Source organism: Arthrobacter sp. D2-10 (assembly GCF_054161285.1).
In genome coordinates this window covers 1,778,706-1,893,158 of record NZ_CP096431.1, presented here as the reverse complement: position 1 = coordinate 1,893,158, position 114,453 = coordinate 1,778,706, and the positions used below count along the sequence as shown (strand labels likewise).

Here is a 114,453-nt window from a genome sequence, read left to right as displayed (position 1 = left end):
GCCTTCCGGGCAAGCCGGGACAGATTCCGAGCCGCTACGGCGGGATCCTCCGGACGGATCACCCGGTCCACGAAGCCGATCGTGAAGTCGAGCCCATTCTGGTCCTTGAGGACCTCGGCGAGGAGCTGCGCGGACTTCGATCCGCGGGTAGTGCCCGAACCGGACGCACGGGGTGGTGTGCTGCCGGATTCGTCCAGGTGGAGCCACCGCCGGACTAGGGCAACCGCATCATCGCCCAGGGTTTGGGGCAATGGCTCTGCGGTGGGGATGGTTTGTGTCATTGTTCTCGTCTACCTAACGACGACGGGCCAGGGGACCTGCGAAGCAGTCCACTTCAAGGGGTGGCTGGCCGATCAGCCGCGGGCGCATTCCGCCTCGGCATGCTGGGTGCAATAACAGATAAGTGCGCCCAGTGGAAATATGGTAACGCCTGGAAAACAGCGGCGGCACCAAACTGCGCTAAGGTTGGAGCATGTTCGCGCAACTGCTCCTTACCTAGCCGCGCACCCCTGCGCGGCCGCCCCTCCTGAGTTGAGGGGCTTTTGTATGTCCGGGGCTGATTTGGGTGCCGGCAGTGTTCATCCGGGAGCGGTGGCGTGACTGGTAAGACGGTCACCAGTGATCAACAGACAGGGCAAGTAACAGTGAGCATCAACCCCACAACCGAAGAGTCGGACGCCGGCACCTACAGTTTCGCGGACATCGAGGCGAAGTGGCTTCCGGTATGGGAGAAGCTCGACACCTTCACTCCCGTCGACGACGGCAGCAGGGAACGCCGCTACGTGCTGGACATGTTCCCTTACCCGTCCGGCGACCTTCACATGGGGCATGCGGAAGCTTTCGCGATGGGCGACGTCGTCGCCCGGTACTGGCGCCAGCTCGGTTACGACGTTCTGCATCCCATCGGCTGGGACTCCTTCGGGCTACCCGCCGAGAACGCGGCCATCAAGCACAACGCTCACCCCAGTGAGTGGACGTACGCGAATATCGATACCCAGGCCGCGTCCTTCAAGCGTTACGCGATCAGTGCAGACTGGTCCCGCCGGCTGCACACCTCGGATCCGGAGTACTACCGCTGGACGCAGTGGCTGTTCCTGCGGTTTTTCGAGAAGGGCCTTGCCTACCGCAAGGACCACCCCGTCAACTGGTGCCCCAAGGACCAGACGGTTCTCGCGAACGAACAGGTGGTCAACGGGGCATGCGAGCGGTGCGGAAGCCCCGTCACCAAGAAAAGCCTGAACCAGTGGTACTTCCGCATCACCGAGTACGCCGACCGGCTGCTCGAAGACATGGAACCCCTGGCCGGCCACTGGCCTGAACGCGTGCTGGCAATGCAGCGGAACTGGATCGGCCGATCGGAAGGCGCACACGTCACCTTCACCATAGAGGCCGACGGCGACCTGCCTGCCGCCGATGTCACGGTCTTCACAACCAGGCCGGACACCCTGCACGGCGCAACGTTCTTCGTTGTCGCCGCAGACGCGGATCTTGCTGCTGACCTGGTCACGCCTGAGCACGCGTCCGCGCTGGCCGACTACCGCGAGAGCGTGAACGCGCTCAGCGACATCGAGCGCCAGTCGACGGAGCGCGAGAAAACCGGTGTCTTCACGGGACGTTACGCAGTGAACCCGCTCAACGGCGAGAAGCTGCCTGTGTGGGCAGCCGACTACGTCCTTGCGGACTACGGAACGGGCGCCATCATGGCCGTTCCCGCGCATGACCAGCGGGACCTCGACTTCGCCCGTGCCTTCAACCTGCCGGTTCGCATGGTGGTGGACACAGGGGAGGAAAACCCGGCGCTGACGGGCAAAGCCACAACCGGCGAAGGGACGCTGGTCAACTCGGGCGAGTTGAATGGTCTGGGCAAGGAGCAGGCGATCCAGCGCGCGATCGAACTGGTCTCCGAACAGGGCACCGGCGAGCGCACGGTCAACTACCGGCTCAGGGACTGGCTGCTGTCGCGTCAGCGATTCTGGGGTACACCCATCCCCATCATCCACTGCCCTTCCTGCGGAGAGGTCCCCGTACCCGACGAGCAACTGCCCGTCCGTCTGCCCAGTAATCTCCGGGGAGAAGACCTGGCGCCCAAGGGCACCTCGCCGCTGGCTGCCGCAACTGACTGGGTCAACGTCGAGTGCCCCCAGTGCTCCGGACCGGCCACACGGGACACCGACACGATGGACACCTTCGTCGACTCATCCTGGTACTACCTGCGATTCGTCGATCCGGAGTCGACAGAAGCTCCGTTCGACTCGCAGAAAGTCAACGAGTGGCTGCCCGTCGGCCAGTATGTCGGCGGCGTCGAGCACGCCATCCTGCACCTGCTCTACAGCCGCTTCTTCACCAAGGTCCTGTTCGACCTTGGGCTGGTCAACTTCACTGAGCCCTTCGCGGCGTTGCTCAACCAGGGTCAGGTGCTCAACGGCGGAAAGGCCATGAGCAAGTCGCTGGGCAACGGCGTCAATCTCGGTGAACAGCTCGACCGTTACGGCGTGGATGCTATTCGTCTCACCATGGTCTTCGCCTCCCCGCCCGAGGACGACGTCGACTGGGCCGATGTATCGCCGTCGGGGTCTGCGAAGTTCCTCGCCCGTGCCTGGCGCCTTGGCGCCGACGTCGTGTCCGAGCCGGGAGTTGACCCCGCGTCCGGAGACCGCTCGCTGCGTTCGGTGACGCACCGTACGCTCGCCGATGCCGCAGACCTGTTGAAGAACAACAAGTTCAACGTGGTCATCGCCAAGGTGATGGAACTTGTCAACGCCACCCGCAAGGCAATCGACTCAGGTGCCGGAGGCGCTGACCCAGCTGTCCGCGAAGCGGCAGAGGCTACGGCCGTCATCCTGAGCCTGTTCGCACCGTACACCGCGGAGGACCTGTGGGAGCGGCTCGGTCACCCTGCTTCCGTCGCGGCAGCGGGTTGGCCCGCCGTCGATGAGTCGCTTCTCGTCCAGGACACGGTCACCGCCGTCGTGCAGGTACAGGGAAAGGTGCGCGACAGGCTGGAAGTTCCCGCTGACATCAGCGAGGACGAACTGCGTGAGCTGGCCCTCGGCACCGCCCAGGTGCAGCGCACGCTTGCGGGCAGAGATATCCGGACGGTCATCGTCCGGGCGCCCAAACTGGTGAACATCGTTCCGGCCTGAGGGCCGGGAAAGAAGGACCACCGTGGCATGGTTTGATCGCCGTGCAGAACGCACCGGCGTTGGAGGCGCCGGCGAGCCGGATACGACGACGGCGGTCGTCACGGATTCGGCCGCAGCGTTCCCTCAGTCATGGATTGCGGGCGATGGTCCGGCCGCCGGCGTGACCATTGTGCCGATGCCGGTCATCATTGATGACCGGCACTACGGCGAGGGCGCGGACAGCCTCCTGAAGCCGCTCTCGCTGGCGCTGGTCGAGGGACGGGAGGTACGCACCTCCCGCCCGGCGCCCGGCCACTTCCAAAGTGTCTATCGCCGGTTGGAGCACGAAGGTGCGAGCGAGATCGTGTCTATTCACCTCTCCGGCAAGTTGTCCGGAACGGTCGAGGCGGCACGCTGGGCAGCGCGATCAGTCTCGGTTCCGGTACACGTAGTGGACAGCGGAACGGTAGGAATGGCGCAGGGCTGTGGGGTGGTGGCGGCCGTCCGGGCACTACAGGGCGGCGTGAGCGCATCCCGCGCGGCCGAGCGCGCCGCAGCTACCTGTTCGCGCACCAGCCTGCTGTTCTACCTCCCCAGCCTGGACCAGTTGCGGCGCGGCGGCCGCATCGGTGCTGCCGCAGGCTTCCTGGGTTCCCTGCTCGCTGTCAAGCCACTCCTGACCGTTCGCGACGGAGCCATTGCGCCCCTTGAACAGGTGCGGACAGCAGCCCGTGCCAAGCAGCGCCTTGACGAACTTGTCATCGAAGACCTTCAGCGGCGTCCCCGCGGCGGCATCGCGGCATTCCACTATTTCGGGAACAGGGCGGAAGCCGAAGCTGCTGCGGCGCGGGTGCCTGAGGGGGCCGAAGCCGTCCTGACGCAGTTGCCGGCGGTGCTTGCCGCTCACACCGGGCTGGGCGTTCTGGCGGTCTCGATATCCGACCCACTGGTGCCGTTAGCCTGATCTTCCGCTCCACATCCGCTGGGCCAGGGGCGGCTTACGCACATAGCCATTGCTGCCCCACCCCCGCCCAGCCGGGATTCATACGCTGGTTGCATGGCAAGGCACCGCTGGGCGACGGGGGAGCATCTCCAGGGCTCAGACCGGTTGGAACGCGTCCTCAACCTCAAGCGTGCAGGGTCACAGCCGGCGGGGATCGAGGCGGTCAACGGTGATGACGACGGGGACCTGCACAGCGTCGAACTCAGCGACAGTTGCCCGCCTGAGTCGGACGCCACCGCGGCACGCCGGCGACCGCCAAGCGGTAGACGCTGGGCAGCCACGCGACGGGCCGCGTTGCTGGCCGCAGGCTGCGCCCTCGCGGTCGGAGGCTGGCAGTTCGTGAGTGCTGACCGGACTCCCGGCGAGGTTGTCCCGATCGATCCCCCCGCCTCCTCAAGTACTGCTGCCGAGCCGGGCGTTCCCGCCGCGGAGGAAGGCACCGCTCCCGCCGGTGAGCGGGCGGATGGGCCGTCGACGCCTCATGCACAGGGCGCGCAGACCGCAACTGTCGTTGTTCATGTTGCCGGTGCAGTCCGGACGCCCGGCGTGGTGGAAATCGCAGCGGGTGCAAGGGTTTTCGAAGTACTCGAGAAGGCGGGCGGCGCGGTGCCCGAAGCTGAGCTTGCGGCTGTCAATCTGGCCGCCGTGGTGCAGGACGGACAGCAGATCATGATTCCTCGCGTGGGGGAGGCGCCGCCGGTCGGCGCGCTTCCGGCACCGGACGCTGAAACCGCCGGCGGGCTTGTCAACCTCAATACGGCCGGCGCCACTGAGCTCGAGGAACTCCCCAGGGTGGGGCCGGTCCTGGCTGAGCGCATCGTGGAATGGCGCGCCCAGCACGGGCCCTTCGCGCGTGCGGAGGACCTTGACGCGGTTCCCGGTATTGGACCGGCGATGCTTGAGTCACTGCTTCCCCTGGTGACAGTCTGATATGCCCGGTACAACTTCCGCGGGATGGGCGCATCTAGTACGGTCGGCTGCCGCGGCTGGGAAACCATCACCGCCCGTACCAGCCGCACCCCTGAAACGGAACGGCGGGCGTCGCATCGGCGTAACTGTCTGCCGCAGGCCGGTCCGCCACGAAGCCGCCAAGAGTCCAGCTCGGGACCTTCGACTCCTACCCGCCGCTGGCTGCGCATGGGCCGCTGCGGCCGTAACCATCAGGCTCGACGCGCAGGCGGGCCTTCTGCTGGGCCTCATGCTTGCGCTCGGCGCCCTCACGTTCGTCACCATCGCCGTCTGTAGTCGAAACAACAGCCCGGTTGTACTGATGCCGCTTGTCGCCCTTGCAGCGGCCGCAATGGTGAGCATCCCCACAGCCGCGCACGTTGCACATCGCTCCTCTGCCCCGCTGGCCGCTGCCATTGCGGCTCAGACCCACATCACCGTAAACCTCCGTGCCACCTCTGATGCACAGGAAATATCCGCCGATGCCCAGGACGGCGCACCCCGCTGGATCCTTGAAGCCGACCTTCTCGAAGGCACGTCCGGGGGATTCCGGTTCACGGCAGATACGCCCGTAATAGTGCTGGGCGGCAATGAATGGAGCTCCGTCAAGCATGGGGATCAGCTGCGTACGGCAGGAAAGCCGCTGGCAACAGACCCGGGAGATCGGGCAGGGGCACTGCTCATTGCCTCGACCAGCCCTGACCTGATCCCGGAGCAGCCCGGAGCGGAGTCGCTCATCGAAGAGCTGAGGGAGCGTTTTCTCGCGCTCTCCGCCTCCACCGGAGCACCCGACGACGGATTGATGCCCGGCATGGTGATAGGAGCCCGGGCGTCCGTGAGCCAGCAACTCGTCGATACTATGAAAGCGACCGGCCTGACTCATCTCACGGCGGTCTCCGGGGCGAACTGCAGCTACGTGCTGGCGTTCGTTTTTATCCTCTGCCGGGGATGCAGGCTGCCGCGATGGACAGCCGCGGTTGCCGGTATTACAGCCCTCGTAGGATTCGTCCTGCTGGTCAGGCCCGAGCCCAGCGTTCTCAGGGCGGCTGTCATGGGAGCCATCGGAGTGTTGGCTGTCTTGACGGGCCGTGGACGTCTGTCGATGACGCTGCTGTTCCTGTCGATAGCGGCCCTCCTCACAGTGGACCCCTGGCTCAGCGTGGAGTACGCGTTCATCCTGTCGGTCGCGGCGACCTGCGGGCTCGTGCTGGTCGGCCCTCTCCTGGCGTCGCAGCTGGGAGCGTTTCTGGCGCCCTCGGTTGCCCAGCTCGTCGCTGTTCCCCTGGCTGCCCAGCTTTTCTGCTCGCCGGTCCTGGCCCTCATCCAGCCGAGCCTGCCGACGTACTCGCTGCCGGCGAATATCGCGGCGTCACCGCTTGTGCCGTTCATCACCATCGCCGGCATGGTCTCCGTTGTCCTGGTGGCCCTGGCACCAGGGGCGGCTCTGCCGTTTGCCCTCGGCGCTGCGTGGGCGGCCGCCGGGGTGGCGCAGATCGCCAGGTTCTTCGCCGCCGCCCCGCACGCGTCCATACCATGGCCGTCCGGCACCGGGGGAGCGCTCCTGTCTGCACTGGGGAGCGCCGTCGTGCTGGCGGTCGTGGTGCGGGGACCGGACATGCTCACGTGGGTGCGCGCGACGTGCCACAGCACGCAGGCGAGAATCCGTGCGCGCGGGACACCACCGATGAAGTCCGGCACGAGGGGAGAAAGGCTGAACCCGCCGCTGACGCCAGTAGCCTGGGTGGCCGCCGGGTGTATCGCCGGCGTCATGGGCATCCAGGTGTGGGATGGTGTGCGCGGCCACGGGCCGGAAGATTGGACGGTCGCTGCATGCGACGTCGGCCAGGGTGACGGACTGGCGGTGCGGACGGGGCCTGGTAGCGCCATAGTATTCGACGCCGGCCCGGAAGCGGGTCCCATGGACGCCTGCCTTGATCATCTCCGGGTGGACACCGTGGACCTGCTGGTGCTCACACACCTCCATGAGGACCACTACGGCGGAGTGGCAGGAGTATTCGCGGACCGCTCGGTGTCTCGGCTGCTCTACTCCACAACTGAGGAGACGCTGCCCGAGAGCGTGCAGCAGGTGAGCGCGCACGCCGGAACCACGGTCGCGCCCGCGACCGCCGGAACCGCAGGAACTACGGGAAATGTGGAATGGTCGGTCCTGTGGCCGGCACCCGGAAACATTGCAGCATCCGAAAACGATGCCTCCGCCGTCGTACTGGCCACGGTGCATGGACGCTCCGGAACCAGCGACCTTCGCATCCTGTTCACCGGCGACCTTGAGGAAGACGCGGCCAATCGCCTCCTCCGGGATCAGCCCGCGCTCAGTGCCGAGGGAATTGACGTCCTAAAGGTTGCGCACCATGGCGCCAGGAACGGCGGCACGGCGATCATCGAGTCCCTGAGCCCTCGCGTTGCACTCATCTCCGCCGGGCGCCGGAACGATTACGGGCACCCCCACCAGGAAACGCTCGCGGCACTGGAGGGCTCCGGCGCATATGTCGCCAGGACAGACCTGGCCGGAACCATACTCATCAGGACCGACGGTGATTCCCTTCAGGTCCGTGGGTCACGATGAGCTTGGATGCTCATCACCCCCATGGCAGAGTTGACCCTGCCCATTCCTCGTCGATCAGGAGCCCCGTCCGTGTCCCCAAGCCCTGCAGGTTCGGCTACTTCGAGCTGGCGCGACGTCGGTCCGGCTCCCGTTGTTCTCTTGCTCGGTCCAGAGGAATACCTTGCCACCCGCGGCTTTGAGTCGGTGCGCCGGCGCACGCGCGAGACGGAACCCGATGCCGAGACCGTCCGCCTGGAAGCGGCGCAGTACGAGCCCGGATCGTTGATCATGCTGGGGAGCCCGTCGCTGTTCGGCGGCACGCAGATCATTGAAGCTCGCGGCCTGGCGCAGATGAACGATGCGTTCCTGCAGGACGCGCTCGAGTATGTCTCCAACCCGGCGCCGGACGTGGTGCTGGTCATGCACCATGCGGGTGGTACGCGCGGCAAAAAGCTGCTCGACTCGCTGAAGAGTGGGAAAGCTGTCGTCGTTGAGTGCCAGCCGCTGAAAAAGGACTCTGACAAGGTCGACTTCGCTACCGCGGAGTTCCGCAATGCGCGGCGCCGGATCGAACCTGATGCGGTGCGGGCCCTCGTCGCCGCAGTGGGATCGAGCCTGTCGGAGCTGGCAGCAGCATGCCATCAGCTTGCCTCAGATTCGGATGGCGTGATCTCCACTGAAACGGTGGAGAAATACTATGGTGGCCGGATCGAAGCCACCGGCTTCAAGGTAGCCGATGCTGCCCTTGCAGGACGCGGGGGACAGGCATTGGCGATGCTCCGGCACGCGCTCTCGAGCGGAGCAGACCCCGTGCCGCTGGTAGCCGCACTCGCGATGAAACTCCGAGCGGTGGCGAAGGTCTATGGAGTCAGGGGTAGCTCTGCACAGCTCGCCAAAGAATTGGGTATGGCACCGTGGCAGGTAGACCAGGCAAGGCGGGAAGCCCAGCGCTGGTCACCCGAGGGGCTCAATCACTGCATCCAGGTCCTGGCCGAGGCTGATGCCCAGGTCAAGGGGGAGGCACGCGATCCGATCTACGCTGTGGAGCGGGCGGTCACAGCTATCGCGCTGGGAGGAACCGCAACCGGCCGGTGACGCTGATCCTGCCCATTCCGATCCCCGGTCGAAGTGCCCGTCGGTTAAAGGGTGATGGCCGGTCCCGTGGGACCGACCATCACCGTATGAAGCTCTGAAGGCAATTAGCCGAGGTTGTTAACCCGCTTGGCAATTCCCGACTTGCGGTTTGCTGCGTTGTTCTTGTGAAGAACACCCTTGCTCACAGCCTTATCCAGCTTGCGGCTGGCAACGGCGAGCGCGGCCACTGCGGCGTCCTTGTCGGTGGACTCCACCGCGGTGTTGACGGCGCGGATAGCGGTCTTCAGCTCGGACTTGACCGAGTTGTTGCGCTGACGAGCCTTCTCATTGGTGAGAATGCGCTTCTTCTGGGACTTGATATTTGCCACGTATAAGACTCTCTTTGTATTGCGGACTGGTCGTGAGGGATTTTCGGTGCGGCCTAAGACTGAGCGGCGTGGGGATACCGTGGCGACCGAGCCGAAGTGCCCGTCGACCTGCGCGGACACACAGCTATATAGGCTACCAGAACTCGCGCCCCCTCGCGCCCCAGCCGTCATCGGCGGTTCGCTCATCTCTACCTGAGACTGTCACTGATTGGGTGATCCATCCAATCGGGACATGACGCGGTCGAAGAGCGGGCGGTCGAGGGTTGCACCGATGCGCCGGACATCCTCAGGACGGATCTTCAGCAGACGCTCCAGGTACACCTCACTCGGTCTGCCCTTGCTGTCCCAGGGCCCGCTTCCGATATCCACGTACCCTTCATGCCTGCTTTCGGCATTATTCCGGTCTCGTGAGGTGAGCATGAGTGCCAGCAGTGTGGCGCCGTCGTGCCCGATGACCAGCACCGGCCGGTCCTTGCCCTGCTGAGGATCGTCCTCATACGGCACCCACGTCCAGACGATTTCGCCGGGATCGGCAGTGTCACCGGGCTGCGGGTTGTAACCGCCAATCGAAGCGGGTGCGGCTTTCTTCCGTGGGCGGTCCCGCAGTGGCTCACGCTGAGGAGCACGGTCACGCCCGGCAGGATGTCCGCTTCGGGCCGGACGGGGTGAATGCGTCGAACGGGCAGCCAGCGCCTTCAATGCGGCCCCGGCCAAACGCATCAGGGAGGGTCCAAGGGAAGCCATAGGGCCAGCGTACCCGCCAGATTGCGGGCTCGAGAGTTCCCCATGGGACAATGGAAGCTGCACATTCCCAGCGGTCCGGACCCAGCGTCCTCGTCCCTGCACGGAATTCCCCGAACAGTCCCACAAAGTAAGAGGTACCGAGTGTCTCCCATGGCCCGCACCGCTCCGGTGCCCGCTGCCACGGATCCCGCGATCATCAGGAACTTCTGCATCATCGCCCATATTGACCACGGCAAGTCCACACTGGCGGACCGCATGCTTCAGCTCACCGGCGTGGTGGAGCAGCGCGATATGAAGGCACAGTATCTGGACCGCATGGACATTGAGCGGGAGCGCGGCATCACCATCAAATCCCAGGCGGTCAGGCTGCCCTGGGAACTCGACGGCGTGAGCTATGCGCTCAACATGATTGACACTCCTGGACACGTTGACTTCACATACGAGGTGTCGCGGTCCCTTGCAGCGTGTGAGGGAGCAATCCTGCTGGTTGATGCCGCGCAGGGGATTGAGGCCCAGACACTGGCGAACCTGTACCTCGCCATGGAGAACGACCTCACAATCATTCCGGTGCTCAACAAGATCGACCTTCCGGCCGCCCAGCCGGAGAAGTATGCTGCGGAACTGGCCAACCTGATCGGCGGGGATCCGGAGGATGTGTTGCTGGTGTCCGGCAAGACAGGCGTCGGCGTAGAGGCGTTGCTGGACAAGATCGTCAGGGACCTTCCCTCTCCCGTCGGAGACGCAAGCGCGCCTGCCCGGGCCATGATCTTTGATTCTGTATATGACACCTACCGGGGCGTTGTGACGTATGTCCGGGTCGTCGATGGACAGCTCAGCCCCCGTGAACGCATTCAGATGATGTCCACCCGTGCTACTCACGAACTCCTTGAGATCGGAGTCAGCTCGCCGGAGCCCACACCGTCCAAGGGCCTGGGCGTAGGTGAGGTGGGCTATCTCATCACCGGCGTGAAGGACGTTCGCCAGTCCAAGGTCGGCGACACCGTCACCAATTTCGCGAAGCCCGCGACGGAGTCGCTGGCCGGTTACGCGGACGCAAAGCCTATGGTCTTCTCGGGTCTGTACCCCCTCGAAGGGGCGGATTATCCAGTGCTTCGTGACGCTCTGGAAAAGCTGATGCTCAATGATGCCGCCCTGGTCTATGAACCGGAGACCTCCGCTGCTCTGGGCTTCGGTTTCCGAGTGGGTTTCCTCGGCCTGCTTCACCTGGAAATTACCCGTGAGCGACTCGAACGCGAGTACAACCTCAGCCTGATCTCGACGGCACCGAACGTGGAATACGAGGTCACGCTCGAGGACAAGAACGTAGTTCACGTCACCAACCCGAGCGAATACCCCGTCGGCAAGATCGCCGAAGTCCGGGAGCCGATGGTTTCGGCGACCATCCTTGCGCCCAACGAATTCGTGGGCACCATTATGGAACTGTGCCAGAGCAGGCGTGGTGTCATGGGCGGAATGGATTACCTCTCCGAAGACCGGGTGGAAATCCGGTACCGGCTCCCGCTGGCGGAGATCGTCTTCGACTTCTTCGACATGCTGAAGTCCAGGACCCGCGGGTACGCCTCTCTGGATTGGAAGGCCGACGGCGACCAGGTGGCCGACCTGGTCAAAGTGGACATCATGCTCCAAGGCGAGCAGGTTGATGCCTTCTCCGCCATCACCCACCGGGACAAGGCATATGCCTACGGCGTCATGATGACGGGGAAACTGCGTGAACTGATCCCGCGTCAGCAGTTTGAGGTTCCCATTCAGGCGGCCATCGGCGCGCGCATCATCGCGAGGGAGAACATCCGGGCTATCCGGAAGGACGTCTTGGCCAAGTGCTACGGCGGTGACATCACCCGAAAGCGCAAACTGCTCGAAAAGCAGAAAGAGGGTAAGAAGCGCATGAAGATGGTGGGGCGCGTGGAAGTCCCCCAGGAAGCGTTCATTGCCGCGTTGTCGTCGGATGAGTCCAAGGACAAAGCGAAGAAGTGACAGCAGTATCTGGTTTCCGGAGCGCCAATGCCTAGCGCGCTGCCTTTCGGCGACCCCGCTCCATCCGACGGCGCTCTGCCGCCCACCGCGGCAGCCGGCTCCGCCGAGCGTGATTTCGGCCTGTACGTTCACATCCCCTTCTGCGCTGTTCGCTGCGGGTACTGCGATTTCAACACGTACACCGCCGCTGAACTCGGTGGGGGAGCGTCGCAGGCCAATTACGCGTTCACGGTGCAGCAGGAGCTCCAGTTTGCGGCCGGAGCGCTTGCCGCTTCAGGTGTTGCCGACCGCCCGCTGAGCACAGTCTTCTTCGGCGGAGGGACACCCACGCTCCTGCCCTCGGCCGACCTGGCACGGGTACTCCGCACCGCCGTCGATATCTGGGGCCTGGCACCGGGAGCCGAGGTGACGACCGAGGCCAATCCCGACTCCGTCACGCCTGAATCCCTCGAGGAACTGGCGCGTGCAGGTTTCACCCGCGTGTCATTCGGCATGCAATCCGCTGTGCCCCACGTTCTCGCGGTGCTGGACCGAACCCACTCGCCGGCGCGGGTCCCCCTTGCCGTCGAGTGGGCGCGTGCTGCCGGACTCAAGGTGAGCCTGGATCTGATCTACGGCACACCGGGCGAGGACCTTCAGGACTGGCGGACGTCCCTGGAAGCGGCGCTTGCCCTCGAACCGGATCATCTGTCCGCTTATGCCCTCATCATCGAGGACGGCACCGCGCTGGCCCGCCGTATCCGGCGCGGTCAGGTGCCCATGGTCGACGACGACGACCACGCCGACAAGTACGAACTCGCCGACACCCTGCTCAAGTCGGCCGGAATGGCGTGGTACGAGGTAAGTAACTGGGCCCGCTCCGGTGAGGATCAGTGCCGCCACAACCTCGCGTACTGGAAAGGCCATGACTGGTGGGGAGCAGGGCCGGGCGCGCATTCACATGTCGGGGGGACCCGTTGGTGGAACGTCAAGCATCCTGCCGCTTATGCTCAGAGGCTTGCGGCAGGCGAGTCGCCCGCGGCCGGGCGTGAAGTTCTGAACAAGAACGCCCGCTACGTTGAGGACGTCCTCCTTCGCATCCGGCTTGCCGAGGGTTACCCGACGGAGAACCTGGAATCTCCGGGACGCAGGGCTGTAGCAGGGCTGATAGCTGATGGTCTCATCGACCCTGTGGCGGCGTTCAAGGGCGCCGTGATCCTGAGTGATCGCGGGCGGCTACTAGCCGATGGCTTGGTCCGTCGCCTTCTGCCGGACTGACGTCCTAGTGGAAGATCCGGAGATTGAAGGGGTACTGGTAAGGCCTGCCGCGGTTCACATGGATGCCGGCTGCCACCGAGAAGGCCGCGAGCGTAACCCAGATGAGGGCGTTCAGGACGGCGAAAAGCCCCCCAATGCCCGGGAGCAGGGACAGCAGCAGGCATACGGCTGCGAGGATGCTCGGCGGGAAAGTGAAGTTGAAGGCTTCCTTCGATTCCTGCTCCGTGAAGGGCCCCCGGTCCCGATAGATGAGGAAGATAACCAGAGACGGCACAAACCCCAGGATCCCGAGAAAATGGGCGAGGGTCGCCCACTGGCGATCCTCGGAGGGGGTCAGCGCGGGAGCGCTTGGACTGGCACCCTGGAAGGCCGTAGTTCTGTCCTGGGAGGCGGGAGGAGTCTGTGCGACACCGCGCCGATTAGCGCTGTTGGACAACGAAAATTCCTTCGGACTGATAGGGCTTCACCGCGCATTCCGCGCAGAACTTACTGTCTAAGGGTACTGGGTGAAGCGTGCCCGTGCAGTTCCCACGACTTACAGCGATGCTGGGGCTACGCGTTCGGCCCCGGCGCGGTAAGGAAGTCGATGACCTCTTCGACCCGGGCCAGCAGAGAGGGTTCGAGGTCCGCGTAGGTGTTTACGCCGCTCAGAATGCGCTTCCAGCCGTTGGCGATATCTGCCTGGGAGGAGCACGGCCAGTTCAGCCGCGTCAGTATCCCTGTTTTCCAGTCCTCCCCGCGGGGAATGACGGGCCACGCCTCCAATCCGAGAGCGCGCGGTTTCACTGCCTGCCACACATCGACGTAGGGGTGCCCCACGATCAACACATTGTGCGCTGCACCGGTCACTTTCATGGCCTGTTCGGCGATTCGAGCTTCCTTGGTTCCGGGCAGAAGGTGATCAACGAGGATACCGAGGCGCCTTCCGGGTGAGGGAGCGAAGTCACGGACCGCCCCTGCCAGGTCATCGACCCCGTGCAAGGGCTCGACGACGATGCCCTCAACCCGCAGATCATCGCCCCACACCTTCTCGACCAGCTCCGCATCGTGTTTGCCCTCAACCCAGATTCTGCTCGCGCGGGCTGTTCGGGCACGCTGGCCGGTGACGCGGACCGAGCCCGAGGCTGTGCGCTGGGGCGTTGCGGTGCGCTGCAGCGCGGGAACCATCTCGACGGGGGAGCCCTCGTGGTGAAAACCGAATCCCAGGGGAAAGGTCCGCCGTTTGCCGCTGCGGTCCTCGAGGATCATGACATGCATACCGCCGGACTTCTCAGTACGAAGTATCTCGCCGACGAACCCGCTTTGAACGTCCTCTAAAACGATGCCCGGACGCGCCTCAACCTTCTCAAGGACGACGCGTCGGGGCTGGGAAATGTCCTGTGCGCCCCACTGGTGATACGACATGTGATTTCGCTCGCTTCCGCAAATCCCTGCCCGCTGGAACTGGCAGTGCCAATGCTAACAATCGCAGCGATCGTATTAGACTTGGCACTTAGGCGTGTTGAGTGCTAACTCGTTGAGTGGGCAATGCGGTATATCGGAGGTGAATATGAGCGAGCCCAGGCGGCTTGAAGTCCTGCGTGCCATCGTTGAGGATTACGTCCATTCCCGTGAGCCGGTAGGGTCGAAGGCCCTGGTTGAGCGGCACCAGCTCGGCGTGTCCTCGGCCACCATCCGCAATGATATGGCGCTCCTCGAAGAGGAAGGCCTCATTACCGCCCCGCACACCAGTTCCGGCCGCATTCCCACTGACAAGGGTTACCGGCTGTTCGTCGACCGCATCGCTGAAGTGAAGCCGTTGTCCGCGCCTGAGAAGCGTGCCATCCGTGCCCTTCTGGAAAGTGCCGATGACCTGGACGACGTCCTGGACCGCACGGTAAGGCTCCTCGCACAGCTGACCAATCAGGTCGCCGTCGTTCAATACCCACATCTGGGCGCAGCGTCCGTCCGCCACATCGAGCTGGTACTGCTCGCGCCCGGCCGCGTGCTGGTGGTGCTCATTTCCACCAACGGGGCGGTGCAGCAGCGGGTCGTGCCCGTCCCTGCCGACGCAAATGAAAACGAATTGGCCGATCTGCGTCAGCGCTTCCTGACCAAAGTGTCGGGAGTGCGCCTACCGTCGCTTCCCTCGGAACTGGCGTCCTGTGTGGCCGAGCTGCCGCCCGCACTCCAGTCGCTGGGCCAGGCACTGGCGCACGGCTTGGAACATCTCTCCGCCGCGAACCGGGAAGATCGGATCGTCATGGCAGGAACGGCCAACCTTGCCCGCTCAACCCTGGACTTCCCCTTGACCATCGGCCCTGTGCTGGAGGCCCTCGAGGAACAGGTGGTTATGCTTCGGCTGCTCTCCGAAATGGAGCAGGATGCCCTCGGCGTTTCCGTCCGCATTGGTCGCGAAAACCCGTACGGTGGCCTTGCAGAGGCCTCGGTGATCGCCACGGGATACGGGCCGGACGCCCTTGCCAAGGTGGGAGTCCTCGGACCCACCAGAATGGACTACCCCACCACCATGGCCGCCGTCAGGGCGGTGGCCCGTTACCTTTCCCGCATCCTCGATGAGTCATGAACGGATGACGGACCCCTTGAACCAGAGCCGCTCGCGCGGTGAGATTACAGGAAGTGATGTGCAGGAGTGAGTAATCACTACGAGGTCCTAGGTGTTGCACGCGACGCCAGTGGCGAAGAGATCAAGAAGGCTTACCGGAAGCTGGCCCGCAAACTTCATCCGGACGTCAACTCCGGGCCGGAAGCAGCTGAGGAATTCAAGCTGGTGACCCGCGCCTATGAAGTTCTCTCTGATCCGCAGAAGCGGCGCGTCTATGACACCACCGGAAACGAGAACGGAACGGATAACGGCTTCGGCGGCGGTTATGCCGGCCCCGGATTCGCATTCCAGGACATCTTCGAAACCTTCTTCGGAGGCGGCGGCCCCAGCGGTCCGCCGTCGCGGACCCAGCGCGGACAGGACGCACTCATAGCCGTCCGCATTGATCTCAAGGACGCCGTCTTCGGCACCAACAAGAAGATCGAGGTGGACTCCGCTGCGGTGTGCCCCACCTGCGACGGATCGTGCACCCAGCCGGGCACATCTCCGAAGACATGCGATATCTGTGGTGGCTCCGGGCAGGTGCAGCGCGCGGTCCGGTCGATCCTGGGCCAGGTCATGACGACGGCGACCTGCGGCACTTGCCAGGGCTACGGCACCGTCATTCCCCATCCGTGCAACGAATGCAATGGCGACGGCCGCATCCGTTCCCGCCGCAGTCTTACCATCAAGGTTCCCGCAGGTGTAGCCACCGGTACGCGGATTCAGCTTGCCGGACAGGGTGAAGCGGGCACTGCAGGAGGACCGCAGGGTGATCTGTACGTCGAGATCCGGGTCAACAGCGATCCCACCTTCCTCCGCGAAGGAGATGACCTGCACGCGACCCTGAGCGTGCCAATGACAGCGGCGGCGCTTGGCACCACCGTGACGATGACCAGCTTCGACGGGGACCAGGAACTGACCATCAAACCGGGAACTCAATCCGGAGAAGTGATCACGCTCAAGGGCCTCGGCGTCACCCATCTGCGGGGATACGGCAGGGGAGACCTTCTCGTGCACCTGAGCGTCGAAACTCCACGGAACCTTGATGCAGCCCAGGAAGAGCTGCTTCGACGCCTCGCGGAAATGCGTGGTGAGCAGTTCACCGAGGGGCAGCTGGCAAGCAGCGGATCAGGAGTCTTCGCCCGGCTGCGCGAGCGCCTCGGCAACCTCTGACCGGTAGAGAACCATGACCAACCAGGCATACTTCGGCGATCCTGCGGAGGTTCAGGCCGCCGTTGCCGGCGGCAGCATCACACTGCGAGGAACGGAAGCGCACCATGCAGCCACCGTGAAACGCGTGGTGGCCGGTGAGACGGTGGACCTCTTGGACGGCGAGGGAAACCGCCTGGGCTGTACCGTCGTCGATGTGTCCGGCGCGGCCGTCGTCATGACAGTGGATACGGTTTCCTTCGAACCGCTGCCGGCGACCCGCATCGTCCTGGTGCAGGCTCTTGCCAAGGGTGATCGGGCCGAGATGGCAGTCGAGGCCGCAACCGAGCTTGGCGTCGACGCGGTCGTTCCGTGGCAAGCGGACCGAAGCATCGTGAGGTGGCGCGCAGACAAAGCAGTGAAAGGGCAGGCGAAGTGGGAATCCGTCGTCCGTGCAGCGTCGAAGCAAAGCCGGCGTACCCGTGTGCCCGAGGTCCTCGACACAGTGGACAGCAGGGGCCTGGGGCGTTGGCTCGCCGATGTAGCGCACCCGGTCCTGCTGCATGAGGAAGGGCGAATTTCCCTTGCGAGCTATTGGAACCGCCGGTCCGAGGATCACACGGGAACAGTGGCGGTGATCGTGGGGCCCGAAGGGGGTGTGAGCCCGCAGGAGGTGACCCTGTTCGAGGAACACGGGGCCGTTCCCGTGCAGTTGGGAACCAACGTCCTGCGAGCCTCGACCGCCGGACCTGCGGCGATTGCCGTCCTGAATCAGCTCCTAGGCCGCTGGTAATAGGCCGCTGGCAAAGGGCCACTGCTGTTGAAGTGGTCAGCGGATGCTGACCAGCTTGTCATCTGCAATGGTGTCAGCGGCAGGCCCTTCGCCCGGGTCGGCTCCCGTCGATTCGTACACCTCGACAAGGTATGTCCCCTCCTCCAGGGAGACGCTGAATTCATAGAGTCCGACGGCACCCGTGCCCGCCTCGACGGGAACGGATCCAGCGACCACATCCTCCGTGAAAACACCGCCTGCATTCACCCGGCGGATCCGCCAATCGAGGCTCGGATCAGTTGTCGTGGTGCTCCCTTGGACGATGACCGTCCGGTCGTTTTTGAGGGAACTGTCCTGCGGATTGATGATCCAAACGGGAGCAATAGCACTCACGTCGCGTTGAAGAACAGACCCCAGCTCGATATGGCCGAACGCCTTGTAGCCGGCCTTCCCGTCCACCAGCAGCCGCACGCTGCTGGGACTGCCACTGATGATCAGCCCTGAGTTGGCTGCCGCGGCTGTCGCGGTGTACACAAGCTGCTGCACAGCACGTCCGGCAACATCAGCACCGATTCCAGCGGCGAATGAGTCTGACGAGATGTCGACGGTGATGACGTTGTCAGGCGAGATCGATGTATTGACCGCAGATGCTTCCAGCCAGGGGCTGTAGTAGTCGTCGTCGAGCGGTTCCGAACTTGTCATTGCCCAGACTGCGTCAGCGATCGGATCCCCGGAGGACTCACCGGGCAGGAACTCGCGGTAGAGGAGTCCGTTCGCACTTCCCAACCAGTAGACGGGAAGGAGTTCGTCGGAGTCGGTGGCTGTCGGGCTCTGCACGTCCAACTCGGGCATGCTGGCAGTCGATTCCAGGAGCAACTCCGCCTCTGTCCCCAGCTCCGAGGTGGGCTCTGCCGGTCCTCCGATGGTGCAGGCCTGGAGGCAGAGCGCCGCTGCAACGACGATGGATCCCTTCCAATGGCGGCCTGGAGTTCGGTTTCCGGAAGGAGGAGTGGCGGCCATGTGTTCGGCGTCTCCTCTCATCCAAAGTTATGAAAATGCATAGGTGCAGCACCGCTGTTGTTTCAACAATCGGCAATGCCGCGGAAGCATCCGGTGCCGCAGCGAGCAGCACAATCCAGCTTGGCATAGGTGCTGGCCGCTACTGTGCGGTTTTCCCGAATCGCCGCCTGACTGAAACGCGATTGATATCGGGCCGTTGCGTTCCTGAGATCTTCACCCTTTCGGACCCCCGGGAATGATCGGCCTGCATCACGCAAGCGGTGGCAGGGCTGCGGCGGTACGCTTGTAGGAGGCTTATTCGCAGGCCTGGACCAGTAGATCACCGGAAGATCCGGCATACACAAGGAGAGATGGAAGGCTCAAGGGCCGCTACTATGACCGATTCCGCAGTGGGTATGGGGGCCGCCGGCCTGGACAGCCGGGTCATTCAATTCGATTCCGCCGACCAGATGGTGCAGGCCCTGGGCGCCAACGACGAGGCCCTTGCCATGATCGAAGGGGCGTTTCCCGGCGTCAAGCTGCACGTCCGCGGCAATGAACTGTCCATCACGGGTCCCGCGACCGACGTTGGGCGCACCGAGCGCCTGATCGGTGAGGTACGCACTCTTGCTGCAAACCAGACGCCGGTAACCGCGCAGGTGCTCGAGCAGCTGCTGTTCATGCTGAAGACGCAGGGTGCAGCGAAGCCGGCCGAGATCCTGTCAATGAACATTCTCTCGTCGCGCGGCCGCACCATCCGGCCCAAGACAGTCAACCAGAAGAATTATGTCGAAGCGATCGACGCGCACACCATCGTCTTCGGCATCGGCCCGGCGGGTACAGGCAAGACCTACCTGGCAATGGCCAAGGCTGTTCAGGCCTTGCAGCACAAAGAAGTCAACCGAATCATCCTCACCCGTCCCGCAGTGGAGGCCGGGGAACGATTGGGCTTCCTGCCGGGCACGCTCAACGACAAGATCGACCCCTACTTGCGTCCGCTCTATGACGCGCTCCACGACATGATGGATCCGGACTCGATTCCCCGCCTCATGGCTGCCGGAACCATCGAAGTGGCACCCCTTGCCTACATGCGTGGCCGGACTTTGAATGACGCGTTCATCATTCTCGACGAGGCGCAGAACACCACGCCTGAGCAGATGAAGATGTTCCTGACGCGGCTTGGTTTCGGATCGCGCATGGTAGTCACGGGCGACGTGACCCAGGTTGACCTGCCGGGCGGCACCAGCTCGGGCCTCCGGGTAGTCAGTGAGATCCTGCAGGGTGTCGACGACGTCGCATTTTCCCGCCTGGATGCCACCGACGTCGTAAGGCATCGTCTGGTCGGCGACATCGTCTCCGCCTACAGCAAATGGGACGAGTCGCAACGCGCGTCGCTGAACGGCCGCCGGAATACCGGAAAGGCTGGCCGCAATGAGCATTGAGGTCAATAACGAGTCCGGAGTCGAGGTCGACGACGAGGCACTGGTCCGGCTCGGTCGCCACGTGCTGGAGCGTCTTTTCGTGCACCCCGAATCAGAGCTGTCGATCATCCTGGTCGACATCGAGGCCATGGAGAAGCTCCACATCGAATGGATGGACGAGCCGGGACCCACGGACGTTTTGTCCTTTCCCATGGACGAGCTGCGTCCCGGCACCGCCGCGCGGCCAACTGCGTCAGGCATCCTCGGCGACGTCGTCCTCTGTCCTGAAGTGGCCCGCACTCAGGCGGACAACGCCGGGCACAGCATGAATGAGGAGCTTCTCCTGCTCACCACACACGGCATGCTCCACCTGCTGGGTTTCGACCACGCGGAACCCGAAGAGGAGAAAGAGATGTTCGGTCTCCAGCGGCAGCTTCTGGCCGACTTCCTTGGCGGTGCCGCCCCGCGGGAAACCACGCGGTGACCGCGCACAGAGCGATGAAGCAGTTCCGACCATGATCGTCTTCCTGCTGGCGCTGATGGCAATCGTATTTGTGCTGATTGCAGCGCTGGTCACCGCTGCTGAAGCGGCCTTCAGTTTTCTTTCCCGCCAGGAAGCGGAAGCGCATCTCCACGGGCCGAGAGGCAAGTACGTCCAGCGCATCCTCGACTCGCCCGTGTCGCATATGCACGCGCTGCGGTTCTGGCGTGTCTGGTTCGAGATGGCTGCCGCTGTAGCGGTGGCGCTCCTGTTCGCCGACGTGCTGGACAACATCTGGATTGCCGGGCTCCTGGCTACCGTCACAATGGCGGGCCTGGGTTTTGTCCTCGTGGGGGTTTCACCCCGCCAGCTCGGCAGGACACACGCTGCGACGCTCGTACCGGTGACCGCACATCTCGTAGGTGTGCTGCGGGTCGTGCTTGGACCCATCCCTCGCTGGCTCGTCGGTGTCGGAAGCGCACTTTCTCCCGGTTCGGCGCGTGCCGAGGCTGCATTCTTCACCGAGGAAGAATTCCGCGCGCTCCTCTCGCGGGCGAATGAGGCGGAGATGATCGAAGACAGCGAAGCTGAACTCATTCACTCGGTTTTCGAGCTCGGTGACACCAAGGTGCGCTCGGTGATGGTGCCCCGTACGGACATGGTCTCGATCGAAGCTGGATCGACCCTTCGCCAGGCGATGTCGCTGTTCCTGCGTTCGGGATACTCCCGTGTGCCGGTCATTGGGGACAACGCTGACGACGTTCGGGGCATTTTGTACCTCAAGGACGTCGTTGCGGTACTGAACGCCCAGAACCACGATGATCAGGATCCTGTCGATGACGTTTGCCGCGATGTCCGGTACGTTCCCGAGTCCAAGCCGGTCAGCGACTTCCTGCAGGAACTGCAGCGTGAGTCGACCCACGTTGCGATTGTCATTGACGAGTACGGGGGTACGGCGGGTCTCGTGACTCTCGAGGACCTCATCGAGGAAATCGTGGGCGAGATCGTCGACGAGTACGATTCGGAAGTCCCCGAGATGGAGGAGCTTCCAGAGGGCGGGTTCCGCGTCAGCGCGCGGATGAGCATCGATGACCTTGGCGAACTCTTCGACATAGATCTCGAGGATGACGAGGTGGACACTGTCGGTGGCCTGCTCGCAAAAACGCTTGGTCGTGTGCCGATCGTCGGCAGTGAAGTGCGGGTGGGCGACATTGCTCTGCGCGCGGAACGCGTCGAAGGACGGCGTAACCGTGTCTCGCATCTACTCGCATGGAAGGTCGAGCGGCAGTCGGAAAGCGACGACCACGCAGACCAGTTCAATGAAGGTTCGAGGGAAACGGTGGATAACAAATGAGCACCCAGCAATACCGCGCGGGATTCATCTCGCTGGTAGGCCGTCCCAATGCAGGCAAGTCGACCCTGACCAATGCGCTCGTCGGCCACAAGGTGGCCATCACCTCGGCCAAACCCCAGACAACGCGCCACACCATTCGCGGCATTGTGCACCGTGAGGATGCCCAGCTCATCCTTGTCGACACGCCGGGCCTGCACCGGCCCCGCACGCTTTTGGGACAGCGCCTCAACGATCTTGTTGCCGACACTCTCGCCGAGGTTGACGCCATCGGATTCTGCCTTCCTGCCAATGAGCAGATCGGTCCCGGTGACCGCTATATCTCAGCCCAACTGGCGCAGCTCAAGCGCAAGCCCGTTATCGTCGTCGTTACAAAAGCTGACCTCGTCAGCAAGGAGGTGCTGGCACGCCAACTGCTTGCGGTGGCTGAGCTCGGCCGCGAGGTGCTTGGCGAGGACGGTTGGGCGGATGTGGTGCCTGTGTCCGCCGTCGACGGGTACCAGGTGTCCACCGTTGCCGACGTTTTCGCGACCCACATGCCGGAATCTCCGCCGCTGTACCCCGATGGTGAGCTGACCGACGAGCCGGAGGCCGTCATGGTCGCCGAACTCGTCCGGGAAGCAGCCCTTGAGGGAGTGCGCGATGAGCTCCCGCATTCTCTCGCCGTCGTTGTTGAGGAGATCGTTCCGCGCGAAGGCCGGCCGGAGGACAACCCACTGCTTGATGTGCGCGTGAACCTGTATGTCGAGCGCCCCTCACAGAAGGCCATTGTGATCGGCAAGGGAGGCGCGCGCCTGCGCGAGGTTGGGACGGCCGCACGGAAGGGGATCGAAGCGCTGCTCGGCACGAGGGTATACCTCGACTTGCACGTGAAGATCGCGAAGGACTGGCAGCGCGACCCGAAGCAACTCGTTAAGCTCGGCTTTTAGCCGTCCGTAGTGGTTGCAGTATTTTCGGGCACTACGGGCGACCGCTGCTCGTTGACCTACAGATGCCTCCCTGGGGGCGGCAAGAGATCGAACCAACTCGAAAGGGCCGAGGGTCATGAGTGAATCCGGCGGCGGGCGTCCTGGCTCTCCGGATGGCATACGTCTGGGGACGGGCGGCCGGCACCTCGGCAGGGGACGTCCGCGTGTCCTGCAGATCGTCGCGATCTCCCTCGTCGCCGCGCTTGTGGCGGTCGTAGGATTCGTGGCTTTTTCGGTGGTTCGCCTTCAGGGGAACGTTGCTACCGAGCCGCTCAATCTGTCGACGGACGGCGAGACGCAGCTGCCGGTCGACCTGAGCCGCGACCCTGTGCAGATCCTCATCATCGGCAGCGATACCCGAACGGGTCAAGGCGGGGATACGGAGCCGGAGGATGCCGAAGGTCAGGCGGATGTCATGATGCTCATGACCATGTCCGCAGACCGCAGCAACGTAACGATGGTCTCCTTCCCGCGCGACCTGCTGGTGCCGCTGCCGGGGTGCCACAACCCGGAGACCGGTGCCGCTAGCGATGCCATGGCGTTGGGGCAGCTGAACAGTTCACTGGCCAACGGTGGACCGGGTTGCACCGTTGCAGCCATTAACGAACTTACCGGCCTTCAGGTGGATCACTTCATGATGGCCGACTTCAAAGCCGTCACCGAGCTGTCGAAGGCCGTCGGCGGCGTCGAAGTGTGCGTGAATCAGGAGGTCGATGATGAGTACTCCGGCCTGAAGCTTCCGGCGGGAACCAGCGAGATTGAGGGTGAACAGGCCCTCGCGTTCCTGCGGACCAGGCATAGTTTCGGGAGCGGCGGCGATGAGGGACGCATCCGCGCGCAGCAGGCTTTCCTTGCCTCGCTGGCTCGCAAGGTCAAGAGCGAGGGCACACTGACCAACATTCCGCGCGTGTACTCCATTGCGGAGGCCGTTACGCAGAACCTCACGGTTGATGACGGGCTCGTGGAGATCCCGGAATTGCTCAAGCTTGCAGGCAGGTTGCAGCAGGTGGACCTGGGTAACGTCGCATTCGTGACCGTACCGGTCGTTCCCTACGAGGTTGACCCGAACAGGCTTGTCCTTGACGAGGAAAAGGCGGACGATCTTTTTGCCGCGCTCCGGAACGATCGGGACATCACCAAGCCCGTGCAGGAGCCCACGCCGTCTGCTAGCCCGAGCACCGGTCCTTCTGCGGAGCCTGAGCCCACCGAACCTGTTCCTACCCCGACCGCAGAGGAGCTCGGCTTCGATCCGGCGCTTGTGCCGATCACAGTGCTCAATGCATCAGGTGAGTCCGGACGCGGGCAGGAGCTGCAGGAGGTTCTACTCGGCGAAGGATACACACAGGCGGCCGTCTCAGACGCCGATGACCGGCCGGCGACCCAGCTGTTCGTCGGCCCCGGCTATGAAGGGATAGCGCCCGCCGTCGCGGAGCTCTTCGGTCTGGCTGAGGTCCAGATCGTTCCGAGCGCTACGGCGATCGGACTCGAGCTTTCCGTCGGCAGCGACTTCACCGAAGGCGAGACCGTCGAAACGGAGGGCATCGCAGGTGACCTGCGCGGCCAGACAGCGGCGCAGGTCACCTGTCAGTCCTGAGGAGCTACCAGATACGCACGCGGTCAGCGGGCGCCAGCCACAGCGCGTCCGAATCCGTCACGGAGAAAGCTTCGTGAAACTCATCCAGGTTCCGGACCACCTGGTTGCATCGGAATTCGTTCGGTGAATGCGGATCAATGGCAATGCGGCGCGCTGCTTCCTCCGGACGGATGTTCTGTCGCCAGCATTCGGCCCAGGAGTAGAAGAATCGCTGGATTCCCGTGAGGCCGTCAATCACAGGCGGCTCGGTTCCATCGAGACTAATTAAGTAGGCGGCCAGGCTGATTCCCAGTCCGCCGAGATCGCCGATGTTCTCGCCCAGGGTCAGCTTCCCATTGATCGGGTGATCCGGTGCCTCCGTAGGAGCCAGGTCGGCATACTGGCTCACCAGTTGTCCGGTCAGCGCCTCGAAAGCAGTTCGGTCCGCTTCCGTCCACCAGTTGTGCAGTGCTCCCGTCCCGTCGAACTGGGATCCCTGGTCGTCGAATCCGTGTCCGATCTCGTGACCGATGACCGCACCGATGGCACCATAGTTAGCCGCCGGGTCCGCCTCGGCGTCGAAAAACGGCGGTTGCAGAATCGCAGCGGGAAATACGATCTCGTTCATCGTCGGCATGTAGTAAGCGTTCACGGTTTGCGGAGTGAGGTGCCACTCGCCGCGGTCGATCGGGCCGCCGAGCTTTGCCAGTTGCCGGTCCGTTTCAAACTCGGTCGCTCGCCGCACGTTGCCATACAGGTCACCCGGGACAATCTGAAGCGTTGAATAGTCGATCCAGGAGTCCGGGTAGCCGATCTTCGTGGTGAAAAGACTCAGCTTCTCGAGTGCCCGCTTTCGCGTGTCAGCGCTCATCCATGCCAAACGGCTGATCCGCTGGTGATAGGCCGCCAGGAGGTTCTCCACAAGTTCACCCATGATGGCCTTGTGTGATTCCGGGAAATGCCGCGCCACGTATTCTCGACCGACAGCTTCGCCGAGGGCCCCTTCGACAACCGCAACGCCTCTCTTCCATCGCTCCTTGAGCTGGGGTGTGCCGCTGAGCTTGGTCCCGTAGAACGCAAAGTGGACGTTCACGAAGTCCTCACTCAGGTAGGGTGCCGCCTGCAACAGCACCCGCGCAGCCAGCCAGTTCTTCCAGACGGGAACCGGTACTTCATTCAGGGCGTCCATCAGGCCGGCCAGGTATGCCGGCTGGTTCACGATCACTTCCTCCGGGAGCCCGACGCCGGCAGCCAGCTCTGTGAGCCACGCTGCCAGGAGGGGAGCTTCCGCCGCCAGATCAGAGGTGCGGCGAAGGTTATAGGTAGCCTGCGGATTCCGCCGCGTCACGGTGTCCATGTGCGACGACGCGAGCCTCGCCTCGAGATCGAAGGTGCTGGCCGCGGCAGCGCGGCTCTCCGGGCGGCCCGCCAGTTCGAAGAGCTGATGCAGCATCTTTACGTAGCCAAGACGTGCCTCCTCGAACTTCTCTTCCCGGTAATAGGACTCATCGGGCAAGCCCAGGCCGGACTGGTAAAGATGGAGGAGATAGCGCTCAGGGTTACCGGCATCGTTGCTGACATAGGGGAGGACTATTCCCGCGGCGCCGGAGCGCGTGAGCCGAGCATCAAGCCGGGCCAACTCATCCACTGTTTCGGCCGCATCGATAGCGGCGAGAACCGGCTCGACAGGCGTCGCGCCCTCGCTGTTCAGATGGCTGACGTCCATGAAGTCAGCGAATAGCGCACCGATCCGGAAGCGATCGCCGTCGTCATCCTTGTCGGCAGCGGCGTCTTCGACAATCGCACGCACGGCGAGTTCAGCGGCATCCGCGAGTTGGGAGAAGGATCCCTCGCGTGCCCGGTCGTCGGGGATAGGGGTGTTCTTCAGCCATCCGCCGTTGACATGGCGGAAGAGGTCGTCCTGCGGGCGGACGTCGGGATCGACGTTTGCGAGATTGATGCCTGTTGCTGTCATCGAGGCTCCTTCGTTGGTGCGTCCTCTCATCCTAGGGGCCGTGCTAGTGTTGAAATGTGCGCGCAGAGATGCTCCTTCTTAGCTGCCGTGGCGGGGCTCAACCGACAGGCTAGTCACCAATGGACTACCGAGTCGCAGGCCGAACCCCCGCTGCGGAGTTGGTGATGCCGGCCACCATCCTGTGAAGCCAGAGCCTGAGCGCTCACCCAAGGAAAGGCCACAATCGCCATGCGCAACGCACAGAAACCCTCCGGAATGCCCTTCCATAAGTATGTTCCGTTTCAGGACCAGATCACCGTGGACCTTCCGGACCGGACCTGGCCGGACAAGATCATCACGAAGGCTCCGCGCTGGTGCGCAGTCGACCTCCGGGACGGCAATCAGGCTCTGATCGACCCGATGAGCCCTGAGCGCAAGCACAAGATGTTCGACCTGCTCGTGCAGATGGGCTACAAGGAAATCGAGGTTGGTTTCCCCTCGGCTTCACAGACGGACTTCGACTTCGTTCGCCAACTCATCGAGGGCGACCGCATCCCGGACGACGTGACCATCCAGGTGCTCACCCAGGCGCGCGAGCACCTGATTGAGCGGACGTACGAGTCCCTTGAGGGTGCCGATCGCGCAATTGTCCACCTATACAACTCGACGTCGGTGCTTCAGCGCCGGGTGGTGTTCAACCAGGACATGGACGGCATCGTCGATATTGCGCTCACCGGCGCGAGGCTGTGCCGGAAGTTCGAGGAGAACATGGGCGACACGCACATCACGTACGAGTACTCGCCGGAATCCTTCACCGGTACTGAGCTTGAGTTCGCCGCGCGTATTTCCAACGAGGTCGCCGCAGTCTTCGAGGCGTCCGCAGATCGCCAAATGATCCTGAACCTGCCGGCAACCGTCGAGATGGCGACGCCGAATGTCTATGCAGATTCGATTGAATGGATGTGCCGGAACCTGGCCAACCGGGACGCAGTAATTTTGTCGCTCCACCCGCATAATGACCGCGGCACCGGTGTCGCGGCAGCGGAACTCGGCTACCTCGCCGGAGCGGACCGCATCGAAGGGTGCTTGTTCGGCAACGGTGAGCGCACCGGAAACGTCGACCTTGTGACCCTGGGCATGAACCTGTACGGGCAGGGGATCGACCCGCAGATCGACTTCTCCGACATGGACCACATCCGCCGCACGGCTGAATACTGCAACCAGCTCAACGTGCCTGAGCGCTCCCCGTACGGTGGGGACCTCGTGTTCACTGCGTTCTCGGGGTCACATCAGGACGCCATCAAAAAGGGCTTCGAATGGATGGAGGCAGATGCCGCTGCCGTCGGTAAGACCGTCGAGGACATTCCTTGGGCCGTTCCGTACCTGCCGATCGACCCGAAGGATATCGGGCGCTCTTACGAGGCCGTCATCAGGGTCAATTCGCAGTCCGGCAAGGGCGGCGTCGCGTATCTGCTCAAGCACGAGCACAGCCTCGACCTGCCCCGCCGGGCGCAGATCGAGTTCTCCGGAGTAGTTCAGCGGCGCACTGATACCGTCGGCGGTGAAGTCAGCGGAGCAGAGTTGTGGGAGATCTTCCAGGACGAGTACCTGCCCTCACGCAATGGATCCTGGGGACGCTACGTCCTGACGTCCACCAACACCGACACAGCTGAGGACGGTCGGCTCAACCTGACCGCCACGCTCCTGGTTGACGGGGTGCAGCAGCGACGCACCGCGCAGGGCAACGGACCGATCGACGCACTTCTGTCCGTCCTGGGTCAGGACGCCGTCGATGTGCGTGTTCTTGACTACACCGGGCACGCGCTGTCTTCCGGCGGTAACGCACGGGCTGCGGCCTACGTCGAGTGTGCGGTGGGCGAGCGCGTGCTGTGGGGCATCGGCATCGACGCAAACTCGACCATGGCGTCCCTGAAAGCGGTTATTTCCGCGGTCAACCGCGCCATCCGGGATCAGGGCTAAGCCCCAAGGGAATGCGGATTGGAGCCCGGGCGCGGCGACGGCCGCACCCGGGTGCCGGAGTGGGAAAATAGAACGTGGCCAGATCATTTGCGGCGCGTACCTACCGGGCGGAGGGCGTTGTCCTCCGTACCTACAAGCTCGGTGAAGCAGACCGGATCATTGTCCTGCTCACCCGTGATCATGGCCAGGTCCGCGCGGTGGCGAAGGGCGTCCGGCGCACGAGCAGCAAGTTCGGGGCGCGCCTCGAACCGTTCATGACGGTGGACCTCCAGCTCGTTTCAGGACGGACTCTTGACGTCGTGACACAAGCTCAGACGCGTGGAGCCTACGGACACGGCATCGCAGCAGATTACTCCCGGTATACGGCGGCAGCAGCGATCGCGGAAACAGCGGAGAAACTGACCGACGCCGACGGTGAGTCCGCGGCAGCACAATACGGCCTTGTCATCGGCGCTCTGTCAGCCCTCAGCCGCGGGCTCCACCCCTCGGAACTGATCCTCGACTCCTACCTGCTGCGGGCATTGGCAACGGCCGGGTGGGCACCCAGTTTTACGGATTGTGCGCGCTGCAGCGCCCCTGGCCCACATACGGCATTCTCAGCTGCGCTGGGCGGGGCTGTGTGTGCTTCCTGCCGACCGCCCGGCGCAGCGTCGCCGTCGGCGGAGGCCATGGAGCTCCTCGGTGCGCTTCTGTCCGGCAACTGGGCGGTGGCGGATGCGGCTGCGGATTTCGCGCGGCGGGAAAGTGCAGGTCTGGTGGCAGCCTACGTACAGTGGCATCTGGAACGTGCAGTCAAGTCCCTTAAACATGTGGAGCGTGTGTGACAAGATCCCCAGGCGAGCCGTCGCAGCCGTGGCCCCATCCGAGCGGTGAGCTTCCGCCGTCGATCCCTATGGAGCTGGTTCCGGCCCACGTTGCGATCGTCATGGACGGAAACGGACGATGGGCCAACCAGCGTGGCCTGCCCCGTACCGAAGGACACCGGGCGGGAGAAGCTGCGCTCCTGGACGTTGTTGCGGGAGCCATCGACATCGGGGTTCGGCACGTCAGCGTATATGCCTTCTCCACCGAGAACTGGAAGCGGTCCCCAGATGAGGTGCGTTTCCTCATGGGGTTCAGCCGGGATGTTCTGCGCCGCCAGCGCGACCAGCTGAACGAGTGGGGGGTGCGGATCCGGTGGGCGGGCCGGCGTCCCCGCCTCTGGCGCTCGGTGATCAACGAACTTGAGGTAGCTGAGGAAAACACGCGCAGCAACTCGGTGTGCACTTTGACCATGTGCGTGAACTATGGGGGACGGGCAGAGATCGCCGACGCTGCACGAGCCATCGCGGAGGACGTGGCAGCAGGGCGGCTCAAAGCGTCGTCGGTGTCGGAGAAAACCATTCAGCGGTACCTGGATGAGCCGGAACTGCCGGACGTCGACCTGTTCCTGCGCACCTCCGGCGAGCAACGGACCTCGAATTTCATGCTGTGGCAGTCGGCTTACGCGGAGATGGTGTTCATGGACGTCCTTTGGCCGGACGTCGACCGCCGCACGCTGTGGAAGGCAGTCGAGGAGTATGCGTCTCGGGACCGCCGCTACGGCGGCGCAGTGGATAAGGCGCGCACCTGACGATCAGGTCTGTGTCACCGATCCGCAGAAGACACTGATCCGCTGAAGCAGCGCACCCAACGGTCGAGCTCCTCGTACACCTTCCGCCTCACGGGTTCCGAGGACAGCAACGTGTCGTGCAGGGCACCGTCGAACCGGCATACCGTGACGTGCGGGCCGAGCTGCAGTGCGCGCTGGGTCATGACCGTAACGTCAAGCACACTGTCGGAGGAGAGCATCGCGTCATTCCACACCGGACTGATCGTTGACCGCGCGGAGGCCAGGACCAGCACCGGAACGTCGATGGAGAGCCCGCGGCGCACCTGGGCGTGCCCGTTCAGTACGGCGGTGAGCCAGCCCGCACGAATGGGAAACCCGAACTGCGGTCGCCAGAGGCCATTCAGCTCCCACTCGCCGTCGGCCTTATTACTGATGCTTCGCCAGTAGAACCCAAATTCGGGTAGCTTCAGGCGTGCCTTGGGCCTGAATCTGGTAATCGGCTCAAGCAGTCCCTGAGTCGTGGTGCGCAGGATCGCGCTGCCCTGGATATCAAGCCACGGGCTGTTGAGTATGAGGCTGGAGATTCTTCCGGGGAACCGGTCGGCCCACAGCGAGGCTACAAGTGCGCCGGTCGAATGTGCCATGAGGGAGATCCCCGCCGGGGCTGCCCCGGTTCTGGACTCGATGTCTTCGGCGACAGTCGTCAGCGCAGTGGCGATGTCGTCGTCGTAATGGGAGAGGTCGGTGACATAGCCAGGCGTCTGCCAGTCCCGCAGGCTTCGACCGTATTTGCGCAGGTCCAGTGCGTAGAAGGCGATTCCATGGTCGGTGAAAAACCGCGCCAGCTCCTGCTGGAAGAAGTAGTCACTCCAGCCGTGCACGTACAGTACGGCCTGAAGTGGCTCTGGGGGCTTACCGCCGCTGAGCCGGTGCAGCAGTCCGCGTGCGGTGCTGCGCAGATCCGTCGGCCCCCCAACGCGTGGCGGCGTGTACGAGACGAGGGTAGCTACGCAGGGACCTTCCTCATCGGCGCCGAGATCGAGCTCGGTGAGGGCAAAACCGTCACCGAGGTGGTCCGGTTGCCAGTTGATGCCCATGGTTTGAGGATATCGGCGCCGGTACCGAAACTTGGTGAAGCGGCAGGCGCCGTGGGAACTTTGATCCATGCGAATTTATCCTGCCTTCTTCCGCGTTGTCTTCAGCGGGATGGACCCCGAGCGCGCGCACGGAATCGGCTTCCGGCTAATCCGGTGGACCGGCAGGACTCCGGCGGGCAACGTCCTGCGTCGCATCACCCGGCCGGCTCCCGAACTGCAAACCACAGCATTCGGTGTGACCTTCCCGTCGCCGTTCGGTCTTGCCGCAGGTTTCGACAAGGAGGGGCACGGCATTGCTGCCCTTACAGACCTCGGATTCGGCCATATCGAGGTGGGAACCATCACCGGACAGGCCCAGCCCGGCAACCCCAAGCCACGCCTCTTCCGGCTGGTCGAGGACCGGGCGGTCATCAACCGGATGGGCTTCAATAACGACGGCGCTGCTGCCGTAGCCCCGCGCATCGCCGCAGCGCGGCGAACCCTTGAGCGACGCTATCCGACGCTGCGGCCGGTCATCGGAGTGAACATCGGCAAAACCAAAACGGTCGACCTGCGCGATGCCATCGCTGACTACCGAGTCTCGGCCGAAGCGCTGGCTCCGGTTGCCGACTACCTGGTGGTGAACGTCAGCTCGCCGAACACCCCGGGATTGCGTTTGCTGCAAAGCGTGCGCTCACTCCGTCCGCTGCTGAAAGCTGTCCGCACGGCCGCCAACGCAAGTGCGGGAAGACACGTACCGTTGCTCGTCAAGATCGCTCCGGATTTGACCGATGAGGACATCGACGAGGTAGCGGCCCTGGCGCTCGAACTGGAACTCGACGGAATCATCGCAACGAACACCACGATCACGCGGGAGGGGTTGACCACCGCCGCTGAAAAGGTAATGGCGTACGGTGTCGGAGGGCTGAGCGGTGCTCCGCTCAAGACCCGTTCGTTGGAGGTGCTGACCCGGCTTCGTCAGGCGGCCGGTCCGCAACTTGCCATAATTTCCGTGGGCGGAGTGGAAACCGCGGACGACGTCGCGGCACGGCTGGAGGCTGGAGCCACCCTTGTCCAGGGCTACACGGCGTTCCTCTACGAAGGGCCGTTCTGGGCGTCGTCCATCAACCGCGCACTGAAGCGCCGGATTCCGCTGAACCGCTGAGCGGCTGCGCCGCCGGATTCCGCTGAACCGCTGAGCGGCTGCGCCGCCGGATCCCGCTGAACCGTTGAGCGGCTGCACCGCCGGGCGTTCCTCAAGGCGTAAGGGAAGGAAGCCTGCGAACCAGGCTGCTTAGCTCTAGGCGGGGTACTGGCCGCGGCCGACCTGCGTCTTGGGCAGTCGGAGCCGGCGGATCTGCATGGCGCGCGAAATCCCATACCAAAGATCTCCTCGGCCGGGCTCGCCGAATTTTTCGGTCAGCCGGGCCTTGAGCTTGCGGCGCAGCAGCAGGCAGTCGACAACCACGGCAAGGATGATCACCCAGAAAGTGAGCATGACATAACCCTGGAACGTGAGGTTCGGGACGAAGCTGAGCACAACGAAGACCAGCGCGGCGAACATCAGAAACTCGGCAACGTTCCACCGGGCATCCACGTAGTCGCGAACGTACCGGCGGGCAGGGCCCTTGTCGCGGAAGGGGAGATGACGTTCGTCGCCGTTCTCGAGGGCGCGGCGCATGCGCATCTGCTCCTCGCGGCGGGCCAGCCGGTTGGCTTCACGTGCTGCCTTGCGGTCATTGGGAACGAGGGGGCGCTTGCGTGCGGCCTCCTGGACGCTGCGCTTCGGCGTGGGCGCACCCTTGCCTGCCGACCTCAGGCGTTGCTCTTCTGCGGCTTGCTCGGCGGGGTTCTCAGCAACGGCAGCGTCTTTTTTTCGTCCAAACACCCCTCTAGGATACCCGGCCAACGGGCAGCGGATTCCGCGCCCGTGTGTAGGCTCGGGGCATGATCAAGCTATCTACCGATACCCCGCCGGAGACTATGGTTACCGCCTTGCGTTCCAGCGTTGACGCGGCCTTCTCGCGAACCGTCGAGGAGCTGAAGTCCCTTGTCGCCATCCCGGGCGTGGCCTGGGAGGCCTTCAACCCCGCCGAATTGGACCGCAGCGCCGAAGCGGTCGCCGCCCTGGTGCGTTCCACCGGCATCGAGGACGTGCGCATTCTGCGAGTCGACAACGATGGCACGCCCGGAGGTCCCGCGGTCGTGGCGCGGCGCCCTGCGGACGCAGGAAAGCCGACAGTGCTCCTGTATGCACATCACGATGTGCAGCCGCCGGGGGAGCGCGACCTGTGGGAGAGCGAGCCCTTCATCGCCGAGGAGCGCGGGGAGCGGCTGTACGGCAGGGGAGCGGCAGACGACAAGGCCGGTGTGATGGCACATATCGCTGCCTTCCGGGCGGTTTCCGATGTGCTGGGCGACGGCCTTGGCCTCGGCATCACCCTCTTCATCGAAGGGGAGGAGGAGGCCGGGTCTCCCACGTTCCGCCGCTTCCTTGAAGAGCACCGCGAGTTGCTTCGCTCCGACGTCATCGTGGTTGCCGACTCGAGCAACTGGAAAGTCGGTGTACCGGCACTGACGACCAGCCTGCGGGGCCTCGTCGACGGCACCATCGAAGTCCGTGTACTGGATCACGCGGTTCACTCGGGCATGTTCGGTGGTCCTGTCCTGGACGCTCCCACCCTGTTGTCCCGCCTGATAGCCACACTGCACGACGACGACGGCAGCGTCGCTATCGAAGGGCTTCTCGCCACGGACGATGCGACCGTTGATTATCCTGAAGCCGCATTCCGGGCGGACGCTTCAGTTCTGGATGGTGTCCAGTTGGCCGGCACCGGCTCCCTCGCGTCCCGGTTGTGGACCAAGCCCGCCCTGTCCATCATTGGCATCGATGCTCCCAGCGTGGCGGTGTCCTCGAATACGCTCCTCCCAAGCGCGCGGGCGAAGTTCAGTCTCCGCCTGGCACCGGGGCAGGATCCTGAGGAGGCGATGGCCGCCGTCGAACGCCACGTGCAGGCGCACGCTCCTTTCGGGGCGAAGGTGACGTTCACTCCCGGAGAGTCAGGAAATCCCTTCTCCACAGATACCACCAGACCCGCCGCCCAGATCGCCCTGTGGGCGCTTCGGACGGCGTGGGGCACGGAGCCTGTCGAGGCCGGTATCGGTGGGTCCATTCCATTCATCGCCGATCTGACAGAGGTATACCCGGACGCGCAGATTCTCGTCACCGGAGTGGAGGATCCTGATTCCAGGGCACACAGCGCGAATGAATCGCTGCACCTGGCCGAATTCAGCCGGGCGGTCCTGGCCGAGGCCCTGATGCTGGCCAGGCTCAATGCCGCCGGCGCAGCGGACGGGTCGTAGCACCTGCCGGGGCGGCTCGAACGTGTGTGGAATGTTTCGCGGGCATGGTTCGTTACATAGCTGGGCAGCCGTGTGCACGGGACGTACCATTGAACGGACGCGCTGCGAAGCGCTAATAGCCATATGCCGCCCGACGCTGTGTTCGTCGGCACGGATCCGGCGCGGCAGGCACAAGCTAAGGAGAACGCACATCATGAGCACATCAACAAGCGAACCGACTACCGAAGTCGCCGCAGAGACCGAACTGCCGGTACACGAGGTAAACCTCTCAGATGTCGCCGCCAACAAGGTACGCAGCCTTCTGGAGCAGGAAGGGCGCACCGACCTCCGGCTTCGCGTCGCAGTACAGCCAGGCGGATGTTCCGGGCTCATCTACCAGCTCTACTTTGACGAGCGTGTACTGGACGGGGATGCGGTTCGCGATTTCGACGGCGTGGAAGTCATTGTCGACCGCATGAGCGTTCCCTACCTCGCTGGCGCCTCCATCGATTTCGAGGACACCATCTCGAAGCAGGGATTCACCATCGACAACCCCAATGCGGGCGGCTCCTGCGCCTGCGGTGATTCCTTCCACTAAGGGACCGCCCACACAGTACGAACGACGAAGCCTCCGCCATGTATCCGAAACAGGTACACGGCGGAGGCTTTGTTGTCACACGATGGCTGCCGTTGCGGGTAAGCTCTACAGTGAGTAGTAAAACTGAAAGTGCATCGCATTTGGGCTGGCGCCCGAGTAGCGGCGTGCACCGGAAATGCTGTCACCGTCGGTGGCACCGCACGTAAGAAAAGGAAGGGCCGTCTGTGAGTTCGCAGGACCGAACCGGCAGCCGACGCGCAAAGATTTTCAAGGTTTCAAGCCTCGTGGTCGTGGCTGCGCTGTTCTTGTCTGGTTGTTCATCAGAAGTCCAAAAAGGTTGGCTGCCCGCTGAGCGGGACAACACCGACCACACCGGCCGGATCATTGACCTGTGGGTCAACTCCTGGATCGCCGCCCTGGTTGTTGGCGTGATCACCTGGGGTCTGATCATCTGGTGCATCGTGGCGTACCGCCGTCGTCGTAATGAGACCGGCTATCCGCGCCAGATCAGCTACAACCTTCCGCTGGAAGTGTTCTACCTGACCATCCCGCTGTTCATGGTGCTGGTGTTCTTCTACTTCACCGACCGCGACCAGCAGGTCATCGACACACGTGTCGAGGATCCCGATGTCATCATTGATGTCCGCGGCAAGCAGTGGTCGTGGGACTTCAACTACGTCCTTGAGGACAAGTATGACGCCGGCGTGCAGGCTCAGCTCGATGGTGAACCAGGAGTACCTGAGACACTGCCGACCCTCTACCTGCCGGTGAACCAGACGGTGGAGTTCCGCCTCAACGCCCGCGACGTACTTCACTCGTTCTGGGTTCCCGCCTTCCTTCAAAAGCGCGACATGATCCCTGAGCGCGAAAACTACATCACTCTGACCCCCACGCGTGAAGGCGTCTTCGAGGGTAAGTGCGCCGAATTGTGCGGCGAGTACCACTCCGAAATGCTGTTCAACGTGGCGGTTGTTTCCGAAGAGGAATACGAAGCGCACCTGGAGACCCTTGAGGACGGCCAGCTTGGCGAAGAGTACGACCGCAATCCGCGTAGCGGGGTCGACGGCGAAACTCCGAGCAGCGTCAACGATCAAATTGGGCAGGATTGATTAGATGTCTACTTACGAATACACCGCCGAGGACGCCGGCACTACAGTCGCTCCGCGGGTCATCCCGCGGTCCAAGGGACGTATCGTCGTCAACTGGATCACCTCAACGGACCACAAAACGATCGGGTACATGTACCTGATCTCGTCGTTCGTGTTCTTCTGCCTCGCCGGTGTGATGGCTCTTGTTATCCGCGCCGAGCTGTTCGAGCCGGGTATGCAGATCCTGCAGACCAAGGAGCAGTACAACCAGCTGTTCACCATGCACGGCACGGTGATGCTCCTGATGTTCGCGACGCCGCTGTTCGCGGGTTTCACCAACGTGATCATGCCGCTGCAGATCGGTGCGCCCGACGTCGCCTTCCCGCGGCTGAACGCGCTTGCTTTCTGGTTCTTCCTCTTCGGAAGCACAATCGCAGTGTCGGGCTTCATCACCCCGCAGGGTGCCGCGTCGTTCGGGTGGTTCGCCTATGCGCCGCTATCCAACACGACGTTCTCGCCGGGTGTCGGTGGTGACCTTTGGGTGTTCGGCCTTGCCCTTTCCGGCTTCGGCACCATCCTGGGTGCAGTGAACTTCATCACCACTATCATCTGCATGCGCGCTCCAGGCATGACCATGTGGCGCATGCCCATCTTCACCTGGAACGCTCTCGTCACATCGATTCTCGTGCTGATGGCCTTCCCGCCGCTGGCTGCCGCGCTGTTCGCCCTGGGCGCTGACCGGCGCTTCGGAGCACACATATTTGACCCGGACAACGGGGGAGCTATTCTCTGGCAGCACCTGTTCTGGTTCTTCGGCCACCCCGAGGTCTACATCATCGCCCTTCCGTTCTTCGGTATCGTTTCGGAGATTTTCCCGGTCTTCAGCCGCAAGCCGATCTTCGGTTACAAAGGCCTGGTCTACGCAACGATCGCGATCGCTGCGCTCTCTGTGACCGTTTGGGCACACCACATGTACGTGACCGGAGCGGTCCTGCTGCCGTTCTTCGCTTTTATGACCATGCTGATTGCAGTGCCCACCGGCGTGAAGTTCTTCAACTGGATCGGCACAATGTGGCGGGGTTCCATCACTTTCGAGACTCCCATGCTCTGGAGCCTCGGCTTCCTCGTGACCTTCCTGTTCGGCGGCCTGACCGGAATCATCCTGGCCTCACCGCCTCTGGACTTCCACGTCTCGGACACCTACTTCGTGGTCGCCCACTTCCACTACGTCGTCTTCGGCACCGTTGTGTTCGCTATGTTCGCGGGCTTCTACTTCTGGTGGCCGAAGTGGACCGGAAAGATGCTCAACGAACGACTGGGCAAGATTCACTTCTGGCTCCTCTTCCTTGGCTTCCATGGAACCTTCCTGATCCAGCACTGGCTGGGCGTGATCGGTATGCCGCGACGTTACGCGGACTACCTACCCGAGGACATGTTCACCGCGATGAACCAGTTCTCAACGATCGCCTCCTTCGTTCTGGGTGCCTCCCTTATTCCGTTCTTCTGGAACGTGTACGTCACTTGGCGCAGCGGTACGAAGGTCGAGGTCGACGATCCCTGGGGCTTTGGAGCATCGCTCGAGTGGGCAACGTCGTGCCCGCCGCCGCGTCACAACTTCACCTCGTTGCCTCGCATCCGCTCCGAGCGGCCTGCGCTTGACCTCCACCACCCGGAGCTCGCGCAGTGGCATACACCAAGTTCACCGGCAGGTCAGCTGCTCGGATCCGCTGATCGGAAGGACGCGTAAATGAAGGTAGAAACTCGGCTCTTCTTCTGGGGAGTACCCTTCTTTGTCCCCGTCGCCTTGGTCTACGGCTTTCTGACCAACTGGTCTGAATGGGTAGGCATACTCGGTATCCTCCTCGTGGGTGGTCTCGCTGGGATGATCGGCTTCTATCTGGGGTTCACGGGCCGCCGCGTTGGCTTGCGGCCGGAGGACCGCCGTGACGCCGAAATTCATGAGGGCTCCGGCGAACAGGGTCACTTCAGCCCCTGGAGCTGGTGGCCGCTGGTGCTCGGTTTGTCAGCAGCAGGCGGATTCCTCGGTCTGGCCGCCGGATGGTGGATCCTCTACATTTCGGCCGGACTCGCAGCCATTGCGCTCGTTGGATGGGTGTACGAGTACAGCCGGGGAGACCACGCCCACTAGGCGCCTGTAAGGACCTTGATCGGCTCGGAAGGCCTCACACAGAAGTGTGTGAGGCCTTCTCGCGTATCCAGGGATGGGCACGCATGTCACGTTGTCGCAAGACGCGCGGCGATAGAATAGGTCCATCAGACCGGTCTATGACCAGGCGAGGTAGTCGACGGCGCCGCGCAGTGCACTGAAGGAGTTCTCCCATGCCGAAGCAGCTCAGCGGGCTGAGCACCGCACTGGACGGAAAGGGAGCGAAGCATGTGCAGCTTCGCGAGTTATTGCGCGAGTACATCCTTCAGCATGCGGAACCGGGCACCGCGATTCCTTCTGAACGCAAGCTGACGGAGCACTTTGGGGTAGCCCGGATGACAGTCCGGCATGCAATTGATGCGCTGGTGGCCGAAGAGGTGCTGGAGCGGATCGTAGGTCTGGGCACCTTCGTCGCGCATACCAAGGTCGACCTGCAGATGAAGCTCACCTCATACAGCGAGGAGATGCACCGGCGCGGTATGGTCCCTGATGCTCGGGTGCTCAGCTTCGAGCAAATGGCAGCGACCCCGCTTATTGCTCGTGAGCTGAAGATTGAGCAGGGTACTCCCGTCGTACGTTTTCGGCGGCAGTTGCTGGCCGACCGCGAACCTATGAGCGTCGACGAGAACTTCATCCCTGCCCACCGGGTTCCAGGGATCCTCGATGATGAGCCACCGACGTCGCTGTACAACGTGCTCAGTGAGCGGTACGGGCTAGTGATGGAGTGGGGCGAGGACACGGTGGAGGCGACCGCCGCATCGCCCTCTATTGCCCGCCTGTTGAACGTGGAAATGGGCGCACCGCTGTTGAAGATCCAGCGTCATGCCTATGTTGCACGAAGTATGGTTGACTATTCGGTTTCCTACTACCGCGCGGACAGATACAAGCTTTGGGTGCCCCTCCAGCGTCCAGGGGTGCGGACACCCCGAACGTACACCGCAAAGCGCTTCAACTGAAGCGTCTGGTCTGGTCCAGCAACGATCCGTCACCCGCTGCGAGGCAGAGTCACTGCTGCAGCGGCCCAAGTGGCAGCGCTTGGCAGCGCTGCAGCCGGCGCAATCAATGAACGCACTCCCGTGAACGCAATCCGATGAGGGAAAACGTCAAGAACGCAAAAGCGGGCGGGACACACGATGAAGTGTGTCCCGCCCGATTTTGCTATGGCCATAGGAGACGCTTAGTGGCTCGAGATAGAAGCCTTGTCGTGTTCGCTGGCAACCTCGCCGTGATGCCCATGCGAGTGGGCTTGCTCGAGTTCGGCCGGCGTTACCGGTGCCACGCGGTCTTCGAAGAAGAAGCGTGACGCCAGGGCGCGGCGCTTCTCGCCCTTCGAAACGTGGCCGTTCACATCCGGCTGGGCAGTCAGAGCCTCGGGAGAGTCGAAACTGACGAGCTTGTACCGCTTGTACTCGTCCACCGGCTCGTGGACCTCGATGAACTCACCGTGCGGAAGCCGGACAATGCGGCCTGTCTCGCGTCCATGAAGCACGATCTCGCGATCCTTGCGCTGCAGGGCGAGAGCGATGCGACGGGCAACTACGAATCCGATAACCGGTCCTAGGATGACCAGTGCACGCAGCCAGTAAGTTACGTCGTTCAACGACACCATGAAGTGGGTGGCGATGAGGTCGGAGCTGGCCGCTGCCCACATCACGCAGTAGAAGACGACACCTGCCACGCCGATACCCGTGCGGGTCGGGGCATTACGCGGGCGGTCGAGCAGATGCTTCTCACGACGGTCCTTGGTTACCCAGGCTTCGATCCAGGGCCACGCGAAGAGCAGCGTGAAAACAATACCTGCCGGCACGAGCGCCGGGAAGAGCACGTTCAACGAGAGCGTGTTCGTTCCCCAGGGAAGGGGGATGTTCCACTCGAACGGGAAGTTGCCCAGGACGCCCGGCATGAGACGAAGAGCGCCGTCGACCCAACCGATGTACCAGTCCGGCTGTGTGCCTGCAGATACGGGGGAGGGGTCGTATGGTCCGTAGTTCCAGATCGGGTTGATCGTGAACGCGGCGGAGATGGCGGCGATGATGCCGAAGACGATGAAGAAGAATCCACCGGCCTTGGCGGCGTACACCGGTCCGACCGGGTAACCCACAACGTTGTCGTTGGTGCGGCCCGGGCCAGGGAACTGCGTGTGCTTGTGAACTACCACCAGGAAGAGGTGAATTGCGATCAGGAGCAGGATCATTGCCGGGATGAGCAGGATGTGAAGCACGTAGAGGCGCGGGATGATCACCGTGCCCGGGAACTCACCGCCGAAGAGGAAGAAGCTGATGTACGTGCCCACAACGGGTATCGACTTCACGACGCCGTCGATGATGCGCAGGCCATTACCGGAGAGCAGGTCATCGGGGAGCGAGTAGCCGGTGAATCCTGCGGCCATCGCCAGGATGAGCAGGACACCGCCGATTACCCAGTTGAGTTCACGGGGCCGACGGAAAGCGCCGGTGAAGAAGACGCGAAGCATGTGCACGGACACCGCGGCAACGAAGAGCAGCGCCGACCAGTGGTGAACCTGACGCATGAAGAGTCCACCGCGAATATCGAATGAGATATCGAGGGAGGATGCGTACGCCATGGACATCTCTATGCCTCGAAGGGGCACGTAGCTTCCATCGTAGTGAGTCTCAGCCATCGACGGGTCAAAGAAGAACGTCAGGAATGTGCCCGAGAGCAACAGGATCACGAACGAGTAGAGCGCAACCTCGCCGAACATGAATGTCCAGTGGTCGGGGAAGATCTTGCGCCCGAACTCCTTGACAATGGCGGATCCGCCAACGCGGGTGTCGACGAAGTTGGTGATCTTGCCGACGCTGGTTTTGGGCTGGTACTGGTGTCCAGCTGCCGAGCTGCTCATGTCAGCCACGCTCCCAGTAACTTGGTCCTACGGGTTCTTGGAAGTCGCTCGTCGCTACCAGGTAGCCTTCCTCATCAACGGAGATGGGGAGCTGGGGAAGCGGCCGGGCGGCCGGGCCGAAGATAACCTTGCATTCCTGTGTCAGGTCGAAGGTTGACTGGTGGCACGGACACAGCAGGTGATGGGTCTGCTGCTCGTAGAGGGCTACCGGGCAGCCCACATGGGTACAAATCTTTGAGTAGGCGACGATGCCGTCGTATCCCCAGTCTTCGCGTCCCGGTGACGGGTTGAGCGATTCCGGGTTGAGGCGCATCAACAGGACAACTGCCTTTGCCTTCTCCTCCAGCTTGTGCTCGGACTCATTCAGACCTTCCGGAATGACGTGGAAAGCGGAGCCGATGGTCACATCGGAGGCCTTGATCGGAGTTCCGCTCGGGTCGCGGGTGAGGCGTACTCCCTCGTCCCACATCGTCTGACGCAGCACGTCTCCCGGCAGCGGACCGAGGTCGCGGAAGATTGCGACGGCAGGGAAGATTGCGAGGACGCCGGCGCCCAGGAGGGTGTTGCGAATGAGCGGACGACGCTTGATTCCGGACTCCTCGAGGATGTCGCCGACGATCTTCTCAGCATCTGCCCGATCAGCCTCCGGACGGATCTCGTGGCGATCCTCTGCGATCTCGTGGTCGGGCATGAGGGTCTTCGCCCAGTGGACGATACCTACACCGATACCGAGCATTGCGAAAGCCGTTCCCAGGCCAAGCAGAAGGTTCTGCAGGCGGAGGGTTCCGATCGTCTGATCCAGCGGGATGAAGAAGTACCCGAAGAAGAAGAGAAGGGTGCCGAGGATGGAGATCAGGAAAAGCACTCCGACCTGGCGCTCGGCGCGCTTCTCTGCGCGGGGATCTGTGTCAGCCAAGCGCGGCCGGTGCGGCGGAAGTCCAGGGTCCTGGAACTTCTGCACGCTGCCCTGACCGGGCTTAGCTACGGTAACCGCGTTTTCCGGGCTGCCGTGACTATGGTCGGCCATGATCCCTCTCATCCTTCTTTAGAAACTTCACTCATCAATCCTGTGTAACTAGTTCTTTGCTGCGCCTCGGCCCGCTATGAGGAGCGGGAGGTGAGCCAAACAGTGAAAGCGATGATCACTCCGAGTCCAGCTACCCAGATGAAGAGACCTTCGGAGACCGGACCGAGCGAACCGAGATCCGCGCCACCGGGGGAACCCTGTTCCTCAATGATCTTTAGGAACGCAATGATGTCCTGCTTGTCCTCGGGAGTGATGTTCGCATCACTGAAAACCGGCATGTTCTGCGGACCGGTCACCATGGCCTCGTAGATGTGCTTTTCGGTGACACCCTCGAGGGTCGGCGCGAACTTACCCCGGGTAAGAGCGCCACCAGCTGCAGCTGCGTTGTGGCACATGGCGCAGTTCACGCGGAACAGCTCACCGCCGGCGGCCGGGTCGACTTCCTCACCGGAGGTATCGAGCAGTTCTTCGCTCGGGATGGCAGGGCCGGCGCCGAGGGACGCAACGTAAGCAGCCATCTGCTGAATCTGCTCTTCGGTGAACTGGACCGGCTTCTGCAGTGCCTGCGGGCCCTGCATCTGGAGCGGCATGCGCCCGGTTCCCACCTGGAAGTCAACCGACGCAGCACCGACACCGATGAGCGACGGACCGTCTTCGGTACCAGCGGCGCCCATGCCGTGACAGGTAGCGCAGTTGGCGACAAAGAGCTTCTCGCCTTCTTCGATGTCGCTGGCGGAAACGCTGGTTTGTGCTTTGGCCTCGTTCGCGTTGCTTGCGACGGCGTAGATGCCACCTGTTAGCAACAAGCCCATGAGCAGCAGCGCTATTGCTGCCAGGGGGTGACGCCGCCTCTGCGAAAGTGCCTTCACGTCCTGTTTCCTGCCTTCTGTATTGCCTTGATACGTTCAACGATTGGTGTCAGCCACCGTCGCGACCGCCACGCTAATTCTACCCCGGGTAGAAAAGGGTTCAAGAGAAATCTACTTCAAGAAATAGATGATGATGAACAAGCCGATCCACACCACGTCGACGAAGTGCCAGTAGTACGAGGTAACGATCGCCGATGTCGCCTCGAAGTGGCCAAAACGCTTCGCGGCGTATGCGCGTCCAATGATGAACAGGAAGGCGATGAGGCCGCCGATCACGTGCAGTCCGTGGAAGCCGGTGGTGATGTAGAAGGACGAGCCGTAGGCGTTGGCTGACAGGGAGATTCCTTCAGCGACGAGCTCTGCGTATTCGTAGGCCTGCACAGCAACGAAGACCGCGCCCATGATGAAAGTGAGCAGGTACCACTCGACCATTCCCCACTTCGCGACGTTCAAGACTCCGCCGACCCTGCGCGGCTGGAGGCGCTCTGCGGCGAACACGCCCATCTGGCAGGTGAACGAACTCGACACCAGGATGATGGTGTTGATCAGGGCGAACGGCACGTTGAGCTTTTCCGTCTCGGCGGCCCAAAGCTCGCCGGAGGTCGAGCGCAATGTGAAGTACATGGCGAAGAGTCCGGCAAAGAACATAAGTTCACTGGAGAGCCATACAACGGTGCCAACCGAAACCATATTCGGGCGGTTGAGTGTTGGATGCGCAGTGGAGCTGGGGGCATGGGTCGCTGTCGTCACCCTGACATTATGTCTCTAAAAGTTCCCACTTCACCAATGCGAAACAGCGTCGGCGTGCCCTGTCGGTACCCCCGAGGGCACGAGTTGCCCGTAATGGCGCGGGAGTAACAACGGGATGACTTTCTACAATTCGTAGATAACCTAGGAGAGTGACTGCGATTTCTGCTCCGGACGCCCCTGCAACCAGTTGGCCGCAGCTGATCTCAAAGCTCATTGAGGGGAAGGATCTAACGGCTTCCCAAACACGCTGGGCAATGGATTCCATCATGGAGGGGATTGCCTCCCACGCTCAGATTGCCGGCTTCCTCGTCGGGTTGCGCTCCAAAGGGGAGTCGGTCGCGGAGCTGACAGGACTCGTAGAAGCAATGCTGGCCCGAGCCCATCGCATCAACGTTCCCGGTCCGGCGCTCGATATCGTCGGTACCGGGGGAGACGGGCTGAACACACTGAACATTTCCACCATGTCTTCCCTGGTTGCGGTGGGTGCCGGTGCCAGGGTCATCAAGCACGGCAACCGCGGTGCATCCTCGTCTTCCGGAGCCGCTGACGTCATCGAGGCTCTGGGCGTTCGGCTCGATCTTTCGGTGGACGACGTCGCCAGGTCGGCCGAGGAAGCCAACATCACTTTCTGCTTCGCCCAGGTGTTCCACCCATCCATGCGGCATGTCGCTGTTCCACGCAGGGAACTCGGCGTTCCGACCGCCTTCAACTTCCTCGGCCCTCTCAGTAATCCGGCGGGCGTCGAAGCGCAGGCGCTCGGTTGTGCCAGCGAGCGTATGGCTCCGCTTATGGCGGGGGTCCTGGCGGCCCGGGGGATCCGCGCCCTGGTATTCCGCGGAAGCGACGGCCGGGACAAGCTGACCACGAGCGGCTCATCGACTGTCTGGGAGGTCCGCGGAGGGATCACCACGGAGCAAACTGTTCATCCTGGGGACTTCGATCTGCCGGTGGCAACCGTCGAGGCGCTCAGGGGTTCAGACGCTCAAAGCAACGCGAAGGTGGTGCGCCGCCTGTTGGCGGGGGAGACCGGTCCGGTGCGCGACGCCGTCGTGCTGAATGCGGCGGCAGGCCTCACCGCACTGGACACCGAGCACTCGGCGCCGCTCGTGGAAAGGATCCGGACCAACATGGCGCGCGCGCAGGAGTCCATCGACTCAGGCGCGGCGCAGGCCGCACTGGACCGGTGGGTCGCGGTCACCCGGGGGTAGGTTCGGGTTCAGCCTTCGAAGCCCAGGTTCAGCCTTCGAAGCCCAGGGAGAAGGCGGCGTCGAGGTCGTGATTCGAGTAGGACCGAAACGCAATCTGGGTGGTAGTGGATTCGACGCCCTCCACCTTTGAGAGCCGGTCGGCGATGACGTCCGCCAGGTCCTCGTGGCGGTTGACCCGTGCGATGGCGATGAGGTCCCACTCGCCGGTGACGGAATACACCTCGCTGATCCCCTCAAGCTCCGAGATCTCCTGTGCACATTCGGGAATGCGGGAAGCATCGGTCTGAATGAGTACGAAAGCTGTGATCATGTGGCGGCTCCTTGGTTCTGACTGGGGGAGTGAGGGGCTGGCCGCTGCTGCGTGTGGCGCCCTCGAAACTTCAATACTCGTGCTGCAATGCTCCGCGGGACAACCAGAAACACTCCGAGAACGCAGAGTGTGACCATCTGGAAGGACAGCGCCGCACTCTCACCCAGGGCAACGCGAAGCAGCAGGCCGCCGCCTGCTGTAACAAGCCACATGGGAATCGCCGTCCGCACCACGTTGGTCGGCTGTCGCCACGCGCGAAGAAGCAAGGAGGCTGCGACGTAGGCAATGAGGAAGGGGAGCGCGGTGCTCAGAATGCCCTGGGGCGAGAGCGTCCCGTAATGGGAGAGGCGGCCGAGGAGCGCGAAGAAGGCAATCAGCACGACGTCGACGGCGAGCCAGGGCACGTAGCCTCGCTTGTGCACGCCCCACCCGCCGCCACTTGCGCTCGTCATGGATTCAGCCTAATGGTTCCGGGCGCCGAAACCGGCGTTCCGCACGCAGCGCGGGCACCGCAGCAGCCCGAGTGGATCTGTTCCATAGCAGCAAGCCGGGTTCTACCCTTGAAACATGTGCAGGAATATCAGGACACTTCATAATTTCGAGCCCGCAGCCACCAGCGAGGAGGTTCATGCGGCTGCCCTTCAGTACGTCCGCAAGGTCAGCGGCACCACCAAGCCGTCCCGGGCGAACCAGGAGGCTTTCGATCGCGCGGTCGAGGAAATCGGCTTCATCACTGAAAGGCTGTTGTCGGAACTGGTCACCACAGCGCCGCCGAAGGACCGCGACGAGGAGGCCGCCAAGGCGAAGGAGCGCTCGGCCCGCCGTTTCGCCACAGCCTGATTACCATCACGCGGGCCGCCCCAACCCTCGCAGTACTGGGCGAAGAACCCTCCGTGGTGCACTATATGGTCACGGAGTGCTCCGTAAGCGTGCCTTGACCAGAGGCACCGGTCGCCCTCCGCTAGTGACACGAGGAGACCGTTATGAGCACGCGCTTGAACCCGTACCTTGGCTTTCGTGACACCGCCAAAGAAGCGATGACCTATTACCAATCGGTCTTCGGCGGCGAATTGACGCTCAGTACGTTCCGCGATTTCCAGGCCAGCGAAGACGAGAGCGAGCTGGACAAGATCATGCATGGAATGCTGACCACCGAGAGCGGGATGGTCATCATGGCGGCAGACACCCCGAACAGCATGGACTACACCCCGGGCAACACATTTTCCATCTCCCTCAGCGGCGAGAATGAAAGTGAGCTGCGGGGATACTGGGACCGCCTGGCCGGAGATGGATCGGTGACCGTGCCACTTGAAGTTGCCCCGTGGGGTGACCACTTTGGAATGTGCACGGACAAATTCGGCGTGGCCTGGCTGGTCAATATCGCCGGTGCGCCGCCGCAGGCATAATCCTGGTCAGCGTTGCGTCGGGGGGAGGCGGAGCTGGAGTTCAGTCCCGCCCTCTTTCGGTTAGTTGACATAATGTCGATTATCGGCACTTTCGGAGCGTCGCACGGAAGGGGTCAACACAGCGTTTCCCTTCGGGTTGTCCTCGTTGTCCTGTGCGTGACGGAGATCTCCAGTTGGGGCATCCTGTTCTACGCCTTTCCGGTCCTCGCGGGCGAGATCAGCTCGACAACCGGCTGGACACTGCCGGCCGTGAACGGAGCGTTCTCTACCGCATTGGCTTGTTCGGCTTTCACCGGGCTGGTCGTCGGCCGGGTGTTGGACCGCCGCGGTCCGCGCACCGTCATGACGCTGGGATCCGTCCTTGCTGCTCCGGCGCTCTGCCTGGTAGCCATCGCGGGCAATCTGCCGACGTTCTTCGCCGGTTGGGCATTGGCGGGTATCGCCATGGGAATGGTGCTCTATCCACCGGCCTTCGCGGCGGTGACGCGGTGGTGGACGAATCGCCGTACACGCGCGCTGACAATTCTCACAATCGTCGGCGGGCTGGCCAGCACCGTTTTTGCACCATTGACAGCAGTTCTGACCGCCGCCGTCGGGTGGCGCACCACGTACCTGATCCTGGCGGGCTTTCTCTTCATCGTCACCGTCCCGGCGCACTTTTTCGGGCTGAGACGACCGTGGGTGCCCAACCACACCGCTTCGTCCGGATCACAGCTCACCCAGCTACCGCCGTCGGAAATTATTCGGAGTTTGCCGTTTGCGGCGCTTGTCGGCGCAGTCAGCCTTACCGCTCTCGCCTCCTTCGCGGCCGTCGTCAACCTTGTTCCGCTACTGACGGAACGGGGAATCGGCACTGCCCTTGCGGCGACAGCGCTGGGAGTCGGCGGGATCGGTCAGGTCGTGGGCCGGCTAGGTTACGGCTTGTTCGAGCGGTTGCCCCTCAGAACCCGTACTGTGGCCATTCTGCTGGCGGCAGGGTTAACGACGGCGCTGCTCGGCCTGGCAGAAACCCTCACCGCCGCGATCATCATCGCCCTGGCGGCTGGAGTGACCCGCGGGATCTTCACCCTGTTGCATGCAACCGCCATCACGGACCGCTGGGGTCCGGCGCATTACGGCCGGTTGACCGCCCTCTTGGCATCGCCCATCGCTCTTGCGACCGCGCTCGGACCGTGGGTCGGAGCGGGCCTCGCCGCCATTCTCGGCAGTTACTCGCAAGCCTTCCTCGTTCTCGCGGGGATCAACGCGCTGGCGGTCATCCTGGCCCTCTACAGCGTGCCGCGAGCCGCGCCGCCCAGCCGCGCGTCGACCCTAGGATAGGACGATGGGCACTTACACACGCGAGGAAATCCGCGCCCGGGTCCGCGACGTCGTCAATGAAACAGCACCAACGATCGTCCAACTGGGCGATCCTGTGCTGCGGACCCCGTCGGTTGTTTTCGACGGTCAGCTGGACGATGCAGAACTGGCTGAACTCCTGGTGACCATGCGCAGGGCCATGCAGAACGCGCCCGGTGTCGGCCTGGCAGCCCCGCAGCTGGGGATCCCCCTGCGCATTGCCGTCATCGAGGACGTCATCCCCCAGCCCGATGAGATTTCCCGGGTCCGCGAGCGCCCGCCGTTGCCATACTTCGCCGTCATTAACCCGACGTACACGCCGGTCGGACGCGACACGGCGTCATTCTTCGAGGGCTGCCTGTCCTTCAGCGGCTGGCAGGCGGTGGTCGAGAGGCACCGTACCGTCCAGCTGGAGTATCTGACCCCTGAGGGTGTGCAGGCCACGCGGCAGTTCACCGGGTGGCCTGCACGGATCGTGCAGCACGAGACCGATCACCTGAACGGCGTGATCTACATCGATAAGGCGAACACACGGTCACTCGTGAGTAGCGCCGCATACAGCGAACGCTGGTCGCAGCCCGGGATCGACCTGGCCCAGCGTTCGCTCAACTTCTAGGCAGGCTGGTTCTTCTTGCTCGGCAGCTTGTCTGCCCACCACCGGAGGATGTGCTCGAACCTCTGACGCCGATGCCAGGGGGTACCGGATCGCGAAAGCTCATGCGTCTCCCCCGGGAAAATCAGCATCTCCGTCTCTACCCCATGACGTTTCAGGGCCGTGTAATACCGCTGTGCCTGTTCGAGCGGGCAGCGCAGATCTTCCTCTGAATGAATGACGAAGGTAGGTGTTCGCACCTTGTCCACATGGGCATACGGGCTCTGCGCACGGACTTTCTCGGGATCGGCGCCCGTGTAGGCCTCCGAGAAGAACCACCCGATGTCCGAAGATCCGATGAAGGATTCCGGATCCAGGAACCCGCGCTCGACGACGGCGCCCTGGAAGCGATGATCGTTGGCAACCAGCCACGCCGTCAGATAACCGCCGTAGGAGCCTCCCATTACACCCAGCCGGTCGCCGTCGAGCTGGGTGTACTTCAGGACTGCACCCTCGAGGAACGCGAGCACGTCCTGCATGTCCACTGTTCCCATGGCCTCCTTGATGACACGGCCGTGCTCCTGACCGTAACCGGCGGCACCCCGAGGGTTGCACATAACGACTGCGTAGCCGGCCTCGACATACACCTGTGCCTCGTCGAAGTAGCCCCACCCGTACTGGGCGTATGGTCCGCCGTGAATGTTGAGAAGTACCGGATGCGGGCCGTCCCCTTCGGGAACCATTACCCAGCCGTGGACCGGGTAGCCGTCCGGAGCGCTGAAGGTCTCCTCCCGCAGCTCGGCTATCGTGGTTTCGCTGCGGAGACCTGCGGAGAAGTCGGTCAGCCGCTTCAGTTCCCGGCCGTCGACGAGGGCGACCTCACCCATGGTGAGCGGGTCGGTGTAGGAGACGACGACGGTGGCACCTGTAGTAGCGGCTCCCGTCACGACGCAGTCACCGGCGGCAAGCGTCTGCAAGGTCCCGTCCGGATCGATGCGTAGGAGGTCGTTTGCTCCTCGCCTGCGATTGAAGACCAGCACTCCGCCATCGCCGGCCGGAACGACTTCGCTGACCTCCCCCAAGTCGAAGGTTTCGGGATCGGTCAGCAATCGAGGCTGACCGGGAGCGTCCGCCGGAGCGACGTAGAGGGCCGTATTCCTGGCGACGAAATCGAGACCGGTGGGTGAGAGAGCGCTACCGAGGTAGTAGAGCCACCGGCCGTCCTGGCTGTGCACCGGGGACCCGCAGGTGAGCAACTCACCGGTCAGATTGCTCAGGCGCTGCCTGTCCGTTCCGTCTAGCGCGATCGAGTAGATGTCCGAGCGGAGACTGGTTGCGGAGTCGGGTTCGAGGGCGGCGCTGAAGATGATGCGCGACCCTTCAGCGTCGAAGCGCGGCGCCGAATGGTCAGCGTCCGCGTCCGTAAGCTGCTTTGCCGAAGGAAACTCGCCGGATGCTGGTTCTTCGGCGGAACGTGCCGCACGTCCCACCGGCTTGATGTAGGGCTCCTCCCCCAGAACCGGCACGTCCAAGAGGAACAGCTGAATTCGTTTGTCCCCGGTATAGCCCACGCCGTTCATCTGGTACTTGTAGCCGGTGATCAGTCGCGGATCCTCCTGACCAGCTGCTACGCCGTCCACGGTTCCGTAGCGACCGTCCTGCGGGACTCGTGCGCTGAAGACAATGTGCCCGGAACCGGGAGACCACTCGAAATCGGAGACGCCGAGGGGTTGATCGCTGAGCTGCCGGGGCTCCCCTCCCCCGCTGTCAACAATGAACAACTGCGGTTTGCCGCCCTGGGAAGCCCGCAGGAAGGCGATGACTGCACCGTCCGGGGAAAACTTCGGTGCGGTGTCGCGGAAGCCCCGGGTGATTCGACGGGGAGAACGGCTGTCCAGCGGCACCTCCCACAACTGGCCGACGGCGGCGTCGGAATCGTAATCGGGTCGGGTCACGGAGACCACACAGCGAGTGGCGTCGGGATGGAGCGAGGGTGTGCCCACGGAGTTCAACAGATTGAGTGTGTTTGGTTTCACAGTCCGAGACTATGCCCGCTGGGTGCCGCCGCTCAAAGCGGCAGCGTCGACACCTACGATGGTTGGGTGTCCTCATTCCCCGGAAATATTCTTATGTGTCCGGTTTGTCGTGATCGGCTGGACGCAGGTCCCACCTTCACGTCGGAGACATCGACGCAACAGGGGGGCAGGCCCCGTCTGCTTCAGTGCCAGCGTGGGCATCGATTCGACGCCGCCCGGCAGGGCTATTTCAATCTCCTGACGGGCAGGGGAACCGGCTTTGAGGCTGACACAACGGCGATGGTTCAGGCGCGCATCGATTTACTGGGCGGAGGTCACTTCGGCCCCCTTGCGGACGCGGTCGGCAGGGCAGCAGCGGAATGCGCGGTCGATAATCCCGTCGTTCTGGACGCCGGGGCCGGCACTGGTTATTACCTTCGGGAACTCGAACGGCAGGTGCCGGTGTCAGCGGTCGTCGCCCTCGACATCTCGAAATTTGCCCTGAGGCGGGCGGCGAAGCTGCTCCCCGATGCGCTGTGCCTGGTCTGGGACGTCTGGCGGCCGCTGCCGGTCGTGGACGAATCGGTTGATCTGCTGATCAACATCTTCGCGCCGCGGAATCCGGACGAGTTCGCGCGGGTGTGCCGCGAAGGCGGCGTGCTGATCGTCGTCACACCCCTGCCGCAGCACCTGCAGGAAATTTCCGACGTTGCAGGCCTCCTGAACATCCGCTCAGGCAAAGGCGACGACGTCGCTGCCGCTCTGACGCCGGACTTCACACTGGCTGCCAGCAGGTCTGTCGAATTTCCGATGACCCTGACGCCGGAGGACGTGCAGAATATTGCGGCAATGGGGCCAGCGGGCTATCACGGTGCCTCCGTTCGGATGGACACGCTGCCGGAAAGGCTCAGGGTCACTGCGGCCTTTACCGTCCAAACTTTTCACAGGCGTCGGAAAGAGGACTCCGAAAAGAGCACTCCCGTGCGCTGACAAGGCAGGATATTCCCCGAAGGCTATATTTCGTGCTTCGGTTTTGGCATGATGGTAGAAGGCAACGGTTTGTACACAGCAGGGCTTGATGAGAGCGCCGATGACCGGGGCCGCAACTGAGGGGAACCGCGATGCTCGATTGGCTTGTACAGAACACTTGGGTCCTGTGGCTTGTGCTTATGCTCGGGCTCGCCGCGGTTGAGACCCTGACCCTCGATCTGTTCTTTCTCATGCTCGCCACGGGTGCTCTTGCCGGCATCGTCGGGGCGCTGGCTGGGGCAACCTTCTTCATCCAGGTTGTCATTTTCTGCGTAGTCTCACTTCTGATGGTGCTGCTCGTCCGTCCTGTGGCGCTGAAGCACCTCAAGCGCGGATCCGCGGAGCAACTGAGCAATATCGACCGGCTCATCGGCGAGCATGCGCTGGCGCTTGAGCCGGTGACTTCTTTGACCGGGACCGTCAAGATCGGCGGCGACACCTGGACCGCACGTACCGCGGACGGGTCATCGCTGCCCGCCGGCAGCCGGGTTACTGTCTCCCGCATCGACGGGGCCACCGCCGTCGTCGTTGGTATACAACAAGCTGAGAGCGGACCCATAACCGCCTCCTGAACCGCGATCAGGCACCATCCACAACACAAGGGGAACCATGTTCACAGATTCAGGCACAATCGGACTCACCATCGTCCTGATTGTTCTGATCGTTTTTGTCCTGGTCGTTCTGGTGAAATCCGTACGGATCATCCCGCAGGCCCGCGCCGGCGTGGTTGAACGCCTCGGAAAGTACCAGCGAACACTGCAGCCGGGACTTACAATCCTGATCCCGTTCGTTGACCGGCTTCTGCCACTCCTCGACCTACGTGAACAGGTTGTGTCGTTCCCTCCGCAGCCAGTAATCACCGAGGACAACCTGGTCGTGTCCATTGACACGGTGGTTTACTTTCAGGTCACCGACGCCCGCGCCGCTACCTACGAAATCGCCAACTACATCCAGGCAGTAGAGCAGCTCACGACCACCACCCTTCGCAACGTGGTCGGCGGGCTGAACCTGGAAGAGGCACTGACTTCACGTGACCAGATCAACGGGCAGCTTCGGGGGGTCCTCGATGATGCAACCGGCCGCTGGGGCATCCGGGTCTCACGGGTTGAACTCAAGGCCATCGATCCGCCCCACTCCATCCAGGACTCGATGGAGAAGCAAATGCGGGCCGAGCGCGACCGCCGCGCTGCCATCCTGACCGCCGAAGGCACGAAGCAGTCCCAGATTCTCACGGCTGAGGGGCAACGCCAGGCTGCGATCCTCGCTGCCGAAGGCGATGCCAAAGCCGCAATTCTCAGGGCCGACGGCGAAGCACAGGCAATCCAGAAGGTCTTCGACGCCATCCACAAGGGCAACCCGTCCCAGAAGCTTCTCGCGTATCAGTACCTTCAGACGCTGCCGAAACTCGCAGAGGGTAACTCCAACAAGTTGTGGATCATCCCCAGTGAAGTAGGGGAAGCGCTAAAGGGCATCGGCAATGTGCTCGGCGGCCAGGACCGTGAGGATACTGAGAGTGACTCCCCCTTCACAGTGCAGGACGGGACCCGTTCCTGAAGCAGCGGCGTAACCGGAGCGTGTCCCTGTCCAGAGGCCGAATTGGGGATTCCGTGCCTCCCTTCGGTATAGTGGGGTGTTTGCCGGATGTGGGCACCGAATGGGAACAGACGGCCGCTCCACGGCGTTATACCTGAGGTAACACGGCCTGAGCGCTGTGGCGTCGTGCACTTTGAGTGTGCGGCAGAGGCCCTGGGAATCCAGGATGCCGAACGTAGTTAGGGAGAAAAAATGAGCGACCGTAGCCTGCGGGGCATGCGCCTTGGCGCCCAGAGTATGGAGACCGAATCCGGTGTCGAGCCCGCGCCTCGCCAACGCGTTGAATACCGTTGCGAGGACGGAGAGCGCGTTTTCGTAACCTTCGCCGCCGAAGCAGAGATTCCTCCGGTATGGGTTTCCAAGACCGGCAAGGAGGCGCTACTCGTTGATGGGGAGCGTCCGGACACCTCCGGAGACAAGCCCGTCCGCACACACTGGGACATGCTTCTTGAGCGCCGTTCCATGGAAGAACTGGAGCAGATCCTCGAGGATCGGCTGAACATCCTTCGTGAGCGCCGCGGAGAGCGCCGCTCCGCTTGATATCGCAGGAAGCCCGGGTACTTCGTGGAAGTACCCGGGCTTTTTCTGTTCATCACGCTGCCGAACTAGGGTGCGCGTCCCTTTGTCAGCACGGAAGGCATGTCTATGTGCGTGCTGGGCGCCCAGTCAGTGCCGCCCACCGCGCGGCTATCCCCCATCGTGTGACGTTGGCGATGGCTTCGAAGACGATGTTTCCGCTCATCTTGGAATCGCCATATTCGCGTTCGACGAAGGTGATCGGCACTTCAACGATGCGCAGTCCTTGCAGCGCCACCCTGAACGTCATATCGACTTGAAAACCGTATCCGACGGAATCAACGGTGGACAGGTCAATGCTCTCAAGGGTCTCACGGCGGAAGGCACGGTAGCCGGCGGTAATGTCGCGCACCGACAGACCAAGCATTGTGCGCGAGTACAAGCTACCGGCGCGTGAGAGCAGCCTGCGATGGAACGGCCAGTTGACAACTGAGCCGCCCGGAACCCATCGGGAGCCAATTACAAGATGAGCACCGGGGACTGCATCGAGCAACGAGGGAAGCTGCTCCGGCTGATGCGATCCGTCGGCATCCATCTCGACGAGAACGTCGTATTCACGGTCAAGCGCCCACCGGAAACCGGCGATGTACGCGGCACCGAGACCCTCCTTGCCCTGCCGATGCAGGACATGAACGGCTGAATCGTTCGCTGCTATCGCGTCCGCCAGCTCCCCTGTGCCGTCAGGACTGTCGTCGTCCACCACGAGAACGTCGGAGTGCGGTACGGCTGCCCGGAGCCGGTCAAGAGTCAGGGGAAGTGATTGGCGCTCGTTGTAGGTGGGAATGATCGTAACAACGCGCACTCAAGAACCTTTCGATGGGGCAGGTGCGCAGGCGCGCAGCAGCTCGGTGAACCGGGACGGGCTTCCCAGTATAGGCAGATGCCAACTGCACGCCTCATCCGCCGGCTTCCCGCGCGGCTCCAGGGCCGCGAAGCTTGAAGGCACTGCCCAGGATGGGAAGGGCCAGCGACTTGGATGGGAAGGGCCAACGATGGGCTCGCGGGTAGGCTTGCACGCCTTCGGGCCAGCAGTGATCAATTGATCGGCGCTGTTTTCTACTGACGTGCAAACCTACCCGTTTGTGAGTACCAAGCCTTCCACCGCGCGAAAGAGCCTAACATTCACGTCTTTCCCCTTTGGCGTCGCAGTATGCGGTGGCTCGGTCAGGTCTATCCGGAATGCCGGAGTACGACCCGTAGATCTAACAGCTTACGGGCTGTGGAGGAGGTGTCAACAGCGTCCTGACGTGCGGTTTTAGGTATTCGTGCAGGTCAGCGGAGCGCCCGGTGGGCCGCCGGGGTTGATCAGATCGGGACCGAGGTTACCGATGGGTAAGGCTGTCGTCAGCGAAGAGCTGGACCCCCTTGTGCATGGTCTGCAGGCATCGTGGCTCGTTCGCGGAATCGAGAGCGGGAAGCAACGGGGTTCCGGCGCGCGGATCCGTGCTCCAGGACTGGACCCGACTGTCCGGCGTCTGGACCATCAACTCATCGACCTCCCACACCGCATAGGACGCGGGCGCTCCTGGAACGAGCTGACCGAGGAGCGGATTCTCCGCGCCTACTGCACGCCAGCCTGCTCGCGTATGCGCAAGAAATGCCGCCCGGGCCGAAATCCGCTCCTCGGGGCTGGCATGCGCGATGCACGCACGGACGGACTGCCAGGGAGACATGCGGGTGACGGGAGAGTCAGAACCAAGGCACACCGGCACCCCCTGGCTCAGTAGGCTGCCCACCCTGTTCATCGGCGTGTACCTGTCCGGGCCCAGGCGCTGTTCGTACAGCCCGCCAGGTGCACCCCACAGCGCGTCGAATCCCGGCTGGGCGCTCACAATTGTTCCGAAATGGGCCAGTTTCTGAATAGCATTATCATCGGCCATTTCGACGTGCTCCAGCCGGTGCCGCGAAGCCCGGACCTTTCCGACCCCGTGGATGACTGCGGTCTTCTCCAGTCCGGCGATCACAGTGTCCAGTCCTTCGTCGCCGATAACGTGGAAGCCCGCCTGCAATCCTGCCGAGGTTGCTGCTGAGAGGTGGGCGGAGACGTCGTCCTCGTGCATGAAAGTGCTTCCGCAGCTGTGCGGCGCATCAGCGTACGGAACCCTCATGCGGGCAGTGTGCGAGCCGATGGAGCCGTCGACGTTGAGGTCGCCGCCGAGGCCCAGGATGCGACCGTCGAAGCCCTGGAGGATGCCGAGCAGCTCCTCCTCGGAGGTGGCCCTTTGCCCCCAGTAGGCGAGAACTTCCGGGTATGCACCGTCGCGTTCGAGCAACGCCAGGACGTCCTCGCGCGGGGCGATATGCGGAGCAGCCATCTCGACGACTGCAACGATCCCGTGCGCGGCCGCGTGATCGAGTGCCGCGCGCTGAAGCTTGTCCCTTTCACCGATGCTCAGATTCCGCACCGCAGACCGGACTGCGAAGTGGGCGTCCCGTACAACGAAACCGTCGTCCCACCCATCGTGGTCCTGCAGGGAGAGCCGCCCGGCCAAAGACGCGGAGACGACAGCGGAGTGCACATCAGCGCGGACGAGGTAGACATCCCGGCCGCCGGACGCATTCTCGAGCTCTGCCGCCGTGGGCGGCCGGCGCTCAGACCACCGCGACTCGTCCCACCCGTTGCCTAGAATCGTTCCGGTAGTATCAGCGGCTGCGCCGGCTACCAGCTCCAATAGTTCGGCAAGACTATTCACCGCGGTAAGGTCGAGCGAGGTCAGCGCCAATCCCGTCTCGGTGGTGTGCACATGGGAGTCGACAAAGCCGGGGGCAATGAGCGCGCCCTGTAGGTCTATCACGTCCATGCTGCTGTCAGCCAGCGCGGCCGCCGCGTGCTCGGATCCGACCCACGCCACCGTGTCGCCCGTAACCAGCATGGCGGTGGCGAAGGGATCGGCGGCGCTGTAGACGGAGCCGTTGCGGTACAGGACGGGCTTGGGATCTTGTGCTGGCACAGGTACGACTTTCGGGTTGGGAGTGTTCATTCCGTCACGGCAGAGTATGCGACTACGCCGCGCCGGATGAGGTCGATCGAGTTGATGCAGAGGCGGCGGAAGCCGGGAGGCAGGTCGGGCACCTTTGCGAGCTGGTCGATGAGATCGATAATCTGCTTCGCCCAGCGCACGAAATCGCCGGCCGCGAGATCGGTTCCCTGCAACGCGCTCTGCAGCCCTTTTCCGCGAGCCCATTTATAGATCGGCCACATCAGGCCGAAGTCCGGTTCACTCGTAACAGTGAGGCGGTATTGCTCCTCAAGGTCGGTCAAGCGGGACCATTGCCGGATCACGACATCAACGGACGTCTCCAGCGAGACGGACGGCATGCGTGGACGCAGACCGCGCTCCTCCCGCTTGGCCTGGTACACGAGCGCCGACGCAAGGGCGGCAAGCTCGGCGGCATCAAGGTCATTGAAGGCACCGTTCTCGAGGGACAGTGCGATCAGGAGATCCTTTTCACCGTAGATCCGACGAAGCTTCTGGCCGGCTGGAGTAATCGCGAGGCCCTGCTCTTCGTGTTCCTGCAGATAGCCGTAGCTGAGCAGAACCTCGGATACCCGGTCGAACGTCTTCGCGATGGTGTTTGTGCGGCCCTGGATCTGCTGGGCTATCCGGTCCGTCTCCCGCCGCAGCTTCCACCACCGTTCAGCCCAGCGGGCATGGTTTTCGCGGTCGCTGCAACCATGACAGGGGTGGGCGCGGAGTCGACGGCGCAGGTCGGCAATGGCCTTCTCCTGCCGCTCGCTTCCGACGGTCTGAAATTCGACCGGTGTCCTTGAGGTGGGGGGACGCCGATCGTTGAGCGAGTTCCGAAGGGACGCGGCGAGATCGCGGCGGTCCTTCGGCTTGCGGGCATCGAACTGCTTGGGTACCCGCACACGCGACAGGACCTCGACCGGACCATCGAGATCCTGCACCGACAGCCGCCGGACGTGCTTCTCGAGGGTCAGAACGGTCGGACGCGGATCTCGCGCCGTGTCCCCCGCGAGAACGACCGCGTAGCCGGCTACCCGCCCCGCGGGAATATCGACGACATCGCCGGGCCGAAGCGCTTCCAATGACGCCGCGGCCGCGCTGCGCCGGTTCCTGGCGCCGGCCTTCGAGGCCGCAGCCTCGAGGTCGGACAGCTCTCGCCGGATCGCCGAGTACTCCGGGAAATCGCCCAGGTGGCAAGTCATCGCGTCTGCATACCCCTTGAGGGATTCTTCACGCGTGCGCACCTGACGCGCGAGCCCCACGACGGAGCGATCTGCCTGGAATTGGGCGAACGAGGTTTCCAGAATCTCGCGGGTCCGGTGCTGCCCGAACTGCGAGATGAGGTTGATGCTCATGTTGTAGGTGGGACGGAAGCTGGAATTGAGCGGGTACGTACGGCGGGAAGCCAGACCGGCGACCGCGCCCGGGTCCGTGCCGGGCTGCCACAGAACGACGGCGTGACCCTCCACATCGATTCCGCGTCGCCCTGCCCGTCCGGTGAGCTGTGTGTACTCCCCCGCCGTGATGTTCACGTGGGCTTCCCCGTTGAACTTGTCGAGCTTCTCGAGGACCACCGACCGGGCGGGCATATTGACGCCGAGCGCCAGCGTCTCTGTTGCGAAGACTGCCTTGACGAGGCCCTCCTCGAAGAGTTTCTCCACCACTTCCTTGAAGGTGGGAAGCATTCCGGCGTGGTGCGCCGCGAACCCCCGGATGAGACCCTCCCGCCAGGACCAGAAGCCGAGAACTTCAAGGTCTTCCTCGGGAATATCGAGGGTTGCTTCCTCGATACGGTCACTGATGATGCCGCGCTCGTATTCCGTCGTCAGCCATAATCCGGCGTCCAGACACTGGGTGACTGCACCCTCACAGCCGTTGCGAGAGAAGATGAAGGTGATCGCCGGCAGGAGGCCTTCCCGATCCAATGCGGCGATTACCTGCGGGCGGCTCGCTCTCCGCACGGCAGTCTGCGGTTGCTGGTACCGGCTTTGGCCATTGCGTCCTCGCTTGGGGCCGGAGCCCCAACGAGCCCTCTGGTTAAGCCGCGTTTCGGTGGTCGCGAGATCAAGCAGTTCCGGGTTGACAGCGAACTTCTCTTCGGCGCCGCTTGACGAACCTTCAGCTGCTGCTTCATCGAAGGCCACTTCACCGGCGAACAGGTCAAGCAGTTGCTGGCCAACCATCACGTGCTGCCAGAGCGGAACGGGCCGGTGCTCTGAGACCACAACATCGGTGTCCCCCCGCACGGTATGGAGCCACGCGCCGAACTCCTCGGCGTTGGAGACCGTCGCGCTCAGGGAAACCACCTTGACCTCGGTGGGCAGATGAATAATCACTTCTTCCCATACGGCACCCCTGAACCGGTCAGCCAGATAGTGCACCTCGTCCATGACGACGTAGCCCAGACCCGCGAGTGTGTCGGAGTCCGCGTACAGCATGTTGCGGAGAACTTCCGTGGTCATGACGACGACGGGGGCTTCGGGATTGATGCTGGTATCTCCGGTCAACAGACCGACCTGGTCAGCGCCGTGGACAGCGGCCAGCTCAGCGTACTTCTGATTGCTGAGTGCCTTGATGGGTGTGGTGTAGAAGGCCTTCAGATGATCGCTGAGCGCCATGAAGATGGCGAATTCACCGACGACGGTCTTCCCTGCACCGGTGGGCGCCGCGACCAGCACTCCCCTGCCGGCCTCAAGGGATGTGCAGGCTTCCCGCTGGAACTCGTCGAGGTCGAAACCGAGGGTTTGCTCGAACTGGTGGAGTCGGGTTCTGGCGTATCGATTGCGTGCCTGCGCTGCCTGATACCGCTCGGCTGGGGAGGTCATGGATCAAGCCTAGACTCTCGGAAGGTCAGGCTACTGCAACCGCGCAGGGCTTAGAGGTCGTCGATGCTCGATGCCCTGTCGGCATTCGCCTCTATGTCAGCCTCGCGGGCTGCGTTTCGCTTGTCGCGGCGCTTGTCATTCATGAGGCAGAGTGCGATTGCCACAAAGAAAAGCAACAGCAGCGGCACGGCCAGATAGAACATGCTCATGGCATCGCCGCCCGGCGCAGCCATTGCTGCGAAGAGGCAGATGAGGAAGACAGTGATGCGCCAGGACTTCAGAACCTGCTTGCCCTTGATGATGCCGACGAGATTGAGTCCGAAGAGCACCACCGGGAGGAGGAAGGCTATGCCGAACGCGAGCATGAGCCGCAGAAGGAAGGTTATGTACACCGGAACGGTGATGAGGTTTGCAAAGCCTTCAGGGGTGAAATCGGTCAACACCCGTACTGCGCTTGGAAGTATCAACCAAGCCAGCCCCAGACCGGCAATGAACAGCGGAACGGCGACGGCGATGAAACCGAGGGCTATGCGGCGCTCTTTCACCTTCAGTCCGGGCGTGATGAAAGCCCATAACTGATACAGCCAGACGGGACTGGCAATGACGAGGCCGAGAAACACCGAGATCTGGATCATCAGATCGAATGGCGACCCAACGCCGTCGAAATTCAGCGCCGCATTGCGGCCCTCGATCTCGTTGATGTCACGAACCGGCTTGGACATTGCCTCAAGCACCGGGTTGTAGATGAAGAACCCGACGACGGTGCCCACCACCACGGCAATCGCGGACTTGAACAGCCTATTGCGCGCCTCGATGAGGTGTTCCTTGAGCGCCATGCGCCCTTCAGGATTGGCTTTGCGCCCTTTCACCCGCGCCATAGCGCTCAGTTGGAGGACGGAGTGTTACCCGGGCCCGAGGAACGGGTGGTCCCATGGTGAGGATCGCGGGAGTGCGGGGTGTCGTCGTGGCGCGGCTGGTTCACCACGCGTCCCTCGACCGGAGATCTGTCTGGATCGTCCGACCCGTTCTCTTCCTTCATCTGCCGGACTTCCGACTTGAAGATCCTCAGCGACTGTCCGACGCTGCGAGCCAGACCCGGCAGTTTGGGGGCACCAAACAGGAGGATCGCGATGACGATGATGATAAGTATGTGCCAACCCTGAATCTGCATGGCGATTGTCCTCTCGGTGATTCTGGTTCAAGTCTAGGTCATAGGTGCGGTAAATCACGCAGGCGCTGGGGCTGGCCTCGAAGGGACCGCCGTCGTACTCTGCGCTCAAGCCGCTGCCACTGCCGGAGCCGTGCTGCACGGGAGTTTTCAGCACGCACAGCGGCGGGAGTTTCGAAGATGGCGAGGGGTACAGGGCGGGAGCCGGATTCCAAGTGCGTAACGGAGTCAGGCGAAAGCAGCTCGGACGCCCGCCCCAGCTCGTCCATCACACCGGTGAAGCCGCGGAAGATCCGCCATGCGAGGAAACCCAGAAAGATCAGTGCCAGCGCGGCAAGGGCCAGCCACAAGAGAATCCACGTCCACCATTCCATGTTCCAAGTCTAGTTGGAGCCGTGCTGCCCGTAGACGTTCAGGGCAGCATCCACGAAGCTGAGCGCATCCTTCCGAGCATCCCCGGGCATCACCACCGTGCATTCACCCCCGAGGCTGGCTACCAGGCTGGGAAGCCGTCCGGTTGTATTGAGGCGGATCTCCGCGGCAAGCCTGCCGTCATTGGTCTCGGCGGTCCGTACAGCGGAATATGACTGGGCAATCCACCGGGCACCGGCGCCAAGTACTAGAACCACCGTTTGATCAGCAGCGGACGGGTCAAAGATGACAGGGGGTGACTCGGCCTCGGCTGTGGCGGGCAGGTCGGTCACATCGACCTGCTGCATGCGGTCCAACCGGAAGTTTCGCCGTCCGCTGGCACGGTGGCACCAGGCGTCCAGATACCAGATGTCGTCATGCAGGAAGGCCCTGAGGGGCTCCACATTCCTTTCGGTCACCTCGTCGCGGGCAGGCACGACGTACCGCAGGTGAAGTTGTTTGCGTTGCTCGATTCCGGCACGCACCGTCGCGAGGACGGGAGCTACTTCATCCTCTGTAACTCGGGCGGCGATGGACTCATTCATTCGTGCGGCGTCTCCTGCCCCGCTGCGCAGCTTCTCGCTCGCGGACCGGACCGCGGAGTCATCGGGAAGCCCCGGCAGGTTGATGAGTGTGTCGAGGCCCACCAGGAGGGCGCACACCTCGTCCAGTCCGAAACGGATAGGGTCACCGAGCGACTGTGGATCTGTGATGTGAATCCGGTCGTCGTCGAGGTGGATGTCGATCAGGCCGTCCGGATAGAAACGTGGACCGCTCACAAAGAGCAGTTCGACGTCCCGGATGAGCTGGGACGGTGAGACACCGAAGGCACGGGCAGCCTCGGCCACTTCCACTCCCGGATGATTGAGGAGATATGGAACGAGGTCGAGCAGTCGTAGTAGCCGGTCCTCCGTTGAGACGGCATGGCTCACCGCGGACCGGGGCGGTGCGTCTTCACTGAAGGAGAACGTCGGCGGCGCTTCCCTGAGCGCCCGGGCAGCACTCTCCAGCCGGCGCAGGACTTCGGCCACGAGTGGCTGCGGGGACAGAGCCTGCGCGTTCTGTCCGAACGACGCAATCTCCCCAGCTGCCGTTGCTTGATCTGTATAGGTGTATTCGAGTGTGTCCCACCCGTCACCCCGCTCAGTTGTCGTAGCGCCCGGACGAGCCCGGAGAATATGACAGGTTCCCGTCCTGACTGCGACCGTGGCGTGCAGGCCTGTCTGTCCTTCGGCGAGGGTGGCGAGGGAAGCGGACATGGAGAATTCCCGAGGTACCGTGTAGCTCCCAGGCTGCACGGCGGGCGGCGTCGTCATGCGCGTTAGGCGGAACCAGCGCTCTGCCTGACGATCAACGTCGAATCCGACGAGGTACCAGTGCCCGAACCTACTTCCCATGCCCCATGGCTGTACTGTGCGTTCCCGCTCCTCGCCTGTGCTTGCCGCACGATATCCAAACCGGATCACCCGACGTCCGCTCGTAGCCTGCCAGAGCTCATCCCAGAACGGTTCATTCGTGCGGATCCGTGCATCGATAGGGGAAACGGGCACAGGCTCCGCATCCACTCCCCTGCCCTGCAGCTTCCGTAGCGCGCGGGAGGCGGCTGATCCGAGTGAGGCTTCTTCCCACATTCCTGCAGCAATAGTCAGTGCTGCTGATTCTGCAGCCGTAAAGCTCATGCCCGGGAGACGGTAGTCCTCGGCATCTATCCGGTAACGGGTTGACGTGTTGTCATTTTCGAACAACGAGTCTTCAGTAAACGACTCAAGCGGGATGCCCTGTTCACGGAGCGTCGCCTTGTCCCGGTCGAACAGCTTCTCACGCGCTGCCGGCGTGGAAGCCTGTTCGTACTGCTCAATCTCGCGAAACAACTCCTCCTTCGTCCAGCCCCGCCGGGTAGACAGGAGCAGCATCACCAGGGTGAGCAGACGCTCTGTTCGTTTCGCTGACACGGTGGCAAGAATACCCTTCTCGACGGGACCCAACGACGACGAAGGGCGGGCAAGCATCCCGAATGAGAGTTGCTGCCCGCTCCTGGCCTTTGATGGTGTTAGCGAACGCCCATCAGGTCCACGACGAAGATGAGGGATTCGCCCGGCGCGATCGCCGAGCCGGCACCGCGGTCACCGTAGGCAAGGTGCGGCGGAATCTCGAGGCGGCGCCGACCGCCGACCTTCATACCGGGAATTCCCTGGTCCCAACCCTGGATGACCTGCCCGACGCCGATGCGGAAATCCAGCGGCGTACCGCGGTTCCAGGAGGAGTCAAACTCCTCCCCGGTTGAGAAGGCTACCCCGACGTAGTGGGCGGAGACAGTGTCCCCGGCCTGGGCCTCCCGGCCGGTGCCCTCAATGAGGTCCCTGATGACAAGGTCCTCGGGCAGGTCGTCTCCGGGGAAGTCAACCTCAGGTTTGGTGCGGTCGTATTCGCGCTGTCCGAACGACATGGCGGCTCCTTTACTACTGTGCGGCTACTTTTTCAACGATCTCTACATAGAAGGCCAGCGGTCCGGCCGGTCCCTGCTGGGGCTGGTCACCGTAAGCCATCTCGGACGGAATCACCAACAGAACCTTCGAACCGGCCTTCAACCCCGACAGTCCCTGGGTCCAGCCGGGGATGACACCGCTGAGAGGGAACTCCGAGGGCTCGCCGCGTTCGAAACTCGAATCGAACTGCTCACCCTGCCATGACCACCCGGTGTAATTGGCGGCGATGGTGTCAGCTTCCGTGATCTCTTCGCCGGTACCCTCTTCGATGACCTTGACCACGAGGTCAGCCGGAGCCTCATTCTCCGGGAACTCGATCGATGGCACGCCTTCGCCGTCGAGTGTCACAGTGGGAAGCTGACCAGCTTCCTCGAGCTCGGCGACTTCCTCGGAAGAGAGCTTCTTCGGCGGGTTCTCTGCACTGATCACCTGCAGAACGAGAAGAACTTTCTGCGACTGGGGCTGTTCCTCAACCGCTGGGATGGCGAAGGCAATCTGGGAACCCACCGTGGATCCAAGCATTACTTCATAGAGGGACGGGTACACCTCTTGGAGCTCTTCATCGAGCGGCAACGTTTGCGGGGCGCCTGCCTCGTACGAATCCTGAATTCGGCTGCCGTCCTCAGGATTCAGGGAGAGGACGTGAACTTTCACGTTCTGGCCGACCTCGACGACGGCGCCGTCACCTTCGGTCACGGTACGGGCCCCCTGCTCTGTGATGTCGAGCGGAGCGTCGAACTCAACCTCTGGAGCGGCGTCGGGCCCGGCATCTGTGACCTCGATGGATTCGAGTGTCTCGGCAGCGCCTGCCGTCTTGCCGGCGTCTTCAAAGTCCGCCGGGGTACTTGCGCCGCCGCAGCCGGTCAGGAACAGCATCGCGGGCAGCAGGAATGCTAATACTTTTCTCACAGTATTTCTTTCAAGTGGGATGGAGAACGCGGTTCCGCGGTCCCGCCGGTCGTCCTCTCGGCACCGGACTTACCTACCCTAACGGGTTGGGCAGGAAACTTTCTCCCGTGCCGGTTGACGCAGGGATGCTTACAAATGCTCGAGAAGCGCTGTCACGCGCTCGTCCTCGGACGCGAATGGATCCTTGCAGAGGATCGTCTGCTGTGCCCGATCGTTGAGCTTCAGGTGCACCCAGTCGACGGTGAAATCCCGGTTTGCTTCCTTCGCGCGGCGAACAAACTCGCCCCGCAAACGGGCACGGGTGGACTGAGGTGGAACGTCAACTGCGGCCTTGATCTCGACGTCATCGACCACGCGCTCCGTCTCTCCACGGGCCTGCAGCATGAAGAACAGACCGCGTGTCCGGGAGATGTCGTGGTACGTAAGGTCCAGTTGGGCTACCCTCGCAGAATCCAGGTCCAAATTATTGCGTTCCATGTAGCGGTCAATCAGCTTCTTCTTAATTGCCCAGTCAATCTCCCGATCGATCAGGGCGTGGTTGTCCGTCTCCACTGCGCGCAAGGCTCGCTCCCAGAGTTCAAGTACGCGTGGAAGGTGGGGCGTGTGCGCGCCTTCAGCCTGCACGAACGCCCGGGCGCGGCTGAGGTACTCATGCTGGATATCGAGGGCAGATACTCGTCGTCCGTTAGCCAGTTTCAGCGGCTGGCGGCCGGTGAGGTCGTGCGAGATTTCCCGGATGCTCCGGATGGGATTCTCGAGACGGAAGTCCCGCATGATGACGCCGGCCTCGATCATGCGGAGAATGAGGTCAACTGACGCTACCTTCAGCAAAGTCGTTGTCTCGGACATGTTCGAGTCCCCGGCGATGACGTGGAGCCGCCGGTAGAACTCCGCATCAGCGTGCGGTTCATCGCGGGTGTTGATGATGGGCCGGGACCGGGTTGTAGCTGACGAAACCCCTTCCCAAATGTGGTCTGCCCGCTGGGAAAAGGCGTAAAGGGAACCGGACTGGGTCTTCAGCACCTTCCCCGCCCCGACCAGCAACTGCCGGGTGACGAGGAACGGAATCAGAATGTCGGACAGGCGGGAGAATTCCAGCTTGCGCGGGATGAGGTAGTTCTCATGGGAGCCGTAGGAGTTACCTGCGGAATCCGTGTTGTTCTTGAAGAGATAGACCCGGCCGTCATATCCCTCCTGACCAAGCTTGCGCTGGGCTTCGGCGATCAGGTCCTCGAGGATGAGTTCGCCCGCACGATCATGCGCTATCAGCTGCGCAACGTCGTCGCACTCGGCCGTGGCGTACTCCGGATGAGAACCGACATCCAGGTAGAGACGGGAACCATTGGTGAGGAAGACATTCGATGACCTCCCCCAGCTCACCACCTTTCGAAAAAGGTAACGGGCAACTTCCTCGGGCGAGAGAGGCCGAGAATTGGGACCGGAGTAGGCGATCCCGAATTCCGTCTCGATCCCATAGATCCGGCGGTCCATTACAGGGACACTCGTTCATTGCTCAGCATGTCGTCCACATCCTGTGCCGGTATGCGACGGAAGGCCCGGACGGTACCGCGAGCGGTGAGCGGGTCTCGGTCCAGCACCGCGACCTCGAGAGTCCTCGAACTCAGCTGTGCCCGCGGCTCCGCGGAGGTTCCGCCGTCGTGCCGGAGGGAGTCAACAGCAGCACGGATAGTTTCGGCGAAGTCCTGCTCGGCGCTCCAGCGGCCCTTCAGCGCATCAACCACCGCATCCGCCTGGCCGCCCATCACGATGAATCCTGACTCATCGGCGATGGAGCCGTCGAAGGTCAACCGATAGATGTGATCCTGGCCGATGGTGTGTCCGACCTCAGCGACCGCAAGTTCCACCTCAAACGGTTTACTCTCAGCAGTGAAGACCGCTCCGAGGCTCTGCGCATAGACACTGGCCAGTCCACGAGCCGTGACGTCTTCGCGGTCGTAGGAGTAACCCCTGACGTCCGCATACCGCACCCCGGCCTGTCGGAGGCTCTCGAACTCGTTGTACTTCCCCACGGCGGCGAAGGCGATGCGGTCGTAGATTTCGCCCAACTTGTGCAACGAAGGCGAGGGATTCTCGGCAACCAATGCAATGCCATCCCTGCAGGTCAGAACGATGACGGAGCGTCCGCGTGCAATACCCTTTCGCGCAAAATCGGCGCGGTCCTTCATCAGTTGTTCGGGCGAAACATAGAACTGTTGGGTCATGGCTAGGCCTCCCGCCCTGATACCGACCGCGACGCGATAATCTCCTCCGCCGCCTCTGCGAGGCTCCGCTCGGGGATGCGCCGGGCACCCGCACTGTTCACGGTGTAGACCACCGGCCAGAGCTGGCGCACGACGTCGGGGCCCCCCGTCGCCGAATCGTCGTCGGCCGCGTCATACAGCGACTCCACCGCCACTTTCACGGCAGCATCCTCTCCAAGGTTCGGCTTCCAGAGCTTCTTGAGCGCGCCGCGCGCGAAAACCGAACCGGAACCGACCGAATGATGTTCCTGCTCCTCGTAACGTCCGCCGGTGACGTCATAGGAGAAAAGCCGACCGACCCGGCGAGTGGTGTCGAACCCCGCGAAGAGAGGAACAACCGCCAGGCCCTGAAGGGCAAGCGGAAGGTTCGCCCGGATCATGGCAGCGAGCCGGTTGGCTTTCCCATCAAGGCTCATCCGCATGCCCTCGATTTTCTCGTAGTGTTCCAGCTCAACCTGGAACAGACGCGTAATGTCCAAAGCAATGCCGGCGCTGCCCGCAATCCCAAGCACCGAGAACGTGTCCGCGGGGAAAACCTTCTCTATATGGCGGCTGGCGATGATGTTTCCCATTGTCGCCCGCCTGTCACCGGCCATGAGCACACCACCGGCATAGGTCAGTGAAACGATTGTGGTGGCATGGGGAGCCAGGTCCACGCCAGCTCCGGCATGATTCGCTGCATTGCGGGCAGAGGGTAGTGCGGCGGGATTTTGTGCGGCGATGTAGTCGGAGAAAGAGGTGGATGCGGCCCGGCCTATGGCTGAGGCCGCGTCTTCCGGCAGCATGCGTTACTGTCCGCCCTTCTGCACGAATCCACGGACGAATTCCTCCGCATTCGACTCAAGCACACCGTCGATTTCATCGAGCAGATCATCGACACCTTCGGTCTGGCTGTTGTCCTGCGACTGGTCCGCTGCCGGTGCCGGTGCTCGGTCGGGCGTGACCTCGTCCTGCTCCTCGGGGCGCGATCCGGTGTTCCGCTGGTCCTGTGTTGCCATGATGAGAGCCCTTCTCTTCGACCGTTTATCGGCTACTTCTATGGTGCCATGCTGGGTTCAGGACCGCCCTGAAGGCGGGATACAAATTCCTCAGCCGTCCGCGAACCGGCGAACAGCGATTCGGTCAGTTCCGCTGTTCCGCGGAGGGGTTCCCTGGTCTGGATGCGCTGCAGCCTGCGCTGCGAAGGCAGTTCGAAGATGATGGAGTCCCAACTCGCACCGACGACCTCATTAGGGAAGGAGGAGATACACCGTCCACGGAAGTAGGCACGCGTATCCCGCGGAGGATCGGAGACGGCCGCGACGACGTCGTCGTTGCTCACCAACTTCTCCATCGCGCCTCTGGCGGCCAGCCTGTAATAGATGCCCTTGTCCGGTCGAAGGTCCGCGTACTGCAAGTCGATAAGGGCCAGTCGCGGATCATTCCACTGGAGGGAATCCCGGTCCCGGTACGCCTGCAGCACTTTGAGTTTCGCGATCCAGTCGACCTGGCGCGCAGCCTCCATCGGCTCCCTGCGGAGCGTGGCGATCAGGGACTCCCAACGGCTGAGAACGTCCATGGTTTGCTTATCCCCGCCGCCCTGCGCACGCACCGCACCTGCGCCCGCTTCGAGGTACATCTCCTGAATGTCCACGGCCGTCACCCTACGGCCGTCGGCCAGCGTGACAAGATGCCGCAACGAGGGATCGTGGCTGACTGCCTGGAGCTCGCGGACGGGATCGGCGATCTCCGGGACGGGCACGAGGTCATTCTCTATCAGACCAAGGATCAGCGAGGTGGTACCCAGCTTCAGATAGTTGGACACCTCGCTCAGGTTCGCATCCCCGATGATTACGTGCAGGCGGCGATACTTCTCGGCTACCGCGTGGGGCTCGTCCCGGGTGTTGATGATCGGCCGCCGCACTGTTGTCTCGAGGCCGACTTCATTCTCAAAGAAGTCAGCCCGTTGGCTCAGCTGGAAGCCGGGCTGCTGGTTTACAGCGCCGATACCGATCCGACCCGCGCCGCAGATCACTTGCCGCGTGACGAAAAACGGGATCAGGGCGGCCGCGATCCTGCCGAATGGAACGTGTCGCGGCACGAGGTAGTTCTCGTGTGACCCGTAGGAGACGCTCTTGCTGTCGGTGTTGTTTTTGTACAGGATCACCGGCGAGAAGCCGGGCGTTGCCGCAATGCGTGCCATTGCCCGCTGGACAACTACGTCCCCTGCGCGGTCCCATCGCACGGCGTCCAGCGGGCTCGTCACTTCGGGGCTCGAGTATTCCGGGTGCGCATGGTCAACGTAGAGCCTTGCCCCGTTCCCAAGGACAAGATTCATCAGCACCGCCGCGTCCTCGGACGGTTCGCCGGATCCCTGATCAACAAGCGCTATCTGCTCCGCCGTCAGGACCGGCGGCTCATCCGTGAGCTGTGACGGGTCCGCGGCCGCGCGTCCCATCTGCCAACCCCGGGCATCGGACAGTGGGGCCTCGTCCGTGTAGTCCCAGCGGGTCCCGGCGAGGTTGCCCAGTCCTTCCCGCAGGGTCGCCGCATAGGCATTGACCACCTGCGTCGACAGGACGGTCGCGTTTGCGTCGGAGATACCCGGGGCAATGATTCCGTATTCGGTTTCCGTGCCCATGACCCGGTGAACAGTCAGTGGCGGCACATCGGTTGTTGGTGCAGGTTCGGGACGCTTTCCTGTCACAGATACTGCCCTGTGTTGGCTGCTGTCTCAATGGTCTTCCCGGGCTCCTGGCCGGCCTTGCCCTGCACGATCGTGCGGATGTAGGTGATCCGTTCGCCCTTCTTGCCGGAAATCCGAGCCCAATCGTCCGGATTGGTGGTGTTGGGCATGTCCTCGTGCTCACGAAACTCGTCGACAACTGCCTGAAGGAGGTGTTCGATACGCAGGCCCTTCTGGCCGTTCAGCAGGAGGTCTTTGATTGCACTCTTCTTGGCACGGTCCACAACGTTCTGGATCACTGCGCCGGAATTGAAGTCCTTGAAGTAGAGCATCTCAGTATCGCCATTGGCATACGTGACCTCAAGGTACTCATTGGACTTCTCGGTCGAGTACATCTTCTCCACCGTCAGCCGGATCATCGCCTGGATAGTCGCTGGGACGCTTCCGCCGTATTCAGCGAGGTCGTCCCGGTGGAGTGGCAGATCATCGGTGATGTATTTGGCGAAAATCTCCGCTGCGCCTTCCGCGTCGGGGCGGTGGATCTTGATTTTCACGTCAAGGCGCCCCGGACGGAGAATGGCTGGATCGATCATGTCCTCACGGTTGGACGCACCGATCACGATGACGTTCTCGAGCTTTTCGACGCCGTCGATTTCACTGAGCAGCTGGGGCACGATGGTGGTCTCGACATCGGAGGAGACTCCGGTGCCGCGCGTCCGGAAAAGCGAGTCCATCTCGTCAAAGAAGACGACGACGGGCGATCCATCCGAGGCCTTTTCCCGGGCACGCGCAAAGATCAGCCGGATGTGCCGTTCCGTCTCACCGACATACTTGTCGAGCAGCTCTGGACCCTTGATGTTGAGGAAGTAACTCCGGGTTTCCTCTGAACCCGTGCGTTCAATGGCCCTGGCCGCCAGCGAGTTCGCTACAGCTTTGGCAATCAGGGTCTTACCGCACCCGGGTGGACCATAGAGAAGGATCCCCTTCGGCGCCTTCAGCCCGTGCTCGCGGTAGAGGTCGGGATGAAGGAACGGTAGCTCGACAGCATCGCGGATCTGCTCGATTTGCGGTCCGAGCCCTCCAATGTCCTCATAAGCGATGTCCGGCACTTCCTCGAGGACGAGGTTTTCGACTTCACTGCGCGCAATCTTCTCCAACGCGTAGCCGGTCCTGTTATCAACGGACAACGCGTCGCCGACGCGGATTTTCTGTTGCTGAAGCGGACCGCTCAGACGGACCACGCGCTCTTCATCGGCGCGGCCGATCACGAGGACCCTGTCCTTGCCGAGCAGCTCCTTGATTGTCACCAGTTCGCCGGCGCGTTCGAAGGCAAGTGCTGCGACGATCGTCAGGGATTCGTTGAGCAGCACCTCCTGCCCCGGCATGACCTGCTCCACGTTGACCAGTGGACTGATGGCGACCCTGAGTTTTCGTCCGGACTGGAAGATGTCTGCGCTGTCCTGCAGAGCCGCTTGTGCTCCGTTGCCGCCGACAGTCGAGCTGCGGGGGTTCACCTCGATGACCGTTGCGAAACTGAACGGCGCGGCGCCTTCCTTCTCGAGCGCTGTCTTCAGGCGAACGATCTCAGTGCGTGCGGTTTCGAGGGCCGAGACGAGCTTCGAGTTGTTCTGTGTGGCGGCTGCCAACTGCCGGTCGATGTGCCTGAGCTTGTCGCGCAGGACATTGATCTGGCGCTGGGCCATAGCAAGCTGCCCATCAGTGGGCGTGCGGGGCGATTCCGGGGCTGACTTGGGTGTTCCGGAGTCGTTGTGTGATGTATCCAACGCGATCGCCACCTTCACCGTTGTCTGTTGCGTTCCCTTTTGACCATAGCGCAGTGCAGAACGGATTAGGTCGAAAGTGATAACTTCGTCACTTTCGGCCGAGCCGGATTACTCGCCCTGGTCGGCCGACTCGGACTCGCGTCGAGCCTGGGCTTCCTCGGGTGGAAGCGACCCACGCTGGATAGTTGAACTGGCGTCGCGCGCCACGCGTCGAAGCCGCTTGTCCGACACTGCACGCTCACCCACGGCCTGGGGGGTCCACGCGTTCAGGTCTTCCTCGCTGAACCCTGTCTTCGATGGTCGACGCTTGGTGCTGATACCGGTCACGCCGTGCGCGAGGCGCCGGGTCGTGAGCAGGAACCCGGTGTGCGCCACCATCCGATGGTCAGGGCGGACCGCGAGGCCTTCAAGGTGCCAGCCGCGCACCATCGATTCCCACGCGTCCGGCTCGGTGAACCGTCCGTCGGCGCGAATCGCCTCGGCGGTACGCGACAGCTGTGTCACCGTAGCGACGTAGCTGATCCACACACCGCCGGGTGCCAGCACTGTGGCAACGGCGTCGAGGCATTCCCATGGCGCCAACATGTCGAGGACAACGCGGTCAACGGTTCCCGGCTTTTCGGCCTCAATGACCTGCTCCTGGAAGTCTCCGAGCGTGATCTGCCAGGCGGGGTGCGGGCCGCCGAAGATCGTCTCGACGTTCCCTTTCGCGATGTCCGCGAACTCTTCCCGACGCTCGAACGAGTGAAGGTAGCCGTTGTCACCGACGGCGCGCAGCAATGAGATGGAGAGCGCTCCGGAACCGACCCCAGCCTCGACGACGCGCGCACCTGGGAAGATGTCAGCCATCGTCACGATCTGGCCGGCGTCTTTGGGGTACACGACGGCCGCGCCGCGCGGCATCGACAGCACGAAGTCGGAGAGCAGCGGGCGAAGCGCCTGGTACTGCGCGCCGTTGGTGTTGGTAACGATGGTGCCTTCCGATGCTCCGATCAGCTGATCGTGGCTGAGGAACCCTTTGTGCGTGTGAAAGGCTCCGCCCGGGGTCAGGGTGATGGTATTCATTCGACCCTTTTCGTCCGTCAGCTGCACCCGTTCGCCGGGACGGAGCGGACCGCGGCGAGCTGCCGCTCCATGGGGCTGCTGCTCAGTCTCGATGTCGGTCGCCGTGCCGAACTGGCTGGTGTTCATGAGGTCCTCCGGTGGTTCTGCTGAGGCAGCCCGGAGGCGCCCGCGTGCTTGGGGTGTCAGTTAAAACCTGGGTGGGAGCGGCCGGTAATTGCCGCGATGACAACGGACTGGTGCAGCAACCCGGTCACTGTGCCCTGTCTGTCCGTGACGGCGTATTCACTGCCGGCGAGCCGGGCGAGATACTGCACCAGCTCCTGCCCTTCGGCGAATTCCGGGACATATGCTCCGGGGGCGAGGGCCCGGGCAACAGCGTTGGCAGGAGTGGTCTCTGCCTGGGAGTCGGGAACGGCCGTCAGCGCATCGCGATCAATTACCGCTTCCGGCAGCCCGTTCGGGCTGGTGAGAACGACGTCGACTCCCGGTCTGTCGGCGAGGAGACGCTTTACCTGTTGCACGGAGGTCCCGGCGAGTACGCCGACGGCAGGCTGCTTGAGCCTTCCCGCGCTGACTTCCGGTAGCCGCAGCCGCATCTTGGCATTGGCTATCGCGGAGCTGGCTCCCAGCCACAGAAAACCTCCCATGACGACGGCTACGATCACCGTGACGGGACTTGGCTGGCTACCAGTCAGAAGCGGAACCAGCACGACGACGGCGATCAGTCCGACGGCGATCAACCGCCCCGTCCAGCCGGCAGCCACGGTGCCCTTTTCCTGGCTTCCGGTAGCGCGCCAGACGGCTGATTCCACGATCCGCCCGCCGTCGAGCGGCAGTCCCGGCAGCACATTGAACGCTGCGACGAGGAAATTTGCCCAGACGAGGATATTGGCGAGCAGATTGGTCACGCCCGTTGGCTGCAGAAGGAGAATCGCTCCCCAGCCGGCCAGAGCGAGGACGAAGTTAGCGGCCGGTCCCGCAAGCGCCACAACGAGAGATCTGCCCGGGCTGGCAGCGAAGTTCTCGAACTGGGTGTGTCCACCCCAGAGGTTCAGGACGATCCGGGTTGTCGGCCATCCGAAGCGGCGGGCAGAAAGTGCGTGGGCGAGCTCATGGATCAGCACCGATACCGCCAGGAGCACCGCGTAGGCAAGAGCAACGCCATAGGCACCGATTCCCAGGCCGGGGTATAGATCTGCTACCTGAGGGCCGAAGACAATCACCACGAAAGCGGCAATGATGAACCAGGACCAGGCCAGCACCACAGGGATACCGACAATCCTTCCCAGCGGTATGCCGTCCTGCCGTGTTGCCTCAGCGCGTCGTGACCGGTTCACGTGATCCGCCTGTCGCCGGAGGCGCTCTCAGTCTGGGAGGGCAGAAGGCTTTCGAGATCCTCGACCTGGCGCCCTTCGAGGGATGGCCAAAGATGGTCGGCGGAGTCGGGGGGCAACGCAACGAAATGCGGCACACCGAGAGTCACCACTCCGGAGGCCTTGGCGGCGGTGACGCCGGGAAGGGAATCCTCAATCGCGACGACGGCCCCTTTACGCAACGGGCCTACGCGTGCAGTAAGTTCATCGAACGCCGTCTGGTAGGCCTCCGGATCGGGCTTCCCCCTGGTGACGCGGTCTCCGGTGACCAGCAACTCGAAGGTGTCTCCCGGGAGATGCCGGGCCACTTCCACGGCCAGTTGCTGCTCCGACATAGTGACCAGGGCGCATGGGATGTCCCTTCCGCGGAGGGCCAGAAGGAGTTCGCGCGCACCGGGTCTCCACGGCACCGATTCGCGCACCTTAGCCGTCACCTGTTCGGTGAGCGTATCGATGATCTCCCGCACGCTGAGCTTCACACCGGCCGCCTGCAGCACCCCGGCGGAGAAAGTTAGAGCTTGCCCTACCAGGCCCTCGGCCTGTTCAGCCGACCAGGAGCCACCGTGAGCCGCTACCAGCTGGTGCTCCGCTTCTATCCAGTACGGCTCGGTGTCGACAATGGTGCCGTCCATGTCCCAGAGGACCGCTTGAAGCTCGACCGTTCCGGACGCTTCATGCCCGGGCGGCGCGGTGATGTTCGAGGGCACAGCCGTATCGCTGGAAGGGGTGACCATGTCCCAAGTCTACGTGGCTGCGTTGCGCTGAACTGCGGTGCGCTCTGCGCGAAGCGCCGGTGGCGTGCCTGACACGGCAGCGGCAGGAGGTCTAGGGTGAAACGGTGAGTACGTTCGAAGACAACCAGAGCCAAGGCGTTCCCGCGGGCCTTCCGGGGCTCTTCCCTGAGAGCAACGGGAAGCGCCGGGTCACCGTGATGCTGGCCGCTTTCGAAGGCTGGAACGACGCCGGCGAAGCCGCCAGCGATTCCCTGAAGTTTGTGGGCAAGCAGTGGGGCGGCGAGAAGATCTCCACCATTGACGCCGACGAGTTCTACGACTTCCAGTTCACCAGGCCCGTCATCAAACGCAACAGCTCCGGGCAGCGGCGCATCAAGTGGCCAACCACCCGCATCAGCCGCGCTTCGGTGCCGGAGAGCAACCTCGATGTGATCCTTGTGCACGGAGTGGAGCCGTCCTACAAGTGGCGCGCCTACACGGCCGAACTCATCGGAATGGCGAAGGAGCTCGAGGTCGACTGCCTCGTCCTGGTGGGTGCCCTTCTCGCGGACGTGCCCCATACCCGCCCCATACCGGTCACGGTTTCTTCAGACGATGACCTCATTCGCGAGTCGCTCAACGTCGAGTCCTCAACCTACGAGGGGCCCATTGGAATAGTAGGGGTGCTCGCTGAAGTCGGTCAGCTCGCGGATATACCGACGCTGTCCATGTGGGCTGCTGTTCCCCACTATGTTGGACAGTCACCGTCGCCTAAAGCGCAGCTTGCCCTGCTGAACCGTCTGGAAGAGCTGCTTCACGTAGGTCTGGACACCCACGCGCTCGCCGAGGAAGCTGAGGCCTGGGAGCGGGGCGTTGACGAGCTGTCGACTGAGGACCCGGAGGTTGCAGCGTATGTCCGGCAGCTTGAGGAAGCCAAAGATACCGCCGACTTGCCCGAGGCAAGCGGCGAATCCATCGCACGGGAGTTCGAGCGTTACCTGAAAAAGCGGCGGAAGGACTAGTCCTTCAACCGGATGCCCAAGAGTGCGTCCAGCGCGTCCGCCGCAAGCTCCGCGCCTTCGTCTGTACCCGTGAGATGTGCGCCCGCCGCGCACCAGCTGTCCACTGCCTCCAAGGCGGCCGGAGCATCAAGGTCATGAGCCAGTGCCGCGCGCATCGACGCAAGGAGTTCGTGCACCGACTCCACGGTGGCGGTGGCAAGCGCCGCTCGCCACATATCAAGACGGGAGCGTGCAGCGTCGAGGGCTCCCGTGGTCCACGACCAGTCGGAGCGGTAGTGATTCGCGAGGATGGCAAGACGAATGGCCACTGGATCCGTGCCGGCCTCCCGTAGAGCTGACACCAGCACAAGATTCCCCTTGGACTTGCTCATTTTCTCGCCGTCGAGCCCAACCATGCCCGCATGCGCGTAGTGGCGGGCGAGAGGGAGACCCGAGATGGCCTGGGCATGTCCGGCGCTCATCTCGTGGTGCGGGAACATCAGATCCGATCCCCCGCCCTGAACCGCGAAGGGCGCATCGAGGTGCTGAAGTGCAATCACGGAGCACTCAATATGCCACCCTGGCCTGCCCGGGCCCAGGGAGGCTCCGTCCCAGGAGGGCTCCCCTGGCCGCGCCACGCGCCACAGGAGCGGATCCAGGGGGTTGTGCTTGCCGGCTCGGGCGGGGTCTCCGCCCCGCTCGGCGAAGGTCGCGATCATTTCCTGCCCACTCAGGTGCGAGATGAAACCCGGATTCCACGTGGTTCCGTTGCCGGCATCCGTTTCCTGGCTGGCTCGTTCGACAGAGAAGTAGACATCCCCATCGGGTTCCGTCTCCGATCCAGGGACGCAGTAGGCAAGGTTGCGCTGGAGCAGGTCCTCGATGACCGGAACGATGGCCGGCACCGACTCCACCGCGCCCACGTAATGGTCAGGCGCCAGTACGTTCAGTGCCTCCATATCGGTGCGGAAGAGGTCCGTTTGGGAACGGGCGAGATCCATCCAATCGACTTTTGTGGCGGTCGCCCGCTCCAGCAGCGGGTCATCGACGTCGGTGACATTCTGCACGTAGTCGACGTCATGACCGGCGTCCCGCCAGAGCCGGTTCAACAGGTCAAAGGCCACGTAGGTTGCCGCGTGGCCCATGTGGGTTGCGTCGTACGGGGTTATCCCGCATACATACAGTCCTTGGCGGGCTTCCTGCGGGAGTTGGGCGAGTGTCCCCAACGCACTATCCCAAAGGCGGATGGGTGGGGGGCCGCCGGGCAGGTCCGGAACAGTGCGGGAATTCCAGGAGATCACGGTTCTACCTTAGAGGGTCGGTGTTGGAGGACAGATGGCGCGGCGCCCGTTATGCGGAGATGACACCGAAACCAAGGAGCAAGAAAATAACCATGCCCAGCGCTATGCGGTACCAGACGAAGATTCCGTAGCTGCGTGTGGAAACGAACTTCAGGAACCATCCGATGATCACGTAGCCCACGCCGAAGGCTATAAGTGTTGCGAGCAGCGTCTCCCCGGGTCCGTAGGGTCCCGGCGTGCCTGCGCTCTTGTAGAGCTGGTAGAAGCCACTGCCGAAGACTGCGGGGATGGCCAGAAGGAAGGAATACCGTGCGGCGGCCTCGCGGGTGTAGCCCATCAGGAGTCCCGCGGTGATGGTTCCGCCCGAGCGGGAGACGCCGGGAATGAGCGCCAGCGCCTGGGCGAAGCCGTACAGGATGCCGTGCTTATAGGTGAGACGGTCGAGGGTGAGTCTTTGGCGTCCAACAGCGTCTGCGACGGCCAGAATGACGCCGAAGACCACCAGCATGGTGGCGACAAGCCACATGCTGCGGAACGTGCTTTCAATCTGGTCCTGGAAGAGCAGACCCAGGATGACGATGGGAATACTGCCGAGAATGACCAGCCAACCCATCCGTGCATCCGGATCGTTTCGTGGGACCTTCCGGGTGAGCGAACCGAACCATGCCCGGATGATCCGGAGGATGTCGCGCCAGAAGTAGACGATGACGGCGGTTTCAGTTCCAAGTTGGGTGATGGCGGTGAAGGCCGCTCCGGGGTCCTGCGCCCTGGGCAGCAATTCCCCGACGATCCGCAGGTGTGCACTTGATGAGATTGGCAGGAATTCGGTAAGGCCCTGAACGAGGCCCAGGACGGCCGCTTCGATCCAATTCACAGATAAGACCCTACGTCACCGTTCGGAGCACAGGCTTTAGGCTTGGCGTATGCAGTGGCGAAATGTGGGCGGTAGCGGACAGCTGGTATCTGTGCTCGGTCTAGGGACGATGACCTGGGGAATGGACGTTGATGAAGAGGCAGCGCGGGAGCAACTTCGCCTGTTTGTAGAGGCCGGTGGAACGCTTGTGAGCACTGCTGCTCGATTCTCCGATGGGCAGGCGGAAGCGCTCCTCGGTTCCCTGTTGGGAGACGTCGTCGCCCGCTCTGAGGTTGTACTTGCAGTACTGGGCGGCATTCCGAGGCACTGGTCCGAGGGCCGCGTGGACGCCTCGCGTAAGGGACTGCTGGATTCTCTGGACGCTTCGCTTTCACGGCTGGGCACCGACAGCGTCGACTTTTGGATGGCGCCGGCGTCGGAATCGCCCGTCCCCGTCGAGGAGACCCTGGCCGCACTGGAATACGCTTATCGTTCAGGGCGCGCCCGCTATGTGGGTGTGACCAATTACACAGGGTGGGAACTTGCCCGGCTGTGTTCCACGGCAGGATTCCCGGTGTCTGTCCACGAAACGGAGTATTCCCTGTTGAGCCGACGGGTGGAGGACGAGGTGCTGCCTGCATCGGAAGCTTTCGGTGTGGGAACCATCGCCTGGGCACCGCTTGGCCGTGGGGCGCTCACGGGGAAGTATCGCTCCCAACTGCCGTCTGATTCTCGTGCTGCCAGCGACGACTGGGCCGGCTATCTCGAACCATATCTGGCCGGCAAGGCCGCGCGGATCACGGATGCGGTGTCTACTGCTGCGCGCGGACTGGAACTCTCAGCTGCGGAGGTCGCCCTGCGCTGGCTGCTCCAGCGACCGACCGTGGCTTCGGCTGTCCTCGGCGCACGCACGGGGGCGCAACTCAAGGAGCTTCTTGCGTGTTCCCAGGCTCCCCTGCCCGCGCAGATAGCTGAGGTTCTCGATGAGGTTTCGGCTCCCCGATAGCCGCCGGATCGGTCGGCTTACGAACCGGTGACCGACTCCACTTCTTCCTCTTCGTCTTCGTCGTCCTCGTAAATGACGAGCGGAGTCACTTCTCCATACGCCTCATACAACGATTCTTCGTATGCCTCAAAGGAATCCGCGATCGAAAGATAAGCAGATTCCACCGCCGGATCATCGTCTCCCCTGCGCGATGCTGCAGCGGCGAGGTGTTCTTCAAGTGCGGAAACCAGCGATTGCAATGCGACACGCGGATCGATGCTCATGGTCTAGACGTTATCGGTAAAGTGAAGCAAATTGGAGGGAAATGCGCGAACAATTTCTGAACTCAACCGTCATCCGGAAACGGGACTACGGCCGTCAGTATGAGTACCTTGTGGTCACCGTCAGCGCTGGTGAGCCCCTGTCCGCTGCCCGCCAGCTCCTGACCGAACATGCCGAATACGGCAAGTGGGAACTCGAACGCAGCTGCATCTACATTGGCGGGCATCGAAGGTTCTGGCTTCGGCGCAAGGTCCTGCGGGTGGAGCGCACGGCCTAGATCTGCTGCTCAGGTCCAAGCCAGGCGTTCGCCACCGTGCGACGAGCGGATTCCACGGTGGAGGGATGGAAGGTACCTGCGGTCACGTCGCGCGAAAGGCGGCTGATCTCGCTTTCCGTGAAGTAGCCCCTGCCGCCGGAGAGCGACACAGCTGCATCCACCAGTTCGCGGGCGGCGCCCGTCGCGTGGGTCTTGAGGGACACCAGCTTTGCGAACCATCGGTCCTCATGGTCGACGCCGTCATCCAGGTCGGCAGCGAGCAGCCGAAGGTGCGCGTCAAGAGCTTCCCACTTCATTGCCGCTTCAGCTACGGTCATCCGTATGGCGGGCCGGGACGCAACCGGAACGCCGTCCATACCGGGCGTCCGCGCAAGCGGCGCCTGCACAGCGAGTTCGAGGGCGCGGTCCGCGATGCCCGCGTAAACGGCGCTGATGAGGGTCTCGAATGCGGCGAAGACGGCGAAGACAAAGGGGTCGCGATTGGGGCCGACCGGGAGATGCCGGAAGATGCGCTCGGACGGTATGACGACGCCGTTGAGGCGAGTCGTGTGCGATTGCGTCGCCCGCATCCCTACCGTGTTCCAATCCGCGAGGATTTCCACACCTGTTGATCCCCGGGTGATGAATCCGTGAACGAGTTGCGGTTCCCCGCCACCCTCGCTCTTGCCGAAGACGCCGAGCCTGGTCCATACCGGGGAAAGACTGGTGAAAATTTTGGTACCGGTGAACTTGTAGGCACCGCCCGCTTCCCGCTCCGCAATGGTTATCGAGTCGAACAGCACAGCATCGTTACCCGGTTCCGATAGTCCGAAGGCGAAGACCTCCCCCTCGGCAGCCTCTTTCAGAATGAAGCCCAGGGACGGGTCCCCCAGCTTCTCGTGAAGCCTTGCCACGGCGGTCCAGACGAGGTGCATGTTGACGGCGAGGGCGGTTGCGGGCGCGGCCGCAGCCAGTCGTCGCTGGCAGGCAACCGCTTCCGCCATGCCAAGAGCCGCGCCGCCGTCGTCCTCCGCGCAGAAGAGCCGTAAATAGCCGCGTGAGGCGAGATCATCGAAATCCTCGTGGCAGAACACATTGCGTGCGTCGTAATCAGGCGCGCGTGTTCGGAACCGGTTCAGGAGGTCGTCCGGGAGGATTTCTTCTGCAGGGGAACCCATCAGCTGTTGGTGAGCAACCGGTTGAGGACCCTCGCGCCGAAACGGAGGGATTCGGTGGGAACCCGCTCATCCACGCCGTGAAACATTCCGGTGAAGTCGAGATCATCCGGCAGCCGCAGCGGAGCGAATCCGTACCCGGTGATGCCCAACCGGCTGAGCGACTTGTTGTCTGTGCCACCGGACAGGGTGTACGGAAGGACCTTGGCTTCAGGGTCCTCGGCAAGCAAGGCATCGACCATGCGGTCGACCAGATTACCGGCAAACGGTACCTCGAGGGAAACGTCCTTGTGCGCATAGGAGACTTCCACGGACTCTCCAGCGAGGGACTTGATGGTCGCCAGGACTTCCTCTTCCTGCCCTGGAAGGGTACGGACGTCGATGAGCGCCTCCGCGCTGCCTGGGATGACATTGTGCTTGTATCCCCCCTTCAGCATGGTTGGGTTCGACGTGTTCTGAAGGGTTGCGCCGACAAAGCGCGCGACGGTGCCCAGTTCCTTGAGTAGTGTCTTCGGGTTGTCAGGGTCGAATTCGACGCCGGTCAATTCCGTCACGCCATCCAGGAACTGGCGCGTGGTAGGTGTCAGTTCAACCGGCCACTGATGCTCTCCGATACGGGCCACTGCCCGGGCGAGCTGTGTCACCGCGTTGTCGGTGTTGATTTGCGATCCATGCCCGGCCCGGCCGTGAGCCACGAGGCGGAGCCAGGAGATCCCCTTCTCCGCCGTCTGCAGCAGGTATGTGCGCTGCCCGCCGATCGTCGCCGAGAATCCACCCACCTCCGAGATCGCCTCGGTTGCGCCCTCGAAAAGCTCCGGTTTGTTGTCGACCAACCAGGAGGCGCCGTAGTTTCCGCCGGCTTCCTCATCGGCGAAAAAGGCAAAGATGAGGTCACGCTTCGGATGGACACCCTCCCGCTGCATCGACCGGAGGACAGACAGGATCATCGCATCCATGTCTTTCATGTCGACGGCCCCGCGTCCCCAGATCAGACCGTCCCGTTCCTCCGCGCCGAACGGGTCTACGCTCCAATCCTCCTTCTGCGCCGGCACGACATCGAGGTGGCCATGAACCACCAGCGCAGGGAGGCTTGAGTCGCTTCCGCTGACACGGGTGACAACCGACGCCCGGCCCGGGGCCGACTCGAAGAGCTGGGCCTCAAGACCCACTTCCTCAATCAGCCCCGCCGTATATTCAGCGGCCTTCCGCTCTCCCGGCCCCTCGTTGTCTCCGAAGTTGGAGGTGTCGATCTGTATGAGCTCCCGGCAGATCCGGACTACTTCATCTTCGGGGGCGACTCCCATGACAGACCTCCATCGTTCGGTGGGTGAATGACTCCAGCCTACCGATGAGTACCGGGGCCGGGACCCGAATCGTGTGATTTGCAGCACGTTCCGCTGTGAATTGCGTCTTGTTGCCTCAGGCTACGGCTAGTCTGTTGGGCGTCGGCGCCGCTCTGGCGCACAAATTACCTTCCCTGGGGAGAACATGAAGACCATCAAGATTGCGGCTACCGCCGTTGTCGCCCTCGCTGTGCTCACCGCCTGCGGCGAGTCCACCGAATCTGCCGCCACACCAGCAGAGGCAGCGCCCACCCCTGCAAGCTCAAGCGCTCCTGCAGCGAACATCGTGCAGCCTGCCACCAATGAGCTCATGGGCGAGTCAACCGCCGATGGGGCCAAGGCATTTCTGCACCATGTATTCGAACTGAAGTCCTACGCCCTGCAGACAGGCGACATCGAAGCACTGCTCGCGTCCCTCGACGGCGCTGACGCGGCGGTTGCCGATGCTGAATCGATCAAGGCCATCTACGACGACGGCGGTTGGATCCTTGGCGGGCAGCCCAAGGTGAAGCAGATCCTCATCACTACCCCCGCCGACGAGGTCGCTGAGGGCGTGGAAGTTGAGGCTGTGATCCCCGTCAATCCGAGTGCCTACACTGAGTTCGACGAGTCGGGCGAGGCGCAGGAGACACGTCCGTTCGACGCGGCCGGCTCGATCTACTCGGCCACCGTGGTCTACACGGAGGGCGAATGGAAAGCGACGTACCTCGAGGAGACTCCGGACGCCGAACTGCCTGCTGCGGAGTAGTCCTGCTCCTCGACACGTAGAAGCACCCATCCCCTGCCGACCGCAGGGGGTGGGTGCTTTTTCGTTGGACCGATTCGCGAGGTTGGTGGCTTCACACACTCATCGATCAGGAAGCGCGTGCCTCGTCCTCATGTTCCTCCCACAACGTGACCGTCCTATGGCCAGGGTTCAGGTACGTGTGATTTTGTGCGATGACAGACTCAGCCTTGCTCGTTGTGACCGTCCACGTGCTCGGACAGGTCTTGCACTTGATTGTTCCCATATCCGCCCCAATTAGTCCCGCTCTGCTACAGGACTTTCAGGATCCTCTGCTGAAGCTTCAGGCGTCAAGCAATCTTCTACAGACGTGAGAATTGCTTGAGGGCTTCTTGAGAGTACCTTTCAGTAACCCGAAGAAATGTCCCACACCCGGCTGTGAGGGGAGCCGGACGGGTCCGATGCAGGAGGCGCGTACGTCGAACCCGCCCGGCGAGAACTCTCGCCAGGTCATGGCGGCTGCTCCCGGCTCAATGATGCTTTGGAAGGCTTGGTGATTCCTTGGGACGGGTTGGCGAAGGAGTCAGGAGCGAAACAAGCCGCTGTAGGCGTTGAGAGCGAGTTGGCCGCCGAGGTGGGCATACAGGACGTTGCTGCCGGCCGGGATATCTCTGCTCTTGACCAAATCAATCAGGCCTGCCAGCGACTTCCCCTCGTAGACGGGGTCAGTGATCATCGCTTCCAGCGAGGCGCCCAACCTGATGGCTTCCAGCGTTGACTCGACCGGTATTCCGTACAGATCGCCGGCCCATCCTTCCATTACAGTGATCTCGTCATCCCGGAGTTCGCGGCCCAGTCCTATCAGCTCTGCCGTGTTCCGTGCTATTCGTTCGACCTGCTCGCGCGTTTTCCGCAGGGTGGCAGACGCATCAATCCCGATGACGCGACGCGGCCTCTGCTGTCCCGCGAACCCCGCGATCATTCCCGCGTGAGTAGAGCCGGTAACTGTGCACACAAGGATGGTGTCGAAGAACACGCCAAGCTCACGTTCCTGCTGTTCTACTTCATACGCCCAATTCGCGAAGCCCAGCCCGCCGAGTTTATGGTCCGAGCCGCCTGCCGGAATCGCGTAAGGAGTGCCCCCGGCGGCCCTCACCTCTTCGATGGCATTTTTCCAGCTGTCCCTGATTCCGATGTCGAAACCGGCGCTGTCCAACCGCACGTCGGCGCCCATTATCCGGGAGAGCAGGATGTTTCCCACCCGGTCCGAGAGCGGATCGGGCCATTCCACCCAGTTTTCCTGGACCAGACGTGCCTTCATGCCCAGCTTCGCTGCGACTGCAGCGACCTGGCGTGTGTGGTTGGACTGGTACCCGCCGATTGATACCAGGGTGTCTGCACCCTGAGCGATCGCATCGGGGACAAAGTACTCAAGCTTGCGGGTCTTATTCCCCCCGAACGCCAACCCGCTGTTCACGTCTTCCCGTTTTGCCCAGATCTGCGCTCCGCCCAGGTGCGCCGTCAGGCGAGGCAAATGATGCACCGGACTAGGGCCGAAGGTGAGGGGGTAGCGGTCAAAATCCGAGATTGCCATGGATAGGTCCCTTCGCTAGGAGACGGGAGCACAAGCGAAACGAAGACTGAGCGCCCGTCGATCAAAAACTCGCCTACGGCAGGTGATTCACACCCAGCCGGCGGACGGTCCCATCACCGTACCAATGGTTCGCTCGGGGGTACCCGGGTTTTCCATCACGCCTTTGGCAAAAGTCGGCTCCAATAGATACAGCGCCGACCCAAACTGAAGCGGCGTCCAGCGGTCGAGGCGGGAGACACGTGGTCGAGAACGCACTTCGCGTGGTTGAGGGCACAAAAAAACCCCGGTTTCCCGGGGTTTTTGTTGTGCGCGGAGGGGGACTTGAACCCCCACCCTCAATAAGAGGACTAGCACCTCAAGCTAGCGCGTCTGCCATTCCGCCACCCGCGCAGGTGATGTTTTCGAGGAGTGAATCGCTCGAAGCAGCGAGAAAAACTCTAACACGATCAGGCCCGAAGTCTTTAATCGAGACCTCTCGACCGGAGTCTGTCCGCAATTGATCCGATACCAACGAGAGTCTCCTCGAAGGACGTCGACAGGGGTGAGAACCCGAGACGCAGGCCCTGAGGATTACGGAAGTCGGGAATGATTCCGTCGCGCCAGAGCTCCGAGATCATCCCGCTGAAGGCAGGATGGTCAATCGTGATGTGGCTGCCGCGCTCCTCCGGAGCGCGGGGTGAGGCAATCTGCACCCCGTCGGCCCCCATGAGGTCCTCGACGATGGTGACGGCGAAGGAAGTCAGCTTCAAGGACTTCGCACGGACAGCCTCTATGCCGACTTCCTCCAGAAGGTCCAGCATGTCCTGCAGCGCCTGCATACCCAGGATCGGCGGTGTACCCGAGACCATGCGGCGAATCCCGTCTGCGGGCTGGTAGCCCGTCCCCATCCCAAAGGGATCCGCACTTCCCAACCACCCGGGGATTGGCTGGCTGAGGTCCGCCAGATGTCGCGCTGCGACGTATGCCCAAGCAGGCGCTCCTGGCCCACCGTTCAGGTACTTATAGCTGCATCCGACCGCAAAATCGGCTTCGCACTCGTCCAACCGCACCGGAACCGACCCCACCGAGTGGCTTAGGTCCCAGACGATGAGCGCTCCGGCGTCGTGTGTCAGGCGGGTTATGGCTTCCATGTCCGCTATGTGCGCGGATCGGTACGCCACATGACTCAGCACGACGACGGCGGTATCTGGGCCGAGCGCCTCGCTCACCCCCTCCAGCGTCGGACCGGCGTCAGGCGCTACCTCCACCCAGCGAACCGTTAGCCCGCGGTCGGCGGCGATGGCCTCAACGATGAATCGGTCGGTAGGGAAGTTGTCCCGCTCAATCACAATTTCGGTACGGTCGGGGCGGGCGGCACAGGCCGCGCGAACGACCTTGTAGAGGAGAACGCTGGTCGAATCGGCCACCACGCACTGACCCGGAGCGGCACCGAGTGCAATCCGGCCGATCCTGTCCCCCACCCTCTGCGGAAGTTGCAGCCAATCCTCGTCCCAGGCACGGATGAGCCGCCCGCCCCACTGATCGCGTACGAATTCCGTGAGACGGGCGCTGGTCGCCTTGAGCGGCCGTCCCAGCGAGTTGCCGTCGAGGTACGCCGCGACAGCGTCGTCGTCGTGACCTTCAAACAGGGAGCGGCGTGACGCGAGCGGGTCTTCGGCGTCGAGACTGCGGGCGAGCGCCAGCCGGGAGTCGGGAGTCATGAGATCAGTGTAAGTGCGGGCGGTGTAGGGCAGATCACACCATCGAAAGGCCGGTTTCCCCGCGGCGGGGAAGCCGGCCCTTCGATGGTGGCAAGTGCGTGTTAGCGGTTCGACGCCGTGGAGTACGCGGTCTGGATTGAGCTGCCGAAGTACGGGCCATACATCACGTTCTTCTGGATGTTGTAGCCGAAGCTGTTCACCGAGTTCTGGGTGCCGCCCGAGCCGGATCCGACGAACCACGGGCCGCCGGAAGATCCGCCGGTCATGTCACAGGGGATGCCCTGTGACTGGGTGCCGCCGATCCGATCCCTCGATGCGGTCCCGTAACAGCTCTTCAGGGTCTCACCGTTGAACGGTGAGGCTGCCGGGTAACCATAGGCGGTGTAGGTGAGGCCCCGGGCGAGATTGAACCCGATTTTCGACGCTCCTACCGCGGCGGTCAGGGTCCGGCCGTTCAACGGAGCTACGACGGCGAAGGCGCCGTCGTAGCTGATGTCGTTCCGGGACACCCACTCGGTGGTGGAGTGCAGCGAAGTGGCCGACCACATGCCGTAGGGGGCGGAGCCGTTGTTGTAGGCCGGGACGAACACAAACTTGCTGGCCCAGCCTGCGTTGATGTCGTAGGTGCAGTGTCCAGCGGTGGCGACAGTACTCTGGTTGGTGCTCTGCACGGAGTTCGCTGAGCAGACGTAGTTCTGGCCGCCGAGCGTGAAGAACACCTTCCCGATATGTGAGACCGGAGCCGGGCTGCCTGCCCTCGTGCTTGGTGCTGCCTTCTGCTGGGGCGCGGCCTGCGCCTCAGTGCCGGCCTTGGGCATGATCGAGCGGCCCTGCTCGCCCCAGCCCTGGGAGTTGATGGTGTTGCCCGGCTTCGCGCTCTTCATCCGTTCCGGCGTCCAGTACGCCTCGAGTGCTTCCTGCGAGTCGACCTGGGTGTGCGAGATGGATGCTGCCGGCGCCTTCATTGGCACCTGCGGAGCGGCCTGGGCGGCCCCGCCGGACAGAAGTGCCGAAGCCATCAGCGTCGATGCTGCGAAAACGGCTGCCTTCAAACCTCGTGAGTTCACGAAATTCCTCGTTTCGATCAGTGGTGAGCAGTCAGCGGTAGCTGACATCTGGAGTCTCCACTGTTCGGAACCGCCTTCACAGGTCCGGGAGCCAACTGACCTGAAAGTGGTGGTGATTCAACCGCTCCCTCTGGACGTGGAAGAGCCGGTGTGCAACTATTCCGCGCCGGCTTGCCGGTGCAATCGTTCCAGCCGCCCTGAGAAGTGAGTACGACGGCGTTTCGGATCCCACGCGGTCACCTCGGCACCCAGCCAGTCCGAAGTGGACGATCTCTCCACCTGTGCCGAGAGCAGCACCTTGGACGGCAACGTGACGGGCGCCCGGAAGTCGATCGTCCACTGGAACGGCGATGACTCGTCCGGTCCGATCTCGGCGACCATGCGCGACGCAAGATACATCCCGTGCGCGATAGGTCGCTTCATCCCGAGCATCCGCGAGGACGCAACGCTGAGGTGAATCGGGTTGTAATCTCCCGACACAGCCGCATAACTGCGCCCAATGCCGCCGTTCAATGTCCAAACACGTGTCGGATAATCGGGGACATCCTCCGCTGTGCGATCGGTCACGGCAGGGTCACTGCTGTCTGTTCCTGGCGCAGCGGCTTGAACGCCTTTCGCCAGATAGGTGGACCGTCCGCTCCACACAAGTTCGGAGGCAGCTTCCACATCGACCACGACGTCAGCCATCGTCCCGCTGCGGTGGGGCAACAGGTTCTCCACCCGTGCCGTCACGCTGAGACGTTCATCGATGGCAATCGGATGAAGATGGCGGACCTCGTTGCGAAGATGGATCATGCCGAGTAACGGAAGAGGAAAGTCGGGGCGGGCCAGCACGCTGACCGCGACTGGGAAAGCGAGCGTGTGAACGTATCCCGATGGCAGGAATTGAGATTGGAACCGGCCCATTAGCCCTTGAAAGGCGGCTACCTTCTCCGGCGTCGCAGTGACGTTCTCCACCCGGTGACGGACATCGGGAAGTGCGGTTGACGGCTTCCGTAACCGCAGGGCGGTCTGCGCAGGACGTATCAGCGCCTTCGCGTAGAGGGCGGTGAGGGGCGGCGGTTCCTGAAGCAAGCGATCCATCACGCACCGACCAGGTTTTGACCGCAAACGCGCAATACCTGGCCGCTGATTCCCGAGGCACCCGGAGACGCGAGGAAGGACACGGCTTCGGCTACGTCCAGAGGGAGCCCACCCTGCTGGAGGCTGCTCAGACGACGCGCCACTTCACGCGTGGCGAAGGGGATCTTCGCGGTCATGTCGGTTTCGATGAACCCCGGTGCGACGGCGTTGATAGTGCGCCCGGATCCGGCCAGTGAGTTGGCCGTGGACCTGACCATCCCCATCACGCCGGCCTTCGACGCGGCATAGTTTGTCTGGCCGCGGTTGCCTGCAATCCCGCTGGTGGACGCGAGGCAGACGATGCTGCCGTCGGCGCTGAACCCGTCAGCGGCGAGGAGCTTCTCGTTGATGCGCAGTTGCGATTCAAGATTCACCGCCATGACGGAGTTCCACCGTGCCGGGTCCATATTCGCCAGCAGGCGATCGCGGGTGATCCCTGCGTTGTGCACCATGATGTCCAGCCTGCCGTAACGGGTGGCGGCGTGATTGAGGATCCGCTCTGCAGCATCGGGTGCCGTGACATCGACCTGCAGGGCCGTGCCTCCCACCTCGTTCGCAACCAGGGCAAGGTGTTCGCCCGCGGCCGGCACGTCCACGGCGATGATCTGGGCTCCGTCGCGGCGAAGAACTTTGGCGATCTCAGCGCCGATTCCCCGCGCGGCGCCCGTGACGACGGCGGTTCTCCCAGCGAGCGGAGCATCGGAGCGTTGATGGTGCGCAGCGCCGTCGGACGTTTCCACGGTGACGAACTGTCCGTCGACGTAGGCACTTTTGCCGGAAAGGAGGAACTCGAGTGTCGCACCGACGCTGGGCGCTTCCACGTCCACGTCAGCGTCGAGCAGGACCCCGTTAGCGGTGGCACCGGCGCGCAGCTCCTTCGCAAGACTGCGCAATGCACCCTCGACGGCGTTACGTGCGGAGGCAACCCGAGGTTCGGTGCTGCCTGCTGCGGGCCGGGAGATCGTCACGATGCGCCCGCCGGGCAGGAGTTGGCGAACGACGGAGCCGACTTCCAGGAAGAGACCTGCCAACTGGGCGGGATCCGCGACATCGTCGAGCACTACGACCACCGCCCCCAGTTTCTCCTTGGGGCGTAGGTGCCGACGGACATCCAGATCCCAGCCGAGCAGTGTGGTGGCTACGGTCTGGGTGCCCGGCGACCTACCGAGTACGAGAACCGGACCGGGAACCAGCGGCGCACCGGGAGCGTGACGCCGGAGCGGCACGGGTCGTGGCAGGCCTGCCGTTTTCGCAAACTGGCTGAATGGCTTGGCATTGACGAGCTTGAGGTACGTGTCCGTCATGATCAGCGCGCCTCGAGGATCGCGACGACGCCCTGACCGCCGGCGGCACAGACAGAGATAAGACCGCGGCCCGACCCCTTTTCAGCCAGCGTCTTGGCCAGGGAAGCAACGATACGGGCGCCGGTCGCGGCGAAGGGATGTCCGGCAGCGAGGGATGATCCGTTGACGTTGAGCTTGGTACGGTCGACGCTCCCGAGGGCGCCGGGCAACCCCAGCTGTGTACGGCAAAAGTCTTCATCTTCCCAGGCCGCAAGACTGGTGAGGACGGTGCTGGCGAATGCCTCGTGGATTTCGAAAAAGTCGAAGTCGGCCAGGCTCATGTTGTTCCGCTGGAGCAAGCGTGGCAGGGCGTAGACCGGCGCCATCAGCAGGCCTTCCTTCCCGTCTACGAAGTCAACAGCTGCCGCCTCCGCATCAACGACATTGGCGAGCATCGGCAGATTGTTCTGGCGGGCGTAATCCTCGGAACCCAGTAGAACGACCGCCGCGCCGTCGGTCAGCGGGGTTGAGTTGCCGGCGGTCATGGTCGCATCTGCGGAGAGATTGCGCCCGAACACCGGCTTGAGGGAGCCAAGCTTCTCGAGAGACGTATCAGCGCGGAGGTTGGCGTCCCTGGACACCCCGCGGAACGGCGTGACGAGGTCGTCGAAGAATCCACGGTCATAGGCCGCCGCCATGTTCGTGTGGCTGGCCAGCGACAGCTCATCCTGAGCCTCCCGGCTGATGTTCCAGCGGGCTGTGGTGATTGCCTGGTGCTCGCCCATCGAGAGTCCGGTACGGGGTTCCGATGTTGTCGGAGCATTCGGCAACAGGTCCGCGGGGCGAAGTCCGCGCAACGCTGCAAGCTTCTGGATAGTGCTCTTCGCCCTCGAGAGGTCGAGCAATACGCGCCGCAGCCCCTCGCTCACCGCCACCGGTGCGTCCGATGCCGAGTCAACGCCCCCGGCGATGCCCGATTCGAGCTGCCCGAGCTTGATCTTATTGGAAAGGCCGACCACGGTTTCGAGACCGGTGGCGCAGGCCTGCTGCACATCGTATGCGGGCGTATTCGCGGCGAGCGCTGATCCCAGGACCGCTTCGCGCGTGAGGTTGAAGTCACGGGAGTGCTTCAGGACGGCACCCGCCGCCACCTCGCCGATGCGCTCGCCCTGTAGCCCGAAGCGCGCCACGAGGCCGTCCAACGCCGCCGTCAGCATCTCTTGATTGGAGGCATAGGCGTACTGTCCGCCAGACCGAGCGAACGGGATGCGGTTCCCTCCGATCACGACGGCGGCCCGCGGCTGCGCTGGGACACTGCGGTCGCTCTCGGGCGTGGAGTCCTGTTGGGTGGGAAGGGAGTTCATGCTGCTCCTTGGCTGGCGCTTTTGCGTGGAAAAGAGGTCCTGCCCGACTGACTCTCATGCGGCAGACCCGGTAAGTTATCGATACCCAGCGTACCTGATACGCTGAGTATCGTGAATCAGCTCACTGCCCATGTGCGCCCGCTTGCGGACGGACGCTCCAGCCGATGGTCCAAGCATCGCGAAGCCCGCCGCGCGGCACTCATCAGGACCGCACGCAAAGCAGTACACAGAATCGGCCCGGGCGCCTCCATGGAGGAGATCGCTTCGGCAGCAGAGACATCCAAGTCCGTCTTTTACCGGTACTTCGGGGACAAGGCAGGGCTGCAGCGTGCAATGGGCGAGGTTGTCGTCGGTCGGATGCAGGAGCAACTGATTGAGGCGGCCCGGCAGGCCAGTACGCCCAGGGACGGTCTGCGTGCGATGGTCTCCGCGTACCTGCAGATGGCCGAGTCCTCACCGAACGTCTACATGTTCGTGACGCAGCCGGCGCAGGACGCAGGTTCCGCACTTGAGAGCTCCCCCACGCTCAGCACATTCTTCGACGCGATCTCCACGATGCTCGCCAGTCCCATGGAGCGATATCTGGCGGACGACCCTGCCGGGCCCGCCGTTCCGCAGCCACTGGCATTCTGGCCCCGTGCGGCAATCGGCATGGTCCGCGCCGCAGGAGAGCAGTGGCTGTCGGTACCCCCGGGGCCTGACCGTCCCAGTGAATCCGACCTCGCTGATTCCCTCACCGCCTGGCTCTTCGACGGTATCGCCACCGCAGTGCCGCAGGCTTCTCTCGCACCTACCTCTCTTCGCAGCCCCCTTTCAAAGGATGGATCATGACCCAAACAGCCACACGTCCCGAGCTCTCGGTACCAGCCACCCTCCCAATCCATGACGACGACGCCGCCGTCGTCAACGTGGCAGCCCTGGGCGAACAGTTGCTGGGACGCTGGGCAAGCTCGCGCCGGACGGCGCGTGCGCTCGCAGGGGATCCCGCCCTACACAAGGTTGAGGGTGCCACCAGCGCTGAGCATCGAGCACGCTGTCTTGAACAGCTCCACGTGCTTGTTCAGAACAAGGCCGTCCACCGGGCCTTCCCCACGGAGCTGGGTGGATCCGATGACCACGGCGGCAACATCGCCGGCTTTGAGGAGCTGGTGGTCGCTGACCCTTCGCTCCAGATCAAGGCGGGTGTGCAGTGGGGCCTGTTCGGAGCGGCAGTCCTGCACCTCGGAACCGATGAACATCACCGTCGGTGGCTCCCGGGCATCATGAACATGGAAATCCCGGGCTGCTTCGCGATGACCGAAACCGGACACGGCTCGGATGTCTCGAGCATCAGCACCACCGCCACCTTCGACTCCGAGAACGGCGATTTCGATCTTCATACGCCGTTTCGCGCGGCCTGGAAAGACTACATAGGTAACGCGGCCAACGACGGAAGGGCCGCCGTCGTCTTTGCACAGCTCATCACCCGCGGGGTTAATCACGGCGTGCATGCGCTGTATGTGCCACTGCGCGACGAGGAGGGGAATTTCCTGGAAGGAATCGGGGGTGAAGACGACGGACTCAAGGGCGGACTGAACGGGATCGACAACGGCCGGTTGCACTTCACGCATGTCCGGGTCCCACGTGCCAACCTCCTCAACCGGTATGGGAACGTCAGCGAGGACGGAACATACACCTCCCCGATCGAGTCGCCCGGCAGGCGCTTCTTCACCATGTTGGGCACTCTGGTCCAGGGCCGGGTTTCCCTCGACGGTGCTGCGGTGGCTGCCAGCAAACTGGCGCTGAAAACGGCCATCCAGTACTCGGTGGAGCGCCGCCAGTTCACGACGTCTTCGGAACTGTCCGAGGAAGTCCTTCTCGATTATCAGCTCCACCAGCGCAGGCTCCTCCCCCGGCTGGCGACTACGTATGCCGCGTCTTTCGCACATGAAGAGTTGCTTGAGAAGTTCGACGGCGTGTTCTCCGGTAAGCATGCAACCGATGAGGACCGCCAGGATCTGGAGACGCTGGCGGCGGCGCTGAAGCCGCTATCCACGTGGCACGCGCTCGACACGCTGCAGGAGTGCCGGGAGGCCAGCGGGGGTGCGGGATTCCTTACCGAGAACAGATACACCTCGCTGCGCGCGGACCTCGACGTGTATGCAACGTTCGAGGGGGACAACAACGTCCTGCTGCAGCTCGTTGCCAAGCGCCTGCTTGCGGACTACGCCAAGGAGTTCCAGGGAGTCGATTTCGGCGTGTTGGCCCGCTTCGTTGCTACTCAGGCCGCTGACCGCACGCTGCACAGGACCGGTCTGCGCCGGGTTCTCCAAACCGTGGTCGACACCGGCTCCGAACGGAAATCAGCGATCGCACTTCGGGACGAGGACACCCAGCACGAACTGCTCTGCGGCAGGGTCGACACCATGGTCGGGGAGTTGGCCGGGGCGCTGCGGGGAGCACGCCGGCTTCCTCCCGCCCAAGCGGCGGAGGTCTTCAATCAGCACCAGCACGAACTCATCGAGGCTGCCCGCGCCCACGCGGAGCTGCTGCAGTGGGAGGCGTTTACCGCGGCCCTTGCCCGCACCGAGGACGCCGGTACACGCCAGGTCCTCACCTGGCTCCGTGACCTCTTCGGACTGTGCCTCATCGAGGACAACCTCGGGTGGTACCTGATGAACGGTCGGCTCTCGGCGCAGCGCGCCAGAACGCTCGGTCCGTACATCAACCGGCTGCTGCTGAAGCTTCGCCCACACGCCGTGGATCTGGTTGACGCGTTCGGTTACGGTCCCGAGCACCTGCGCGCGGCCATCGCAACCGGCGCAGAACGGGAGCGCCAGGAGGAGTCCCGGAATTACGCCCGCATCCTGCGGGCGAGCCCAGACGCCCCGCTCGACGAGAAGATCCTCATCGAGCGGAGGGCCGAGACCCGCTAGAGCACGGAGCGGTAGACGTTGAGGGTGGACTCAGCGATGGAGTCCCACGAGAAATGCTCTTCCGCGCGGACGCGTCCGCGCACACCCATGGCGCGGGCGCGTGCGGGATCCGCGACGAGGACATTTAGAGCCTCCGCGAAATCATTCACGAACCCGTCCGGGTCAAGCGGAGTTCCGGTTCCATCCTGAACCTGTTCGAGCGGAACGAGCGTACCGGTGATGCCGTCCTCGATGACCTCCGGGATGCCGCCCGTGGCGCTTGCCACCACTGCGGCGCCGCACGCCATGGCCTCGAGGTTCACGATCCCCAGCGGCTCATAAATTGAGGGGCAGGCGAAGACAGTGGCATGGCTGAGCACCTGGATGAGTTCAGGTCGCGGGAGCATCCGCTCGATCAGGATGACCGAGCCGCGCTGCGCCTGCAGCTCATCGATTAGCCGGGCGGTCTCGGCGGTCAGTTCCGGCGTGTCCGCGGCGCCAAGGCACAGCACAAGCTGCACATCGGCGGGTAACTTCGCCGCCGCGCGCAACAGATAGGGAACGCCTTTCTGCCGCGTGTTCCGTCCCACGAAGACCACGCTGGGCTTGCCGGGATCGATGCCCAGCGACCGGACGGCGTTGTCATTGTGGTCCGCCGACCACGCTGCGGTGTCAATGCCGTTGTGGACCACCTGAACCTTTGCCGGATCAACGTCCGGGTAACAGCGCAGGATGTCCTGGCGCATACCGTCCGAAACAGCGATGACAGCCGCCGCGGCCTCGTAGGCCGTCTTCTCCACCCAGGATGAGAGGGCATATCCACCGCCGAGCTGCTCCGCTTTCCAGGGACGCAGCGGTTCCAGGCTGTGCGCGCTCAGGACGTGCGGAATCCCATGAAGAAGCGACGCGAGGTGACCCGCCATATTTGCGTACCAGGTGTGCGAGTGAACCAGATCAGCGCCCGCGATGCCCTGAAGGATGGACAGGTCTGTGCCAAGAGTCTGGACCGCAGCGTTCGCAGCTGCAAGTCCATCCGGCACTCCGTAGGTGCTCACGCGAGCACCGTGGTAGTCCTCGCGGCGGGCGGAGCCGAAGCAGTGCACAGCCAGATCGACACGCCCGGCCAGCACACGGGCCAGTTCCGCGACGTGAACACCTGCTCCACCGTAGATTTCCGGCGGGAACTCTTTTGTCACAATGTCTATTCGCACGTTTCCAACGTAGTGCAGGGCGGGCCAGTCCTCTAGTGTGAGTCGAACGAGGTCATACTCAAGGACGAGCGGAAGGGGTTTGAACCGTGGCAGTCAAAAAAGTGCTGGCGGTAGTACTGGCAGGCGGCGAAGGAAAACGGTTGATGCCCCTGACTGCGGACCGTGCAAAGCCTGCGGTGCCATTCGCGGGACCGTACCGCCTGATTGATTTTGCGCTATCCAACGTGGTCAATTCCGGTTATCTGCAGATCGTGGTGCTTACCCAGTACAAGTCGCACAGCCTCGACCGGCACATCTCCGAGACCTGGCGGATGTCCACGCAGCTGCAGCAGTACATCGCGTCGGTACCGGCACAGCAGCGACGGGGCAAGAGCTGGTTCCTTGGAAGCGCGAACGCCATCTACCAGTCCCTGAACCTCATTCACGATGCCCGGCCGGACATCGTCGTCGTGATCGGTGCCGACCACGTTTACCGCATGGACTTCGAGCAGATGGTGCAGGCGCATATCAAGAGCGGAGCATCGGTCAGCGTCGCGGCGGTTCGGCAGCCGCTGCACCTCGCGAACCAGTTCGGAGTAATCGAGCTGGACTCCAGCGATCCCGACCGGATCTCGGCCTTCGTCGAGAAGCCTGAATCCACACCCGGCCTGCCGGATGACCCGGACAGCTTCCTGGCATCCATGGGCAACTACGTTTTCAATACCGACGCGCTCATCGAAGCTCTGGAAATCGACGCTGCGCGCCTGAACACCAAGCACGATATGGGCGGCGACATCATCCCCCACTTCGTGGAGCGTGGAGACGCCGCCGTCTATGACTTCACCAGGAACGAGATCCCAGGATCGACGGACCGGGACTGCCAGTACTGGCGCGACGTCGGCACTCTCGACTCCTATTACGAAGCGAACATGGATCTCATCACTCCACTGCCGCTGTTCAACCTCTACAACCTCGAGTGGCCGATCTACACCCGCCAGAGCATTTCCCCGCCTGCCAAGTTCGTTCGCAGCGCCACGGGCGTCTCCGGCGTGGCACACGATTCGATCGTGTCGAACGGCGTCGTGATCTCGGGTGGTTCGGTCCAGGGCTCGGTGCTGGCGACGGATGTGTTCGTCGACGAGGGCGCGGACGTCGCAGGCTCGGTCCTGCTCGACCACGTGACGATCGGAGCGGGAGCTGTAGTTCACAAGGCAATCATCGACAAGAACGTTCACGTACCGCCCGGGGCCAAGATCGGCGTCGACAGGGAGCTCGACCTCAGCCGTGGATTCACGGTGACGGATTCAGGCCTCACCATCCTCAGCAAGGGCCAGATGGTGGAGTAGCCGCCCCTGAGGTAGTTCGAATCCGGGATATTCCCAAGCAGGGCAGCCGCCACCAGGGCGGCTGCCCTGCTTAGGCTACGCGCGTGATCTCGACCGTCACGTTGAGCGTGGACCCGCCGCCGCCCGAGAGGATGCCTTTGAGCGGCGAGACGTCCCGGTAGTCGCGGCCGCGCGCCACGGATACGTGGAAGTCACTGACCGGACCGCTGTTGGTCGGATCCCAGCCGCGCCATTCGCCGTCCCACCATTCGACCCAGGCATGTGACTGGCCGGCTACTGCTTCCCCGACGGCCGCCGTCCTGCGCGGATGGAGATAACCCGAAATGTATCGGGCCGGAATGCCAAGGCTGCGGAGCGCGCCTATCGCGACATGCGCGAGGTCCTGGCACACGCCCTGACGTTCAGCCCACGCATCACGCGCGTTGGATTGAACACCCGTGACTCCCTGCACGTACTGCATCTCGCCCTTCAGCCAGTCGAAGACAGAGTGAGCCGCGGTGTGCGGATCCTGGCCATCGGTTACCTCGCTTGCCAAAGCGCGAATCTCGTCATTCGGCTTGGTCAGATGGGTGTGCGGCAACCAGTCCGCGTAGTCGTTTACGACGTCGTCGGACCGCAAATCCTCCCAGCTCACCACTTCCTCCGGTGAGGGAATTCGTTCAGTGCGGCTCACCTCGACGAGCGTCCGGGCGGATACTTCGAGTCGATCGTGCGGAACCTGCACATCGAATGAGGTCACCCGCGTGCCCCAGTAGTCCCGGTAGGTCGCCATGGCCGCGCTGGTGGGGTTCAGGCTGATGGTGGACTCCAGGACCACCTGCTGGGAATCCGTGAGCGGAGTCATGCGGGCTTCGTTGTACGACAGTGAGACGCGGCGCAGGTAGTCGTACCCCGTGCGGTGTTCGATCAGCAAACGGGTCATGAGACCTCCCCCACCCAGGACAGCTCCGCTGCCTGCGAGAAATACGTGCGTGCGACGGCGTCGGACGCACGTGCGCACGCTTTCTGAACTCTTTCCATGTGCTCCGGCAGTTCCGACATCAGATCGTCCGTCTGATGGAACTCAAGGAACGTGCGCGCCTGGCCGACAATCCGGCTTGCATCGTTGATGAAGCCGACCCGCTGATACTCGGGGTTCAGTTTCGCCAGGCACTTCTCGGCGTCGCTCAGCGCGTACATGATTGACCGCGGGAAGAGGCGGTCCAGAAGCAGGAACTGCGCCGCGTGCTGCTCACCGAAGGAAGCCCTGCGGGTGCGGAGGAACGACTCGTAGGCTCCGGCGCAGCGCAGCATATTCACCCAGGACAGACCCGAGGCGTGGACGTCCCTCGTGGAGAGCATCCGCGCGGTCATGTCGGCCCGTTCGAGGCTTCTTCCCAGCACGAGGAACTGCCAGCTTTCGTCATGACTCATGGTGGTGTCTGAAAGGCCACGGACCATGGCCGTGCGTTCAAGAACCCAATGGCAGAAGCGGTAGGTTCCGACAACGTCCTTCCGGTGCTGGGTGAGCCCGTACCAGGTGGTGTTCAATCCCTCCCAGACGCTGCCCGAAACAGTTTCCCTTGCCCGGCGTGCGTTCTCGCGGGCGGCCCCAAGTGCACCGGCGATCGAGGTCGCGCTGCTCCGGTCGAAAGCCAACGCTTCGAGAAGCTCGGGCAGGCCGAAGTCCTCGGTCTGCGGCCGGCTGCCCATAACTCCGAGCAATTGGCGCGACACGTCACTTTGGACGGGGCGCGGCATCTGGTTGAGCCGCTCAAGGTGAACATCGAGGATTCGTGCTGTCCCGTCGGCGCGCTCGACGTACCGGCCAATCCAGAACAGGGACTCTGCGATCCGGCTAAGCATCGCCCGACACCTCCTCCTCGCGATCGCGTTGCTGCTGTTGCTGTTGCTGCTGCTGTTGTTCAGGCTGGCGGTCGCGCCATCCCGTCTCAACCGGCCAGACACTGACACGCTCCCTCAGGGGAATCAACTCCGGCGCAGCGGCGGGGCTGTCGGCCTGTCCGTCGACCACCCAGGTGTCCTTCGATCCCCCTCCCTGGCTTGAATTCACGATGAGCGAGCCTTCCTTCATGGCCACCCGCGTCAGGCCACCGGGCAGGACCCACACGTTTTCGCCGTCATTGACTGCGAAGGGCCGCAGATCGACGTGACGGGGACTGAATTGACCGCCGGACATGGTGGGTACGGTGGACAACTGCAGGACAGGTTGCGCAATCCATCCGCGGGGATCGGCGAGGATACGCCCGCGAAGCGCGTTCAGTTCGTCGGCAGTCGCGTCAGGACCGATGACCAGCCCCTTGCCGCCGGAACCGTCCACGGGTTTGACGACGAGTTCATCGAGCCGGTCGAGCACCTCTTCCCGTGCCGCCGGCTCCTCCAGCCGGAAGGTATCGACGTTGGCAATGATCGGTTCCTCGCTGAGGTAGTAACGGATCAGGTCCGGAACGTATGTATAAACCAGCTTGTCATCGGCGACGCCGTTGCCTACTGCATTTGCGATCGTCACCATCCCGGCCCGCGCCGCGTTGACGATGCCGGGGCAGCCGAGCACGGAATCTGCCCGGAACTGAAGGGGGTCAAGGAACTCATCATCAATTCGCTTGTAGATCACATCGACACGCTGTTCACCGGCGGTGGTACGCATGTACACCCTGTTGCCCCTGCAGATGAGGTCCCGTCCCTCAACCAGTTCGACCCCCATGAGGCCGGCGAGCAAGGTGTGCTCGAAGTAGGCCGAATTGAAGACGCCGGGTGTCAGGACGACGACGGTAGGATCCTCCACGCCGGGAGGCGCGGTTTTGCGCAGCGCGGCCAACAGGCGCCGCGGGTACTCCTCGACCGGCCGGATGTGCTGCTGGCCGAACGCTTCGGGAAGGCCCTTCGCCATCGCGCGCCGGTTCTCCAAGACGTAACTGACTCCGCTGGGGACCCGCACATTGTCTTCAAGGACGCGGAAGGTGCCCTCGTCGTCGCGCACCACATCGATACCGGAGATGTGTACCCGCACCCCGCCTGCGGGGTCGAACCCCGCAACTTCACGGTGAAAGTGGGCCGAGGAGGTGATCAGGCGACGGGGAATGACGCCGTCGCTGACAACGGCCATCTTGTCGTAGACATCGTTCAGGAAGGCCTCCAACGCACGGACCCGCTGGGCGACTCCCCGCTCGAGATGGTCCCAGTCCGATCCGGCGATGACGCGCGGCACGATATCCAGTGGGAACGGGCGCTCCTCCCCCGCGAAATCGAAGGTTACTCCGCGATCGAGGAACGTCCGGGCCATCGAATCTGCCCGGGCCGTCACATCGGCGAGGTTGAGCTCCCCAAGGGCGGCCGCGACCGGTCGGTATTCCGTGCGTGGAAGGTTCGCGCCATCGAACATTTCGTCGTAGGCGACCGTACGGCGGGCCGCTGTTGCATAGTCTTCAAAGAGCTCGGACATGGCACCACATTGCCATGCATCGGCCTTGTTTACCTACCGGCGCGACGCTCCGGGTCTTCGGCAACCGCCCGTTCCGTCTCCACGGTAGGTCCTGGGCGGGCCGTGGTTGAATAGGCCGGTGCACAACGAAAATCTGCGCCGCGATGAGGCGGCCGGCCGCTCAGCAATCATCAGCGTCACCAGCTACGATGTAGCGCTCGACCTGCGCACGGCCGAAGACCGTCAGAGCCCCGGTTTCTCCTCCCGTACGGAGATCACCTTCGACTGCTCGACCCCCGGCGCGGGCACCTTCCTCGATTTCATCCACTCCGGCATCGCGGCCGTCATCCTCAATGGCGAGGTCCTCGATCCAGTGCAGGCAGTCGACGGCGCACGCATTCTTCTTCCGAATCTTGCAGCGCGGAACACCGTCATCGTGGAGGGGACTGCCCTCTACAGCCGAAGCGGTGAGGGCATGCACCGCTTCCAGGACCCAGCCGACGGTGCAACCTACCTCTACACCCAGTACGAACCGGCGGACGCACGGCGCGTGTTCGCCTGCTTCGAACAGCCCGACCTCAAGGCATCCTTCAGCTTTCACGTCCGCGCGCCCGAATCCTGGACGGTCGCCTCCAACGGTTCCGAGAACAGCCGGGACCAGCACGACGACGGTTCGGCCACCTGGCACTTCAAGCCCACCGAGCGCATCTCCACCTACATCACAACCGTGCTTGCGGGTCCGTACGCATCAGTGACGGATAGCTGGACCGGGATCGTCGGTGACGGCGAGGTACTGACGATCCCTCTGTCGCTCTTCTGCCGCCGTTCGCTCGCGGTTTGACGTACTTCCATGACCTGTTTCGCTACCCCTATCCCTTTGGGAAGTACGATCAGGCTTTTGTGCCTGAGTACAACCTCGGCGCCATGGAGAATCCGGGGCTGGTGACCTTCACGGAGTCCTACGTCTTCACTTCCCGGGCTACCCATGCCCAATACGAGGCGCGCGACAACACGATCATGCACGAGATGGCCCATATGTGGTTCGGCGACCTTGTGACGATGACCTGGTGGGACGACCTGTGGCTGAAAGAGTCCTTCGCCGACTTCTCGGGAGCACTTGCGGTTGCGGAAGCACTGGGATCCGCTACGTCCTGGGTCACGTTCGCCACGCGCCGGAAGTCCTGGGCGTACCTCCAGGACCAGCTCCCTTCAACACACCCGATCGTCGCCGATATTGTCGATCTGGAGGCTGCGAAGCTCAACTTCGACGGCATCACCTACGCCAAGGGCGCATCGGTACTCAAGCAGCTGGTCGCACATGCAGGGTTCGACGCATTCACCAGGGCCGCACGATCCTATTTCCGGGAGCATGCCTTCTCGAATACGGCACTGGTCGATCTCCTGAGTGCGCTCAGCGCCGCCTCCGGCAGGGACATGTCAGAGTGGGCCCGCTGCTGGCTGCAGACCTCCGGCGTGCCGCAACTGGAGGCCGAAGTGCGCATCGACGACGACGGCGCGTACACGTCCGTTGCGATCCTCCAGCGAGCCGACGACCCCGTGACCGGGACATCGGCCCCCCGCCCGCACCGTATCCGGTTGGGTCTTTTCTCACTGGACGTAAACGGCAGGCTGCTCCGCACCGCCTACCACAGCGTAATGGTGGACGGCGCCCGAACCGAAGTTCCGGAACTGGTCGGCTGCCGGCAGCCCGACCTCCTCCTGATCAATGACGACGACCTCACCTACGCAAAGCTTGTTTTCGATCAGCGCTCCCTGACAACTCTCCTTGCCGCCGGCGATCGTCTCGAGGAGCCATTGGCGCGGGCCGTCTGTCTGGCCGCTCTTTGGTCCTCGACGCGGGACGCATTGTTAACCGCAAACGACTATGTGAATGCTGTCGAGCGCACTGCTCCAGCCGAGGAAGGCGTGGGGGTCCTTCAGCAGCTGCTCCAGAACGCCCGGCACGCCATTGAACACTATGCTCCCGCGGCGGACCGTCCGGCTCTGCGTGAGCGGTTCGCGGCCTTTCTGATGCGTGGGCTCCGCAGCGCTGAACCCGCCTCCGATCATCAGTTGGTGTGGGCTCGCGCGCTCGCAGCGATCTCTCGAAAGACCGCAGTCCACGCACCCTTGCTGCGCGGGCTCCTGGAGGGATCCGTGTCGATTGACGGACTGGTCATCGACGACGACCTGACATGGCAATTCTGGCAGGCGCTATCTGCACAGAATTTTGCGACAGTCGACGAGCTTGAAGCCGCATTGCAGCGCGACCACACCGCAGCGGGACGCTCCGGCTTCACAACCGCCTGCACAGCCTTCCCGGACGCGGGAGTCAAGGCGAAGGCCTGGAAGGAAGTGGTCTTCGGCGACAGGCTCTCCAACGAGTTGCTCAGCGCGACCATCCTGGGCTTTCAGGAGGGTCCCAAAGAGCTGCAGGAGCCCTACGTCGCCGCTTATTTTCATGAGATCGACCGGGTATGGCGCGAATTGCCGATCGAAATGTCTGCCAGGATTGTGCGCGGATTGTTTCCTGCACATCAGGACCTCCAGTCCGGCGAGCTACCTGTCGACCACCCCGTGGTGCAGCTGACGGACGCATGGCTGGATGAGCATGCCGATGCCCCACAGTCGCTGCGCCGAATTGTGCTGGAGGAGCGTGATCATCTGATGCGCCGACTCCGCGCCCAGGCCGTGCAAACCAGCGGAGAAGGTGCCCGCGGTCGGCTGGAGGGGCAACCGGCTTCTGCGGGGTGAGGCCTACGGAACCCGGTAGAGCCATTCGTCGGTACCGAATTTTTCCTCGACCAGAGACTGCGCTGCCGACATTTCCGCCGGACTGAGCGAACCCTCCGTGGCCTGATACCGCTTCCGGAAGGTGTCGCTCAGTATCTGGATGATCTCCTCGCGGGCCAGTCCCGTCTGCCGGCGGAGAGGATCCACCCGTTTCTTTGCGCTTTTGATTCCCTTATCCGAGAGTTTCTCCCGGCCGATCCTCAGGACCTCGAGCATCTTGTCGGCATCGATGTCATAGGACATCGTCACGTGGTGGAGCATGCCGCCGTTGCTCAGTCGTTTCTGGGCCGCGCCGCCAATCTTGCCGAGGTCAGTGGCGATGTCGTTGAGCGGCTGGTACCACGCCGAGATGCCGAGTTCCCTCAATCCCTCCATGACCCAGTCGTCGAGGAAGGGGTAGGAATCAGCGAAACTCAACCCGTCCACCAGCGACTGCGGGATGTAGAGGGAGTACGTGATGGCGTTTCCATGCTCCATGAACATCGCTCCCCCACCGCTGATCCGACGGACCACGTTCACACCGTGACGGCGGACGGCTTCCTCATCCACCTCGTTGCGCACGGACTGGAAGCTGCCGATGACCACGGACGGGCTTTCCCATTCCCAGAAGCGCAGGGTGGGATTCCTCCGGCCGGCTCCCACTTCGCGCGTCAGCACTTCGTCCATGGCTACGTGCATGGCCGTGGAGAGAGGCGTGGGAGGGATGATCTCCCACTGATGATCCGCCCACGATGAAGCCTTCCCGAGGGCTCGCCGGACGGCCGTGGCTACCGCCTCGGGCGAGAATCCGAACAGCTGCGCGTCTGCGCGTATCCTCCGGCGGATCGCCGATGCCAGGTCTCCGTGCAGGGTGTCGGCGGGCAGGCCCTCAAGGGCGGCATTGATGTCGTCGAGGGCCTCATCCGGTTCCAGGAAGAAGTCACCGTTGATGGATACGCCGCTGAGCTTGCCGCCGACGACATCGGTGTCCGCGACGACCAGCTTGCCCCCCGGCACCTTGAACTCCCCGTGATGCTGCCGCATTGATCCCTTTCCCATAATCCTCCTGCCGCCACTTTGTACTCCGGTTAAAGCGCTGGGCCCGAACCGGAAATTCCGGTTCGGGCCCAGCGGCACAGACTAAACGAGGCTACTTCTTGCCGAAGCCCTTGAATCGCTGGTTGAAGCGCTCAACGCGACCGGCAGAGTCCATGATGCGCTGCTTGCCGGTGTAGAACGGGTGCGACTCCGAGGAGATTTCCACCTCTACCAGCGGGTAGGTGTTGCCGTCTTCCCACTCGACGGTCTTGTCAGAGGTGACCGTTGAACGGGTGAGGAAAGACTTCTCGGAAGCGAGGTCGCGGAAGACCACCGCTGTGTACTTGGGGTGGATATCAGACTTCATAGGAGTACCTTCTGTAGTTGCCTGGATTTTGCCAGACACCGGTGATGTGAAAGTTGGCGGCCCGCAGGCCAGCAACCAACTCTACCGCACCTGCTCCCGATCCGTAAAAGCGCCCGCCGGTCAGCCGGTACGACGGCGGCACTCCCAGAAGGCGACGGCCCCCGCTGCTGCAACGTTGAGCGAGTCGACGGCATTGCTCATAGGAATACGGACGATGAGATCCGAGCTTTCGATGGTCTGTGGAGAGAGCCCCTCACCTTCAGTACCGAGGACTAGAGCAAGGCGTTCAGGGTTTCGCTGTGACAGCTCCTGCAATTCGATCGACCCTGGCTCAAGGGCCAGCGCTGCGACCAGGAAACCGAGGTCGCGCAGGGTGCTGATGCTGTCCGGCCAGGATTCAAGCCTGACCCAGGGGACCTGGAATACGGTTCCCATGCTGACGCGGATTGCCCTGCGGTACAGAGGATCCGCGCATCGCGGAGTAACCAGGACCGCGTCGATGCCGAGCGCCGCAGCGGAGCGGAACACGGCGCCAAGATTGGTGTGATCCACCATGTCCTCAAGCACGACGACGCGGTGCGCTTCGCGCAGAACGTCTTCCACGCCGCGCGGGGCGGGCCGGTTCATGGCCGCCAGCGCTCCGCGGTGCAGATGGAAACCGGTGATCTCCTCCAGTACGGCCTCAGAGCCAACGTAGGCGGGCACGTCCGGAAACCGGCCAAGGACGTCCTCGAGATCCGGCAGCCACTTGTCCGTCAGGAAGAAGGAACGAGGAGTATGACCGGCGTCGATCGCCCTGCGGAGCACCTTCGTGCTTTCGGCGATATAGAGGCCCTCCGCCGGTTCCCGCCGCCGACGCAGCTGGGTGTCGGTGAGGCCGGTGTAATCGGTGACGCGGGGATCTGACGCGTCAGTGAGTATTTCCAGCGGCAACCTAGCTCACCAGCCGCGCGATCATCGCGTAGAGGGCAACCAGGCCAAGGATGACGATCACGCTGCGTAGCACCACGGGGGAAAGCCGACGGCCGACCTTTGAACCGATGATGCCGCCGATCAGGGAGCCGATGCCAATGAGCAGAACAACCCACCACTCGATCCGGTCGAAGGCGAAGATCATGTAGGAAACGGCCGCAATAAGGTTCACGCCCAGCACCAGCACGTTTTTCATCGCGTTGGCCGATTGCATGGTGCCGTGCAGAAAGACACCAAGGATGCCGACGAGCAGGATGCCCTGCGCTGCGACGAAGTAGCCGCCGTACACGCCGGCCAGGAATACCAGCACCGTCAATGCGAGCGGGTGGGACCGGGTAGGCGGTTTCGATTCCGCACGACGGCGGACCCAGCGCTGCAGCTTCGGCTGGAAGATCACGAACCCCAGGGCAACGACGATCAGGAACGGCGCGACGATCTCGAAGACCGTCTCCGGAAGGTTCAGGAGCAGGGCGGCACCGGTGATGCCGCCGAGCAAGGAAGCGGGCAAGAGCTTTGCCAGGGTTCTTCTGTGTTCCTTCAGCTCCTCCCGGTACCCCCACGCGCCGGATACGTTACCGGCCACGAGCCCCATCGCGTTGCTGATGGTGGCCGTCACCGGTGCGTAGCCCAGAGCCACGAGGATGGGGAAGGTCACCAGGGTCCCGGAGCCGACGATCGTGTTGATGGTTCCGGCCCAAAGGCCACCGAGGAGGATCAGGCCGTCGCGCAGTAGGTCCACGAAGTTCGTACCGGTCCGCTAGGAGCGGGCTACGGCACTGTAGCGGCCGTCCCGATGCGTGACCTGGAGGGGCATGTCGAACGCCTCACTCAAGAGGTCTGCAACTAGAACCTCGCCGATGGGTCCAGCTGCCACCACGGCGCCTTCCCGCATCAGCATGGCGTGGGTGAAGCCCGGCGGCACCTCTTCAAGGTGGTGGGTTACCAGGACAATCGCGGGTGAATCCTCATCTGCGGCCAGTTCACTCAGGCGCGCGACGAGGTCCTCCCGCCCGGACAGGTCCAGGCCGGCAGCGGGCTCGTCCAGCAGCAGGAGTTCGGGGTCGGCCATCAGGGCACGGGCTATCTGCACGCGCTTGCGCTCACCCTCACTCAGGGAAGCAAACGGGCGGTTCATCAGCGTGGACACACCCCAGGTGTCGAGCAGCTTGAAGGCTCGACGCTCGTCCAGCTTTTCGTACTGCTCACGCCAGCGCCCGGTCACTCCGTACGAGGCAGTGACCACAACGTTGAGAACGGTTTCGTGTTCAGGGATCTGCGAGGCCAGCGCAGCGGAGGCGAGGCCGATCCTCGGGCGCAGCTCAAAGACGTCGACGGCGCCCAACACTTCATCGAGTATTCCGGCGACCCCGCGGGTGGGATGAATCCGGGCACCAGCGATCTGCAGCAGGGTCGTCTTGCCGGCACCGTTCGGTCCCATGACCACCCAGCGCTCACCTTCGCGGACCTGCCAGTCGACGTCGTCCAGGAGCGCCTTCCCTCCACGGACAAGGCTTACCCCGGAGAGTTCCAGAACATCACTCATGACAGTAGACACTAGGCCAAGTGCGGCCTTGAACGTTAAATCAACCGTCAGGACGTGACTCACCCGTTAAACCCCGCCCTGCGCCGGTTTCACGGCCACTGCGCTGAGCATCATAATGACAGGTGAGAGTCGGACCGATGAAAGGCCATGCGCGCACGTGACGGAGATGTTCAGGGTGGTCAGCTACGGCACCCGGCTGGAGGATTGGCATCAATCAAAGGTGCGCCGCGCCATGCAAACGACGGGCGCCGTCGTCGTCGGCGAAAGCACGGACGACGGCGGCAGGTATCAGGTTTCCAGCCTGACTGTCAGTTCGGACAACGACATCGATACGTTGCGGACCGCGCTCGCTCCGCTGATCTCCGACGACATTGGAATTGCCGTTGTACCTCCCGCGCTCCTCAGCGAGGGAACCAAGCTTCTCATCATGGATGTGGACTCAACGCTGATTAAACAGGAGGTCATCGAGCTCCTTGCTGCACACGCCGGCCGAGAGGCCGAGGTGGCGGCGGTGACAGAGTCAGCGATGCGCGGAGAACTGGATTTCGCCCAAAGCCTGCACGCACGGGTGTCTGTGCTCGCCGGGCTGGCCGAAGGCGTCATCGAGGACGTCGGCACCCGGATTGAACTGAGTGAGGGAGCCGAACATCTCGTGGAGGCGTTCCTTGACGCGGGCCATCTCGTGGCGGTCGTCTCGGGTGGGTTCAGCCAGATTCTGGAGCCGCTCGCTGCGCGGCTGAAGCTCACCCATGCCAAGGCGAACGAACTCGGTGTGGATGCCGGGACCCTGACGGGTTCGGTCATCGGCCCGGTCGTGGACCGAGCGGAGAAGGAGCGTTGCCTGCGCGCCTGGGCCGAGGCAGCCGGCATTCCGCTCGAACGCACGGTCGCCGTGGGCGACGGAGCCAACGACCTCGACATGCTGGCGGCGGCCGGGCTTGGCGTTGCCTTCAACGCCAAACCCGCAGTGCGGGCGGCGGCTGACGCCGCCGTCAACTTCCCGCATCTGGACGTAGTCCGCCACTTCGTGCGGCTGTAGTTCCGGTTCCGGAGTAGAGCGCGGAGCGGCTAGCTCAGCGGGTGAAGTGCTCGGCGCCGCCCACATACTCCGTGTGACCCGTGGGAACATCCGCGGTAGCCATGGCTACGATCTCCGCCGCGAACTCCTCGACTGAATAGAGGCGTCCTGCTTCCTGCCGTCGTGCTTCGATTGCGCCGGGGGCGGCCCGGTCAAGCAGGGTGGCGGTTACAGTGCCCTCGATCATGTCGCCGGAAACCACCACGAACGTGATGCCCTGCTCGGTCAACGCTGGAACCATCTCGCGAAGCGCATCCTCGCCGGCGCGCTTGCTGCGCGCGACAGGCTCATAGGCGTCCATGGTCGAAACCGAGTTGATGAAGTGTGCCTGGTGGCTCGTGACGAAAACCACACGGGAGCCGGGCTTCATGACCGTCAGCGCCGCCGAGAGCATACCGACCTGTGCATCCCGGTTCAGCTTGAGTGCGTAGTCCTCGCCCAGACCGGTCTCCATGCCGCCGGAGGCGTTGAGGACCAGCAGGTCGAGTCCGCCAAAATTCTCAACGGCCGCATCGACGAGCGCCTGCGCACCCTCAGGTGCTGTGAGGTCCGCGCCAACGGCCACTGCGCGGCCACCCGCGGCCTCGATACCGGCGACCACCTTGTTGGCACGGGGTGCCTTCTGACGGTAGTTGACGACGACGGCGGCACCCTGCTCTGCCAGCAGCTTCGCCACCTCCGCCCCAATACCGCGGGACGAACCCGTAACAATTGCAGTTGTGCTGTCCAGTGCGCCCATGAGCGATGGTCTCCTTGATTCGGATTTTGTCTGTTGCGTTGATGGATCGTTATTCAGGCTGCCTGACGGCCTGGATCAGTGACCCATTCCAAGTCCGCCGTCGACCGGGATGACGGCACCGGAAATGTACGCGGCTTCGTCGCTCGCGACCCAGCGGACAACGTTCGCGACCTCGTCCGCCTCGGCGAATCGGCCTGCCGGGATGGAGGACAGGTAGTTCTGCTGGGTTTCCTCCGGCAGTGCTGCCGTCATATCCGTGTTGATGAAGCCTGGAGCAACCACATTGCACGTTATTCCCCGGGAACCAAGCTCCCGTGTCAGGGAGCGGGCGATGCCGACCAGGCCCGCCTTCGATGCGGAATAGTTGATCTGACCGGGTGCACCGTAGAGGCCGGAGACTGACGAGATCAGCACGATTCGTCCCTTGCGCAGGCGGATCATCCCCCTGCTGGCCCGCTTGATGACCCTGAACGAACCGGTGAGGTTGGTGTCGACCACGTCGGTGAAGTCGGCCTCGCTCATGCGAAGCAGCAGGGTGTCCCGCGTGATTCCTGCGTTGGCGATCAGCACCTCAACAGGTCCGTGAGCGTCCTCGACCTCGCGGAAAGCTGTGTCAATCTGCTCCGAGTCAGTGACGTCGGCCTTCACTCCGAGCATGCCCTCCGGAACGTCGCCACTGCGGTACGTGATGGCAACGCGGTCACCGGTGGCAAGGAAGGACTGCGCGATAGCCAGCCCGATCCCCCGATTGCCCCCCGTCACCAGAACGCTGCGTCCGGTCTTCTCGTCGGGCGTTCCAGCGGTGTTCTGTTCCTGCACGGAGGGGTCCTTTCGGATGGTGCGGTGCCTACGTCCGTTCGATCCTAGCGGCGAAACCGGGAACTTTAACAACGGCTAAGGGAGTGAGACAATAGAAGAGTCCCTTGGAGTGTGATGTTCAAGCTGAACCATCAGTCAAAGCGCCGTCCGGAAATCCATAACATCAGTGATGCCCGCGAAGCTCACAGTGATGAGATGCGCCAGCGGATGATCAAGTATTCCCTCTCGATGGGAATCCGCATGGTTTGCCTCATCCTCGTGTTTGTGGTGGAGGGATGGCTGCAGTGGGTGATGATCGCCGGAGCGGTGTTTCTGCCCTACTTCGCGGTCATCATCGCGAACGGCGGGAGCGACACCAGCAACCTGACCCACAGCGACTCGCTGCTGGAGCGGGCGCCGGCACCGGAACTCGAACCTCCGCGCCCGGTCGCCGAGGATGAAGGGCCGGTAACGCTGCAGGGCGAGATCATTCCGGACGAACCGGACACGGAGCAGGAACCACACGGGAGGGAAGGGGCAGCATGAGCATTTTCGACCAGCTCTCCGGCGCTGCGCCGCGGGCAGCCGAAGGGCCTGCTGTGTCCGGAGGCCCCAAGTGCTCCCGCAAGGCGTGTGGGCAGAACGCGTCCTGGCAACTTCTCTGGAATAACCCGCGCATCCATACACCGGCCCGCAGGAAGGTCTGGTTGGCCTGTCCGGAGCACCGGGAGTGGCTTCAGGACTACCTGGCCACGCGCGGCCTCTGGAAGCAGACACTCCCGCTGGAAGGCAGTCCGGCGTCGTCGTGAATATCCTGAAATATCTGGCGACACCGCGTTGGTTCGGCTGGTTGGCGCTCGTCCTCGTGCTGGCCGCGGCCTGCTCCGCCCTGGGTCTGTGGCAACTGGACCGGCGGGACCAGGCCGCCGCCACTGTAAACACGGTCCAGGCCAACTACGATCAGGAGCCGGTTCCCTACGCCCCGCAGCTCTTCACATCGTTCGACGATGCGGCTGAATGGACACCTGTCACGCTTGTTGGTGAGTATGACTCCCCCAACCAGCGCATCGTCCGCAACCGGCCGCTCAACGGTCAGCCGGGCTATGAGGTTCTGGTGCCGCTGAAGCTGGAGGACGGCAGCGCCGTTGTCATCAACCGCGGCTGGCTGCCCATCGGCAATAACCAGGCCGGCCGGCCGGACGACGTTCCGGCGGCCCCCGACGGCGAGGTCACCGTCGTCGCGCGCATCCGGCCCGCCGAGCCGGCGCTGGACCGGTCGGCGCCGGAAGGACAGCTCGCTTCGATCGATCTCACCACCTACGGGCAGCAGCTGGACTACCCCATCGCCACTGCTGCCTATGGTCTGCTGGCCGGTGAGACGCCGGCTCCTGCCACTGCGCCTGTGGCCCCGGCCAAGCCGGCCATCGATCTCGGCCCCCACCTGTCCTACTCCATGCAGTGGTTCGCCTTCGGCGTGCTTCTCTTCGTGGGGCTGGGTTATGCGGCAAGGCAGCAATACCGCATCGACCATGAAGACGAGGATGCGCCGGCGGCTCCCGTCCGTGTCCGACGACGCCCTTCCTCCGAAGAGGAAGAGGACGCCATCCTCGACGCCCGCGGGCTCTAGGCCAGCGTCACCAGCTCAAGGTATTCGTCGTTCCACAGGTCCTCGACGCCGTCGGGCAGAAGCACCACCCGCTCCGGGTTGAGTGCGTCCACAGCCCCCTCATCGTGGCTGACGAGGACGACTGCGCCCGAATAGTTCCGGAGCGCTCCGAGGATCTCAGCGCGGCTGGCGGGGTCCAGGTTGTTGGTCGGTTCATCGAGCAGCAACACGTTGGCCGACGACGCCACGATAGTCGCAAGTGCCAACCGGGTTTTCTCGCCGCCGGAGAGCACACCGGCGGGCTTGTCGACGTCGTCACCCGAGAACAGGAACGACCCGAGAATGCCGCGCACCTCGGCGTCGCGCATATCCGGTGCGGAGGAACGCATGTTCTCAAGCACGGTGCGGTTGGTATCGAGGGTTTCGTGCTCCTGGGCGTAGTAGCCCACCTTCAGCCCATGCCCGGGGACAATCTTTCCGGTGTCGGGCTTGTCCACCCCGGCGAGCATCCGCAGCAGGGTCGTCTTGCCCGCACCGTTGAGACCCAGGATCACGACCTTGGAACCGCGGTCGATGGCGAGGTCAACGTCGGTGAAGATCTCCAGCGATCCGTAGGACTTGCTGAGTCCTTCCGCTGTCATCGGTGTGCGGCCACAGGGCGCAGGTTCCGGGAATCGCAGTGCTGCGACCCGGTCGGACGCGCGCACCTCGTCGAGACCCGAAAGCATCCGCTCCGCACGTTTGGCCATGTTCTGGGCCGCCACTGCCTTGGTGGCCTTGGCACGCATCTTGTTGGCCTGGTCGAGAAGTACCTGGGCCTTCTTCTCGGTGTTCGCCCGCTCCCGCTTCCGGGCCCGCTCATCCGTCTCGCGTTGCTGGACATAGCGCTTCCAGCCCATGTTGTAGAGATCGATGGTCGACCGGTTGGCATCGAGATGGAACACCTTGTTCACCGTCGCCTCAAGCAGGTCGACGTCGTGGCTGATCACGATCAGCCCGCCCTGATGGTTTTTCAGGAAGTCCCGCAGCCAGGTGATCGAGTCGGCGTCGAGGTGGTTGGTCGGTTCGTCGAGAAGCATCGTCTCGGCGCCGGAATAGAGAATGCGCGCGAGCTCGACGCGGCGGCGCTGACCGCCCGAGAGCGTCTTGAGCGGCTGATTCAGAATGCGCTCCGGAAGCGCAAGGTTCGAGGAGATGGCAGCTGCTTCGGCCTCAGCCGCATAGCCGCCGTGAGCGAGGAATTCCGCTTCGAGACGGTCGTAGCGGGCCATGGCCTTGTCTCGGACTGCGGTATCTTCACTGGCCATCTGGTCCTGCGTCTGGCGGAGCTTTCCGACCACGACATCCAGGTTGCGTGCGGAAAGGATCCGGTCTCGTGCCAGCTGTTCCATGTTGGGTGTGCGTGGGTCCTGGGGCAGATAGCCTATTTCCCCCGTGCGGCTGACCGACCCGGCTGCAGGCAGGCTTTCACCTGCCAGTACGCGGGTCAGGGTTGTCTTGCCGGCGCCGTTGCGCCCAACAAGGCCGATTTTGTCCCCCCGGTCCACCCTGAAGGAGACCTCGTCCATCAGCAGCCTTGCGCCCGCGCGCAGTTCAAGATTCGACACGGTAATCACGTGGCTGGGCCTTTCCTGTCCCGGCATCACGCGCCGGGCCTCAATATTGTAGGAACCCTACAAAAGTGTTTGGTTCTCTCCGCACTAATCTCGGTAAGTAACAGCTCACCGTTGTGTAGATCCCACAGAAAGCTTCACGATGCAACAGACGAATCCGGCCCTGCACTCCTCGCCCGCCGATGTGTCGGCGCGGGCGCGTCGATCCTGGAATGCAACCGATCTCTCGCTGATCGCGGTGTTCGCGGCCGTTGTGGCCGTCAGTGCCATCCTACCCGCTATACCGGTCGGTCAGGTGGGGGTGCCCATCACGCTGCAGACACTGGCAATCATGGTGACGGGAATTGTGCTCGGTCCATGGCGGGCCGGAGCGGCGCTCACGCTGTATGTTGCGGTTGCGCTGGCGGGGTTGCCCATCTTCAGTCAATTCCGGGGCGGCATCGGCGTACTCTTCGGTCCGTCTGCCGGTTACATCATCGCCTTTCCGGTTGCGGCGGTCCTTGTCGGGTTCCTTGCCCGTCTGGTGTTCCGCAGATTGGACCGCCACCGCTTCCTCGGTCTCTTCGCCGCCTGCACCATCACGAGTCTCCTCATCACCCATCCCTTCGGCATCATCGGAATGATGATCAACGCGAAACTGGACCTCGGCGCGGCAATCGCCGCGGACGTCGTCTTCCTCCCGGGCGACATCCTGAAGAACCTGGCAGCGGCCGCAATCGGTCTCAGCGTCATCAAAGCGTTCCCCCGCCTGCAGTCCCGTCCCTGAACCGCCGCAGTGATCATATTCAAGGGCGCCGCAGTCAGGGCCGAGCACCCCGCCACACGGCAAATCCTGGAGCCGCTGCACCTGACCCTGGCTGAAGACCGCATCAGCATCATCGGCGCCAACGGCTCCGGCAAGTCCACGCTGCTGAAGCTGATCAATTCACTGGTCCTGCCGACCTCCGGGCAGGTGCTGGTCAACGGACTGGACACCGCGCGGAAGGGCTCCTCGGTTCGACGCGCAGTCGGCTTCATGTTCACCGACCCGCTGTCCCAGCTGATCATGCCTACGGGCCGCGAAGATGTGGAGCTGTCGCTGCGCCGCCGGCACCGGAACGCCGAGGAGCGGCGAAGCGCGGCCGAAAAAGTGCTGGACCGGTTCGGACTTGTGCACCTTGCCGACCAGAGTGTCTACGACTTGTCGGGCGGAGAACGGCAACTCCTCGCCCTTGCCGTTGTGCTTGCCACCGAGCCGGAGGTGCTGCTCGCCGATGAACCGACCACCCTCCTGGACCTGCGTAATGAGGAACGGGTTCGCCGGATGTTCCGCGGGCTGGAGCAGCAGGTCGTTTTCACGACGCACTCGCTCGACTTCGCCCTCCAGGCCGACCGCACCCTGGTCATCGACGGAGGCCGGGTGGTGTTCGACGGTGAACCAACGGAGGCGGTCGTTGCGTACCGGCGTCTCAGTGTGCGGGATGTCGCCCATGAGGAACCGCGGCGATGAGGGGGCACGCGAGCCTGCTGGGCGCCTACGTCGAACGCCATTCGCTCCTGCACGCTGCTCCCCTCTGGGCGAAGTTCATGCCCGTGGCGACGCTGTCAGTCCTCGTCCTCATGCTGAATTCACCGTTTGCAACCCTCGTCGGCCTGGGCCTGGTCGTCCTGGGCTATCTTGTCGGAGCGCGGCTCACCCTTCGCGAGCTGGTGCAGCCGCTGCTGAGGATGTGGCCGTTGATCCTGATTCTTGGCGCATTCCAGTGGTTCAGGTCCGGTCCCGAAACGGCCTTCACGGTGGTGGGGAACATCGCCGTCTGCGTGCTGGCTGCACTGCTCGTCACATTGACAACCCAGAGCCAGCGCCTGCTCGACGGCCTGGTCTTCCTGGCACGCCCGCTCCGGCCACTCGGCGTGGATCCGGAGCGTCTCGGGTTGACCATCGCCCTCATGCTGCGCAGTATTCCCTACCTCGTGGGGGCGGCTGAAGACTCTCGCGACGCCGCCCGCGCCCGCGGCATCGAGCGCAATCCGCGCGCTCTCATCCTTCCGGTCTTCATCGGTGCAGTGGCATATGCGCACCAGACAGGTGAAGCGCTGGCTGCCCGCGGTCTCGCCGACTCCGACGACGACGGCTGACCGGGCGCGGTACGCGCTCCTGTTTCTGCTCTGATCCTGTTTCCGCCCCCGGGAAACCTCTCCTACCGTAGAGACACAGGCCGGAAAGCGGCCGCTGTTCCGACCCCGCCGGCGGCGCTCACCGCCGCCACCGACCAGCCGCCGTCGTCCTCGCGCTGGGACGCCTGGCGGAGGAGATTCGCAACGAGCATGGCGCCGGACGCCCCATAGGGGTGCCCGTAGGCGAGGGCACCGCCGTGAAGATTCAGATTCTCCGGTGCAACGCCGATCAAAAGTGCCGATGCGAGGACCTGTGCGGCGAATGCCTCGTTGTACTCCCACGTATTGATGTCATCCGAAGAGAGCCGCAGTCCGTCAAGGAGCTTGCGCACGGCAAACGCGCCCGCGGTCCCGAACAGTGCGGGCGGTCCACCCGAAACGGCCGAGCCGCGAAATTCAAGGATGGTCCCGAAACCTGCGGCGCGGGCATGATCGACGGTTGTGACGACGGTGACCACCGCGCCGTCGGCGT

At 63.1% G+C, this 114,453-nt stretch carries 108 protein-coding genes and 1 tRNA gene (2 of these 109 running past the window's edge); 50 read left to right on the top strand and 59 right to left on the bottom strand.

What is annotated here, in order from left to right:
* A protein-coding gene (locus tag M1D74_RS08800; RefSeq protein ID WP_458115101.1) for a bifunctional proline dehydrogenase/L-glutamate gamma-semialdehyde dehydrogenase crosses the window boundary here: on the bottom strand, positions 1-281 show its 5' end (the start). The gene continues 3,190 nt to the left of window position 1, outside the view; 281 of the gene's 3,471 nt are visible here — the first part of the coding sequence; it begins with the start codon at positions 279-281; its stop codon lies beyond the left edge, outside the window.
* Between the two features lie 315 nt (positions 282-596).
* On the opposite strand from M1D74_RS08800, the gene leuS reads away from it, so the two are divergent.
* The 5 genes from leuS to holA all read left to right on the top strand — a co-directional run bounded on the left by leuS (position 597) and on the right by holA (position 8,731).
* On the top strand, positions 597-3,143 hold the full coding sequence (gene leuS, locus M1D74_RS08795; protein ID WP_458115100.1) for a leucine--tRNA ligase: 2,547 nt from the start codon (positions 597-599) through the stop codon (positions 3,141-3,143).
* 22 nt (positions 3,144-3,165) lie between these two features.
* Positions 3,166-4,086 carry a DegV family protein gene (locus M1D74_RS08790; RefSeq protein ID WP_458115099.1) on the top strand — a complete coding sequence of 307 codons (921 nt, stop codon included), beginning with the start codon at positions 3,166-3,168 and terminating at the stop codon, positions 4,084-4,086.
* 93 nt (positions 4,087-4,179) lie between these two features.
* Complete coding sequence (locus tag M1D74_RS08785; protein ID WP_458115098.1) at positions 4,180-5,055, top strand: helix-hairpin-helix domain-containing protein; 876 nt, start codon at positions 4,180-4,182, stop codon at positions 5,053-5,055.
* Position 5,056: 1 nt separating this feature from the next.
* Positions 5,057-7,657, top strand: a complete 2,601-nt coding sequence (locus M1D74_RS08780) for a ComEC/Rec2 family competence protein (RefSeq protein ID WP_458115097.1) — start codon at positions 5,057-5,059, stop codon at positions 7,655-7,657.
* 21 nt (positions 7,658-7,678) lie between these two features.
* Positions 7,679-8,731 carry a DNA polymerase III subunit delta gene (gene holA / locus M1D74_RS08775; RefSeq protein ID WP_458117167.1) on the top strand — a complete coding sequence of 351 codons (1,053 nt, stop codon included), beginning with the start codon at positions 7,679-7,681 and terminating at the stop codon, positions 8,729-8,731.
* A gap of 104 nt (positions 8,732-8,835) precedes the next feature.
* On the opposite strand, the gene rpsT is transcribed toward holA, so the two are convergent.
* Together rpsT and M1D74_RS08765 are read right to left on the bottom strand one after the other, a co-directional pair.
* The gene (rpsT, locus tag M1D74_RS08770; RefSeq protein ID WP_309070020.1) at positions 8,836-9,099 is read right to left on the bottom strand and encodes a 30S ribosomal protein S20; all 264 of its coding nucleotides are present in this window, start codon (positions 9,097-9,099) and stop codon (positions 8,836-8,838) included.
* A 201-nt stretch (positions 9,100-9,300) separates the two neighbouring features.
* A complete protein-coding gene (locus M1D74_RS08765) occupies positions 9,301-9,843 on the bottom strand; it encodes a type II toxin-antitoxin system PemK/MazF family toxin (protein WP_458115096.1) in 543 nt (180 codons plus the stop codon).
* A 141-nt stretch (positions 9,844-9,984) separates the two neighbouring features.
* Between M1D74_RS08765 and lepA the strand changes: the two genes are divergently transcribed.
* Entirely contained in the window at positions 9,985-11,838 is a 1,854-nt protein-coding gene (gene lepA / locus M1D74_RS08760) for a translation elongation factor 4 (protein WP_309070022.1), read from the top strand.
* A 27-nt stretch (positions 11,839-11,865) separates the two neighbouring features.
* Complete coding sequence (hemW, locus tag M1D74_RS08755) at positions 11,866-13,095, top strand: radical SAM family heme chaperone HemW (RefSeq protein WP_458115095.1); 1,230 nt, start codon at positions 11,866-11,868, stop codon at positions 13,093-13,095.
* 4 nt (positions 13,096-13,099) lie between these two features.
* On the opposite strand, the gene M1D74_RS08750 is transcribed toward hemW, so the two are convergent.
* Both M1D74_RS08750 and M1D74_RS08745 read right to left on the bottom strand, forming a co-directional pair.
* Positions 13,100-13,531 (bottom strand): DUF4870 domain-containing protein, encoded by a 432-nt coding sequence (locus M1D74_RS08750; RefSeq protein ID WP_309070024.1) that lies wholly within the window; start codon positions 13,529-13,531, stop codon positions 13,100-13,102.
* 116 nt (positions 13,532-13,647) lie between these two features.
* On the bottom strand, positions 13,648-14,499 hold the full coding sequence (locus M1D74_RS08745; RefSeq protein ID WP_458115094.1) for a DUF3097 domain-containing protein: 852 nt from the start codon (positions 14,497-14,499) through the stop codon (positions 13,648-13,650).
* A gap of 145 nt (positions 14,500-14,644) precedes the next feature.
* On the opposite strand from M1D74_RS08745, the gene hrcA reads away from it, so the two are divergent.
* The 3 genes from hrcA to M1D74_RS08730 all read left to right on the top strand — a co-directional run bounded on the left by hrcA (position 14,645) and on the right by M1D74_RS08730 (position 17,624).
* Positions 14,645-15,661 (top strand): heat-inducible transcriptional repressor HrcA, encoded by a 1,017-nt coding sequence (gene hrcA / locus M1D74_RS08740; RefSeq protein WP_309070026.1) that lies wholly within the window; start codon positions 14,645-14,647, stop codon positions 15,659-15,661.
* Positions 15,662-15,727: 66 nt separating this feature from the next.
* Entirely contained in the window at positions 15,728-16,855 is a 1,128-nt protein-coding gene (gene dnaJ, locus M1D74_RS08735; RefSeq protein WP_309070027.1) for a molecular chaperone DnaJ, read from the top strand.
* Positions 16,856-16,868: 13 nt separating this feature from the next.
* Complete coding sequence (locus M1D74_RS08730; RefSeq protein WP_309070028.1) at positions 16,869-17,624, top strand: 16S rRNA (uracil(1498)-N(3))-methyltransferase; 756 nt, start codon at positions 16,869-16,871, stop codon at positions 17,622-17,624.
* A 36-nt stretch (positions 17,625-17,660) separates the two neighbouring features.
* Here the strand turns inward: M1D74_RS08730 and M1D74_RS08725 are convergent, their stop codons facing one another.
* Entirely contained in the window at positions 17,661-18,623 is a 963-nt protein-coding gene (locus M1D74_RS08725; protein ID WP_309070029.1) for a GerMN domain-containing protein, read from the bottom strand.
* 374 nt (positions 18,624-18,997) lie between these two features.
* On the opposite strand from M1D74_RS08725, the gene M1D74_RS08720 reads away from it, so the two are divergent.
* The 5 genes from M1D74_RS08720 (at position 18,998) to M1D74_RS08700 (ending at position 24,417) form a co-directional block, all read left to right on the top strand.
* Positions 18,998-20,044: a PhoH family protein gene (locus M1D74_RS08720; RefSeq protein ID WP_309070030.1), complete on the top strand. Its 1,047-nt coding sequence runs from the start codon at positions 18,998-19,000 to the stop codon at positions 20,042-20,044.
* The gene (ybeY, locus tag M1D74_RS08715; RefSeq protein WP_309070031.1) at positions 20,034-20,507 is read left to right on the top strand and encodes an rRNA maturation RNase YbeY; all 474 of its coding nucleotides are present in this window, start codon (positions 20,034-20,036) and stop codon (positions 20,505-20,507) included. Before M1D74_RS08720 ends, ybeY begins: the two co-directional genes overlap by 11 nt.
* Positions 20,508-20,538: 31 nt before the next feature.
* Positions 20,539-21,858: a hemolysin family protein gene (locus M1D74_RS08710; RefSeq protein WP_309070032.1), complete on the top strand. Its 1,320-nt coding sequence runs from the start codon at positions 20,539-20,541 to the stop codon at positions 21,856-21,858.
* The gene (gene era / locus M1D74_RS08705) at positions 21,855-22,784 is read left to right on the top strand and encodes a GTPase Era (RefSeq protein ID WP_458115093.1); all 930 of its coding nucleotides are present in this window, start codon (positions 21,855-21,857) and stop codon (positions 22,782-22,784) included. Before M1D74_RS08710 ends, era begins: the two co-directional genes overlap by 4 nt.
* Before the next feature lie 115 nt (positions 22,785-22,899).
* Entirely contained in the window at positions 22,900-24,417 is a 1,518-nt protein-coding gene (locus M1D74_RS08700) for an LCP family protein (protein WP_309123622.1), read from the top strand.
* A 4-nt stretch (positions 24,418-24,421) separates the two neighbouring features.
* Here M1D74_RS08700 and M1D74_RS08695 read toward each other — a convergent pair whose 3' ends face one another.
* Positions 24,422-26,371 (bottom strand): M13 family metallopeptidase, encoded by a 1,950-nt coding sequence (locus tag M1D74_RS08695; RefSeq protein WP_458115092.1) that lies wholly within the window; start codon positions 26,369-26,371, stop codon positions 24,422-24,424.
* Between the two features lie 228 nt (positions 26,372-26,599).
* Here M1D74_RS08695 and leuA point away from each other — a divergent pair, with 228 nt between their 5' ends.
* From leuA to M1D74_RS08680, 3 genes are all read left to right on the top strand, one after another.
* Positions 26,600-28,330 (top strand): 2-isopropylmalate synthase, encoded by a 1,731-nt coding sequence (gene leuA / locus M1D74_RS08690; RefSeq protein WP_458115091.1) that lies wholly within the window; start codon positions 26,600-26,602, stop codon positions 28,328-28,330.
* Positions 28,331-28,404: 74 nt separating this feature from the next.
* Complete coding sequence (recO, locus tag M1D74_RS08685; RefSeq protein ID WP_309071829.1) at positions 28,405-29,154, top strand: DNA repair protein RecO; 750 nt, start codon at positions 28,405-28,407, stop codon at positions 29,152-29,154.
* Complete coding sequence (locus M1D74_RS08680; protein ID WP_309123625.1) at positions 29,151-29,942, top strand: isoprenyl transferase; 792 nt, start codon at positions 29,151-29,153, stop codon at positions 29,940-29,942. Before recO ends, M1D74_RS08680 begins: the two co-directional genes overlap by 4 nt.
* 14 nt (positions 29,943-29,956) lie before the next feature.
* On the opposite strand, the gene M1D74_RS08675 is transcribed toward M1D74_RS08680, so the two are convergent.
* Positions 29,957-31,018, bottom strand: coding sequence for an alpha/beta hydrolase (locus tag M1D74_RS08675; protein WP_458115090.1), 1,062 nt, complete (start codon positions 31,016-31,018; stop codon positions 29,957-29,959).
* A 67-nt stretch (positions 31,019-31,085) separates the two neighbouring features.
* On the opposite strand from M1D74_RS08675, the gene M1D74_RS08670 reads away from it, so the two are divergent.
* Positions 31,086-32,162, top strand: coding sequence for a quinone-dependent dihydroorotate dehydrogenase (locus M1D74_RS08670; RefSeq protein WP_309123626.1), 1,077 nt, complete (start codon positions 31,086-31,088; stop codon positions 32,160-32,162).
* A gap of 135 nt (positions 32,163-32,297) precedes the next feature.
* On the opposite strand, the gene M1D74_RS08665 is transcribed toward M1D74_RS08670, so the two are convergent.
* On the bottom strand, positions 32,298-32,885 hold the full coding sequence (locus M1D74_RS08665; RefSeq protein ID WP_309123627.1) for a DUF3043 domain-containing protein: 588 nt from the start codon (positions 32,883-32,885) through the stop codon (positions 32,298-32,300).
* Positions 32,886-32,944: 59 nt separating this feature from the next.
* On the opposite strand from M1D74_RS08665, the gene M1D74_RS08660 reads away from it, so the two are divergent.
* The 6 genes from M1D74_RS08660 to M1D74_RS08635 all read left to right on the top strand — a co-directional run bounded on the left by M1D74_RS08660 (position 32,945) and on the right by M1D74_RS08635 (position 39,148).
* Entirely contained in the window at positions 32,945-34,360 is a 1,416-nt protein-coding gene (locus M1D74_RS08660; protein WP_309123628.1) for a dipeptidase, read from the top strand.
* 193 nt (positions 34,361-34,553) lie between these two features.
* Positions 34,554-34,937 (top strand): HesB/IscA family protein, encoded by a 384-nt coding sequence (locus M1D74_RS08655; protein WP_309071823.1) that lies wholly within the window; start codon positions 34,554-34,556, stop codon positions 34,935-34,937.
* A 224-nt stretch (positions 34,938-35,161) separates the two neighbouring features.
* On the top strand, positions 35,162-36,046 hold the full coding sequence (ctaC, locus tag M1D74_RS08650; RefSeq protein ID WP_309071822.1) for an aa3-type cytochrome oxidase subunit II: 885 nt from the start codon (positions 35,162-35,164) through the stop codon (positions 36,044-36,046).
* Between the two features lie 4 nt (positions 36,047-36,050).
* The gene (ctaD, locus tag M1D74_RS08645) at positions 36,051-37,772 is read left to right on the top strand and encodes an aa3-type cytochrome oxidase subunit I (protein ID WP_309071821.1); all 1,722 of its coding nucleotides are present in this window, start codon (positions 36,051-36,053) and stop codon (positions 37,770-37,772) included.
* Positions 37,773-38,174, top strand: coding sequence for a cytochrome c oxidase subunit 4 (locus M1D74_RS08640; RefSeq protein WP_309071820.1), 402 nt, complete (start codon positions 37,773-37,775; stop codon positions 38,172-38,174).
* A gap of 191 nt (positions 38,175-38,365) precedes the next feature.
* Positions 38,366-39,148 carry a GntR family transcriptional regulator gene (locus tag M1D74_RS08635; protein ID WP_309123629.1) on the top strand — a complete coding sequence of 261 codons (783 nt, stop codon included), beginning with the start codon at positions 38,366-38,368 and terminating at the stop codon, positions 39,146-39,148.
* A 221-nt stretch (positions 39,149-39,369) separates the two neighbouring features.
* On the opposite strand, the gene qcrB is transcribed toward M1D74_RS08635, so the two are convergent.
* From qcrB to ctaE, 4 genes are all read right to left on the bottom strand, one after another.
* The gene (gene qcrB, locus M1D74_RS08630; protein WP_309072081.1) at positions 39,370-41,055 is read right to left on the bottom strand and encodes a cytochrome bc1 complex cytochrome b subunit; all 1,686 of its coding nucleotides are present in this window, start codon (positions 41,053-41,055) and stop codon (positions 39,370-39,372) included.
* 1 nt (position 41,056) lies between these two features.
* A complete protein-coding gene (gene qcrA, locus M1D74_RS08625) occupies positions 41,057-42,082 on the bottom strand; it encodes a cytochrome bc1 complex Rieske iron-sulfur subunit (protein WP_458115089.1) in 1,026 nt (341 codons plus the stop codon).
* Between the two features lie 74 nt (positions 42,083-42,156).
* Complete coding sequence (gene qcrC, locus M1D74_RS08620) at positions 42,157-42,951, bottom strand: cytochrome bc1 complex diheme cytochrome c subunit (RefSeq protein ID WP_309072083.1); 795 nt, start codon at positions 42,949-42,951, stop codon at positions 42,157-42,159.
* Between the two features lie 111 nt (positions 42,952-43,062).
* On the bottom strand, positions 43,063-43,701 hold the full coding sequence (ctaE, locus tag M1D74_RS08615) for an aa3-type cytochrome oxidase subunit III (protein ID WP_309072084.1): 639 nt from the start codon (positions 43,699-43,701) through the stop codon (positions 43,063-43,065).
* A 149-nt stretch (positions 43,702-43,850) separates the two neighbouring features.
* On the opposite strand from ctaE, the gene trpD reads away from it, so the two are divergent.
* Entirely contained in the window at positions 43,851-44,909 is a 1,059-nt protein-coding gene (gene trpD / locus M1D74_RS08610) for an anthranilate phosphoribosyltransferase (RefSeq protein ID WP_309072085.1), read from the top strand.
* A gap of 28 nt (positions 44,910-44,937) precedes the next feature.
* On the opposite strand, the gene M1D74_RS08605 is transcribed toward trpD, so the two are convergent.
* A complete protein-coding gene (locus tag M1D74_RS08605) occupies positions 44,938-45,219 on the bottom strand; it encodes an Lrp/AsnC family transcriptional regulator (protein ID WP_309072086.1) in 282 nt (93 codons plus the stop codon).
* Positions 45,216-45,671: a DUF3054 domain-containing protein gene (locus tag M1D74_RS08600; protein WP_309072087.1), complete on the bottom strand. Its 456-nt coding sequence runs from the start codon at positions 45,669-45,671 to the stop codon at positions 45,216-45,218. Before M1D74_RS08600 ends, M1D74_RS08605 begins: the two co-directional genes overlap by 4 nt.
* A 115-nt stretch (positions 45,672-45,786) precedes the next feature.
* On the opposite strand from M1D74_RS08600, the gene M1D74_RS08595 reads away from it, so the two are divergent.
* The 4 genes from M1D74_RS08595 to M1D74_RS08580 all read left to right on the top strand — a co-directional run bounded on the left by M1D74_RS08595 (position 45,787) and on the right by M1D74_RS08580 (position 48,579).
* Complete coding sequence (locus tag M1D74_RS08595) at positions 45,787-46,059, top strand: DUF2277 domain-containing protein (protein WP_309072088.1); 273 nt, start codon at positions 45,787-45,789, stop codon at positions 46,057-46,059.
* 143 nt (positions 46,060-46,202) lie between these two features.
* A complete protein-coding gene (locus M1D74_RS08590) occupies positions 46,203-46,625 on the top strand; it encodes a VOC family protein (RefSeq protein ID WP_309072089.1) in 423 nt (140 codons plus the stop codon).
* A 72-nt stretch (positions 46,626-46,697) separates the two neighbouring features.
* Positions 46,698-47,945, top strand: a complete 1,248-nt coding sequence (locus M1D74_RS08585; protein WP_458115088.1) for an MFS transporter — start codon at positions 46,698-46,700, stop codon at positions 47,943-47,945.
* A gap of 4 nt (positions 47,946-47,949) precedes the next feature.
* Positions 47,950-48,579, top strand: a complete 630-nt coding sequence (locus tag M1D74_RS08580) for a peptide deformylase (RefSeq protein ID WP_458115087.1) — start codon at positions 47,950-47,952, stop codon at positions 48,577-48,579.
* On the opposite strand, the gene M1D74_RS08575 is transcribed toward M1D74_RS08580, so the two are convergent.
* Positions 48,576-50,591, bottom strand: coding sequence for a S9 family peptidase (locus tag M1D74_RS08575; RefSeq protein ID WP_309072092.1), 2,016 nt, complete (start codon positions 50,589-50,591; stop codon positions 48,576-48,578). The two genes, M1D74_RS08580 and M1D74_RS08575, sit on opposite strands and share 4 nt — an antisense overlap.
* Before the next feature lie 279 nt (positions 50,592-50,870).
* Here M1D74_RS08575 and M1D74_RS08570 point away from each other — a divergent pair, with 279 nt between their 5' ends.
* From M1D74_RS08570 to M1D74_RS08555, 4 genes are all read left to right on the top strand, one after another.
* Positions 50,871-51,560, top strand: a complete 690-nt coding sequence (locus M1D74_RS08570; protein ID WP_458115086.1) for a methyltransferase domain-containing protein — start codon at positions 50,871-50,873, stop codon at positions 51,558-51,560.
* A gap of 131 nt (positions 51,561-51,691) precedes the next feature.
* Positions 51,692-52,171: an NfeD family protein gene (locus M1D74_RS08565; protein WP_309072762.1), complete on the top strand. Its 480-nt coding sequence runs from the start codon at positions 51,692-51,694 to the stop codon at positions 52,169-52,171.
* A gap of 37 nt (positions 52,172-52,208) precedes the next feature.
* On the top strand, positions 52,209-53,153 hold the full coding sequence (locus M1D74_RS08560; protein ID WP_309072761.1) for an SPFH domain-containing protein: 945 nt from the start codon (positions 52,209-52,211) through the stop codon (positions 53,151-53,153).
* Positions 53,154-53,384: 231 nt separating this feature from the next.
* Complete coding sequence (locus M1D74_RS08555) at positions 53,385-53,732, top strand: RNA polymerase-binding protein RbpA (RefSeq protein ID WP_056549551.1); 348 nt, start codon at positions 53,385-53,387, stop codon at positions 53,730-53,732.
* A gap of 103 nt (positions 53,733-53,835) precedes the next feature.
* Here M1D74_RS08555 and M1D74_RS08550 read toward each other — a convergent pair whose 3' ends face one another.
* The 18 genes from M1D74_RS08550 to M1D74_RS08465 form a co-directional block, all read right to left on the bottom strand.
* The gene (locus M1D74_RS08550) at positions 53,836-54,570 is read right to left on the bottom strand and encodes a polyprenol monophosphomannose synthase (RefSeq protein WP_458115085.1); all 735 of its coding nucleotides are present in this window, start codon (positions 54,568-54,570) and stop codon (positions 53,836-53,838) included.
* 520 nt (positions 54,571-55,090) lie between these two features.
* A complete protein-coding gene (locus M1D74_RS08545; RefSeq protein ID WP_458115084.1) occupies positions 55,091-56,749 on the bottom strand; it encodes an amidohydrolase in 1,659 nt (552 codons plus the stop codon).
* Positions 56,746-59,562, bottom strand: coding sequence for a DEAD/DEAH box helicase (locus tag M1D74_RS08540; protein WP_458115083.1), 2,817 nt, complete (start codon positions 59,560-59,562; stop codon positions 56,746-56,748). Before M1D74_RS08540 ends, M1D74_RS08545 begins: the two co-directional genes overlap by 4 nt.
* 50 nt (positions 59,563-59,612) lie before the next feature.
* Positions 59,613-60,440, bottom strand: coding sequence for a twin-arginine translocase subunit TatC (gene tatC, locus M1D74_RS08535; RefSeq protein ID WP_309070428.1), 828 nt, complete (start codon positions 60,438-60,440; stop codon positions 59,613-59,615).
* A 5-nt stretch (positions 60,441-60,445) separates the two neighbouring features.
* A complete protein-coding gene (tatA, locus tag M1D74_RS08530) occupies positions 60,446-60,733 on the bottom strand; it encodes a Sec-independent protein translocase subunit TatA (RefSeq protein WP_458115082.1) in 288 nt (95 codons plus the stop codon).
* Between the two features lie 38 nt (positions 60,734-60,771).
* On the bottom strand, positions 60,772-61,104 hold the full coding sequence (locus M1D74_RS08525; RefSeq protein ID WP_458115081.1) for a hypothetical protein: 333 nt from the start codon (positions 61,102-61,104) through the stop codon (positions 60,772-60,774).
* Between the two features lie 9 nt (positions 61,105-61,113).
* A complete protein-coding gene (locus M1D74_RS08520) occupies positions 61,114-63,150 on the bottom strand; it encodes a helix-turn-helix transcriptional regulator (RefSeq protein WP_458115080.1) in 2,037 nt (678 codons plus the stop codon).
* Between the two features lie 41 nt (positions 63,151-63,191).
* Entirely contained in the window at positions 63,192-63,587 is a 396-nt protein-coding gene (locus tag M1D74_RS08515) for an FKBP-type peptidyl-prolyl cis-trans isomerase (protein ID WP_309070424.1), read from the bottom strand.
* A 13-nt stretch (positions 63,588-63,600) separates the two neighbouring features.
* Positions 63,601-64,536, bottom strand: coding sequence for an FKBP-type peptidyl-prolyl cis-trans isomerase (locus tag M1D74_RS08510; RefSeq protein WP_458115079.1), 936 nt, complete (start codon positions 64,534-64,536; stop codon positions 63,601-63,603).
* Positions 64,537-64,665: 129 nt separating this feature from the next.
* The gene (pafA, locus tag M1D74_RS08505; RefSeq protein WP_309070422.1) at positions 64,666-66,027 is read right to left on the bottom strand and encodes a Pup--protein ligase; all 1,362 of its coding nucleotides are present in this window, start codon (positions 66,025-66,027) and stop codon (positions 64,666-64,668) included.
* On the bottom strand, positions 66,027-66,758 hold the full coding sequence (prcA, locus tag M1D74_RS08500; protein ID WP_309070421.1) for a proteasome subunit alpha: 732 nt from the start codon (positions 66,756-66,758) through the stop codon (positions 66,027-66,029). The genes pafA and prcA overlap by 1 nt, the downstream gene beginning before the upstream one ends.
* A 2-nt stretch (positions 66,759-66,760) precedes the next feature.
* Entirely contained in the window at positions 66,761-67,582 is an 822-nt protein-coding gene (gene prcB / locus M1D74_RS08495; RefSeq protein WP_309070420.1) for a proteasome subunit beta, read from the bottom strand.
* Between the two features lie 3 nt (positions 67,583-67,585).
* Positions 67,586-67,795: a ubiquitin-like protein Pup gene (locus tag M1D74_RS08490; RefSeq protein WP_309070419.1), complete on the bottom strand. Its 210-nt coding sequence runs from the start codon at positions 67,793-67,795 to the stop codon at positions 67,586-67,588.
* Positions 67,796-67,833: 38 nt separating this feature from the next.
* Complete coding sequence (dop, locus tag M1D74_RS08485) at positions 67,834-69,417, bottom strand: depupylase/deamidase Dop (RefSeq protein WP_309070432.1); 1,584 nt, start codon at positions 69,415-69,417, stop codon at positions 67,834-67,836.
* 62 nt (positions 69,418-69,479) lie between these two features.
* Positions 69,480-71,246 (bottom strand): proteasome ATPase, encoded by a 1,767-nt coding sequence (arc, locus tag M1D74_RS08480; RefSeq protein ID WP_309070418.1) that lies wholly within the window; start codon positions 71,244-71,246, stop codon positions 69,480-69,482.
* Between the two features lie 108 nt (positions 71,247-71,354).
* A complete protein-coding gene (locus M1D74_RS08475; RefSeq protein ID WP_309070417.1) occupies positions 71,355-72,437 on the bottom strand; it encodes a tRNA (adenine-N1)-methyltransferase in 1,083 nt (360 codons plus the stop codon).
* 56 nt (positions 72,438-72,493) lie between these two features.
* Positions 72,494-73,648, bottom strand: coding sequence for a site-2 protease family protein (locus M1D74_RS08470; protein WP_458115078.1), 1,155 nt, complete (start codon positions 73,646-73,648; stop codon positions 72,494-72,496).
* Entirely contained in the window at positions 73,645-74,418 is a 774-nt protein-coding gene (locus M1D74_RS08465) for an HAD family hydrolase (protein ID WP_309070415.1), read from the bottom strand. The genes M1D74_RS08470 and M1D74_RS08465 overlap by 4 nt, the downstream gene beginning before the upstream one ends.
* Before the next feature lie 104 nt (positions 74,419-74,522).
* Here M1D74_RS08465 and M1D74_RS08460 point away from each other — a divergent pair, with 104 nt between their 5' ends.
* Positions 74,523-75,419, top strand: a complete 897-nt coding sequence (locus tag M1D74_RS08460) for a proteasome assembly chaperone family protein (protein ID WP_309070414.1) — start codon at positions 74,523-74,525, stop codon at positions 75,417-75,419.
* Here M1D74_RS08460 and mshC read toward each other — a convergent pair.
* On the bottom strand, positions 75,416-76,699 hold the full coding sequence (mshC, locus tag M1D74_RS08455; protein WP_458115077.1) for a cysteine--1-D-myo-inosityl 2-amino-2-deoxy-alpha-D-glucopyranoside ligase: 1,284 nt from the start codon (positions 76,697-76,699) through the stop codon (positions 75,416-75,418). The two genes, M1D74_RS08460 and mshC, sit on opposite strands and share 4 nt — an antisense overlap.
* Before the next feature lie 49 nt (positions 76,700-76,748).
* Positions 76,749-77,573: an undecaprenyl-diphosphate phosphatase gene (locus tag M1D74_RS08450; protein ID WP_458115076.1), complete on the bottom strand. Its 825-nt coding sequence runs from the start codon at positions 77,571-77,573 to the stop codon at positions 76,749-76,751.
* 49 nt (positions 77,574-77,622) lie between these two features.
* Here M1D74_RS08450 and M1D74_RS08445 point away from each other — a divergent pair, with 49 nt between their 5' ends.
* Positions 77,623-78,558 (top strand): aldo/keto reductase, encoded by a 936-nt coding sequence (locus tag M1D74_RS08445; protein ID WP_309070411.1) that lies wholly within the window; start codon positions 77,623-77,625, stop codon positions 78,556-78,558.
* A 17-nt stretch (positions 78,559-78,575) separates the two neighbouring features.
* Here the strand turns inward: M1D74_RS08445 and M1D74_RS08440 are convergent, their stop codons facing one another.
* Complete coding sequence (locus M1D74_RS08440; protein WP_309070410.1) at positions 78,576-78,821, bottom strand: hypothetical protein; 246 nt, start codon at positions 78,819-78,821, stop codon at positions 78,576-78,578.
* A gap of 41 nt (positions 78,822-78,862) precedes the next feature.
* Between M1D74_RS08440 and M1D74_RS08435 the strand changes: the two genes are divergently transcribed.
* Entirely contained in the window at positions 78,863-79,096 is a 234-nt protein-coding gene (locus tag M1D74_RS08435) for a DUF5703 family protein (protein WP_309070409.1), read from the top strand.
* On the opposite strand, the gene M1D74_RS08430 is transcribed toward M1D74_RS08435, so the two are convergent.
* Both M1D74_RS08430 and M1D74_RS08425 read right to left on the bottom strand, forming a co-directional pair.
* Positions 79,093-80,253 (bottom strand): acyl-CoA dehydrogenase family protein, encoded by a 1,161-nt coding sequence (locus tag M1D74_RS08430; protein WP_458115075.1) that lies wholly within the window; start codon positions 80,251-80,253, stop codon positions 79,093-79,095. The two genes, M1D74_RS08435 and M1D74_RS08430, sit on opposite strands and share 4 nt — an antisense overlap.
* Positions 80,253-81,554, bottom strand: a complete 1,302-nt coding sequence (locus tag M1D74_RS08425; protein WP_458115074.1) for a M20/M25/M40 family metallo-hydrolase — start codon at positions 81,552-81,554, stop codon at positions 80,253-80,255. Before M1D74_RS08425 ends, M1D74_RS08430 begins: the two co-directional genes overlap by 1 nt.
* Positions 81,555-81,738: 184 nt before the next feature.
* Here M1D74_RS08425 and M1D74_RS08420 point away from each other — a divergent pair, with 184 nt between their 5' ends.
* Positions 81,739-82,341, top strand: a complete 603-nt coding sequence (locus M1D74_RS08420; protein ID WP_458115073.1) for a DUF6318 family protein — start codon at positions 81,739-81,741, stop codon at positions 82,339-82,341.
* Between the two features lie 559 nt (positions 82,342-82,900).
* Here the strand turns inward: M1D74_RS08420 and M1D74_RS08415 are convergent.
* The 7 genes from M1D74_RS08415 to M1D74_RS08385 all read right to left on the bottom strand — a co-directional run bounded on the left by M1D74_RS08415 (position 82,901) and on the right by M1D74_RS08385 (position 90,447).
* Positions 82,901-83,911, bottom strand: coding sequence for a 1-aminocyclopropane-1-carboxylate deaminase (locus M1D74_RS08415; protein WP_458115072.1), 1,011 nt, complete (start codon positions 83,909-83,911; stop codon positions 82,901-82,903).
* 306 nt (positions 83,912-84,217) lie between these two features.
* Positions 84,218-84,301, bottom strand: a tRNA-Leu gene (locus tag M1D74_RS08410).
* A 71-nt stretch (positions 84,302-84,372) separates the two neighbouring features.
* Positions 84,373-85,611 (bottom strand): kynureninase, encoded by a 1,239-nt coding sequence (gene kynU / locus M1D74_RS08405; protein ID WP_458115071.1) that lies wholly within the window; start codon positions 85,609-85,611, stop codon positions 84,373-84,375.
* Between the two features lie 101 nt (positions 85,612-85,712).
* Entirely contained in the window at positions 85,713-86,678 is a 966-nt protein-coding gene (locus M1D74_RS08400; protein WP_458115070.1) for a trypsin-like serine peptidase, read from the bottom strand.
* A gap of 156 nt (positions 86,679-86,834) precedes the next feature.
* The gene (locus M1D74_RS08395; protein ID WP_458117112.1) at positions 86,835-87,761 is read right to left on the bottom strand and encodes a MaoC family dehydratase; all 927 of its coding nucleotides are present in this window, start codon (positions 87,759-87,761) and stop codon (positions 86,835-86,837) included.
* Positions 87,761-89,104 (bottom strand): 3-oxoacyl-ACP reductase, encoded by a 1,344-nt coding sequence (locus M1D74_RS08390; protein WP_309070401.1) that lies wholly within the window; start codon positions 89,102-89,104, stop codon positions 87,761-87,763. The genes M1D74_RS08395 and M1D74_RS08390 overlap by 1 nt, the downstream gene beginning before the upstream one ends.
* Positions 89,105-89,106: 2 nt before the next feature.
* A complete protein-coding gene (locus M1D74_RS08385) occupies positions 89,107-90,447 on the bottom strand; it encodes an acetyl-CoA C-acetyltransferase (RefSeq protein WP_309123854.1) in 1,341 nt (446 codons plus the stop codon).
* Positions 90,448-90,558: 111 nt separating this feature from the next.
* On the opposite strand from M1D74_RS08385, the gene M1D74_RS08380 reads away from it, so the two are divergent.
* Positions 90,559-91,278 carry a TetR/AcrR family transcriptional regulator gene (locus M1D74_RS08380; RefSeq protein ID WP_458117111.1) on the top strand — a complete coding sequence of 240 codons (720 nt, stop codon included), beginning with the start codon at positions 90,559-90,561 and terminating at the stop codon, positions 91,276-91,278.
* A complete protein-coding gene (locus M1D74_RS08375) occupies positions 91,275-93,362 on the top strand; it encodes an acyl-CoA dehydrogenase family protein (RefSeq protein WP_458117110.1) in 2,088 nt (695 codons plus the stop codon). The genes M1D74_RS08380 and M1D74_RS08375 overlap by 4 nt, the downstream gene beginning before the upstream one ends.
* Here the strand turns inward: M1D74_RS08375 and glgA are convergent.
* Complete coding sequence (gene glgA / locus M1D74_RS08370) at positions 93,359-94,552, bottom strand: glycogen synthase (RefSeq protein ID WP_458117109.1); 1,194 nt, start codon at positions 94,550-94,552, stop codon at positions 93,359-93,361. The two genes, M1D74_RS08375 and glgA, sit on opposite strands and share 4 nt — an antisense overlap.
* 143 nt (positions 94,553-94,695) lie before the next feature.
* Between glgA and M1D74_RS08365 the strand changes: the two genes are divergently transcribed.
* Positions 94,696-95,877 carry a glucose-1-phosphate adenylyltransferase gene (locus M1D74_RS08365; RefSeq protein ID WP_458117166.1) on the top strand — a complete coding sequence of 394 codons (1,182 nt, stop codon included), beginning with the start codon at positions 94,696-94,698 and terminating at the stop codon, positions 95,875-95,877.
* Positions 95,878-95,947: 70 nt separating this feature from the next.
* Here M1D74_RS08365 and M1D74_RS08360 read toward each other — a convergent pair whose 3' ends face one another.
* Genes M1D74_RS08360 through M1D74_RS08350 form a run of 3 tightly spaced genes read right to left on the bottom strand, consistent with a single transcriptional unit; the run spans position 95,948 to position 99,319 of the window.
* Positions 95,948-96,799: a transglutaminase family protein gene (locus tag M1D74_RS08360; RefSeq protein WP_309123852.1), complete on the bottom strand. Its 852-nt coding sequence runs from the start codon at positions 96,797-96,799 to the stop codon at positions 95,948-95,950.
* Positions 96,796-97,722, bottom strand: coding sequence for an alpha-E domain-containing protein (locus M1D74_RS08355; protein ID WP_309070394.1), 927 nt, complete (start codon positions 97,720-97,722; stop codon positions 96,796-96,798). The genes M1D74_RS08360 and M1D74_RS08355 overlap by 4 nt, the downstream gene beginning before the upstream one ends.
* Complete coding sequence (locus tag M1D74_RS08350) at positions 97,715-99,319, bottom strand: circularly permuted type 2 ATP-grasp protein (RefSeq protein WP_309070393.1); 1,605 nt, start codon at positions 99,317-99,319, stop codon at positions 97,715-97,717. Before M1D74_RS08350 ends, M1D74_RS08355 begins: the two co-directional genes overlap by 8 nt.
* 118 nt (positions 99,320-99,437) lie before the next feature.
* Between M1D74_RS08350 and M1D74_RS08345 the strand changes: the two genes are divergently transcribed.
* Both M1D74_RS08345 and pepN read left to right on the top strand, forming a co-directional pair.
* Positions 99,438-100,139, top strand: coding sequence for a hypothetical protein (locus tag M1D74_RS08345; protein ID WP_458117108.1), 702 nt, complete (start codon positions 99,438-99,440; stop codon positions 100,137-100,139).
* A complete protein-coding gene (gene pepN, locus M1D74_RS08340; RefSeq protein WP_458117107.1) occupies positions 100,136-102,052 on the top strand; it encodes an aminopeptidase N in 1,917 nt (638 codons plus the stop codon). Before M1D74_RS08345 ends, pepN begins: the two co-directional genes overlap by 4 nt.
* Positions 102,053-102,055: 3 nt before the next feature.
* On the opposite strand, the gene M1D74_RS08335 is transcribed toward pepN, so the two are convergent.
* The 5 genes from M1D74_RS08335 to M1D74_RS08315 all read right to left on the bottom strand — a co-directional run bounded on the left by M1D74_RS08335 (position 102,056) and on the right by M1D74_RS08315 (position 105,990).
* The gene (locus tag M1D74_RS08335) at positions 102,056-103,129 is read right to left on the bottom strand and encodes a lipoate--protein ligase family protein (RefSeq protein WP_458117106.1); all 1,074 of its coding nucleotides are present in this window, start codon (positions 103,127-103,129) and stop codon (positions 102,056-102,058) included.
* A gap of 91 nt (positions 103,130-103,220) precedes the next feature.
* On the bottom strand, positions 103,221-103,475 hold the full coding sequence (locus M1D74_RS08330; protein ID WP_309070390.1) for a type B 50S ribosomal protein L31: 255 nt from the start codon (positions 103,473-103,475) through the stop codon (positions 103,221-103,223).
* A gap of 120 nt (positions 103,476-103,595) precedes the next feature.
* Positions 103,596-104,408 (bottom strand): TrmH family RNA methyltransferase, encoded by an 813-nt coding sequence (locus M1D74_RS08325; RefSeq protein ID WP_309070389.1) that lies wholly within the window; start codon positions 104,406-104,408, stop codon positions 103,596-103,598.
* Position 104,409: 1 nt separating this feature from the next.
* On the bottom strand, positions 104,410-105,186 hold the full coding sequence (locus M1D74_RS08320) for a sulfite exporter TauE/SafE family protein (RefSeq protein WP_458117105.1): 777 nt from the start codon (positions 105,184-105,186) through the stop codon (positions 104,410-104,412).
* Between the two features lie 18 nt (positions 105,187-105,204).
* A complete protein-coding gene (locus M1D74_RS08315) occupies positions 105,205-105,990 on the bottom strand; it encodes an ABC transporter ATP-binding protein (RefSeq protein ID WP_309070387.1) in 786 nt (261 codons plus the stop codon).
* Positions 105,991-106,147: 157 nt separating this feature from the next.
* On the opposite strand from M1D74_RS08315, the gene serB reads away from it, so the two are divergent.
* Complete coding sequence (gene serB, locus M1D74_RS08310; protein ID WP_458117104.1) at positions 106,148-107,029, top strand: phosphoserine phosphatase SerB; 882 nt, start codon at positions 106,148-106,150, stop codon at positions 107,027-107,029.
* Positions 107,030-107,063: 34 nt separating this feature from the next.
* On the opposite strand, the gene M1D74_RS08305 is transcribed toward serB, so the two are convergent.
* Together M1D74_RS08305 and M1D74_RS08300 are read right to left on the bottom strand one after the other, a co-directional pair.
* Complete coding sequence (locus M1D74_RS08305) at positions 107,064-107,807, bottom strand: SDR family oxidoreductase (RefSeq protein WP_309072334.1); 744 nt, start codon at positions 107,805-107,807, stop codon at positions 107,064-107,066.
* Between the two features lie 75 nt (positions 107,808-107,882).
* A complete protein-coding gene (locus M1D74_RS08300; protein WP_458117103.1) occupies positions 107,883-108,626 on the bottom strand; it encodes a beta-ketoacyl-ACP reductase in 744 nt (247 codons plus the stop codon).
* 114 nt (positions 108,627-108,740) lie between these two features.
* Between M1D74_RS08300 and M1D74_RS08295 the strand changes: the two genes are divergently transcribed.
* The 3 genes from M1D74_RS08295 to M1D74_RS08285 are packed head-to-tail and all read left to right on the top strand — an operon-like array spanning position 108,741 to position 110,232.
* Positions 108,741-109,151: a DUF3099 domain-containing protein gene (locus M1D74_RS08295; RefSeq protein WP_309072336.1), complete on the top strand. Its 411-nt coding sequence runs from the start codon at positions 108,741-108,743 to the stop codon at positions 109,149-109,151.
* Positions 109,148-109,414, top strand: coding sequence for a hypothetical protein (locus tag M1D74_RS08290; protein ID WP_458117102.1), 267 nt, complete (start codon positions 109,148-109,150; stop codon positions 109,412-109,414). Before M1D74_RS08295 ends, M1D74_RS08290 begins: the two co-directional genes overlap by 4 nt.
* A gap of 2 nt (positions 109,415-109,416) precedes the next feature.
* Positions 109,417-110,232: an SURF1 family cytochrome oxidase biogenesis protein gene (locus tag M1D74_RS08285; protein WP_458117165.1), complete on the top strand. Its 816-nt coding sequence runs from the start codon at positions 109,417-109,419 to the stop codon at positions 110,230-110,232.
* Here the strand turns inward: M1D74_RS08285 and M1D74_RS08280 are convergent.
* The gene (locus M1D74_RS08280) at positions 110,229-111,827 is read right to left on the bottom strand and encodes an ABC-F family ATP-binding cassette domain-containing protein (RefSeq protein WP_458117101.1); all 1,599 of its coding nucleotides are present in this window, start codon (positions 111,825-111,827) and stop codon (positions 110,229-110,231) included. The genes M1D74_RS08285 and M1D74_RS08280 overlap by 4 nt on opposite strands.
* Before the next feature lie 139 nt (positions 111,828-111,966).
* Here M1D74_RS08280 and M1D74_RS08275 point away from each other — a divergent pair, with 139 nt between their 5' ends.
* Genes M1D74_RS08275 through M1D74_RS08265 form a run of 3 tightly spaced genes read left to right on the top strand, consistent with a single transcriptional unit; the run spans position 111,967 to position 113,942 of the window.
* On the top strand, positions 111,967-112,590 hold the full coding sequence (locus M1D74_RS08275) for a biotin transporter BioY (RefSeq protein WP_309072339.1): 624 nt from the start codon (positions 111,967-111,969) through the stop codon (positions 112,588-112,590).
* A gap of 9 nt (positions 112,591-112,599) precedes the next feature.
* A complete protein-coding gene (locus tag M1D74_RS08270) occupies positions 112,600-113,313 on the top strand; it encodes an energy-coupling factor ABC transporter ATP-binding protein (RefSeq protein WP_458117100.1) in 714 nt (237 codons plus the stop codon).
* A complete protein-coding gene (locus M1D74_RS08265) occupies positions 113,310-113,942 on the top strand; it encodes an energy-coupling factor transporter transmembrane component T family protein (RefSeq protein WP_458117099.1) in 633 nt (210 codons plus the stop codon). Before M1D74_RS08270 ends, M1D74_RS08265 begins: the two co-directional genes overlap by 4 nt.
* A 62-nt stretch (positions 113,943-114,004) precedes the next feature.
* Here M1D74_RS08265 and M1D74_RS08260 read toward each other — a convergent pair whose 3' ends face one another.
* Positions 114,005-114,453, bottom strand: partial view of a thiolase family protein gene (locus M1D74_RS08260; protein WP_458117098.1) — the end only. The gene runs 724 nt beyond the window's last position; the window shows 449 of its 1,173 coding nt (coding positions 725-1,173); the start codon falls outside the window, past its right edge — the gene reads right to left on this strand; its stop codon occupies positions 114,005-114,007.

What these genes read in the sequence shown, in the direction of transcription:
- M1D74_RS08785 (WP_458115098.1), top strand. Translation starts at nt 4,180, where the DNA reads ATGGCAAGGCACCGCTGGGCGACGGGGGAGCATCTCCAGGGCTCAGAC.
- M1D74_RS08780 (WP_458115097.1), top strand. Translation starts at nt 5,057, where the DNA reads ATGCCCGGTACAACTTCCGCGGGATGGGCGCATCTAGTACGGTCGGCT.
- holA (WP_458117167.1), top strand. Translation starts at nt 7,679, where the DNA reads ATGGCAGAGTTGACCCTGCCCATTCCTCGTCGATCAGGAGCCCCGTCC.
- M1D74_RS08765 (WP_458115096.1), bottom strand. Translation starts at nt 9,843, where the DNA reads ATGGCTTCCCTTGGACCCTCCCTGATGCGTTTGGCCGGGGCCGCATTG.
- hemW (WP_458115095.1), top strand. Translation starts at nt 11,866, where the DNA reads ATGCCTAGCGCGCTGCCTTTCGGCGACCCCGCTCCATCCGACGGCGCT.
- M1D74_RS08745 (WP_458115094.1), bottom strand. Translation starts at nt 14,499, where the DNA reads ATGTCGTATCACCAGTGGGGCGCACAGGACATTTCCCAGCCCCGACGC.
- hrcA (WP_309070026.1), top strand. Translation starts at nt 14,645, where the DNA reads ATGAGCGAGCCCAGGCGGCTTGAAGTCCTGCGTGCCATCGTTGAGGAT.
- M1D74_RS08730 (WP_309070028.1), top strand. Translation starts at nt 16,869, where the DNA reads ATGACCAACCAGGCATACTTCGGCGATCCTGCGGAGGTTCAGGCCGCC.
- M1D74_RS08725 (WP_309070029.1), bottom strand. Translation starts at nt 18,623, where the DNA reads ATGGCCGCCACTCCTCCTTCCGGAAACCGAACTCCAGGCCGCCATTGG.
- M1D74_RS08720 (WP_309070030.1), top strand. Translation starts at nt 18,998, where the DNA reads ATGACCGATTCCGCAGTGGGTATGGGGGCCGCCGGCCTGGACAGCCGG.
- ybeY (WP_309070031.1), top strand. Translation starts at nt 20,034, where the DNA reads ATGAGCATTGAGGTCAATAACGAGTCCGGAGTCGAGGTCGACGACGAG.
- M1D74_RS08710 (WP_309070032.1), top strand. Translation starts at nt 20,539, where the DNA reads ATGATCGTCTTCCTGCTGGCGCTGATGGCAATCGTATTTGTGCTGATT.
- era (WP_458115093.1), top strand. Translation starts at nt 21,855, where the DNA reads ATGAGCACCCAGCAATACCGCGCGGGATTCATCTCGCTGGTAGGCCGT.
- M1D74_RS08700 (WP_309123622.1), top strand. Translation starts at nt 22,900, where the DNA reads ATGAGTGAATCCGGCGGCGGGCGTCCTGGCTCTCCGGATGGCATACGT.
- M1D74_RS08695 (WP_458115092.1), bottom strand. Translation starts at nt 26,371, where the DNA reads ATGACAGCAACAGGCATCAATCTCGCAAACGTCGATCCCGACGTCCGC.
- leuA (WP_458115091.1), top strand. Translation starts at nt 26,600, where the DNA reads ATGCGCAACGCACAGAAACCCTCCGGAATGCCCTTCCATAAGTATGTT.
- M1D74_RS08675 (WP_458115090.1), bottom strand. Translation starts at nt 31,018, where the DNA reads ATGGGCATCAACTGGCAACCGGACCACCTCGGTGACGGTTTTGCCCTC.
- M1D74_RS08670 (WP_309123626.1), top strand. Translation starts at nt 31,086, where the DNA reads ATGCGAATTTATCCTGCCTTCTTCCGCGTTGTCTTCAGCGGGATGGAC.
- M1D74_RS08660 (WP_309123628.1), top strand. Translation starts at nt 32,945, where the DNA reads ATGATCAAGCTATCTACCGATACCCCGCCGGAGACTATGGTTACCGCC.
- M1D74_RS08655 (WP_309071823.1), top strand. Translation starts at nt 34,554, where the DNA reads ATGAGCACATCAACAAGCGAACCGACTACCGAAGTCGCCGCAGAGACC.
- ctaD (WP_309071821.1), top strand. Translation starts at nt 36,051, where the DNA reads ATGTCTACTTACGAATACACCGCCGAGGACGCCGGCACTACAGTCGCT.
- M1D74_RS08640 (WP_309071820.1), top strand. Translation starts at nt 37,773, where the DNA reads ATGAAGGTAGAAACTCGGCTCTTCTTCTGGGGAGTACCCTTCTTTGTC.
- M1D74_RS08635 (WP_309123629.1), top strand. Translation starts at nt 38,366, where the DNA reads ATGCCGAAGCAGCTCAGCGGGCTGAGCACCGCACTGGACGGAAAGGGA.
- qcrB (WP_309072081.1), bottom strand. Translation starts at nt 41,055, where the DNA reads ATGAGCAGCTCGGCAGCTGGACACCAGTACCAGCCCAAAACCAGCGTC.
- qcrA (WP_458115089.1), bottom strand. Translation starts at nt 42,082, where the DNA reads ATGGCCGACCATAGTCACGGCAGCCCGGAAAACGCGGTTACCGTAGCT.
- M1D74_RS08605 (WP_309072086.1), bottom strand. Translation starts at nt 45,219, where the DNA reads ATGATCACAGCTTTCGTACTCATTCAGACCGATGCTTCCCGCATTCCC.
- M1D74_RS08600 (WP_309072087.1), bottom strand. Translation starts at nt 45,671, where the DNA reads ATGACGAGCGCAAGTGGCGGCGGGTGGGGCGTGCACAAGCGAGGCTAC.
- M1D74_RS08595 (WP_309072088.1), top strand. Translation starts at nt 45,787, where the DNA reads ATGTGCAGGAATATCAGGACACTTCATAATTTCGAGCCCGCAGCCACC.
- M1D74_RS08590 (WP_309072089.1), top strand. Translation starts at nt 46,203, where the DNA reads ATGAGCACGCGCTTGAACCCGTACCTTGGCTTTCGTGACACCGCCAAA.
- M1D74_RS08585 (WP_458115088.1), top strand. Translation starts at nt 46,698, where the DNA reads ATGTCGATTATCGGCACTTTCGGAGCGTCGCACGGAAGGGGTCAACAC.
- M1D74_RS08580 (WP_458115087.1), top strand. Translation starts at nt 47,950, where the DNA reads ATGGGCACTTACACACGCGAGGAAATCCGCGCCCGGGTCCGCGACGTC.
- M1D74_RS08570 (WP_458115086.1), top strand. Translation starts at nt 50,871, where the DNA reads ATGGTTCAGGCGCGCATCGATTTACTGGGCGGAGGTCACTTCGGCCCC.
- M1D74_RS08565 (WP_309072762.1), top strand. Translation starts at nt 51,692, where the DNA reads ATGCTCGATTGGCTTGTACAGAACACTTGGGTCCTGTGGCTTGTGCTT.
- M1D74_RS08560 (WP_309072761.1), top strand. Translation starts at nt 52,209, where the DNA reads ATGTTCACAGATTCAGGCACAATCGGACTCACCATCGTCCTGATTGTT.
- M1D74_RS08555 (WP_056549551.1), top strand. Translation starts at nt 53,385, where the DNA reads ATGAGCGACCGTAGCCTGCGGGGCATGCGCCTTGGCGCCCAGAGTATG.
- M1D74_RS08545 (WP_458115084.1), bottom strand. Translation starts at nt 56,749, where the DNA reads ATGAACACTCCCAACCCGAAAGTCGTACCTGTGCCAGCACAAGATCCC.
- M1D74_RS08540 (WP_458115083.1), bottom strand. Translation starts at nt 59,562, where the DNA reads ATGACCTCCCCAGCCGAGCGGTATCAGGCAGCGCAGGCACGCAATCGA.
- tatC (WP_309070428.1), bottom strand. Translation starts at nt 60,440, where the DNA reads ATGGCGCGGGTGAAAGGGCGCAAAGCCAATCCTGAAGGGCGCATGGCG.
- tatA (WP_458115082.1), bottom strand. Translation starts at nt 60,733, where the DNA reads ATGCAGATTCAGGGTTGGCACATACTTATCATCATCGTCATCGCGATC.
- M1D74_RS08525 (WP_458115081.1), bottom strand. Translation starts at nt 61,104, where the DNA reads ATGGAATGGTGGACGTGGATTCTCTTGTGGCTGGCCCTTGCCGCGCTG.
- M1D74_RS08520 (WP_458115080.1), bottom strand. Translation starts at nt 63,150, where the DNA reads ATGCTTGCCCGCCCTTCGTCGTCGTTGGGTCCCGTCGAGAAGGGTATT.
- M1D74_RS08515 (WP_309070424.1), bottom strand. Translation starts at nt 63,587, where the DNA reads ATGTCGTTCGGACAGCGCGAATACGACCGCACCAAACCTGAGGTTGAC.
- pafA (WP_309070422.1), bottom strand. Translation starts at nt 66,027, where the DNA reads ATGGACCGCCGGATCTATGGGATCGAGACGGAATTCGGGATCGCCTAC.
- prcA (WP_309070421.1), bottom strand. Translation starts at nt 66,758, where the DNA reads ATGACCCAACAGTTCTATGTTTCGCCCGAACAACTGATGAAGGACCGC.
- prcB (WP_309070420.1), bottom strand. Translation starts at nt 67,582, where the DNA reads ATGCTGCCGGAAGACGCGGCCTCAGCCATAGGCCGGGCCGCATCCACC.
- M1D74_RS08490 (WP_309070419.1), bottom strand. Translation starts at nt 67,795, where the DNA reads ATGGCAACACAGGACCAGCGGAACACCGGATCGCGCCCCGAGGAGCAG.
- dop (WP_309070432.1), bottom strand. Translation starts at nt 69,417, where the DNA reads ATGGGCACGGAAACCGAATACGGAATCATTGCCCCGGGTATCTCCGAC.
- M1D74_RS08475 (WP_309070417.1), bottom strand. Translation starts at nt 72,437, where the DNA reads ATGAACACCAGCCAGTTCGGCACGGCGACCGACATCGAGACTGAGCAG.
- M1D74_RS08465 (WP_309070415.1), bottom strand. Translation starts at nt 74,418, where the DNA reads ATGGTCACCCCTTCCAGCGATACGGCTGTGCCCTCGAACATCACCGCG.
- M1D74_RS08445 (WP_309070411.1), top strand. Translation starts at nt 77,623, where the DNA reads ATGCAGTGGCGAAATGTGGGCGGTAGCGGACAGCTGGTATCTGTGCTC.
- M1D74_RS08440 (WP_309070410.1), bottom strand. Translation starts at nt 78,821, where the DNA reads ATGAGCATCGATCCGCGTGTCGCATTGCAATCGCTGGTTTCCGCACTT.
- M1D74_RS08435 (WP_309070409.1), top strand. Translation starts at nt 78,863, where the DNA reads ATGCGCGAACAATTTCTGAACTCAACCGTCATCCGGAAACGGGACTAC.
- M1D74_RS08430 (WP_458115075.1), bottom strand. Translation starts at nt 80,253, where the DNA reads ATGGGTTCCCCTGCAGAAGAAATCCTCCCGGACGACCTCCTGAACCGG.
- M1D74_RS08425 (WP_458115074.1), bottom strand. Translation starts at nt 81,554, where the DNA reads ATGGGAGTCGCCCCCGAAGATGAAGTAGTCCGGATCTGCCGGGAGCTC.
- M1D74_RS08420 (WP_458115073.1), top strand. Translation starts at nt 81,739, where the DNA reads ATGAAGACCATCAAGATTGCGGCTACCGCCGTTGTCGCCCTCGCTGTG.
- M1D74_RS08415 (WP_458115072.1), bottom strand. Translation starts at nt 83,911, where the DNA reads ATGGCAATCTCGGATTTTGACCGCTACCCCCTCACCTTCGGCCCTAGT.
- kynU (WP_458115071.1), bottom strand. Translation starts at nt 85,611, where the DNA reads ATGACTCCCGACTCCCGGCTGGCGCTCGCCCGCAGTCTCGACGCCGAA.
- M1D74_RS08395 (WP_458117112.1), bottom strand. Translation starts at nt 87,761, where the DNA reads ATGGATCGCTTGCTTCAGGAACCGCCGCCCCTCACCGCCCTCTACGCG.
- M1D74_RS08390 (WP_309070401.1), bottom strand. Translation starts at nt 89,104, where the DNA reads ATGACGGACACGTACCTCAAGCTCGTCAATGCCAAGCCATTCAGCCAG.
- M1D74_RS08385 (WP_309123854.1), bottom strand. Translation starts at nt 90,447, where the DNA reads ATGAACTCCCTTCCCACCCAACAGGACTCCACGCCCGAGAGCGACCGC.
- M1D74_RS08375 (WP_458117110.1), top strand. Translation starts at nt 91,275, where the DNA reads ATGACCCAAACAGCCACACGTCCCGAGCTCTCGGTACCAGCCACCCTC.
- M1D74_RS08365 (WP_458117166.1), top strand. Translation starts at nt 94,696, where the DNA reads ATGCCCCTGACTGCGGACCGTGCAAAGCCTGCGGTGCCATTCGCGGGA.
- M1D74_RS08360 (WP_309123852.1), bottom strand. Translation starts at nt 96,799, where the DNA reads ATGACCCGTTTGCTGATCGAACACCGCACGGGGTACGACTACCTGCGC.
- M1D74_RS08355 (WP_309070394.1), bottom strand. Translation starts at nt 97,722, where the DNA reads ATGCTTAGCCGGATCGCAGAGTCCCTGTTCTGGATTGGCCGGTACGTC.
- M1D74_RS08350 (WP_309070393.1), bottom strand. Translation starts at nt 99,319, where the DNA reads ATGTCCGAGCTCTTTGAAGACTATGCAACAGCGGCCCGCCGTACGGTC.
- M1D74_RS08335 (WP_458117106.1), bottom strand. Translation starts at nt 103,129, where the DNA reads ATGGGAAAGGGATCAATGCGGCAGCATCACGGGGAGTTCAAGGTGCCG.
- M1D74_RS08330 (WP_309070390.1), bottom strand. Translation starts at nt 103,475, where the DNA reads ATGAAGTCTGATATCCACCCCAAGTACACAGCGGTGGTCTTCCGCGAC.
- M1D74_RS08315 (WP_309070387.1), bottom strand. Translation starts at nt 105,990, where the DNA reads ATGAGTGATGTTCTGGAACTCTCCGGGGTAAGCCTTGTCCGTGGAGGG.
- M1D74_RS08305 (WP_309072334.1), bottom strand. Translation starts at nt 107,807, where the DNA reads ATGGGCGCACTGGACAGCACAACTGCAATTGTTACGGGTTCGTCCCGC.
- M1D74_RS08295 (WP_309072336.1), top strand. Translation starts at nt 108,741, where the DNA reads ATGTTCAAGCTGAACCATCAGTCAAAGCGCCGTCCGGAAATCCATAAC.
- M1D74_RS08290 (WP_458117102.1), top strand. Translation starts at nt 109,148, where the DNA reads ATGAGCATTTTCGACCAGCTCTCCGGCGCTGCGCCGCGGGCAGCCGAA.
- M1D74_RS08275 (WP_309072339.1), top strand. Translation starts at nt 111,967, where the DNA reads ATGCAACAGACGAATCCGGCCCTGCACTCCTCGCCCGCCGATGTGTCG.
- M1D74_RS08265 (WP_458117099.1), top strand. Translation starts at nt 113,310, where the DNA reads ATGAGGGGGCACGCGAGCCTGCTGGGCGCCTACGTCGAACGCCATTCG.